Annotated in this window: 87 protein-coding genes and 1 pseudogene; 50 read left to right on the top strand and 38 right to left on the bottom strand. The window is 68.2% G+C overall.

Features of this window, described 5'->3' with window-relative positions:
- From AC1EJR_RS23490 to AC1EJR_RS23465, 6 genes are all read left to right on the top strand, one after another.
- Window positions 1-972 (top strand): T6SS immunity protein Tli4 family protein (locus AC1EJR_RS23490; RefSeq protein ID WP_477147624.1); only part of this gene is annotated, 972 nt, incomplete at its 5' end.
- Window positions 962-2,056, top strand: coding sequence for a T6SS immunity protein Tli4 family protein (locus tag AC1EJR_RS23485; RefSeq protein ID WP_477147623.1), 1,095 nt, complete (start codon window positions 962-964; stop codon window positions 2,054-2,056). The genes AC1EJR_RS23490 and AC1EJR_RS23485, both read left to right, overlap by 11 nt.
- 13 nt (window positions 2,057-2,069) lie before the next feature.
- Window positions 2,070-3,137, top strand: a complete 1,068-nt coding sequence (locus tag AC1EJR_RS23480) for a T6SS immunity protein Tli4 family protein (RefSeq protein WP_477147622.1) — start codon at window positions 2,070-2,072, stop codon at window positions 3,135-3,137.
- Window positions 3,138-3,314: 177 nt separating this feature from the next.
- Window positions 3,315-4,565 (top strand): cardiolipin synthase ClsB, encoded by a 1,251-nt coding sequence (clsB, locus tag AC1EJR_RS23475; protein WP_477113251.1) that lies wholly within the window; start codon window positions 3,315-3,317, stop codon window positions 4,563-4,565.
- Window positions 4,562-5,527 carry a lysylphosphatidylglycerol synthase domain-containing protein gene (locus AC1EJR_RS23470; protein WP_477147621.1) on the top strand — a complete coding sequence of 322 codons (966 nt, stop codon included), beginning with the start codon at window positions 4,562-4,564 and terminating at the stop codon, window positions 5,525-5,527. The genes clsB and AC1EJR_RS23470 overlap by 4 nt, the downstream gene beginning before the upstream one ends.
- 10 nt (window positions 5,528-5,537) lie before the next feature.
- The gene (locus tag AC1EJR_RS23465) at window positions 5,538-6,293 is read left to right on the top strand and encodes a PIG-L deacetylase family protein (protein WP_477113252.1); all 756 of its coding nucleotides are present in this window, start codon (window positions 5,538-5,540) and stop codon (window positions 6,291-6,293) included.
- 32 nt (window positions 6,294-6,325) lie between these two features.
- Here AC1EJR_RS23465 and AC1EJR_RS23460 read toward each other — a convergent pair whose 3' ends face one another.
- On the bottom strand, window positions 6,326-6,463 hold the full coding sequence (locus AC1EJR_RS23460; RefSeq protein WP_441592524.1) for a hypothetical protein: 138 nt from the start codon (window positions 6,461-6,463) through the stop codon (window positions 6,326-6,328).
- A gap of 262 nt (window positions 6,464-6,725) precedes the next feature.
- On the opposite strand from AC1EJR_RS23460, the gene AC1EJR_RS23455 reads away from it, so the two are divergent.
- The 8 genes from AC1EJR_RS23455 to AC1EJR_RS23420 all read left to right on the top strand — a co-directional run bounded on the left by AC1EJR_RS23455 (window position 6,726) and on the right by AC1EJR_RS23420 (window position 15,175).
- Window positions 6,726-7,640: a tripartite tricarboxylate transporter substrate binding protein gene (locus AC1EJR_RS23455; protein ID WP_092301578.1), complete on the top strand. Its 915-nt coding sequence runs from the start codon at window positions 6,726-6,728 to the stop codon at window positions 7,638-7,640.
- Between the two features lie 6 nt (window positions 7,641-7,646).
- The gene (locus AC1EJR_RS23450; protein ID WP_177220019.1) at window positions 7,647-8,945 is read left to right on the top strand and encodes a 3-isopropylmalate dehydratase large subunit; all 1,299 of its coding nucleotides are present in this window, start codon (window positions 7,647-7,649) and stop codon (window positions 8,943-8,945) included.
- Complete coding sequence (locus AC1EJR_RS23445) at window positions 8,942-9,481, top strand: LeuD/DmdB family oxidoreductase small subunit (protein WP_092301521.1); 540 nt, start codon at window positions 8,942-8,944, stop codon at window positions 9,479-9,481. Before AC1EJR_RS23450 ends, AC1EJR_RS23445 begins: the two co-directional genes overlap by 4 nt.
- Window positions 9,478-10,332, top strand: a complete 855-nt coding sequence (locus tag AC1EJR_RS23440) for an isocitrate lyase/PEP mutase family protein (protein ID WP_441592527.1) — start codon at window positions 9,478-9,480, stop codon at window positions 10,330-10,332. The genes AC1EJR_RS23445 and AC1EJR_RS23440 overlap by 4 nt, the downstream gene beginning before the upstream one ends.
- Window positions 10,333-10,418: 86 nt before the next feature.
- Window positions 10,419-11,237, top strand: coding sequence for a GntR family transcriptional regulator (locus tag AC1EJR_RS23435; RefSeq protein ID WP_441592528.1), 819 nt, complete (start codon window positions 10,419-10,421; stop codon window positions 11,235-11,237).
- A gap of 144 nt (window positions 11,238-11,381) precedes the next feature.
- On the top strand, window positions 11,382-11,567 hold the full coding sequence (locus AC1EJR_RS23430) for a CsbD family protein (protein WP_092301512.1): 186 nt from the start codon (window positions 11,382-11,384) through the stop codon (window positions 11,565-11,567).
- A gap of 222 nt (window positions 11,568-11,789) precedes the next feature.
- On the top strand, window positions 11,790-14,270 hold the full coding sequence (locus AC1EJR_RS23425) for a chitinase (protein WP_477147620.1): 2,481 nt from the start codon (window positions 11,790-11,792) through the stop codon (window positions 14,268-14,270).
- Window positions 14,267-15,175, top strand: coding sequence for a hypothetical protein (locus tag AC1EJR_RS23420; protein WP_477113254.1), 909 nt, complete (start codon window positions 14,267-14,269; stop codon window positions 15,173-15,175). The genes AC1EJR_RS23425 and AC1EJR_RS23420 overlap by 4 nt, the downstream gene beginning before the upstream one ends.
- A gap of 31 nt (window positions 15,176-15,206) precedes the next feature.
- Here the strand turns inward: AC1EJR_RS23420 and AC1EJR_RS23415 are convergent, their stop codons facing one another.
- The 5 genes from AC1EJR_RS23415 to AC1EJR_RS23395 are packed head-to-tail and all read right to left on the bottom strand — an operon-like array spanning window position 15,207 to window position 21,665.
- Window positions 15,207-16,649, bottom strand: coding sequence for an FAD-binding oxidoreductase (locus tag AC1EJR_RS23415; RefSeq protein WP_477147619.1), 1,443 nt, complete (start codon window positions 16,647-16,649; stop codon window positions 15,207-15,209).
- Window positions 16,650-16,682: 33 nt separating this feature from the next.
- Window positions 16,683-17,489 (bottom strand): 4-hydroxy-2-oxoheptanedioate aldolase, encoded by an 807-nt coding sequence (gene hpaI, locus AC1EJR_RS23410; protein ID WP_092301506.1) that lies wholly within the window; start codon window positions 17,487-17,489, stop codon window positions 16,683-16,685.
- 47 nt (window positions 17,490-17,536) lie between these two features.
- A complete protein-coding gene (locus tag AC1EJR_RS23405) occupies window positions 17,537-19,012 on the bottom strand; it encodes an NAD-dependent succinate-semialdehyde dehydrogenase (RefSeq protein WP_477113255.1) in 1,476 nt (491 codons plus the stop codon).
- A gap of 25 nt (window positions 19,013-19,037) precedes the next feature.
- The gene (locus AC1EJR_RS23400) at window positions 19,038-20,561 is read right to left on the bottom strand and encodes a UxaA family hydrolase (protein WP_441592532.1); all 1,524 of its coding nucleotides are present in this window, start codon (window positions 20,559-20,561) and stop codon (window positions 19,038-19,040) included.
- A gap of 42 nt (window positions 20,562-20,603) precedes the next feature.
- The gene (locus tag AC1EJR_RS23395; RefSeq protein WP_454757644.1) at window positions 20,604-21,665 is read right to left on the bottom strand and encodes a tripartite tricarboxylate transporter substrate binding protein; all 1,062 of its coding nucleotides are present in this window, start codon (window positions 21,663-21,665) and stop codon (window positions 20,604-20,606) included.
- Between the two features lie 142 nt (window positions 21,666-21,807).
- On the opposite strand from AC1EJR_RS23395, the gene AC1EJR_RS23390 reads away from it, so the two are divergent.
- Complete coding sequence (locus tag AC1EJR_RS23390; RefSeq protein ID WP_441592534.1) at window positions 21,808-22,818, top strand: LysR substrate-binding domain-containing protein; 1,011 nt, start codon at window positions 21,808-21,810, stop codon at window positions 22,816-22,818.
- Here AC1EJR_RS23390 and AC1EJR_RS23385 read toward each other — a convergent pair.
- Both AC1EJR_RS23385 and AC1EJR_RS23380 read right to left on the bottom strand, forming a co-directional pair.
- Entirely contained in the window at window positions 22,760-24,283 is a 1,524-nt protein-coding gene (locus tag AC1EJR_RS23385; protein ID WP_477113256.1) for an amidase, read from the bottom strand. The two genes, AC1EJR_RS23390 and AC1EJR_RS23385, sit on opposite strands and share 59 nt — an antisense overlap.
- Before the next feature lie 31 nt (window positions 24,284-24,314).
- Window positions 24,315-25,274: a Bug family tripartite tricarboxylate transporter substrate binding protein gene (locus AC1EJR_RS23380; protein ID WP_092301487.1), complete on the bottom strand. Its 960-nt coding sequence runs from the start codon at window positions 25,272-25,274 to the stop codon at window positions 24,315-24,317.
- Window positions 25,275-25,508: 234 nt separating this feature from the next.
- On the opposite strand from AC1EJR_RS23380, the gene AC1EJR_RS23375 reads away from it, so the two are divergent.
- The 4 genes from AC1EJR_RS23375 to AC1EJR_RS23360 all read left to right on the top strand — a co-directional run bounded on the left by AC1EJR_RS23375 (window position 25,509) and on the right by AC1EJR_RS23360 (window position 29,820).
- Complete coding sequence (locus AC1EJR_RS23375) at window positions 25,509-26,435, top strand: LysR family transcriptional regulator (RefSeq protein ID WP_092301484.1); 927 nt, start codon at window positions 25,509-25,511, stop codon at window positions 26,433-26,435.
- 124 nt (window positions 26,436-26,559) lie between these two features.
- Window positions 26,560-27,831, top strand: a complete 1,272-nt coding sequence (locus tag AC1EJR_RS23370) for an NAD(P)/FAD-dependent oxidoreductase (protein WP_477113257.1) — start codon at window positions 26,560-26,562, stop codon at window positions 27,829-27,831.
- A gap of 298 nt (window positions 27,832-28,129) precedes the next feature.
- Window positions 28,130-29,041, top strand: a complete 912-nt coding sequence (locus AC1EJR_RS23365; RefSeq protein WP_477113258.1) for a sensor histidine kinase — start codon at window positions 28,130-28,132, stop codon at window positions 29,039-29,041.
- A gap of 5 nt (window positions 29,042-29,046) precedes the next feature.
- Window positions 29,047-29,820: a LytR/AlgR family response regulator transcription factor gene (locus tag AC1EJR_RS23360; protein WP_092301572.1), complete on the top strand. Its 774-nt coding sequence runs from the start codon at window positions 29,047-29,049 to the stop codon at window positions 29,818-29,820.
- 15 nt (window positions 29,821-29,835) lie between these two features.
- Here AC1EJR_RS23360 and AC1EJR_RS23355 read toward each other — a convergent pair whose 3' ends face one another.
- Complete coding sequence (locus AC1EJR_RS23355; protein WP_092301475.1) at window positions 29,836-30,174, bottom strand: 2TM domain-containing protein; 339 nt, start codon at window positions 30,172-30,174, stop codon at window positions 29,836-29,838.
- A gap of 291 nt (window positions 30,175-30,465) precedes the next feature.
- Here AC1EJR_RS23355 and AC1EJR_RS23350 point away from each other — a divergent pair, with 291 nt between their 5' ends.
- On the top strand, window positions 30,466-30,876 hold the full coding sequence (locus tag AC1EJR_RS23350; RefSeq protein ID WP_092301472.1) for a hypothetical protein: 411 nt from the start codon (window positions 30,466-30,468) through the stop codon (window positions 30,874-30,876).
- A gap of 31 nt (window positions 30,877-30,907) precedes the next feature.
- Here AC1EJR_RS23350 and AC1EJR_RS23345 read toward each other — a convergent pair whose 3' ends face one another.
- The 5 genes from AC1EJR_RS23345 to AC1EJR_RS23325 all read right to left on the bottom strand — a co-directional run bounded on the left by AC1EJR_RS23345 (window position 30,908) and on the right by AC1EJR_RS23325 (window position 35,661).
- A complete protein-coding gene (locus AC1EJR_RS23345) occupies window positions 30,908-31,537 on the bottom strand; it encodes an MliC family protein (RefSeq protein WP_477140003.1) in 630 nt (209 codons plus the stop codon).
- A 23-nt stretch (window positions 31,538-31,560) separates the two neighbouring features.
- Window positions 31,561-31,953, bottom strand: a complete 393-nt coding sequence (locus AC1EJR_RS23340; protein ID WP_255370997.1) for a cupin domain-containing protein — start codon at window positions 31,951-31,953, stop codon at window positions 31,561-31,563.
- 485 nt (window positions 31,954-32,438) lie between these two features.
- Window positions 32,439-34,274 (bottom strand): alpha,alpha-trehalase TreF, encoded by a 1,836-nt coding sequence (treF, locus tag AC1EJR_RS23335; RefSeq protein ID WP_477113260.1) that lies wholly within the window; start codon window positions 34,272-34,274, stop codon window positions 32,439-32,441.
- 56 nt (window positions 34,275-34,330) lie between these two features.
- Window positions 34,331-34,636: a HigA family addiction module antitoxin gene (locus AC1EJR_RS23330; RefSeq protein WP_255370996.1), complete on the bottom strand. Its 306-nt coding sequence runs from the start codon at window positions 34,634-34,636 to the stop codon at window positions 34,331-34,333.
- A gap of 83 nt (window positions 34,637-34,719) precedes the next feature.
- Window positions 34,720-35,661, bottom strand: a complete 942-nt coding sequence (locus AC1EJR_RS23325) for a LysR substrate-binding domain-containing protein (protein ID WP_092301464.1) — start codon at window positions 35,659-35,661, stop codon at window positions 34,720-34,722.
- Window positions 35,662-35,762: 101 nt separating this feature from the next.
- Here AC1EJR_RS23325 and pcaH point away from each other — a divergent pair, with 101 nt between their 5' ends.
- From pcaH to AC1EJR_RS23290, 7 genes are all read left to right on the top strand, one after another.
- Window positions 35,763-36,467 (top strand): protocatechuate 3,4-dioxygenase subunit beta, encoded by a 705-nt coding sequence (pcaH, locus tag AC1EJR_RS23320; protein ID WP_092301461.1) that lies wholly within the window; start codon window positions 35,763-35,765, stop codon window positions 36,465-36,467.
- A gap of 4 nt (window positions 36,468-36,471) precedes the next feature.
- Window positions 36,472-37,041, top strand: a complete 570-nt coding sequence (pcaG, locus tag AC1EJR_RS23315; protein WP_092301458.1) for a protocatechuate 3,4-dioxygenase subunit alpha — start codon at window positions 36,472-36,474, stop codon at window positions 37,039-37,041.
- A 76-nt stretch (window positions 37,042-37,117) separates the two neighbouring features.
- Window positions 37,118-38,494: a 3-carboxy-cis,cis-muconate cycloisomerase gene (locus AC1EJR_RS23310; protein ID WP_477147618.1), complete on the top strand. Its 1,377-nt coding sequence runs from the start codon at window positions 37,118-37,120 to the stop codon at window positions 38,492-38,494.
- A gap of 24 nt (window positions 38,495-38,518) precedes the next feature.
- Window positions 38,519-39,688, top strand: coding sequence for a bifunctional 3-oxoadipate enol-lactonase/4-carboxymuconolactone decarboxylase PcaDC (gene pcaDC / locus AC1EJR_RS23305; RefSeq protein ID WP_441592541.1), 1,170 nt, complete (start codon window positions 38,519-38,521; stop codon window positions 39,686-39,688).
- A 47-nt stretch (window positions 39,689-39,735) separates the two neighbouring features.
- On the top strand, window positions 39,736-40,932 hold the full coding sequence (gene pobA / locus AC1EJR_RS23300; protein WP_477113262.1) for a 4-hydroxybenzoate 3-monooxygenase: 1,197 nt from the start codon (window positions 39,736-39,738) through the stop codon (window positions 40,930-40,932).
- Window positions 40,933-41,024: 92 nt separating this feature from the next.
- Window positions 41,025-41,579, top strand: a complete 555-nt coding sequence (locus AC1EJR_RS23295) for a lipocalin family protein (protein WP_441592543.1) — start codon at window positions 41,025-41,027, stop codon at window positions 41,577-41,579.
- Between the two features lie 131 nt (window positions 41,580-41,710).
- Window positions 41,711-44,398, top strand: coding sequence for a tannase/feruloyl esterase family alpha/beta hydrolase (locus AC1EJR_RS23290; protein ID WP_477147617.1), 2,688 nt, complete (start codon window positions 41,711-41,713; stop codon window positions 44,396-44,398).
- 88 nt (window positions 44,399-44,486) lie between these two features.
- Here the strand turns inward: AC1EJR_RS23290 and AC1EJR_RS23285 are convergent, their stop codons facing one another.
- Window positions 44,487-46,178, bottom strand: a complete 1,692-nt coding sequence (locus AC1EJR_RS23285; protein ID WP_477113264.1) for an ABC-F family ATP-binding cassette domain-containing protein — start codon at window positions 46,176-46,178, stop codon at window positions 44,487-44,489.
- Window positions 46,179-46,414: 236 nt separating this feature from the next.
- On the opposite strand from AC1EJR_RS23285, the gene AC1EJR_RS23280 reads away from it, so the two are divergent.
- Window positions 46,415-47,347 (top strand): MBL fold metallo-hydrolase, encoded by a 933-nt coding sequence (locus AC1EJR_RS23280; RefSeq protein WP_092301443.1) that lies wholly within the window; start codon window positions 46,415-46,417, stop codon window positions 47,345-47,347.
- 100 nt (window positions 47,348-47,447) lie between these two features.
- On the opposite strand, the gene argC is transcribed toward AC1EJR_RS23280, so the two are convergent.
- Complete coding sequence (argC, locus tag AC1EJR_RS23275; protein WP_092301440.1) at window positions 47,448-48,371, bottom strand: N-acetyl-gamma-glutamyl-phosphate reductase; 924 nt, start codon at window positions 48,369-48,371, stop codon at window positions 47,448-47,450.
- Between the two features lie 129 nt (window positions 48,372-48,500).
- On the opposite strand from argC, the gene AC1EJR_RS23270 reads away from it, so the two are divergent.
- Both AC1EJR_RS23270 and AC1EJR_RS23265 read left to right on the top strand, forming a co-directional pair.
- Entirely contained in the window at window positions 48,501-49,385 is an 885-nt protein-coding gene (locus AC1EJR_RS23270; protein ID WP_477113265.1) for a LysR family transcriptional regulator, read from the top strand.
- A 122-nt stretch (window positions 49,386-49,507) separates the two neighbouring features.
- Window positions 49,508-50,161 carry a dihydrofolate reductase family protein gene (locus tag AC1EJR_RS23265; protein WP_477147616.1) on the top strand — a complete coding sequence of 218 codons (654 nt, stop codon included), beginning with the start codon at window positions 49,508-49,510 and terminating at the stop codon, window positions 50,159-50,161.
- 46 nt (window positions 50,162-50,207) lie between these two features.
- Here the strand turns inward: AC1EJR_RS23265 and AC1EJR_RS23260 are convergent, their stop codons facing one another.
- Window positions 50,208-51,170 (bottom strand): LysR family transcriptional regulator, encoded by a 963-nt coding sequence (locus AC1EJR_RS23260; protein ID WP_441592549.1) that lies wholly within the window; start codon window positions 51,168-51,170, stop codon window positions 50,208-50,210.
- A gap of 120 nt (window positions 51,171-51,290) precedes the next feature.
- Here AC1EJR_RS23260 and AC1EJR_RS23255 point away from each other — a divergent pair, with 120 nt between their 5' ends.
- The 4 genes from AC1EJR_RS23255 to AC1EJR_RS23240 all read left to right on the top strand — a co-directional run bounded on the left by AC1EJR_RS23255 (window position 51,291) and on the right by AC1EJR_RS23240 (window position 54,770).
- Window positions 51,291-52,412 carry a hypothetical protein gene (locus AC1EJR_RS23255; RefSeq protein WP_441645112.1) on the top strand — a complete coding sequence of 374 codons (1,122 nt, stop codon included), beginning with the start codon at window positions 51,291-51,293 and terminating at the stop codon, window positions 52,410-52,412.
- Between the two features lie 91 nt (window positions 52,413-52,503).
- A complete protein-coding gene (locus AC1EJR_RS23250; protein ID WP_441592551.1) occupies window positions 52,504-53,505 on the top strand; it encodes a tripartite tricarboxylate transporter substrate binding protein in 1,002 nt (333 codons plus the stop codon).
- 132 nt (window positions 53,506-53,637) lie between these two features.
- Window positions 53,638-53,961, top strand: a complete 324-nt coding sequence (locus AC1EJR_RS23245) for a hypothetical protein (RefSeq protein ID WP_441592552.1) — start codon at window positions 53,638-53,640, stop codon at window positions 53,959-53,961.
- A 314-nt stretch (window positions 53,962-54,275) separates the two neighbouring features.
- Window positions 54,276-54,770, top strand: a complete 495-nt coding sequence (locus AC1EJR_RS23240; protein WP_092301422.1) for a BON domain-containing protein — start codon at window positions 54,276-54,278, stop codon at window positions 54,768-54,770.
- Between the two features lie 116 nt (window positions 54,771-54,886).
- Here the strand turns inward: AC1EJR_RS23240 and ku are convergent, their stop codons facing one another.
- From ku to ligD, 5 genes are all read right to left on the bottom strand, one after another.
- Complete coding sequence (gene ku / locus AC1EJR_RS23235; protein WP_477113267.1) at window positions 54,887-55,906, bottom strand: non-homologous end joining protein Ku; 1,020 nt, start codon at window positions 55,904-55,906, stop codon at window positions 54,887-54,889.
- Between the two features lie 12 nt (window positions 55,907-55,918).
- Complete coding sequence (locus tag AC1EJR_RS23230) at window positions 55,919-56,095, bottom strand: hypothetical protein (RefSeq protein ID WP_441592554.1); 177 nt, start codon at window positions 56,093-56,095, stop codon at window positions 55,919-55,921.
- 14 nt (window positions 56,096-56,109) lie between these two features.
- Window positions 56,110-58,191 carry a hybrid sensor histidine kinase/response regulator gene (locus AC1EJR_RS23225; protein ID WP_477147615.1) on the bottom strand — a complete coding sequence of 694 codons (2,082 nt, stop codon included), beginning with the start codon at window positions 58,189-58,191 and terminating at the stop codon, window positions 56,110-56,112.
- 228 nt (window positions 58,192-58,419) lie between these two features.
- Window positions 58,420-58,794 (bottom strand): hypothetical protein, encoded by a 375-nt coding sequence (locus AC1EJR_RS23220; RefSeq protein ID WP_477113269.1) that lies wholly within the window; start codon window positions 58,792-58,794, stop codon window positions 58,420-58,422.
- 151 nt (window positions 58,795-58,945) lie between these two features.
- A complete protein-coding gene (ligD, locus tag AC1EJR_RS23215; protein WP_477147614.1) occupies window positions 58,946-61,618 on the bottom strand; it encodes a DNA ligase D in 2,673 nt (890 codons plus the stop codon).
- Window positions 61,619-61,909: 291 nt separating this feature from the next.
- On the opposite strand from ligD, the gene AC1EJR_RS23210 reads away from it, so the two are divergent.
- Complete coding sequence (locus tag AC1EJR_RS23210) at window positions 61,910-62,911, top strand: SDR family oxidoreductase (protein ID WP_477147613.1); 1,002 nt, start codon at window positions 61,910-61,912, stop codon at window positions 62,909-62,911.
- Between the two features lie 28 nt (window positions 62,912-62,939).
- Here the strand turns inward: AC1EJR_RS23210 and treY are convergent, their stop codons facing one another.
- The 4 genes from treY to AC1EJR_RS23190 form a co-directional block, all read right to left on the bottom strand.
- On the bottom strand, window positions 62,940-65,522 hold the full coding sequence (gene treY / locus AC1EJR_RS23205; protein WP_477147612.1) for a malto-oligosyltrehalose synthase: 2,583 nt from the start codon (window positions 65,520-65,522) through the stop codon (window positions 62,940-62,942).
- Entirely contained in the window at window positions 65,519-67,462 is a 1,944-nt protein-coding gene (gene treZ / locus AC1EJR_RS23200; protein WP_092301551.1) for a malto-oligosyltrehalose trehalohydrolase, read from the bottom strand. The genes treY and treZ overlap by 4 nt, the downstream gene beginning before the upstream one ends.
- A gap of 15 nt (window positions 67,463-67,477) precedes the next feature.
- Window positions 67,478-69,082: a glycogen synthase GlgA gene (glgA, locus tag AC1EJR_RS23195; protein WP_255370993.1), complete on the bottom strand. Its 1,605-nt coding sequence runs from the start codon at window positions 69,080-69,082 to the stop codon at window positions 67,478-67,480.
- Between the two features lie 363 nt (window positions 69,083-69,445).
- Complete coding sequence (locus tag AC1EJR_RS23190) at window positions 69,446-71,971, bottom strand: glycogen/starch/alpha-glucan phosphorylase (protein WP_477147611.1); 2,526 nt, start codon at window positions 71,969-71,971, stop codon at window positions 69,446-69,448.
- A 226-nt stretch (window positions 71,972-72,197) separates the two neighbouring features.
- Here AC1EJR_RS23190 and AC1EJR_RS23185 point away from each other — a divergent pair, with 226 nt between their 5' ends.
- Both AC1EJR_RS23185 and AC1EJR_RS23180 read left to right on the top strand, forming a co-directional pair.
- Window positions 72,198-72,380 (top strand): hypothetical protein, encoded by a 183-nt coding sequence (locus AC1EJR_RS23185; RefSeq protein ID WP_092301406.1) that lies wholly within the window; start codon window positions 72,198-72,200, stop codon window positions 72,378-72,380.
- 256 nt (window positions 72,381-72,636) lie between these two features.
- Window positions 72,637-74,583 (top strand): PAS domain-containing hybrid sensor histidine kinase/response regulator, encoded by a 1,947-nt coding sequence (locus tag AC1EJR_RS23180; protein ID WP_477147610.1) that lies wholly within the window; start codon window positions 72,637-72,639, stop codon window positions 74,581-74,583.
- 397 nt (window positions 74,584-74,980) lie between these two features.
- On the opposite strand, the gene malQ is transcribed toward AC1EJR_RS23180, so the two are convergent.
- From malQ to AC1EJR_RS23150, 6 genes are all read right to left on the bottom strand, one after another.
- On the bottom strand, window positions 74,981-77,155 hold the full coding sequence (gene malQ / locus AC1EJR_RS23175; protein WP_477147609.1) for a 4-alpha-glucanotransferase: 2,175 nt from the start codon (window positions 77,153-77,155) through the stop codon (window positions 74,981-74,983).
- Complete coding sequence (gene glgX, locus AC1EJR_RS23170; protein WP_477147608.1) at window positions 77,152-79,323, bottom strand: glycogen debranching protein GlgX; 2,172 nt, start codon at window positions 79,321-79,323, stop codon at window positions 77,152-77,154. The genes malQ and glgX overlap by 4 nt, the downstream gene beginning before the upstream one ends.
- A gap of 72 nt (window positions 79,324-79,395) precedes the next feature.
- Window positions 79,396-81,654 (bottom strand): 1,4-alpha-glucan branching protein GlgB, encoded by a 2,259-nt coding sequence (gene glgB / locus AC1EJR_RS23165; RefSeq protein WP_477113275.1) that lies wholly within the window; start codon window positions 81,652-81,654, stop codon window positions 79,396-79,398.
- The gene (gene treS / locus AC1EJR_RS23160) at window positions 81,641-85,036 is read right to left on the bottom strand and encodes a maltose alpha-D-glucosyltransferase (RefSeq protein ID WP_477147607.1); all 3,396 of its coding nucleotides are present in this window, start codon (window positions 85,034-85,036) and stop codon (window positions 81,641-81,643) included. The genes glgB and treS overlap by 14 nt, the downstream gene beginning before the upstream one ends.
- Window positions 85,033-88,380, bottom strand: a complete 3,348-nt coding sequence (locus AC1EJR_RS23155; RefSeq protein ID WP_477147606.1) for a maltotransferase domain-containing protein — start codon at window positions 88,378-88,380, stop codon at window positions 85,033-85,035. The genes treS and AC1EJR_RS23155 overlap by 4 nt, the downstream gene beginning before the upstream one ends.
- A gap of 335 nt (window positions 88,381-88,715) precedes the next feature.
- Window positions 88,716-89,735, bottom strand: a complete 1,020-nt coding sequence (locus AC1EJR_RS23150; protein WP_092301388.1) for a sigma-54 interaction domain-containing protein — start codon at window positions 89,733-89,735, stop codon at window positions 88,716-88,718.
- Window positions 89,736-90,143: 408 nt separating this feature from the next.
- Here AC1EJR_RS23150 and AC1EJR_RS23145 point away from each other — a divergent pair, with 408 nt between their 5' ends.
- From AC1EJR_RS23145 to AC1EJR_RS23125, 5 genes are all read left to right on the top strand, one after another.
- The gene (locus AC1EJR_RS23145; protein WP_092301385.1) at window positions 90,144-91,547 is read left to right on the top strand and encodes a sigma-54-dependent transcriptional regulator; all 1,404 of its coding nucleotides are present in this window, start codon (window positions 90,144-90,146) and stop codon (window positions 91,545-91,547) included.
- Between the two features lie 133 nt (window positions 91,548-91,680).
- Complete coding sequence (locus AC1EJR_RS23140) at window positions 91,681-92,490, top strand: sensor histidine kinase (RefSeq protein WP_255370990.1); 810 nt, start codon at window positions 91,681-91,683, stop codon at window positions 92,488-92,490.
- A 177-nt stretch (window positions 92,491-92,667) separates the two neighbouring features.
- Window positions 92,668-93,072, top strand: a complete 405-nt coding sequence (locus AC1EJR_RS23135) for a hypothetical protein (protein WP_255370989.1) — start codon at window positions 92,668-92,670, stop codon at window positions 93,070-93,072.
- Between the two features lie 99 nt (window positions 93,073-93,171).
- Window positions 93,172-93,798 (top strand): hypothetical protein, encoded by a 627-nt coding sequence (locus AC1EJR_RS23130; RefSeq protein ID WP_477113277.1) that lies wholly within the window; start codon window positions 93,172-93,174, stop codon window positions 93,796-93,798.
- 58 nt (window positions 93,799-93,856) lie between these two features.
- Window positions 93,857-94,336, top strand: coding sequence for a PRC-barrel domain-containing protein (locus tag AC1EJR_RS23125; protein WP_092301379.1), 480 nt, complete (start codon window positions 93,857-93,859; stop codon window positions 94,334-94,336).
- A gap of 64 nt (window positions 94,337-94,400) precedes the next feature.
- Here AC1EJR_RS23125 and AC1EJR_RS23120 read toward each other — a convergent pair whose 3' ends face one another.
- Complete coding sequence (locus tag AC1EJR_RS23120) at window positions 94,401-94,751, bottom strand: BON domain-containing protein (RefSeq protein ID WP_092301376.1); 351 nt, start codon at window positions 94,749-94,751, stop codon at window positions 94,401-94,403.
- Between the two features lie 215 nt (window positions 94,752-94,966).
- Between AC1EJR_RS23120 and AC1EJR_RS23115 the strand changes: the two genes are divergently transcribed.
- From AC1EJR_RS23115 to AC1EJR_RS23095, 5 genes are all read left to right on the top strand, one after another.
- Entirely contained in the window at window positions 94,967-95,467 is a 501-nt protein-coding gene (locus tag AC1EJR_RS23115; RefSeq protein ID WP_477113278.1) for a low affinity iron permease family protein, read from the top strand.
- Between the two features lie 76 nt (window positions 95,468-95,543).
- Window positions 95,544-96,731: a DUF3182 family protein gene (locus AC1EJR_RS23110; RefSeq protein WP_441592563.1), complete on the top strand. Its 1,188-nt coding sequence runs from the start codon at window positions 95,544-95,546 to the stop codon at window positions 96,729-96,731.
- Entirely contained in the window at window positions 96,718-97,686 is a 969-nt protein-coding gene (locus tag AC1EJR_RS23105; protein ID WP_477113279.1) for an alpha/beta hydrolase family protein, read from the top strand. The genes AC1EJR_RS23110 and AC1EJR_RS23105 overlap by 14 nt, the downstream gene beginning before the upstream one ends.
- Before the next feature lie 138 nt (window positions 97,687-97,824).
- A complete protein-coding gene (locus AC1EJR_RS23100; RefSeq protein ID WP_477147605.1) occupies window positions 97,825-98,913 on the top strand; it encodes a DNA topoisomerase IB in 1,089 nt (362 codons plus the stop codon).
- A gap of 88 nt (window positions 98,914-99,001) precedes the next feature.
- Window positions 99,002-99,580 (top strand): hypothetical protein, encoded by a 579-nt coding sequence (locus tag AC1EJR_RS23095; RefSeq protein ID WP_477113280.1) that lies wholly within the window; start codon window positions 99,002-99,004, stop codon window positions 99,578-99,580.
- Here the strand turns inward: AC1EJR_RS23095 and AC1EJR_RS23090 are convergent, their stop codons facing one another.
- Together AC1EJR_RS23090 and AC1EJR_RS23085 are read right to left on the bottom strand one after the other, a co-directional pair.
- Window positions 99,581-100,234 (bottom strand): ParB-like protein, encoded by a 654-nt coding sequence (locus tag AC1EJR_RS23090; protein ID WP_477147604.1) that lies wholly within the window; start codon window positions 100,232-100,234, stop codon window positions 99,581-99,583.
- A 10-nt stretch (window positions 100,235-100,244) separates the two neighbouring features.
- The gene (locus AC1EJR_RS23085) at window positions 100,245-100,859 is read right to left on the bottom strand and encodes a BON domain-containing protein (RefSeq protein ID WP_255370986.1); all 615 of its coding nucleotides are present in this window, start codon (window positions 100,857-100,859) and stop codon (window positions 100,245-100,247) included.
- Between the two features lie 262 nt (window positions 100,860-101,121).
- Here AC1EJR_RS23085 and AC1EJR_RS23080 point away from each other — a divergent pair, with 262 nt between their 5' ends.
- The 3 genes from AC1EJR_RS23080 to AC1EJR_RS23070 are packed head-to-tail and all read left to right on the top strand — an operon-like array spanning window position 101,122 to window position 103,179.
- On the top strand, window positions 101,122-101,979 hold the full coding sequence (locus AC1EJR_RS23080; protein ID WP_092301356.1) for an SDR family oxidoreductase: 858 nt from the start codon (window positions 101,122-101,124) through the stop codon (window positions 101,977-101,979).
- A gap of 50 nt (window positions 101,980-102,029) precedes the next feature.
- Complete coding sequence (locus tag AC1EJR_RS23075; RefSeq protein WP_477113281.1) at window positions 102,030-102,548, top strand: hypothetical protein; 519 nt, start codon at window positions 102,030-102,032, stop codon at window positions 102,546-102,548.
- 10 nt (window positions 102,549-102,558) lie between these two features.
- Window positions 102,559-103,179, top strand: coding sequence for a ParB-like protein (locus AC1EJR_RS23070; protein WP_477147603.1), 621 nt, complete (start codon window positions 102,559-102,561; stop codon window positions 103,177-103,179).
- An 87-nt stretch (window positions 103,180-103,266) separates the two neighbouring features.
- Here the strand turns inward: AC1EJR_RS23070 and AC1EJR_RS23065 are convergent, their stop codons facing one another.
- The 3 genes and pseudogenes from AC1EJR_RS23065 to AC1EJR_RS23055 all read right to left on the bottom strand — a co-directional run.
- Window positions 103,267-103,455 (bottom strand): DUF3008 family protein, encoded by a 189-nt coding sequence (locus tag AC1EJR_RS23065; protein ID WP_092301347.1) that lies wholly within the window; start codon window positions 103,453-103,455, stop codon window positions 103,267-103,269.
- Window positions 103,456-103,467: 12 nt separating this feature from the next.
- Window positions 103,468-103,626, bottom strand: coding sequence for a DUF3309 family protein (locus AC1EJR_RS23060; protein ID WP_082016542.1), 159 nt, complete (start codon window positions 103,624-103,626; stop codon window positions 103,468-103,470).
- Window positions 103,627-103,822: 196 nt separating this feature from the next.
- Window positions 103,823-103,937, bottom strand: a pseudogene (locus AC1EJR_RS23055) (DUF6396 domain-containing protein); the annotation flags it as partial.

Raw genomic sequence — 103,937 nt, 5'->3', positions numbered from 1 at the left:
GTGAATGCCCTGACTACCAACCTAATCCCGCGTTGTGTGGGACGCCATCTTATCGATTTGCCCGCCGGCGTGACGGTCAAAGGGTCCGCCACTGTGGAAGACGCACGGCTCGAGACGAAGATCATGTCCCTCGATGCATTCAACAAGGAAATCTCCGCGCGGGAAGCGGAACTCAAGGCGGTGAAGAGCATGGATGCGCATCCATTTCTCTATCTCAATCTGCCCGCGTGGGATGAGCACTCCCGCTATTTTATGCACCGGGGTTCGGAACGCAGCCACATCGCAAACCGGATTCTGGAGGGCTATCGTTGGGAGAATGGGGTTCGTGTCAAGGTGCTGCTGGAGGCGTCCGATTTTACCAGCCCCGATCAGGCGGATGACCCGATCGTGCAGCGTATGGAAGTCAAGAACGACGTCCGGCCAAAGGCCAACCATGTCTTTGAACTGCTCACGAATTTTCGCGGCCGGGCCGATGACGAGATTCCAACGGAGCCTGGATTATGTCTCCCTCGCGGATACATCCGCGGCAAGGCGCGCGAGGAGGAACGCACAAAGTCGAGGTTCCGTCTTGCAAGCCATGAGGATCTCGGTTTCACCATTCTGACGGACTCAAGTGTCGTTGAAAGGGACTCGCTTCTGCAGAGGCATCGTCAGATCGAGCAGGCGTTGTCGCAGGTCGAGGGCGGGCGAACGGTTCGTAAAGGAAAGGTCGCATTGACCGGCGTCGACGCAGAAGAATGGCTGTTGGAAGGCCCAAGACCCACCACGGAAGTGCACGGGCACCTCTTTGCGCTGGAGGGGAACGCGCTCGCGGACGATGTACTGACGCCTTTCGTGCGGCTCGAAATGGATACAGCGAATCCGCTTCCGGACTATCGTCCGCTCGGACGCGCATCGCTGACCGACGCCGAGGCCCTCGCGGTCTGGGACGCCATCTCCCGAACCCTGCGGCCCCGGCCGAATGCCTTCTGAGCGCGCCGCGATGATGAAACGATATGTGGTGATCAGCGCGATCCTGGGCGCATCGCTGGCGCTACCGGCTTGTGGGAAGACCCCTCCATTGACGCCTCAGGAACAACAGACGGTGAATGCCCTGACTACCAACCTAATCCCGCGTTGTGTGGGACGCCATCTTATCGATTTGCCCGCCGGCGTGACGGTCAAAGGGTCCGCCACTGTGGAAAGCGCACGGCTCGAGACGAAGATCATGCCCCTCGATGCATTCAACGAGGAGATCTCCGCGCGCGAAGCCGAACTCAAGGCGGTGAAGAGCATGGATGCGCATCCTTTTCTCTATCTCAACGTGCCCGCGTGGGATGAGCACTCCCGCTACTTCATGCACCGGGGTTCGGAACGCAGCCACATCGCAAACCGGATTCTGGAAGGCTATCGTTGGGAGAATGGGGTTCGCGTCAAAGTCACGCTGGAGGCGTCAGATTTCAGCAGCCCCGATCAGGCGGATGACCCGATCGTGCAGCGCATGGACATCAAGAACGATGTTCCCCCGAAGGCCAACCATGTCTTTGAACTGCTTACGAACTTTCGCGGCCGCGCCGAGAACGAGATTCCAACGGAGCCGGGATTGTGCCTGCCGTACGGTCTGATTCTGGGCAAGGCGCGAGAAGGTGAGCGCGTGACTGGGATTTTCACTCTTGCAAGCCACKAGGATGTCGACTTCACACTTGTGACGGATTCAGGTCTCGCTGCAGTAGGTTCGCTATTGCAGCGGCATCGGCAGATTGAGGACGCGTTGTCGCAGATCAAGGGCGGGCGAACGGTGCGTAAAGGGAAGGTCGCTTTGACCGGCGTTGACGCCGAGGAATGGCTGTTGGCAGGCCCAAGACCCACCACGGAAGTGCATGGGCATCTCTTCACCCTGGAAGGGAACGCCCTCGCGGACGATGTGTTGGCACCTTTCGTACGGCTCGATATGGAGACAGCGAATCCGCTTCCGGACTATCGTCCGCTCGAACGCGCATCGCTGACGGACGCCGAGGCCCTCGCGGTCTGGGACGCCATCTCCCGAACCCTGCGGCCCCGACCGAATGCCTTCTGACGGTGGAGTGCATGTGAAAGCGCGCGCCGCAGCAGCCCTCACACTCTGCGCCACCCTGGCGCTCGGGGCCTGTGGCAAGGCCCCCACGATGTCCATGCCGGAACAACAGGCCGTGGATGCGCTGACCCACAAGCTCATTCCCCATTGCGTCGGACGCTACCTGCTGGAGATGCCGCCGGGCATGACGACGCGCGGCACGACGAAGATTCGCGGCATCATGATCTCCACGCAAGCCATGGCCATCGACGCCTTTCAGGCAGAGATCGCCAAGCGCGGCGCTGAACTCAAGGCCGTGAGGAGCGTCGATGCCGATCCCTTCCTGTACGCGAACACGACGTCGCCAGACGGGCAGCCAGGCTACTTCATGCACCGAGGCGCGGTAGACGCCGATCCGGCCAGGCGGACGCTGGAAGGCTATCGCTGGGAGAACGGCGTCCGCATCCAGATCCAGCGCGAGGCCTGGGATTTCACCKACCCGGACCAGTCCGCCAACCCGCTCGTTGGCAACGTGACGGTCAAGAACAACGTTCCCCAGCGCCGCTTTGAAGTGCTGAACATGCTGGACAGCTTTCGAGGTCTCCCCGCCGGCAGTGTTCCGACGAAGCCCGCGCTCTGCATTCCCGGCGGCTATCTGCTGGGCAAATCCAGGCCGTACGAGTATGTCGATGTGCGCTTCGATCTGCCGTCCTACCCCGGCGTCTCGTTCCACATCCTCACGCATTCCAGCCTGCATGAAGCCCCGTCGCTGCTTGAGCGAGACGGGTTMGATGCGGCCACGGGTGCACCGGACGGCTGGCGCACCCTGCGGAAGGGCGTCGTCAGGCTGCCCATGGAACTGGGCGAGGAATGGCTGATCGGCAGGCCGACGGGCACGGCAGGGGAGCAGGAACATCTGTTCCGGCTGGAGATCGGCGCGACGGACGGCAGCCCGGACACGCCTTACTTCGCGCTGACGATGCGCAATCGTGGACCTGCCTCGCGTGAAGATCCGTCAACGCCAGCCGCTTTCACCGAGGCGCAGGCGCTGGCCCTCTGGGACGCCGTATCGACAACCCTCCGCCCGCGCCCGAACGCCTTCTAGCCTACCTGCACGTCGATCTCGAAAAGTGACGTCCGCTCCAGCGCTCAATTGCAGCCACAGGTAGCCCCACCCGGTAATCGCTGCAACGTTCTTGCCACTTTCCCGTGCCAGCGCCTTGTTCCGCAAGGCCCGGCGCGGCCCGTCGCCCGCAGGCACCGTTCGTGCTTGGTGCCTGAGATGGGCCCGACATGGACAACCGGAAATCAGTTCCGCCTACTCGAAAACGGGGAAGAATACTTCCCGAGGGTACTGGCGGCCATCGAAGGCGCGCAGCAAAGCGTGCTGCTGGAGACCTTCATCTTGTTCGATGACGAGGTCGGCCAGCCGCTGCGCGACGCGCTKATCGCGGCGGCGCGCCGGGGCATCAGCGTGGCGCTGACGGTCGACGGCTTCGGCTCGGCCGATCTGTCGCCCGCATTCCTGGGCGGACTGGTGGAGGCCGGCGTGGTCGTCCATCTGTTCTCGCCCCGCCGGAGGTTGGTTGGCATGCGTACCAACCTGTTCCGGCGCCTGCACCGCAAGCTGGTCGCCGTGGATGCCAGCGTGGCCTTTGTCGGCGGCATCAACGTCTCGGTCCAGCACCTGATCGATTCCGGCCCGCTGGCCAAGCAGGACTATGCGGTCGAGGTGCAAGGCCCCGCCGCGCGTGAAATCCACGAGTTCCTGCTGGACGCCATCCACGCCAGCTCACCCGGCCCGAAGGCGCCGCCCCGGCGTCCGGTACGCCGGGTGAGCGAGGCTGGCGCGCCCGCTGGCCCCGGCACCGCGCTCCTCGTCACGCGCGACAACGACCGGCACCGCCGCGACATCGAGCGCCAATACCTGCTGGCCATCCGTGGTGCGGAGCGCGAGCTGATCATCGCCAACGCCTATTTCCTGCCCGGTTACCGTTTGCTCCAGGCGATCTGCGATGCCGCCCGGCGCGGCGTGGACGTGCAGCTGATCGTTCAGGGCAACCCGGACATGATGTGGGTCAAGCGCACCGTGGACATGCTGTACGCCCACCTGCGCGAGGCCGGCGTGCGCATTTTCGAATACTGCGAGCGGCCCTTGCATGGCAAGGTTGCCGTGGTCGATGACGACTGGGCGACGGTTGGGTCGAGCAATCTGGACCCGCTGAGCCTGTTCCTGAACCTCGAAGCCAACCTCGTGATCCGCGACGCGGCCTTCGCCGCCGCGTTGAAGCAAAACCTGCGCACGCGCATGGAAAGTAGTTGCCAGGAAGTGCCCGCCACGCCAGACGGCATCCGCCCGCGCTGGCAGGGCCTGGCCACGGCGCTGGTCTTCCACGCGCTGCGGCGCTTCCCGGCGTGGGCGGGGTGGCTGCCGGCGCATACGCCCAAGCTGCTCACGCCGACGCTGGACGCGCCCCCGTCCGGCTGGCAAGCCGGCGTGCCCACGCCCCCGCGCGAACAGGATTGCCCATGACGATGATCGCCAAGGCGCGCCGGCGCATTCCCTGGAAAGCCGTCAAACGGGTGGCCGGCGTGGCCTTCGTCGTGCTGGTGGCGGTGCTGATCTTCCGCGCGCTGGGCGGCATTGACTGGACCAAGGTGTGGCAGTCGCTGAAGGGCTACGATGCCCGCACGCTGCTGCCAGCCGCCGGGCTGGCGTGCGTGAGCTTCCTGCTTCACGCCTCGTTCGACCTGCTCGGCCGCCACTACACGCGTCACCACCTCTCAACGGTGCGCGTGATGCTGACCGCGTTCATCGCCTACATCTTCAACCTCAATATCGGCGCCGTGGTGGGCGGCCTCGGGGTGCGGCTGCGGCTCTATTCGAAGGCCGAGGTCAGCGGCTCGCAGGTCGCTGGCGTCTACACCATCGCCATCGTCACGAACTGGACTGGCTACATGCTGATCGCCGGCGTCGTCTTCAGCCTGTATCCGCCGGGGCTGCCGCCCGCCTGGGGCATCAGCGAACTGGCGCTGCGTGGCCTGGGCGTGCTGATGTTCCTCGCCGGGCTGGCGTACTGGCTGGCCTGCGCGAAGGCTACGCGGCGCCGCATCAAGATTCGCGGGCACGTGTTCAGCCTGCCCAGCCTGCGCTTCGCCCTGCTGCAAAGCGCGCTGTCGATCACCAACTGGATCACGCTCGCCGCCATCATCAACCTGTTGCTGCCGAAGGAGGTCAACCTGGCGGCAGTGCTGAGCGTGCTGCTGATTGGCAGCGTGGCGGGCGCGCTGGCGCATATTCCCGCCGGCCTCGGCGTGCTGGAGACGGTGTTCGTGCTGCTGCTGGGCAATMAGGTGCCCCAGCACACGCTGCTGGCGGCGCTGATCGTCTACCGCGCGCTGTATTACCTGATCCCGATGGTCTTCGCCTCCGCGCTGTACGCGTGGATGGAGATGCGGACTGGGCCGCCGCAGCCGAGAACGGACAGCGCGTAGCCCTGACACCATGGACATTCCTGCCTCGATCATCGTGATTTCGCCGCACCTGGACGATGCCGTGTTCAGTTGCGGCAACCTGATCGCCGCGTGCCCAGCGGCACTGGTCGTGACCGTCTTTGCCGGCGAGCCTGCTGCAACACTTGATGCGCCGGAATGGGACCTTGCCGCCGGGTTCACCAGCGGCGCCCAGGCCGTGCGAGCGCGGCGGCAGGAGGATGGGCGTGCCTTGCGGGGACTGGGTGCCGAGCCGGTCTGGCTGGACTTTCTCGATGGCCAGTACGGCGAGCGGCGCAGCGCGGTGGACATCGCCGTGCGCCTTGGCCGCCTGCTGTCCTTGCAGCAGCGCGCCACCATCGTCGCGCCGATGGGCGTGTATCACCCCGACCACGTCCTCGTGAACGCCGCCTGCATGCTGCTGCGCGAGGCCGTAGCGGTAGACCAGTCGGCGCTGGCCGCCGGCGACGCCGAGACGCTGATCCCCGCCCCCCAGCAGTGGTTGTTCTATGAAGACGCGATCCACCGCTGCATGCCCGGCGCGGTGCAGAGCCGCCTGGCGGGATGGTGGCAGGAGGGCCTGGTTGCCGCGCCCGTGCACCTGCCGGTGTCCCAGCAGCAGCTCCGCAAGTCGCAGGCCGTGGAAGCCTACGAGAGCCAGTTGCGGCTGTTCAATGCCCAGCAACTGGCCGATATCAGCGTGCCGGAGCGCTACTGGACCCTCGACCCGCTCGCCAATGCCCGCGGTGCGCGGCCCAATGAGCGGTAGCCGTTACCCAACGTTGTAAGGCTTACCCGGCCCTACCAGTACGTGGCGATGTAGGCCGCCAGCATCAGCGCGATGCCGCCGAGGATCAGCGGATGGGTCCAGACCCGACGCGGCTTGCCGCGCAAACGGTGCATTTTCTGGTGCTTGTCCTGCACGTCGCCATGAAGCATGGAATCTCCCAGGTGAGTGAGCCCATTCGGGCCAGGTCTCCGCCATGTGCAGATTGCGTGCCACCCCGCCCGGAACTTCGAGCGGAACAGCCGGTCCTGCCGATAGGACCAGCTGGTCCCATTGAACCGCCCCGGCCGCTCCCCTAGAGTCAGTCTCCATAACACCGATACCCACCGGAGACAGGACGTGCACCCCAATCGACGACAATTCCTCGCCCGATTCCTCGGCCATTGCGCCGTGGCCGCAGTGGCCACCGTGGCGATGACCGCGTCCCCGCTGGCCATGGCGCAGGACAAGCCCATCACCATCGTCGTGGGCAGCCCGGCGGGCGGCACCACCGACGCGCTGGCCCGGCTGATCGCCCGCTCGATGGGGGACTCGCTCCATCGCACCGTGGTGGTGGACAACCGGCCCGGCGCGGGCGGCAATATCGCGGCGCAGTACGTGGCGCGCAGCACGCCGGACGGCAGCACGCTGCTGATGAGCTTCACCGGCCACACGATCAACGCCTCGCTCTACAAGAACCTGCCGTTCGATGCCGTGCGTGACTTCACACCCATCACCATGGTGGCGCGGGTGCCCAGCGTGCTGGTGGCGCGCAAGAACGCGCCGTTCGACACCACGGCCGGCCTGATCGACTATGCCAAGCGCAACCCCGGCAAGCTGAGTTTCGCCATCGGCGCGCAGGGCTCGTCGCTGCATCTGGCCAGCGAGCAGTTCAAGCTCCAGACCGGCACGGACATCCTCAACATCCCCTACAAGGGCACCAATCCCGCGCTGACCGACCTGCTCGGCGGCACGGTGGACCTGATGTTCGCGAGCACCGTGAACGTGCTGCCGCACGCGCGCAGCGGCGCGATCAAGATCCTCGGCGTCAGCAGCAAGGACCCGCTGCCGCAGTTCCCCGGCGTGCCGGCCATCGCCGCTACGGTGAAAGGCTTCGAGTCGAGCGCGTGGTTTGGCCTGTTCGGCCCGGCCAAGCTGCCGCCGGCCACGGTCGACCAGCTCTATCGCGCCGTGCGCGTGGCCGTGGAAGACCCGGCCTACCGGCAGCGCATGGAGACCGAGGCGGCCACGGCGGTGAGCATGACGCCGCAGCAGTTTGGACAGTTTGTCCGCAACGATATCCAGCACTGGGCCAAGGTGATTCAGGCGTCTGGCACGAAGGTGGAATAAGTGGGAATGACCGAAAATTCGCCGCAGATCGCGCCGCAGACGTTAGCGCAGAAGCTGCTGGCACGCGCCACGGGGCGCCAGCATGTGTCTCCGGGCGAGATCGTCACGTGTGGCGTGGATCTGGCGATGATGCATGACTCGGGCGGCCCCCGGCGCGTGAAGCCGATGCTTGAGAAGCTCGGTGCCAAGGTCTGGGACCCAGACAAGGTCGTGGTGGTGACCGACCACTACGTGCCCGCCCATGACGCGGACAGCCGGGCCATCGTCCAGCTCGCGCGGGACTGGGTGAAGTCCGCCGGCGTGGCGCGCTTCCACGACATGGAAGGCATCTGCCACGTGGTGCTGCCCGAGAAGGGCTACCTGCGCCCCGGCATGTTCGCGGTGGGCGGCGACAGCCATTCGTGCACCGGCGGCGCGTTCGGCGCGTACATGTTCGGCATCGGCGCCACGGAGATGCTGGGCGTGCTGGTCACGGGCGAGATCTGGGTGCGCGTGCCGGAGACCATCCGCCTGCATTGGCATGGCCGGCTCCAGCCGGGCGTTTCGGCCAAGGACATGATGCTGCGCATGTGCACGCAGCTCGGCATGGATGGCGGCCAGTATCAGGCCGTGGAGTACACGGGCGAGGCGGTGCGTGCGCTGCCGATGCAGGAGCGCATGACGCTGTCCAATATGACCGTCGAACTGGGCGCGCAGGTCGGCCTGATCGCGCCGGATGCCGTTACGCGGGACTGGCTCGCCCGCGTGGGCGTGGCCGATGCTGACCAGATCGACCTGGCCGCCTGGCAGTCCGACGCGGACGCGCCGTGCCTGGCCGAGCACCGTTTCGACGCCGCCGCGCTGGCCCCGCAGGTTTCCCGCCCGCACAGCCCGGCCGGGGCCGATGACGCCGGCGTGTTCGCAGATGTCTCGGTCGATATCGCCTATATCGGCGCCTGCACCGGCGCCAAGCTCGAGGATTTGCGGATGGCGGCCCACGTGCTGCGCGGCCAGCGCGTGGCCAAGGGCGTGCGGCTGCTGGTGGCGCCGGCCAGCGCGGCCGATCAGGCCCGGGCCGCCGCCGATGGCACGCTCGGCGCGCTGGAGGCCGCCGGGGCCGAATTGCTGCCCAATGCCTGTGGCGCCTGCGCCGGCTACGGCGCCCACCGCTTCGGCGAGGATTCCGTGGCCATCAGCACCACCGCCCGTAATTTCAAGGGGCGGATGGGCGCGGCCTCGTCGCAGGTCTATCTGGCTTCGCCCTACACGGTGGCAGCCTCGGCCATCGCCGGCCGCATCACCGATCCCCGCGCGGTCATGGCATGAACGCCCCCCAGAAACCCGTCTTCGGCCGCGCCTGGGTCTTCGGCGATGACGTCAACACCGACCTGCTGGCGCCCGGCGCCTATATGAAATACGGCATCGGCGAGATCGCCAAACACTGCCTGGAAGCGCTCGATCCCACCTTCGCGCAGGCGGTGCAACCGGGCGATGTGGTGATCGGCGGACGGAACTTCGGTGCCGGATCCTCGCGCGAGCAGGCTGTCGAGGTGCTGCGCCACCTGGGCGTGGCCGCCGTCATGGCGCCCGCGTTCGCCGGCCTGTTCTATCGCAATGGCTTCAACCTCGGCCTGCCGCTGCTGATCTGCCCGGCGGCGGGCGTGGTGCAGCCAGGCCAGCGCGTGCATGCCGATATCGACGCCGCGCGGGTGCATGTGGCCGAGACCGGCGCGGTGCTCGCCTGCGAATCGATTCCGCCACACCTGATCGCCATGATTCGCGATGGTGGCCTGGTGCCACATCTCGCGCGTAAACTCGCGGCACGACAAATCGGACAGTCCCTCACGGAGGCAACACCATGAATCTCAAGGAACGGCTGCAGGCGCCGGGTATCGTCACCGCACCGGGCGTGTACGACGCCTTCTCGGCGCTGCTGGTGGAGCAGGCCGGCTTCCAGGCCGCCTACCTGTCCGGCGCCAGCATCGCCTACACGCGCTTCGGGCGGCCGGACATCGGCTTCCTGTCGCTGGACGACGTGGCGTCGGTCACGCGCAATATCCGCGAACGGGTGGACCTGCCGCTGATCGTCGATGCCGACACGGGCTTCGGCAACGCGCTCAACGTGATGCAGACCGTGCGGGTGCTGGAGCGCGCCGGCGCCTCGGCGATCCAGTTCGAGGACCAGGCGGCGCCCAAGCGCTGCGGCCACCTGGACGGCAAGACGCTGATTTCGGCCCAGGAAATGGCCGGCAAGATCCGCGCCGCCTGCGACGCCCGCCGTGACGCCAACACGCTGATCGTCGCCCGCACGGACGCCGTGGCGGTAGAGGGCCTGGAGCCCGCGCTGGCCCGGGCGGAGATGTTCGCCGATGCCGGCGCCGACGTGCTGTTCGTGGAGGCCCTGCGCAGCCGCGAGGACATGGGCACGGCCATCGCCCGGCTCGGCCACCGCGCGCCGCTGCTGGCCAATATGGTCGAAGGCGGCAAGACGCCGGTCCTGCCGGCGGCGGAACTCGAGGAAATCGGCTTCCGCATCGTGATTTTCCCCGGCGGCACGGCGCGGGCGCTCAGCTTCGCGCTGCGCGACTACCTCGGCAGCCTGGCCGCCCACGGCACCACCACGCCGTACCTGCCCAGGATGCTGACGTTTGCCGAGCTGAACGAGGTGATCGGCACGCCCGAGATGCTGGCGCTGGGCAAGCGCTACGAATAAGGGGGAGGTTGCCGAGGTTGCGGAGGGGGCGCGGCGCGCGTACCGTGGCGAGATGTTCGTTACGCCACATTGTTAAGCCACCTGCCATGTTGCCCGATGTCGACATCACGCTGCCCCGGTTCCAGCAGGTTCGCCTGATCCTGCGTGACCGCCTCCGCGCCGGCTTCTACGAGAGCGGGCTGCCCATGCCGGGCGAGCGCCAGCTGGCCGAGGAATTCGGCGTGGCGCGCGTGACGGTGCGGTCTGCGCTGGCGCGGCTGCAGGAGGAGGGGCTGGTGGCCCGGCTGCGCGGCAAGGGCACGGTGCCGACCGTGCCGTCCGCGCGCCACGAGGCCCCGCCCGGCGCCGCGCTGGGCACGTCGCACGGCGGCGGCCTGCTCGACAACATCGTCAGCATGAGCCTGCGCACGCGGGTTTCCGTGCTCGAATGGCGCCAGATGGCCGCCCCCGCCCGGGTCAGCGCGGCGCTGGGCCTGCCGCCCGGCGCGCCGGTGCTCAAGGTGGTGCGGGTGCGCAAGTTCAAGACCCATCCCATCGCCTATACCGAGGTCTTCCTGCCCGCCGACCTCGCCGTGGCCATCGATCGCCATACCCTCCAGGACACCCCGATGCTCGTGGCGCTGGAGCAACACGGCGTGGAGGTGGTCTCMGCCGAGCAGACGCTGGGCGCGGCGGCGGCGGACCTGGACGTGGCCCGCATCCTGCGCATCGCGCCGGGCGTGCCGCTGCTGCGCGTGTCCCGCGTGGCCAGCGACCGCAACGGCCGGGCCGTGCAGTTCCTGGTGGGCCTGTATCACCCGGAGCGCTACGCCTACCAGATGCGGCTCACGCGCGTGGGGGCGTCTACCAAGGTCTGGATCGACGCGGATCCGTCCACGCAGCCCGCCGCCAGCGACGACGTCTAGGCGGGTTCCGCGCCGACAGCCCATTGGGAAGAAGTCCTACACCCGCCGGGCGCCAGCCTTCCTACACTGTCCATTAGCGCCGTGCCCCCGGGATACCGGAATCCGGGCGCGGACTGTCTCAACCTGACCGATGGAGACCTCACCATGAACAAGGATCAAGTGAAGGGCCGTGTGGAAGAGGCCAAGGGCAAGGCCAAGGAAGTMGCCGGCAAGATGACCGGCAAGACCACGACGGAAATGAAGGGCAAGGCGCAGCAAGTGGCTGGCCGCACCCAGGCCGCGTACGGCGACGCCAAGCAGGACATGAAGGACACGAAGAAGCCGCGCTAAGGCAAGCCGGCCCAGGTCGGTCCAAGCCGGAAAAAAGGGCGCCTGGGCGCCCTCGGTAACGCAAAAAAGGCGGGGCGGCTCCCCGCCTTTTTCATGGCAATGACCAGGGAACTACCGTTTTCGGAGAAGTGCGATTGTGCGATAGGAGCATGTCTCCCTAGCATGGTGGATCATTACGGCTAGATCACTTGCGCGGCCCGCTAGGGATGGCGCAATCCACCCATGGCAACAGCACCAACCAGACAATCAACAGGCACGCCACTGAAGACGCTGAATTTCGCGTTTCCCTTCCGAAAGGCACCGCCAGGCCCTGGCAGGGTCTCAGAAGCCTTCAGGGATCAGCACGAATTTCTTAGGCTATTGCGCAAGGAGCCTGACGGCCCCTATGCGGTCAGCAAGAAGGGCCTTTGGCACGGAGGTATCCATATCTCCGACGCCGGCGCAGGCACATCGCTCGATCTGAGGCATGGTGTCCGATGCATGGCCGATGGGGAAGTGGTCGCATGGCGCGTCAATCAGCACTATCCGAAGGCCGAAATTCCACAGGGTCCCAGCCACCCTCCGTTCACCGCGCAGTACAGCACCGGTTTCGCGCTGGTGCGCCATCGCATGGAGTTCCCGAAGGACTGCATGCTGACTTTCTACAGCCTCTACATGCATCTGCAAGACCTTGTCGACTATGAAGCCGACAAGGCGCTACGCCGTCCGGCGTACTGGTCCACCTGGTTCAAAGTGGGGCCGAAGACGAACKACCGGCAGGATAGGCGCGTCGGCCAGACGGCGGCAGCCGCGCCGCAGATCGGTCTCCGCGTCCGTGCCACCAAGGCAGGTGGGACTGTGTTGGGAATTCTGCCTCGCGGCGCACACTTCAGCCTGTTGCAGCGGGACGGCGACTGGGGCCAGATCGATGAGGTACACGAACTGGCAATTGCGGCACCTGCGGTCGGTGGCTACGTGGCGCCGGGCGCGGCGCACAAGGGATGGGTCTACCTAGGACGGGTGAGCGGTAGTGCCATCGTGGAACCCTTCGTGCCTGCAAGTGCTGTGGATAGAGTTGTCGTGCCGTCGAAACCGATTCCGATCCGCGCGGGCGGACTCATCGGGCACCTGGGGCGAAATGATTGGCTCGCTGAGCGGGCGGTGGCTCGCATGGTCCACCTCGAGATGTTCTGTGACGACAGCATTCAAGCCTTCATCGAAACGGGTAGAGGCTGGATCAGGGAGCATGCAGCGAAGCCAGCAACCTGGCAGCAATTCGGCCTACGGCCAGAGCCCACGATTCTGCGGATCGACAGACAAACCAAACTCTTCATGGCCCCGGACCAGGAAGGCCGGGATCCACCAATTTCCGACGTCATTCAGGTTTACACCATCGAAGAACTGGCTCGACGGCAGGTCAAGCCATGCGTGGAGAAGGAGGCCGGTTGCGATGGCAAGTCGCTTCGGTGGTGGAAAGTGGATAGCGCGGACGTACGTCGTCGGGACATTTCGGGATGGGTGCGTGAAGAGAATTTTCCCGGGGGACGGATCTCCCGGGAGTTCGCGCAGAAGTGGGTGGATTTTGCTTTCTTGCATGCGAAACATGATCGTACTCACACCGTTTTTGCCACGCCTCAGGCGTACCTGGACTACATCACCGGGGCGGAGGTGCCAGAGGCCGGGGCTATCGATAAGCTGAGCCCGTTCATGCGCGAACTCTGTCGCCAGCTCTATGTGACGGGCGACGGCGCGCACGCGGCAAGCCAGCTTTGCCGGGCTTCCGAAGATCCCTGGGCCGCTGCCATTGCTTCGCGATTGATCGTCCAGCATGAGAGTGAATGGGCGAATCCTGGGAAGTGGTCGGCGTTGATTGTCGAAATCCAAAAGAAGGGTGGAGACGCMGCCGCCCTGAAGGCCGAACACAGGAAAATTCAGGCGTTGACGTGGTGGGAGGAGGTGAGTGCCCGCCTCCCCGCTTTACCGGCGCCAGAGGTCTTTCACCTACATCCGATCGGTGTGATCGGAAACTTCATCCGGCACCGCCGGATTGACATCGAAAAGTTCGTGGCGCTTTACAAGGAAGCGCATCCGTCTAAATTTGGTTGGTACCCGGAGAAAGGGGCAGCAAAGCAAACGCTTCCCGCGCTATCGCGGACATCGGAAGATAATCTGATGACCCTTATGGGTTGGCTCGACGAACTCTATATATCCAAAGGAAGTACGTTCAACATCCACTATGTGGCGTATATGTTGGCGAYGGCCCGGCTCGAGTCATATGAATTCCTAACGGCKACTTTCTTTGGCCCCGTTCGAGAAGAATTATCCTATGACGCAGCCGAGATGAAATATGGATCCGGCCCGGGTGCCAGCAATCCGAAACGCGCGAAAGCGCTTGGAAATACGAAGGTTGGCGATGGTCACAAATATCGAGGGAGAGGGCTGGTCCAAATTACCTGGCAGGCGAACTACGCGAAGTTCTGCGAAGTCGCCGAGATCGATCTGTTGGCGGAACCGGATGCGGCCCTGGAATGGCGCAGGGCGGTGTTGATCATGGTCGAAGGCATGATACGGGGCACCTTTACCGGCAAGAGTTTGCCCCATTACATTAATAACGCCGGCGTGGACTATGTTGCGGCACGCCGGATCATTAATGGTACGGACAAAGATACCGTCATCGCGGAATATGCGACGAAATTTGAATCGTTACTGAGACAGTGCCTGTGAAAAATATCATTCCGGCCATGTTGCTCGCTTGCGCCGCTTCGTTCGCCAATGCATCCACAGTGTGCTCCGAGGAGGTGACCGCCTGTGAACTATACATTCAGGAGATGGAAAATCTGGTCGAACGGAGCGGGAAGTTGATCGCCGGTGAGCTTAATGCCAGCATTCTGAGCAGCGTAGATATCTATAAGTACGGCGAGCAATATGTACTCGTCAAGGAAGCATTCCAGAATGACAGAAATACCCGTTTCATTCCATTGATCAGAACGAGCGCCGGGTGGAGATTCTCGTCTGTTTATTCGCTCCGCATCGATCTTGTTGTCTCATCGCAAGAAAACGGTTTGAAGTGGTCGGCATCGATGGCCAAGCTTCCGGAGGCCGAAGTCAGCGGCGCGTCATTCGATGCGATGGAGGCGCTCCCGAAAAGTCAAATCCGACGTGTTCGATTAGTTAAACACCTAGACCCGAAGCTGCGCGCTTCAAGCGTAGGCGGCCAAAAAGCAGCGTCCGCACAACCATGTTTTGTGCCACGGGTCGATAAGGAAGCGTATCTGCCCATTGGAACGATTGCCTGCAAGCCGATCACGGGACTCAAGCGCGATGGCCAGCACGACCTCTCGGGGCACATCGGCCCGAACCGCTTTGTCGACATGTCCCTGAGGAAGAATGGGGGCGAATTAAGTGGTGAGCTTAAGGATTTGAATCAGACCGGCTCGTCGTTCGCGTTGCGGGGCAATCTCAGCACAGACGGGAAGCTCGCACTGACGGCGTATGACGTCGGTGGAGGGGTTGCAGGAACTCTCAGGGGTTCGATGAAGGACGGCAGGCTTGCCGGCGATTGGGCGCCGTCGAATGACGGCGGCCCAAAGCTTCCATTTTTCCTCTACCTGCAGGGATTCCCAGCGTAGCTGTGCGGGAATAGTGGGCGGTTGCGGCCCCTCACTCCCCCAACGCCGGCAGCACCCGCCCCGGATTCAGCAAATTCTTCGGGTCCAGCGCCCGTTTCACCTGCCACATCAGTTCGAGTTCGACCTGGGACTTGTATTGCCGCAGGTCGTCGCGCTTGGCCACGMCGATGCCATGTTCGGCCGAGATCGAGCCGTTTTCGGCGTGGGCCAGGCCGTCCACGAGGTCCGAGACGGGCTTGTACCACTGGCCGAGGAAGTCGGCGGCGCTGCGGTCCTTGGGGCGGAGCGGGTTGAAGTGGACGTTGCCGTCGCCCATGTGACCGTAGATGACCATGCGCGTGGCCGGTTCCAGCGCCAGCACGCGGGCGGAGGCGTTGCCGATGAATTCGGCGATGCGCGACAGCGGCACCGAGACGTCGCACTTGATGCTGCCGCCGGTGCGCGTCTGGGCGTCCGAGATTTCCTCGCGGATGCGCCAGAAGGTCTGCGCGTCGGCCCCGCTCGCCGCCACGGCGGCGTCCTTGACCCAGCCGCGCTCCAGGCCGCTTTCCAGGATCTGCATCAGCGTGGCGTTCAGCGCGGCCTCGTCGGCGCCCGAGGTCAGCTCGATCAGCACCATCCAGTCGTGCCGCTCCGCCAGCGGCGAGGCGGTGTCGCCCAGGTACTCGAGCACCAGCTCCAGCGCCGGTGCGGAGATCAGTTCGAACGCGGTMACGGCCGGGCCGGYGATCTGGCGCGCTTCGCCGAGCAGCTTCACGGCGGCGTCCGGGCTTTCCACGGCGATAAAGGCCACCGCCGACGCGCGCGGCTGCGGCATCAGCTTCAGCACGGCGGCCGTGATAATGCCCAGCGTGCCCTCGGCGCCGACGAACAGGTGCTTGAGGTCGTAGCCGGTGTTGTCCTTGCGCAGCCCGCGCAGCGACGAGAACACGCGCCCGTCCGGCAGCACCACTTCCATGCCCAGCACGAGATCGCGCATATTGCCGTAGCGCAGCACGGCCGTGCCGCCGGCGTTGGTGGAGAGGTTGCCGCCGATCTGGCAGGAGCCCTCCGAGCCGATGCGCAGCGGGAACAGCCGCTGGCTGTCCTCGGCGGCGGCGCGGGCGCCGGCCAGCGTCACGCCGGCCTGCACGGTCATGGTGTCGTTGATCGTGTCGATGGCCAGCACGCGGTTCATGCGGCGCAGGTTGATGACCACGGCGGTGCCGCTGTCGTCCGGCACGGCGCCGCCCATCAGCGAGGTGTTGCCGCCCTGCGGCACCACGGGCACCTCGTGGGCGTAGCACCACGCCATGACCGCGCTGACCTGCTCGGTCGTGGACGGCAGCACCACCACGGGCGACTTGCCGCGATACAGGCGGCGATAGTCGGTGACGTACGACTCGGTGTCGGCCGCGTCAGTCAGGCAGCCGGAGGCGCCGACGATGTCTTGCATCKCGGCGAGGATGGTTTCGGGAGAGGGCAGGGCGGTCATCGCTTGGAATTCTGGCAATCAGCAATCAGGCAATCAGTAGGCGGCGCCGGGGCGCGTGGCGGCGGCGGTGGCCGTGTCGGGCAGGAACTCGGCGGCGAGCTTGCGGGCGGCGTTGGCATAGACCAGCACGTCCACGCCGGTGGCGACGAAGGTGCAGCCCAGTTCCAGGTAGCGGCGCGCGAGCGCGGGGTCGGACGTCAGCGTGCCAGCAGCCTTGCCGCTGGCGATGATGGTGCGCATGGCGGCTTCGATCTGCGCCTGCACCTCGGGGTGGCCGGGCTTGCCGCGATGGCCCATGGACGCCGCCAGGTCGGCCGGGCCGATAAACACGCCGTCCACGCCATCGACGGCGCAGATCGCCTCCAGATTCTGCATGGCGGCCACAGTCTCGGCCTGCACCAGCAGGCAGACTTCGTCATCGGCAATGTCGAGGTAGTCCGTGCGCGCGCTCCACTGCGACACCCGTGCCACCGCGCTGCCCACGCCGCGCACGCCGAAGGGCGGATAGCGCGTGGCGCGCACCAGCGCCGCCGCCTGCTCGGCGGTATCGACCATCGGCACCAGCAGGGTCCGGGCGCCCACATCCAGCAGCTGCTTGATCAGCGCGGTCTCGCCGGCCACGGCGCGCACCACGGGCTGGGAGCGGTAGGGCGCCAGCGTCTGCAAGGTCTGGAGGATGGTGCGCACGTCGTTGGGCGCGTGCTCGCCGTCGATCAGCAGCCAGTCGAAACCGGCCGTGGCCGTGATTTCCGCCAGGTAGGGCGTGGCGGCGGACATCCACAGGCCGATCTGGGCCTGGCGCGCGGCCAGGGCGGCCTTGAAGGGGTTGTGGGCGGGCATCGGGAATCTCCTCTTTTGATKGGGTCGGCCGGTTTGGACCAAGGTGCTCAGAGCAGCTGGCCCTGGCAGAGGTACTTAGTATGCATGTAGTCGTCCAGGCCGTGGCGAGATCCCTCGCGCCCGTAGCCGGATTCCTTCACCCCGCCGAACGGTGCTGCCTCGGACGCCGGCGCGCCCTCGTTGATGCCGACGATGCCTGTTTCCAGCGCCTGCGCCACGCGCCAGATGCGCCGCACATCGTTCGAATAGAAGTACGCGGCCAGCCCGAACGGGGTGTCGTTGGCGTGGCGGACCACCTCGTCCTCGTCGTGGAAGCGGAACACCGGCGCCACCGGGCCGAAGGTTTCCTCGCCGGCCAGCGCCATCGCCGGGGTGGCGTTCACGAGCACGGTGGGCGCGTAGTAGTGGGGGCCGTCGGCGTTGCGCACGCGCGTGCCGCCGGTGACCACCTGCGCGCCATGGGCGACGGCATCCTGCACATGKCGGTCGATCTTGTCCACGGCGCGGGCGTTGATCATCGGGCCGATCTGCGCGGCCGGCTCGGTGGCCGGGCCCACGTGCAGCGCCTGCACGCGGGCGGCCAGCCGTGCGACGAAGTCGTCATGCACGGCGTCCTGCACGTAGACGCGGTTCGGGCACACGCAGGTCTGGCCGCCGTTGCGGAACTTGGCGGCCATCAGGCCGTCCACGGCGGCGTCCAGGTCGGCATCGTCGAAGACGATGAACGGCGCGTTGCCGCCCAGCTCCAGCGACAGCTTCTTGAGCGTGCCGGCCGACTCGCGGGCCAGATGCTTGCCCACCGGCGTGGAGCCGGTGAAGGTGATCTTGCGCACGCGCGGATCGGCCAGCCAGCTATCCACCACGGCCGGCGTGTGTTCGCGCGAAGCCGTGACGATATTGAGCACGCCCGCCGGCAGCCCGGCCTGCTGGGCCAGCCAGACCAGCGCCAGCGCGGTCAGCGGGGTGTCCTCGGCCGGCTTGGCCACCACGGTGCAGCCGGCCGCCAGCGCCGGGGCGATCTTGCGTGCGATCATCGCCAGCGGGAAATTCCACGGCGTGATGGCGGCCACCACGCCCACCGGCTCCTTGATCACCAGCATCTTGCGGCCCGGCACGGCCTCGGCAATCACGTCGCCGCAGATGCGCGTGGCTTCCTCCGCGAACCATTCGACGTAAGACGCCCCGTAGCGCACCTCGCCCGTGCTCTCGTGCAGTGGCTTGCCCTGCTCGGCGGAGATGATGCGGGCGAGATCCGCCTCATGCGCAAGGATCAGCGCGTGCCAGCGCTTGATGATCTGCGCGCGCTCCCGGGCGGTGCGGCGGCTCCAGGCGGGGAAGGCGGCTGCGGCGGCATCCGCGGCCAGCGCGGCATCGGCGGCGTGGCTGTCCGGCACGCTGGCGATGACCTCGCCGGTGGCCGGGTTGGTCACGGCCAGCCGCTGGCCGGCGCGGGCATCGGACCATTCCTGGCCGACGAGGTTCTGCGAACGCAACAGGTCCGCCTGAGCGAGGGAATCAAGCATGGGTGCGGGGACGGTGGATGAAGGGTTAGCTGACGATGCCGAGATGCCAGGGCACGAATTCATGGTCGCCCAGGCCCAGCAGCTCGCTCTTGGTGGCTTCGCCGGAGGCGGCGCGCAGGATATGGGCGAAGATCTGCTCGCCCATCTGCGCCACGCTCAGTTCGCCGTCGAGCACGAGGCCGCAGTTGATGTCCATGTCCTCTTCCAGCCGGTGGAACATCGGCGAGTTGGAGGCCAGCTTGATCGTCGGCGCCGGCTTGGAGCCGAACATCGACCCCCGCCCGGTGGTGAAGCAGATCAGGTTGGCGCCGCTGGCGATCTGGCCCGTGGCGGCCACCGGGTCGTAGCCGGGCGAGTCCATGAAGACGAAGCCGGCCTGATCGATCGGCTCGGCGTACTCGTACACGGCCTGCAGTGGCGTGGTGCCGCCCTTCATGGCCGAGCCGAGCGATTTCTCGAAGATGTTGGCGAGGCCGCCCTGCTGGTTGCCGTGGCCCACCACGCCGTTGAACTGGGCGTTGTGGCCGGCGGTGTAGCGCGCCCACCAGGCGAGGCGGTCAAGCAGCTTCTGGCCGACTTCGGGCGTCACGGCGCGGCGCGTGAGCATGTATTCCACGCCGTGGATTTCGGGCGTCTCGGAGAGGATGGCCGTGCCGCCGTGGCGCACCAGGATGTCCATGGCCGCGCCGAGCGCCGGGTTGGCGGTGATGCCCGAGAAGCCGTCCGATCCGCCGCATTCCAGCCCGATCTTGAGATGGCTGGCCGGCACCGGCTGCCGCGTGGCGGCATTGGCGGCGGGCAGCATGGCTTCGATCGCCCGGATGCCGGCGGCGATGGTTTCGCGCGTGCCGCCGGTGTCCTGCATCACCAGCGTGTGGAGGTTCTCGCCCGGCACCAGCCCCTGCGAGTCGACCAGCGAGGCCACCTGGTTGCGCTCGCAGCCGAGCCCGACGATCAGCACGCCAGCCAGGTTCGGATGGCGCGCGTAGCCGGCCAGCGTGCGGCGCAGCACATCGAAATGCTCGCTGGGGGAGGACATGCCGCAGCCGCTGCTCTGGGCGAAGGCGGCCACCCCATCGACATTCGGATACGCCGCCAGCCGCTCCGGCGTGAAGTGCGCGGCGATGTGCTTGATCACCGTGGCCGAACAGTTCACCGAGGACAGGATGCCGATGAAGTTGCGCGTGCCAACCCGGCCATCCGGGCGGACGTAGCCCATGAAGGTGGCGCGCTCGGCCTCGGGCACGTACTGCACTGGGCGCACGTCGCGGCAGAACTCGGGGTCGCGGTAGAAGTCCACCAGCCGCAGGTTGTGGCTGTGCACGTGCTCCCCGGCGGCGATGTCGCGGTCAGCCACGCCGATCACGGTGTCGTACTTGCGCACGGCCTCGCCCTGGGCAATGGCGCGCGCGGCAATCTTGTGGCCGGCCGGCACCTGCGCGCGGGCGCGCACGCCCAGGTCGGGCAGGGGCTGGCCCAGCGTGAGGTCGCTGCGCGCGATCAGCACGTTGTCGTTGGCATGGAGCCGGATGACGGGGTTCGGATTCACGATGGACGTTGCCGTTCAAAAATGCGTTGGGATCAGCTCAGGTCAGCTCTGCTGAAGCATTTCCTTCAGTTTCAGGCGCTGGATCAACTGGGTTTCCTGGTCGTAGACCGTGGACACGTACTTCTTGTAGTCCGGTCCGTCGAGGTACATCACGGGCGCGTCGATGCGGGCGGCCACGGCCTTGAACTCGTTGCTGGCCACGGCGGCGCGGAAGGCCTCGCGCAGCTTCTTCTCGACAGCCGGCGGCAGGCCCTTGGGCGCGCCGATGCCGTTGGGGGCCTCCACCACCACGTTGTAGCCCAGCTCCTTGAGCGTGGGCGTGCTGGCGAAGCGCGGCGTGCGCTGCTCGCCCCAGGTGGCCAGCAGGCGCAGCTTGCCGGCCTCCACATGCGGTGCCCACGAGCTGGAGTCCGCCAGCAGGTCCACCTGACCGGCCAGCACGTCCTGCAGCGCCTGCGAGCCGCCCTTGTAGGCGATGGCGTTGAACTTGACGCCGGCCGCCATCGCAAACTGCTCCATGCCCACGTGCGTGGCGCCGCCGATGCCGGCGTGCGCATAGGTCAGCTTGCCCGGGTCCGCCTTGGCGGCGGCAATCACGTCCTGCAGCGTGTGGAAGCGGGAATTGGCCGGCACGGCGATGCCGAAGGTCTGGCCGGAGGTGCGCGCCAGATAGGTCAGCTCGGTGCGCGGGTCCAGTTGCAGCATGCCAAGCTGGGAGAAGCGCGTGACGGAGATCGGGATCTGGCCGATGGTGTAGCCGTCCGGGTTGGCGCGCGCCAGCGCCTTGGTGCCGATCATGCCGGACGCGCCGGCCTGGTTTTCCACCACCACCGACTGGCCGAGCAGGCCGGCCGCCACCTGGCACAGCGCGCGCATCGACTGGTCCGCCGTGCCGCCCACGGGCCACGGGCAGATGAACTTGATCGGGCGCTCGGGGTAGGCCGCCGCGGCGCGGGCGCCGCTCGGCAGGATCAGCCCGGCGGTGCCGGTGGCAGCCGCCACGGCGCTGGCCGCACCGCCCAGCAACAGCCGGCGGCGGGCGAGACTGGTCGGCAGTTCTGAAGGGGAAGCGATGAGGGAAGCGGTGGGGATACCGTGTGGCATGTTGTCTCCGTCTCTTTTGTGTTTGCGTTCTGGGCGATGGTGCTTTGCCATCGCCATGCCCTCATTGTGGGCATGTCAGTCATAACAATCCAATCAAGAAATGGCATTGCTTCATAACCTTAAGGTTAGATAGACTGCCCGGATGGCCCATATCGACCGCGCGCTGCGCTCCAATATCAAGCTGCGCCACCTGCAACTGCTGGTGGCGCTGGACGAATTCCGCCATCTGGGCCGCACGGCCGAGTTCCTGGCCGTGAGCCAGCCGGCGGTGTCCAAGGTGCTGGCCGAGGTGGAGAAGATGCTGGGCATGACGCTCTTCACGCGCTCCACGCGCGGCACGGAGCCCACGCCGGCGGGGGAATCGCTGGTGCGCTTCGCGCGTTCGGTGCTGGCGCAGTACGAGGTCACGCGCGACGAGATCGAGTCCGTGGCCAGCGGCGCCGCCGGCCGGGTGCGGGTGGGGTCGATGGGCGCGGCGCTGCCGGTGCTGCTGGCGCGCGCCGTCACGCGGCTCAAGACGCAGTCCCCGCGCGCCACGGTGCTGGTGGAGGAGGGCGACCTGACGCACCTGCTGCCGCGCCTGCGCCTGAGCGAACTGGATGTGATCGTGGGGCGGCTGGAGCCCGCCTACGCGGCGCCGGATCTGGTGACCGAGCCGCTCTATGACGAGCCGATGGTGGCTATCGTCGGCGCCGGTCATCCGCTCGCCGGCAAGGCCCGGCCGGACTGGGCCGACCTCGCGGCCATGCCCTGCGTGCTGCCGCCGCCGTGGGCGTCGCTGCGCGTGAAGATCGAACAGACCTTTTTCCGGCACGGCCAGCAGCCGCCTGCCGATGTGATGGAATCGTCATCCTATCTGGCCGTGACGACCTTCGTCGCCCAGCGCGGCGCGGCAGGGTTCGTGGCGAGGTCGGTGGGGCAGCAGCTGGAGGCGGAAGGGCGCTTCCATGTGCTGCCGCTGGACGTGGAGGTGGCGTTGCCGCCCGTGGGCCTGATCCGGCTGCGCGAGCGCCGGCAGGCCCCGAGCGCGGAGCAGTTGATCGACTGCCTCCGGGCGGAGGCAGCGTCGATCCAATCGTCTGGTCAATCGTCGATCAAACCGCCGAAACGTCCCGCGCCGGCTCCGTCGCGCCGGACAACGGCGGATCGGTAACGATGGAGCGCAGCGCCGGTTCGGGCGCGGCCAGCGCGGCCAGGTCCGGCACCGGGCGGCGCAGGGCGGGCGAGGTGGCGAAGGCGGTTTCCATCGCCTGCGCCACGCCCAGCGTCTGCCGGTCCGCGCGGAAGCCACCCGTCACCTGAAGCCCGAACGGCATGCCGGCGAGGTCGGTGCCGCAGGGCAGCGCGATCGACGGATGCGTGGTCAGCGTGACCACATAGGTCAGCGCCAGCCAGCGGTAGTAGTTGGCCTGCGGCTGGCCGCCCACGGTGTCGGCGTAGAGGCGCGTCCACGGGAACGGGGAGACCGGCGTGGTCGGCGACAGGATCACGTCATAGTCCCGATACGCGGCCTGGAAGCGCTGCAAAATGCGCGTCTGCTCGGCCTGTGCCCACGCGCTGTCCACCAGCGACATGCGCGCGCCCATCTCGTAATTCGCACGGGTATTCGGCCCCAGGCTCGACGGATCGCGCGTGTAGGCGTCGTGCATGCCGGCCACGAAGCTCTCGGCGCGCAGCACGTCGAAGCAACGGTGTACATCGCCCAGATCGAACGCCACCGGCTCGCAGGTGCGGAACAGGTGCTTCATCGCGGCGATCTTGGCGCGGAAGGTCTGGCGGATGTCGTCATCCACATCGCAGCAGCCGAAGTCGTCGGTGTAGCCCACGCGCAGCGAGCCCAGGTCGACGTTGGCCGGCACCAGAAAACCAAGCGGATCGCTCTCGTAACTCAGCGGGTCCGTCACCGACATTCCGGCCGAGGCGGCCAACTGCAGGCAGGCATCGGCCACCGTGCGGCCCATCGGGCCGACCACCGAGATCGGCGTCCAGCCCAGCAGCTTGCGCGAACTCGGCACCAGCCCCGGCGAAGGCCGGAAGCCCACCACGCCGCACTTGGCGGCCGGAATGCGCAGCGAGCCGCCCGTGTCCGAGCCGGTGCAGACCGGCAGGAAGTCCGCCGCCAGCGCGGCGGCCGAGCCGCCCGAGGACCCGCCGGCATTGAGATTCGGATTGAACGGATTGCCGGTGGCGCCCCAGACCACGTTGCGCGAATTGGCGCCGGCGCCCATCTCGGGCACGTTGGTCTTCGCCGTGACGATGGCGCCGGCGGCGCGCAGGCGGGCCACCAGCACGTTGTCCTGCGCCGGCACATTGCCGCGATACAGCGGCGAGCCGAAGGTGGTCAGCAGGCCAGCGGTGGCCTCCAGATCCTTCACGCCGAGCGGCAGGCCGTGCAGCAGGCCGAGCGGCTCGCCGCGCATCACGGCGCGTTCGGCTTCGCGCGCCTGCTCGCGGGCGCGCTCGAAGTCCGTGGCCGTAATCGCGTTGATCTTCGGGTTGTAGGCCTCGATCCGCGCGATGCAGGCATCGAGCAGTGCGACGGGCGAGATTTCCTTGTTGCCGATCAGGCGGCGCAGTTCCACTGCCGACAAGGTCGGCAGGCTGTCTTGCAGGGGCATGCTGTCTCCGGAGCCAGGCGTCAGGGTTGGGTTACTCGGCCTGGATATTGGCGGCGCGCGCGATGGCGCGCATCTGGGGCGTTTCCTTGACGATCTTCGCGGCCACCTGCGCGCCGGTGGCGTAGGTCGGCTCGAAGCCGTTGTCGATCAGCTTCTGGCGCGTGGCGGGGTCCGCCACCACTTCGCCGAGCGTCTTCTCCAGCTTGGCCTTCACCTCGGCGGGCACGCCGGCCGGGGCGACGATGACGAGCCACGTGGCGGCGTCCATGCCGGGGTAGCCGCTCTCGGCCACCGTGGGCACGTCCGGCAGCAGGGCCGAGCGCTTGGCCGTGGTCACGGCAATCGCCTTGACCTTGCCGGCCTTCACCTGCGGGATGGCGGCGGTGACGGTGTCCATGCTGAACGGGATCTGGCCGCCGATCAGGTCGGTCATGGCCGGCGCGCTGCCCTTGTATGGCACGTGGAGCATCTTGGTGCCCGTGAGGGTTTGCAGCGCCTCGCCCGCGAAGTGCGCCGTGGTGCCGGCGCCGAACGAGCCATAGGAATACTTGCCCGGCGAGGGTTTGACCATCGCCACGTATTCCTTGAGGTTGTTGGCCGGCGTGTCGCGGTTGGCCAGCAGGATCAGCCCGGTCACGCCCACCTGGGCCACGGGGTCGAAGCTCTTGATCGGGTCGTACGGCAGCTTGGCGTGGATGGCCGGGTTGACCGTGAAGGTGGTGCCGGAGGTAACCAGCAGCGTGTAGCCGTCAGGTGCCGCCTTCGCCACGAAACTGGCGCCAACGATGGTGCCTGCGCCGGGTCGGTTGTCCACCACCACGGTCTGGCCGAGCCGTTCACCGAGCTTCTGGCCGACGATGCGGCCGATCACGTCAGTGGATCCGCCCGGCGGGAACGGAATCACGAGTTGGATCGGCTTGGTCGGATATCCGCCCTGCGCGGCGGCGGTGCCGGCCACGCTGGCCAGGCCGAGCGCGAGGGCGCCGGCCATGGGGGCCAGCGTCAGGCGACGGCCACGCGAAAATCGATTCGAAAGACGGGGGGCGGGGAAAAGCATGAACAGGCTCCGGCAGTAGAGAGAAAGGACACGTCACAGGCTTCGTTGGATCTCATCGTAAGCCGGTCCATGCTTGCGGTGTGCGCAATCTTTCGAATATTCGATTGCCATATCGGCAATCTTCGCTAGACTGGCGACGTTGATGTCACGTGTCATCCCGGAGATTCCATGTCGTATCGCACCCTGCAGGAAACCGCCGTCCGCTACTTCCTGGAAGTGGTGCGGACGGGGTCGGTCAAGGACGCCGCGCTGAAGCTGAACGTGGCGCCCTCCGCCGTGAGCCGGCAGGTGGCGCGGCTGGAGGCCGAACTGGACACCCTGTTGTTCGACCGCCGCGCACGCGGGCTGGTGCCCAATGCGGCGGGCGAATTGCTGGCCGCCTACGCCAAGCGCACGCAACAGGACATCGAGCGGGTGACCGGCGACATCCAGGCCCTGCGCGGCCTGCGCGCCGGCCGGGTGCGACTGGCCAGCGTGGCGGGGCTGGCGCACGAGTTCCTGCCCTCGCTCGCGGCGGCGTTCCGCGCCCAGCACACCGGCATCCGCTTCGATCTCGAGGTCTGCCCGCAGGCTGACGTGGCGCGCCGCATTCGCGACGGTGAGGCCGATATCGGCGTGACCCTGAGCGGGCTGCCCGAGCCGAGCATCGAGGTGGAGCTGCGCCATCCGGCGCCGGTGCTGGCCATCATGGCGCCCGACCATCCGCTGGCCAGCCAGCGCCAGATCTCGCTCTCGCAGGTGGTGGCCTACCCGCTGGCGCTGGCGCCCGCGGACAGCTCGCTGCGCCAGTTGCTGGACACCAGTTGCAGCCGGCAGGGCCTGAACTACGAAACCATCTTTTCCAGCAATTACCTTGATTCACTGGTGTCGTTCGCGGCGGCAGGCGGGGGCGCGATCACGTTCTATGGCGAGGTGTCCGTGCGCAGCCGGCTGGCCGCCGGGCTGATCGCCGCCGTGCCACTGCGCGACCGCGAGATGAACGAGCGCTATATCGAGATCCAGACGCTGGCCAAGCGCAACCTGCCCGAGGCCGCCCGGGCCTTCCTCCAGCAATTGACTGATTCGCTGACCGGCATGGGGGATCTCCATGATTGACATGGATTGCCAAACCGGCAATCAAGTCTTCGATTCATTGCACATCATGGATGCACCGCCGCCCGGCCTGCCTTGGCAGAATCGTGGCTGACACCGCCCCCCCTCTATATAGATACCTCTCGATATGACCGATTCGTCCGCGCCCGGTAACCCTTCCTCCTCCGCAGTCATCGTCCTGGGCGCCGGCATCGTGGGCGTCTCCACCGCGCTGGCCTTGCAGCAGCGCGGCCACGCGGTCTGTCTGGTCGATCGGCAGGCGCCGGGCCGGGCCACCTCCTACGGCAATTGCGGCATCCTCCAGCGCGAGGCGGTGCGGCCCTACGCCTTCCCCCGCGACTGGCAGGCGCTGCTGCGCGTGGCCACGGGGCAGGGCAACGACGTGCACTACCACCTGCGCGCGCTGCCGGCACTGGTGCCGGCGCTGGCCCGCTACTGGCATGCCTCGGCGCCCGCGCGCTATGCCGGCACGGTGGCGGCCTACAGCGCGCTGATCCGCCATTGCCTCGATGAGCACGCGCCGTGGATTGCCCGCGCCGGGGCGCAGGACCTCGTCCGCCACGATGGCTGGCTGGAGGCCTACCGCAGCGAAGCCGAGTTCGACGCCGCCGCCCGCGACGCCACGGCCGTGGCCGCCGACCATGCGCTCGATCACGCCCTGCTGGACCGCCCGGCGCTGCAGCAGGCCGAACCGGCCCTGCGCGACGTGCTGGCCGGCGCCATCCACTGGCGCGACCCATGGACCGTGAGCGATCCCGGCGAACTGGTCGCCCGCTATGCCGCGCTGTTCGAGCGGCAGGGCGGCACCTTCTGCCATGGCGACGCCGCCACGCTGCGCGCCAGCGGTTCGGGCTGGCAGGTGTCTACGGAGGACGGCAAGGTCGAGGCGGCGCAGGCCGTAATCGCGCTGGGGCCGTGGGCGGCGGATCTGACCACGCGGCTGGGCTATCGGCTGCCGCTATTCGTAAAACGCGGCTATCACCGCCACTATGCGACCGAGGCGATGCCGTCCAAGCCGGTGCTGGACGCCGAGAACGGCGTGCTGCTGGTGCCGATGCGGCAGGGCCTGCGCGTGACCACGGGCGCGGAGTTCGCCCATCGCGACGCACCGCCCACGCCGGTCCAGTCCGGCCGGGCCGAGCAGATCGCCGCGCAGATGGTGCGGCTGGGCGCCCCCGTGGAGGCGCAGCCGTGGATGGGTGCCCGCCCGTGCGTCGCGGACATGCTGCCCGTGGTGGGCCGCGCGCCGCGCCATCCCGGCCTCTGGTTCCATTTCGGGCATGGCCATCAGGGGCTGACGCTTGGGCCGGCCACCGCCCGGCTGCTGGCCGAGCTGTTCGACGGGGACGCGACGTATGTCGACGCCGCACCGTACGATCCGCGTCGGTTTGGAGATTGAGCGGGCCGGACTTCGTCCGAGACGCCGACCCTCTCCCCCGGCCCCTCTCCCGGAGGGAGAGGGGCGAAAACGGCGAGATTTCCAAGTGCCGACGGTTTGCTCCCCTCGCCCGCTTGCGGGAGAGGGGTCGGGGGAGAGGGCCGGCGCTTCCCTTCACTGGCGCCGGCAGATTGCGGCTGACGCCGCGCCGCCGTCGGTTCGCCGCGTGGGGCTGTTGCGCCGGGTGGCGCCGGTGGTAACCTCCCAGCGTTCCCGATCCGCCACAAAGCCCCCCACCGTGCGCCATTCCGATCCGCAGATGTGGCGGTCCGCCGCCGACCAACGCGCCTATGAGGAAGCCCGCCGCAACGTGCGCGCGCTGCGCGGCTTCTATATCCACCTGACGCTCTACGTGGTGGTCAACACCATCCTCGTGCTCTGGAACGTGTTCGGCGCCTCGCACCGGCCCTGGTCCGGCGCGCCGCTGCTGGGCTGGGGCCTGGGGCTGACCGCCCATGGCGCGCTGGTCTGGAGCCGCGTGGGCCTGCTCGGGCGCCGCTGGGAGGAGCGCAAGATCGCCGAGTACATGGCGCGCGAGCAGGTGCGCACGATCTCCACCGAGAAGCAGCTGGTGGAGGCGCAGATGCGGCTGCTGCAGGCCCAGATCGAGCCGCATTTCCTGTTCAACACGTTGGCCAACGTGGTGAGCCTGATCGAGCCGGCGCCGCGCAAGGCCACGCTGATGCTCGAACACTTCATCGCCTACCTGCGTGCGTCGCTGGCCGCGAGCCGGGCTACGCAGGGCACGGTGGCGCAGGAGGCCACGCTGCTGCGCGACTACCTCGCCCTGATCAAGATCCGCATGGGCGAGCGGCTCCAGTACCGGATCGACGTGGACCCGGCGCTGAACGAGGTGCCGTTGGCGCCGATGCTGCTGCAGCCGGTGGTGGAGAACGCGATCCGGCACGGGCTGGAACCGAAGATCGAGGGCGGGCACCTGACCGTGCGGCTGACGCGGCGCGGCGAGCGCATGCTGGCTTCGATCGAGGATGACGGCATGGGCTTCCGCCCATCGGCCAGCGCCGGCGTGGGGCTGTCCAACCTGCGCGACCGGCTGGCCGTGCTCTACGACGGCGAGGCACAGGTGCGCATCGAGGAGCGCTCGCCCGGCACGGCCGTCCACATCGACATTCCGCTGTCCGCCCCCTTCCGCAACGGAGAGACCCCATGACTCGGATGCCCACCGCCTTGATTGCCGATGACGAGGAGCACCTGCGCACGCATCTGCGCGGCAAGCTGGAGCGGCTGTGGCCCGAGTTGCGCATCGTGGGGGAGGCGGCCAATGGCGTGGAGGCCGCGCAGGCCATCGCACAACTGGCGCCGGCGGTGGCCTTTCTCGATATCAAGATGCCAGGGCTGTCCGGGCTGGAGGTGGCGCAGGGCATCGAGACCGATACGCGGGTGGTCTTCGTCACCGCCTTCGACCAGTACGCGCTGGACGCCTTCGAGCGCGAGGCTGTGGACTACCTCGTCAAGCCGGTGACGGACGAACGTTTGGCGCGGTCCGTGGAGCGGCTGCGCAAGGCCTTCCAGGAGGCGGCGCCGCTGCCGGAGCTGGCGCAGTTGCTGAGCCAGCTCACGCGCGGCCCGGCCCGCCCGGAGGCCGGCGCGGCGCCGCTGCGCTGGGTGCGGGCGAGCCGGGGCAACACCACCAGCCACGTGCCGATCCAGGACGTGCTGTACTTCCAGGCCGACGACAAATACGTGGTGGTGCATACGCGCGACGGCGAGCACCTGATCCGTACGCCGCTGGCCGAGCTGATGGAAGGACTCGACCCGGACACCTTCTGGCAGGTGCATCGCTCGACCATCGTCAATATGGAATACGTGGCCGGCACGCGGCGGGATGACAGCGGGCGGCTGTTCGTGCGCCTCCAGAATCGGGAAACCAAAAGCGAGACCGAACTGCCGGTCTCGCGCGCCTACGTGCACCGCTTCCGCCAGATGTAGCGGGCGAGGGGAGGTTTAGTCGCGGTTCATGAACTGGTCGATCTTGCGGGACTCCCAGTCGCGCCCACGTTGCGAGACGCGCCACCAGACCAGCAGGCCATGGATCGTCAGCCCCAGCCCCCAGGCCAGCGTGGTGGTGAGCGGCCACGGCCAGCCGGCCTCAAGCGAGCGGTGCGCCCAGCTGGGCGACGGCATGAACAGGAAGCGGAACCAGAGCCATCCGTTCACGGCGAGGTAGATCAGCAGGTGCAGATACCAGCCGCGCAGCGCCCGGACCATGCGGTGGGCGCGCCAGTACGCCATGGCGTTCTCGTCGGCGGGGTGGGTCGGGCGGTGCATCGCGTCGTGTCGCATCGGGAACCTCATCGATAGGGTGGATGAGGACAAATTACGCCGCCGGCGGGTGGGATGCCAGGGCGAGGCGCCGAATCGACGGATCCGCTTCGCGAATGACCGGAACGGGGCGTCAACGACAGGGCGCGTTGCAAGGGAATTGAAAGCTTATGGCGGGTTAACGCGCGACTATCGCAGCGATTAGACACATTAGCTGGAACAGTCTGTTGCCCATCCCGTCCATTGCATTGCAGCAATCACCACCTAATCTTCGTGGGACAGTTCTTTCGGTTACAACAAGGAGGTACCGCCATGAACCTGACGCTCGAAGCCATTCTGCCCGCCCAACGCGAAACCGGCGCGGCCGTGGGGGACTCGGTCACTGCCATTCAACACCAGGACATCGTTGTCGCGTTCTCCGCGCTGATGGCTTCGCAGCAAGTGGCGGTGCTGCACATGCTCTATCCGCGCACCGATGCGCGCACGCACCGCAGCCTCGGCCACCTGGTCAACGCGCTGCACGGCCACGGCCTGCACCGCGTGGCGGAGCTGGTGGATCAGGAAGCGCACTACCTCGTCTTCAAGGACCCGACCGAAGCCTGGCGCGCCATGCACGAGATTCGCCATGACTCGCTGGCCATCGGCGTGCACCTGTACTACAAGGGCAAGACCGGCGATGCCGCCGAGGCGGCGCTGGACGTCGATGCCCATCGCGCGCACTGACTCGGGTCTCCCCGGGCCTTGTCTTAGGGGCTTACTCCGGGGCCTCCACGCGGCAGGCCATCGCCGGCTTGCCCGGTAGCTCAAGCTGCGCCTCGGGGCCCTTGTCCCAGAACATCGCCTCGCCGGCGTCGGTCGTGGCCGCATAGCGGGCACCCGACGCCGCGCGCGTCTGCGACAACAGCAGCTTCTTGTCCAGCCAGGTCAGGTAGGCGTAGCCGGGTTCGGTCTGCACGAAGGTGGCCAGGATCAGCGCGTCGGCGCCGGGGCAGCGCACCGAGAACGGCCCCCGGGTGATGCCCTTGGCGTCCTGCGTGCGCGGGCCGGCGAAGTTCTGCCGCAGCAAGTGAATCCGGTCGATGTATTCGGCGGTGGTGCACGCGCGTGCGTCGCTCGCCTTCCAGCAGTCGTTGCGGCCCTTGATCCAGCCGCGCTGCTCGGCCAGCAACGTCTTCTTGCGGCTCGTGCTCATGGAGCGCGCGTCGAGCGCCAGCCCGTACAGGCGCGTCGTTTCCTTGTCGAGCTTCGCCAGCGTATCGTCCTTGCAGATCATCTGCTCGATCTGGCCTTCGGCCCGCTTGCAGTCGAAGCTGGGGCTGGCGGCGTGCCCCGCGCCTGTCAGCACGCCGAGCACGGCACCCAGCAGGATACGGCGTGGAAGCATGGCCAGACCTCCTCCGGGCGTGGTCAGCCCGCGTTGCGTTCCAGGACGACGAAGTGCTTGCGCACGGGCTCGATCACTTCAAATACCCCTTCGAAACCAGCCGGGATCACGCAGGCATCCCCGGGCCCGAACTCGCGCGTCACGCCGGCATGGTCGGTGATCCGCAGCCGGCCGCTGATGACGTGGAAAAACTCCTCCTTGCCAGCCGGAAACGCAATGCGCCATGCACCGGGCTCGCACGCCCAGATCCCGCAATCGAAATCGCCCGCCGCGGCGCTGTAGTGTGTCCACGTGGTGCGATCCGGGTTGCCCTCGACAAGGCGATCCGGCCTAGGCCGGTCGTGCGTGGGCGCGGGGTCGGCGCGGAAATCGGTCAGGGCGGGTAGGGTAGGAAGGGTAGAAAGGGGTTTGGACACGGCTGTACTGGACGGAATGAATGCTCAACAAATGGCAGCCGCCAGTGTAGCCCGCCCGGTCGGCTTCGCGGGGTGGGCCACCGCACCGTCACGGATGTGCGCTTGGGGCATCACGGCTTGGTCGGGCCGTGATGCTGATGTAGCGCAAGAAAGGTCGGCGTGTGGGGGGGGGGCGCGTGGCAAAACCTGCGCGCACAAAAAAGCGGTCCCACAAAGAAATACCCCGACGCGCGGGATCGTCGGGGTAGTAAGAGTTGCCAAGTCGTTTGGGGTCGTGTCGAGTGACCCTGGGGCAAGTGTGACCTGCGCTGCTACGCCCGCCAATAACTCAGCTGAGTTATTGCGGGAAACGAGGACAAAGCTCGCAAATTCGGCTGCTGCACTGCGAGATTCTGAACAAAAGAACGAAATTCCATGATGCGCACCGAAAGGCGCCGCCAGCCCCGCTGCACGCGTGGCATCACTCGTTAGGGTGATGGGCGCGGTTACCCGTTGGCGTCGCGCCGGCCGGCCGCGCTGTGCGTTGCGGGATGGTGGGGGTATTCCATGAGCAGCGCGCTTACCACGCCGTTGGTCCAGCCGAAGCCGTCCTGTAGCGGATATTCGCCGCCGCCGCCGCCCTCTGCGCCGTCCATGCGCGGCTCCAGCCGATATTTCTCGACTAGCTTGTACTCGTGGGTGTAGAGGCTGCCCACCGTGGCGAGCCAGCGGTGCGCGATCTCGTCGGCCAGCGCCTCGCAGCCGTAGCGCCGCAGCCCGTGGATGGCGATCCACTGCAACGGCGCCCAGCCATTGGGCTGGTCCCACTGCTGGCCGGAGTCCCGCTCGGTCGTAGCCAGGCCCCCTGCCTCGAGCAGCCGGGCGCCCACCACGTCGGCCACGCGCGCGGCCTGCGCGGGCGTGGCCATCCGCAGGTAGAGCGGCATCAGCGTGGCCGCCGTCAACAGTTCGCGCCGCTTGCCGCGCTGCCAGTCGAAATCGAAGAACGCGCCGGCGTCCTCGTCCCACATGGTGGCGAAGATGGCGTGGCGCCGCCGCTCGGCAGCTTCCGCATATTGCCTGGCGGAATCGGGTTCGCCGGTGGCGTTGCACAGCGCGGCCAGGCGGATTTCGGCATGCCAGAGCAGGGCGTTGAGGTCGATGGGCAGGATGCAGGTGGTGCGGATGGTGGCGAGGTCGCTCGCCGGCGCCTGGGAAAACCCGGTGATCGCATCGGGCTGGCCATCGCACCATCGCGAACTGAAGTCCCAGCCTGACTCGGCCGCCGCACGCAGGTCGCGGTACACGATATGGTGGGGCCGGCCGCTGCGCCGCGCCGTCTCCACGTCCTCGAGGTAGGCCTCCTCACGCGGATGGGCGCGGTCGTCCCAATAGCGGTTCAGCACCGCGCCGTCAGGCAGCCGCACCACGCGCCGGTGGGCCGCGCCGGGCTGCAGATGCGCCGCGCCGTCCATCCAGAACGCATATTCCAGCTTCAACTGCGGCAGGTAGGCGTGCGCCGCTTCGACGGCATGGTCCTCGAACAGCGTCGTCATCAGGGAGAACACGGGCGGCTGCGAGCGGGTGAGGTAATACGTGCGCGTGCCGTTGGGCACCAGCCCGTAGGTGTCGATCAGGTAGGCGAAGTTGTCCGCCATCGCGCGCAGCAGGTCATGCCGGCCGCTGGCCGCCAGCCCGAGCATCGTGAAATACGAATCCCAGTAATAGAGTTCGCGGAAGCGCCCGCCCGGCACCACGTAGGGGCGCGGCAGCGGCAGCAGCGAGCAGAGCGACGGATGCTCGGCGGGCTCGCGCGTCAGCACCGGCCACAGGCCGTCGATATGGTCGCGCAGGGAATGGTCGGGGTTGGAGACGTAGTGCTCGTCCGGAATCGATTCGCGCGCGAAGTGCGCCTGCACGAATGCCGCGAGCGAGAAATCCGCCGACTCGCGTTGCGCGCGATAGCGCTCCAGGATGACCTCCGGCGCCACCAGCGGCACGCAATCGGGAAAGGTCTTGCTGTCGGCGAACAGGCCGCTGGCCTGCACATCGACGAACAGTTCGGCGTAGCGCTCAGCCGGCGACACCGCATCGGCCGCCGCGCAGCCATGGAGCGTGCGCGGACCGGGGCAGGGGAGGTGGGTGACCGATGGCGCCAGCGCGTGGCAATGCGCGGGGCGAGGCGTGTCGGCGCAACTGGCTTGCCGCGCGCCAGCATCGGCCGCCGCCGGGCGGGTGTGGGCCACCACGTGCGGCACGGCGTGGGGCTCGGCGTGGGGCTCGGCATGAGCCTCCTGCCCGGGCGTGGCGCCGTCTCCCGCCGTCCTGCCTTGCAGTCGCATTGCCATGCCTCCCAGGGGTTTGTTTCACGGTGAGAGTCGGGGGGATTGGGCAAAGTTCAAACCGACTGGCCCTCGGCACCCGCAATGCGGGGAATGCGCTTGCGGGGCTTCTGCGCGGCCTGCCACAGGTCATAGGTCGTCTGCATGCCGCTCCACATCTCTCGGCTCGCGCCCAGTGCCTCTTCCAGCCGGATCGAGATATCAGGCGTCATGGCCGCATGGCCATTCACGATGCGCGACAGCGTGGCGCGCGTCACCCCGATATGGCGGGCGAAGCCATTCGAGTCATGCGTTGTCTCGCGTCTTTCAGTGATGGCCCGATGTTCGATTAAATCAGTTCGCCTTCGCGCCCATTTGGCCAAACGCGCGCGGATCTGTTACGAAGCGTGCAAATCCTGATGCAGTCCGTTGTCCAGCGGCGACAAACTCGCCTGCAACGCCCCCCTCACCGCCCCGCCGCAATCCCCCGAATCCCCGCCACAAATGCCTCCGCCACCGGTTCCAGTGTCCGGTCGCTGCGGCGGAGGAGGCCGATGGGTTCTTCGGTGCCTTGGGTGTCCACGGGCAGGAGGACCATTTCGCCGGCGGCGACGGCGCGGCGGGTGGCGGAGAGGGGGGCGGCCCAGACGGTGTCGCTCTGCTGCGTGAGCAGGCGGCCGAGGTAGGCGTCGGCGGTTTCCACGCAGCCTTCGGGCAGGGTGTGGCCGTGGCGTGCCAGCAGGCTCTCGGTGCTGTGGCGCGGGATCGAGCCGATGGCGGGAATCACCAGCGGCCACGCCAGCACCTCGCGCATGGTCGGGCGCGCGTTGTCGGCGAGCGGATGGCCCGCGCGCACGGCCAGCACCAGCGGCTCCGGGCCGAGCGATTCGAACCAGAGGCCTTCCATCGCGGCGGGGTCGTCCATGCGGCCGATGACGAGGTCGAGCACGTCKGCCTTGAGCAGGTCGATCAGCGTGCGGTTCATGCCGGTCTGCACGGCCAGCGCCACCTCGGGGTGCGCGGTGCGGAATTGCGCGACGGCGTCGAGCAGCAGCGCCGGCACGATGCTCGGCAGCGCGCCCAGCCGGATGCGTTCGTGGCGCGGGGCATCGGCGCCGGCCAGGCTGTCCGCCGCCGCGTCCACGTCCTCGATGATGCGCAGCGCATGGCGCAGGAAGCGCATGCCCGCCGCCGTCAGGTCCGTGCCGGCGCGCTGGCGCACCAGCAGCCGGGCGCCGACCAGTTCCTCGAGTTCGGTCAGCGTCTTGGACACCGCCGGCTGGGTCAGGCCCAGCCGCGCACCGGCCCGGCCCAGGTGCTGGGTCTGCGCCACGGTGACGAAGCAGTGCAGGTGCCGCAGCCGGATACGGGTGCGGAACAGATCGGGCGACGGATCCGATACATCCATAACTAAAAGTCATCCAAATTACGCAAAAACTCAATTTACATGACTTCCGGCCGTGCTTACAGTCTAAGTCTCGCCCCACACACCAAAACGGAGACAGCGCGATGCCCCCACGCCCCGGTCCCTACCGTCGCCCGTACTGGGACACCCAGCCCCCGTACCGCTTCGACCCCTATGGGTCCACGCAACTGCGCGCGCCGTCCCAGCCGCTGATCGCGCTGCCGCAATCGATTTCCGAGCTGACTGGCCCGACTTTCGGCCCCGAATTCGTCCGTGACGGTGACAACGACCTGACCGCCGGCCATGGCGGCGAGCCGATCGGCGAGCGGATTCTCGTGACGGGCCGCGTGCTCGACGAGAACGGCCGCCCGGTGCCGCACGCGCTGATCGAGATCTGGCAGGCCAACGCCGCCGGCCGCTATGTGCACAAGCGCGACCAGCACGACGCGCCGCTCGACCCCAATTTCACGGGCGATGGCCGCACCCTGACCGATGCGCAGGGCCGCTACCAGTTCAAGACGATCAAGCCGGGTGCCTACCCTTGGCGCAATCATCACAACGCGTGGCGTCCGCAGCACATTCACTTTTCGCTGTTCGGCAATGCCTACGCCACGCGCCTGGTCACGCAGATGTATTTCCCCGGCGACCCGCTGCTCGCGTTCGACCCGATCTTCAACTGCGTGCCCGATGCCAAGGCGCGCGACCGCCTGATCGCCACGTTCGACTGGGCGACCACCTCGCCCGAATACGCGCTCGGTTACCAATTCGATATCGTGCTGCGTGGCCGCGATGCCACGCCGATGGAGTAAGGCCATGCTCTACGCTACCGCCTCCCAAACCGTTGGGCCGTACCTCCATATCGGCCTTGCCGCGCTGGACTGCGCCGACCTGACCGCCGATGCCCCCGACCTGGCCGGGCAGCGCATCGTGATCGAGGGCCGTGTGATCGATGGCCGCGGCGAGCCCGTGCCGGACGGCATGGTCGAGATCTGGCAGGCCAACCCCGCCGGCCGCTATCGGCATGAGGAAGACACCGGCGACGCACCGCTGGTGCCCGGCTTCACCGGCTTCGGCCGCGTGCCGACCGGCCCGGATGGCGGTTTCCGCTTCGTCACGGTGAAGCCCGGCCCGGTGCCGGATCTCGCCGGTGACCTGCAGGCGCCGCACATCATGGTGTCCGTGTTCACACGCGGGCTGGTCAAGCACGTGGCCACGCGGCTGTACTTCGGCGATGAAGCCGCCGCCAACGCCGCCGACAGCGTGCTCGGCCTGGTGCCGCCCGCGCGCCGCGCCACGCTGGTTGCAGACGCCACGGCGCCCGGCAGCTACCGCTGGAACGTGGTGCTGCAGGGCGCGGACGAAACCGTGTTCTTCGATATCTGACCCCGGCACGCCTCGCCCTCCGCGAGGCGTTTTGCCGCACAATCGGAGCATTCCTACCGGTCCGCCCCCGCCGACGATGCCCTCAATTTCCCGCCTGACCGATCCGATGTTCGGCAGTCCCCCCGTGCTCGCGATCTTTTCCGATACCGGCACCGTGCGGCGCATGCTCGATGCCGAGGCGGCCCTCGCGCGCGCCGAGGCGCACTGCGGCGTGATTCCCGCGCAGGCTGCTGCCGTCATCACCGAAGTCTGTGCCGATGTCGGCGTGATCGACCTTGATGCCCTCGCGCAGTCCGCCGTCGCCGCCGGCAACCTCGCCATCCCGTTCGTAAAGCAGTTGACCGCCGCCGTGGCGCGGCGCGATGCCGAGGCTGGCCGCTACGTCCATTGGGGCGCGACCAGCCAGGACATCATCGACACCGGCGCCATGCTGCAACTGGCCGATGCCCTGCAGGCCATCGACAACGACCTGCTGCGCCTGGGCGATGCCTGCGCGACGCTGGCCACCGCCCACCGGACCACGCCGATGGTGGCGCGCACCTGGCTCCAGCACGCGCTGCCCACCACCTTCGGCCTGAAGGCTGGCGGCTGGCTCGATGCGCTGCGCCGCGACGTGATCCGCCTGCGCCAGTCCGCCGATCAGGCGCGCGTGCTGCAATTCGGCGGTGCCGCCGGCACGCTGGCCAGCCTGGGCGACAAGGCGCCCGCCGTGGCCGCGCAGTTCGCCCGCGAGCTGCGCCTGGACCTGCCCGCGCTGCCGTGGCACGCGCATCGTGACCGGCTGGTGGCAGTGGCCACGGCGCTGGGCATGCTCACGGGCACGCTCGGCAAGATGGCGCGCGATCTGTCGCTGATGATGCAGACCGAAGTGGGCGAGGTGGCCGAGCCATCGGGCCCGGGCCGGGGCGGCTCCAGCACGATGCCGCACAAGCGCAACCCGGTGGGCTGCGCGGCGGTGCTGACCGTGGCCGTGCGCGTGCCGCCGCTGGTGGCGACGATGCTCGCCGGCATGGTGCAGGAGCATGAGCGCGCGCTGGGCGGCTGGCAGGCCGAGTGGGACACGCTGCCGCAAATCGTCACGCTCGCGGCCGGCGCGCTGCGCCAACTGGGCGACGTGGCGGCGGGCCTGGAAGTGGATGCCGCCCGCATGCGCGCCAATCTCGACCTGACACACGGCCTGATCCTGGGCGAGGCTGCGATGCTGGCCCTCGGCGGCCGCATTGGCCGGCTGGAGGCGCACCACGTGGTGGAAGCGGCCTCGCGCCGCGCGGGGGAGCAGGGCGAGACGCTGCGCGTGGCGCTGGCCGCCACGCTCGCCGCCCATCCCGCGCACGCCACGCTGTTGGATGACGCCGAACTGGACCGCCTCAGCGACCCGGCGCACTACGCCGGGCAGTCCGCCGCCTTCGCCGATGCCGCCGTGGCCGCCTGGCAGGCCCTGCGCGCCGCCTGACCCTATACCGACAAGGAGACCACGTTGCCCTATCTCGACCACGCCGGCGCCCGGCTGTTCTACACCGTCGATGGCCCGGACACCGCGCCCGCCATCGTCTTTTCCAACTCGCTGGGCACCGATCACACGATGTGGCAGCCGCAGGCCGCCGCGCTGGCGGGCCGCTTCCGCGTGGTGCGCTACGACGTGCGCGGCCACGGCCGCTCCACAGCGCCCGAGGGCGCCATCACGGTGGACGTGCTGGGCCGCGACGTGGTGGCCATCCTCGACGCCCTGCAGATCGGGCAGGCCGTGTTCTGCGGCCTGTCGATGGGCGGCCTTACCGGCATGTGGCTGGGCGCGCATGCGCCGGAGCGCTTCAGCCGCATCGTGCTGGCCAACACGGCGGCCAAGATCGGCACGGCAGACGCCTGGAGCAGCCGCATCGACATGGTGCTGCGCGACGGCATGGCGCCGCTGACTGATGCCTCGCTGCAACGCTGGTTCACGCCGGGCTTCCTCGCCACCGCCGGCCATGCGCTCGATGACCTGCGCGCGGTGCTCGCTGGCCTCGACCCGCGTGGCTACGCCGGTAGCTGCGGCGCCGTGCGCGACGCGGACCTGCGCGAGGCCGTGAAGACCATCCCCGTGCCGGTGCTGGTGATTGCGGGCAGCGACGATCCATCGACCACGGCGGCGCAGGGCCGCGAACTCGCCGCCGCCATCCCCGGGGCGATCTATGTCGAACTGCACGCCGCGCACCTGTCCAACCGCGAGCAGCCGGGCCGCTTCACTGCCGCGCTGCTCGACTTCATCCTCGGCCGCCGCCCGGTGACCGACGACGCCGCGCGCTATGAGGCCGGGCTATCGGTGCGGCGCGACGTGCTGGGCAGCGCCCACGTGGACCGCTCGCTGCAACGGATCTCGCCGCTGACCGAGGAATTCCAGAACCTGATTACCCGCTATGCCTGGGGCGAGATCTGGACGCGCGAGGGCCTGCCGCGCCATACGCGCAGCCTGATCACGATTGCGATGATGGTGGCGCTGAATCGCTCGGAGGAGTTGAAGCTCCATCTGCGCGCCGCCGCCAACAACGGCGTCACGCGCGACGAGATCAAGGAAGTGCTGTTGCAGACCGCGATCTATTGCGGCGTGCCGGCGGCGAATTCGGCGTTCCACATGGCGGAGGAGGTCTTCGCCGAGCTTGACCGGTAGTTGGTAGTCAGCCGCACACCATAAAAAAACGGATCGGGAGACAGGCCATGGGTCAGCAGGGCAACGGCGTGCCGCGCGCCACGCGCGTGGCGATCATCGGAGCAGGGCCGGCCGGGCTGTTGCTCGGGCAACTGCTTACCGTGGCCGGCATCGACAACGTCATCATCGAGCAGCGCAGCGCCGAACACGTGCTGGGGCGCATCCGCGCCGGCATCCTCGAATCGGTGACCGTGGATGCGCTCACGCGCGCCGGCGTGGACCAGCGGCTGCGCGCGGAGGGGCTGCGGCACCATGGCATCGAGCTGTCGTACCAGGGCGCGCGCCACCGCATCGACTTCCACGCGCTGATTGGCCGCGACGTCACGGTGTATGGCCAGACCGAGGTCACGCGGGACCTGATGGCGGCGCGCGCAGCGTCTGGCATGCCCATCGTCTACGAGGCCACCGAGGTCTCCCTGCACGATTTCGATACGGACCGGCCCCGCGTGACCTTCCGCCACGCCGGCAGCGCGCACGAACTGGCCTGCGACTATGTGGCCGGCTGCGATGGCTTCCATGGCGTGAGCCGGGCCAGCGTGCCGGAGGCATCGACACGGATCTTCGAGCGGGTCTATCCGTTCGGCTGGCTCGGCGTGCTGTCCGAGACGCCGCCGGTGGCCGACGAACTGATCTACGCCAGCCACGAACGCGGGTTTGCGCTGTGCAGCATGCGGTCGAAGACGCGCAGCCGCTACTACGTGCAGGTGCCGGCCACGGAGCGCGCGGAGAACTGGTCCGATGCGCGCTTCTGGGACGAACTGCGCGCCCGGCTCGACCCCGCCGCCGCGCAGGCGCTGGTCACCGGCCCGAGCATCGAGAAAAGCATCGCACCGCTGCGCAGCTTCGTCTGCGAGCCGATGCGCTTCGGGCGCCTGTTCCTGGCGGGCGATGCCGCGCATATCGTGCCGCCCACCGGCGCCAAGGGGCTGAACCTGGCCGCCAGCGACGTGCTGTACCTCGCCGACGGGCTGATCGCCCAGTACCAGCACGGCGATCCGGCCGAACTCGACGCCTATTCCGCGAAATGCCTGCGGCGCGTGTGGAAGGCGGAGCGGTTCTCGTGGTGGATGACCGCGCTGCTGCACCGCTTCCCCGATGCCGATGCGTTCGCGCATCGCATCCAGCAGGCCGAACTCGACTATCTGGTCGGCTCCGAGGCTGCCTGCCGAGCGCTGGCCGAGAACTACGTGGGGCTGCCGGCGTAGGACGCTTGCCGAGGCGCAAGTCGTCTGCCGGCGGACAGCAGGGGGCGGCGATGGCACGCGACAATGGCGCTATCGCCCCTCGGAGGTCCACCATGAAGCGTGTCGTGCTCGGGCTTGCTGCCCTCGTTGCCCTCACCACTGCCGCGCTGGTCCCGGCGCGCGCCGAGCCGGCCGCGCCGCTGGCGCCCATCGCCTCGCTCGACGTGGCCCGCTACATGGGCACGTGGTACGAAATCGCCAAATACCCGAACCGCTTCCAGCGCCAGTGCGCCGGCCACACCACGGCGCAGTACGCGGCGCGGTCCGATGGACGCGTCGATGTGGTGAACCGCTGCCGCAAGGCGGATGGGACGAGCGATGACGCCACCGGCGTGGCTCGGCCGGTGGGGGAGGCCGGCACGCCGAAGCTGGAGGTGCGATTCGCCCCGGCGTGGCTGTCCTTCCTGCCGTGGGTCTGGGGCGACTACTGGGTGATCGACCTCGACCCCGGCTACACGCTTGCTGCCGTCAGCGAGCCGGGCCGCGACTACCTCTGGATTCTTTCCCGCACGCCCACCGTGGATTCCGGCGCCTATCAGGCGCTGCTGCGCCGGCTGGAGGCGAAGGGCTTCGACATCACCCGGCTCCAGGCTACGCCGCAGGACTGACGTCCATCCATCCATATTCATGAAGTATGGATGCGCCATCCGACATATATTTTACGTAGCACCAAGCCGGTGATACCGTCTCGCTCCAACATGCGGCACAAGCACCGCATGCGCTTGGAGGAGACCACAACATGACATCCGGATCGAACGTCCGGCGGCGCCTGGCGCTGCTGGCGGCTGCCTGTGCGGCCACTGCATTGATGGCCGCGTGCGGCGGTGGCGACGACGCCCCGACGGCGTCGGGCGGGGCGCCCAGCACCGGCGCCCCCGGCACTGACAACCCCGACATCCCGACCCAGCCGGCCCAGCCGACGTTAAGCGCGCTGGAGGCCTGCAACGCGCTGAACGGCGCCAGCCTGCCGGCCTCGGCGCTGACGCTGGCCTCGGGCGGCGCCACGGTCAAGGCGGCTACGCTGGTTGCCGCCGATGCCACCGGCAACACGCTCGGCGAGTACTGCCAGGTGCGCGGCACCATCGCTCCCGTGGACGCTGCCGCGTCCAACATCAACTTCGCGGTGAACCTGCCCACGCAGTGGAACGGCAAGGGCATCCAGTTCGGCGGCGGCGGGTTCGACGGCACGCTGATCGACGGCACCGAGACCGTACGCTTCGCGCTGCCGGACGACCCGGCGCCGCTGGCGCGCGGCTACGCCACCTGGGGCGATGATTCCGGCCACCAGAGCACCAGCATCACCGATGGCCGCTTCGCCACCAACGACGAGCAGCTCGCCAACTATGGTGGCGACACGCTCAAGAAAACCCATGACGTGGCCCTGGCGATGATCCGCCAGCGCTATGGCCGTGCGCCCACGCGGGCGTACTTCCTCGGCACCTCCACGGGCGGGCGGGATGCGCTGAGCTACATCCAGCGCTGGCCGGCCGACTACGACGGCGTCATCGCCAACGAGCCGGCGCTCAACTACACCGGCACGCGCCTCTCCAACGTGGCCGTGGGCCGCGCGCTCTACCTGAACGGCGGCGCCGGCTGGCTCAACATCAACAAGACGCTGATGGTGCAGGCCGCTGCCATGGCCGCCTGCGACACGCTGGACGGCGTGGCCGACAAGGTGGTCAGCAATGTCGAGGGCTGCCGCCTCGGCGCGATGCAGGTACTCGCCAATTTGCGCTGCCCCGGCGGCACGGACACGGGCGACACCTGCCTCTCGGACGCGCAGATTGCCACCGTCAAGATCATCGAGCAGCCGCTCCAGCTGACCTACCCGCTGGCCAACGGCGTGACCGTGGCCGGCGGCTACAACATCCTGGAAGGCGCGCTGGTGGCGGGGCCGTTCACCACGCGTGACCTCGGCACGCGGCCGGTGCCCGGCAATCCGGCCACCACGGCGGATTCGAACATGTACCTGACCGGCGACCAGTGGGTGAAGTACTTCGTCACCCGCGCCGCCACGTTCGACGCGCTGACCTTCGACCCCGCCAGCCCGGGTAGCTGGACCTCGCGCGTGCAGACCGTCTCGGCGCTGACCGATGCCACCAACCCGGACCTGTCCGCGTTCCTGGCGAAGGGCGGCCGGCTGATCCTGCTGCACGGGCTGGCCGACGAGGTCATCAGCCCCAACTCGACCATCGCCTGGTACAAGGCCGTGATCGCGCGGGTGGGGCAGGCGGCGGTGGACCAGGGCATCACGTTCTACACGGTGCCGGGCATGGGCCATGGCACGGGCAGCTTCCTGCCGGCGTGGAACTCCCTGACCGCACTCGAGAACTGGGTGGAGATTGGCGTGGCGCCGGGCCAGCGGACGGTGATGGACACCAACGCCGGCACCTATGGCCGCACGCGGCCGCTGTGCCAGTACCCGGCGTGGCCGAAGTACAAGGGCTCGGGCAGCCAGGACGCGTCCATCAACTACACCTGCGAGGGCGCGTCGGGCATCGTGCAGTCCTGCCTGAACCTGCCGGCCGTGGCCACCACGTGGAAGGGCGGCAATACCAACGGCGAGGAACTGTCGGTGCGTGTGGACCCGGCCACCCTCCAGTACACCGTGACGATCGATGCCAGCCTGCAACGGACCGCCGGCGTGACGCGCACCGGCCAGCTTGTCTCGCAGGGCGGGTGCACTTATGCCAGCGACGAGAACGGCGCCAACTTCACCTTCACCGGCGGCGGGGTGCTGGCGGGCGGGGTGAGGCCGCTCTCGGGCGCTGGCTTCCTGCCGCTGGTGGCCTTCCAGACCGTGTCGTCGGACTTCAAGGCGGTGGCCGACATCTACAACGTCAATGGCGTGCAGACGGCGGTGGCGGGTGGCGCGGTGACACTGCGTACCGGCTCGGCACGGCTGCGCTCGTCGGCAGCCACGTGGCAGACCTGCTCGGCAACGGCGGCGGGCGGTTTCATGGTCTATGACGCGGCCTGCGCCAACACCAGCAAGGGCTACATTGTCTGGAACCCGGCGCGCAACGCGTTCGACTACTTCGTKGGCGGCACCATCGCCGCCGGCGACGGCGTGCTGAGCGGGTCGCTGATCAGCGGCATCGTCAACGGCAAGCCGGTGCCGCTGGTCCTCACGCGCTCGGCCACGGCCTACGGGATGAACGTGTACGCCTCGCAGCCCACGGCACCGCTGACGGCGGGCGCGGCCGATGGCCGGTATCGCTTGATGGGCACCGATKGCAGCCAGGTCAGCGCCGACCTCAACGCCACGGCCATCGTGCGCGACGGCGCCTCGGGCGTGCTGACCTACAACCAGCCGGTGGCGGGCGTGCTCGACGCCTCGGGCGGGGTGGTGGCGTCGTACCTGTCGAACGGTGGCCTGCTGATCGGTACGTCGGCGGGACGGTTCGAGCTGGGGTTACTGAATTGAAGTGATGCGGTGATGACGAAAAGGCGGGCCTTGATGGCCCGCTTTTAGCGCTCCTTTTTGGGCGGTAGCGCCGGCCCCCGCCCGCGATTCATTCTGCTATCAACTTCCAATGTCTTCCGTCTGACTCCAGCCGGTGCGTCAATCGAAGCGACTGCAGGAAACGTGTGTCGTGAGAGGCCACGACCAGGGCGCCGGGATAATCGTCCAATGCCTGCTCTACCGCCTGGATGGATTCCAGATCGACGTGATTGGTCGGCTCGTCCAGCAATAGCAGTTGCGCGGGCTCGGTGCTCCACAGCACGCACGCCAGCGCACCCTTGAGTCGCTCACCGCCGCTCAACGCACCGGACGGCAGGTTCACAAGGTCGGCGTTCAAGCCCAGCAGCGAAAGATGGCTGCGCAATACCCCGTCCGGCAGCGGCGTTTCCAGTTCATGCAGGCGTTCGAGAACCGACAGGTGGGGTGGCAACACGCTGGTCGCTCGCTGATCGAGCCATGCGCTGCGCACGCCGGTCTGGCAAATGCCAGAGACCGGGGCAATGGTGCCCGCCAACATCTTCAGCAACGTTGTCTTGCCGCTGCCATTCGGACCGGTCACGGCGACGCGCACGGGTCCCGCCAGCGTCAGCGTAAGGGGCGCACTGTCTTCCGGAAACGGCGCGACGGCGTCTTCCAGATGGATCACGCGTTTGCCAGCCGCAATGGCAGTTGCTGGCAGGATAAGTGCGACAGCTTTGTCGGGCTCGATTCGACGTGCTGCCAATTGAACCGCCTCGTCGAGCTTGACCTGCACGTCCTGCTGGCGAAGTCGCTGCCGGCCTGCAAATACCTCTGCGCCATCCTTGCGGCGGCCCATGGCGATCCCCGGAAGATTCGCGTCCTTTGCGCCTTTCGTCTGACGTGCGGTGCGGCGCTGTTGCGCGTCATGTTGACGCTGCGCCGCACGCTCGGCGGCGTCGCGATCCGTCCTTGCGCGGTCGAGCGAAGCCTGCGCCGCCGCCGCTTCGGTGCTGCGCTGAGCCTGATAGAGCGTGTAATCGCCGCCGTAACTGCGCATCCCGCCCGGTGTCAGTTCGACGATGCGGTCCATCAGGTCCAGCAATTCCCGGTCGTGACTGACGAGAATCAGGCCGCCGGTCCATCGCTGCAACTTGTCACGCAGCCATTCGCGCGCGGTGTGATCCAGGTGGTTCGTGGGTTCGTCGAGGACCAGGCCTTCCGCGTCGGATAGAAAGGCGCCGATCAGTGCAACGCGGGTAAGTTCGCCACCGCTCAGCGATCCCGCCAGCCCTTTTGGGTGCAGGTGCGGCAGTCCGCTGTCCGCCAGCGCCTGCTCCAGATCGGCGCGGATATGCCACCGTCCATCGAGTAAATCGAAGTCGGTGGGATGCGGCGTACCGCCTTCCATTCGCGCCAGCGCATCGAGTATTGGTGTCAATCCGGCGACATCGGCAACCGTCGCGCCTTTTGCGGGGACGATTTCCTGCGGCACGTAGGCGACCGTGCCATGGCGCGTGACCTGCCCGGTCTCCGGCTGGAACAAACCGACCAACACCCTCGCCAGCACACTCTTGCCCGCGCCATTCCGGCCCAGCAAGCCGGTACGCTCGCGCTGGAAGGTGTCATTCAGATCGTGTAGGAGCGTCCTGCCGTCCGGCAACGTCACCGTGACATGCCGCACGGAGATGGAGAAACCCGTGGCGTCCGGTGGGAGKCCATCGGAAGCAACGGGAGGCGCAAGCGTTAATACCCCAAGGGCTTCGCGTTCGATATCCGCCATAGTCGAATTCAAATGTTGATACAGCCGAGTGTCTCACGAAGGCCGGCGATTGTTGCCGCCAGGACAACATGCTGAGGGCCTTCACGATACTACTGGCGCCGGCTCCCCCTGACTACACTGCGTCACACGGTAGGTCGAATCGCGAGCACAACGAAGCGCGCGAATTTCGCGGTCGTTCTCGTCCACCGCKCCGCCTCACGCGGCTCACCCCACGCAAACCAACAGGACTACTGAAAATGAGCGAAACAATCCACAATGTGCAGCCGGTTATCGCCAACGTTGGCAAAGAAGGTTTTGGCGAACTCGTGTCTTCCCGCTACGCCGTGCGCGTGGGTGACGTCGACGTCCTGCTGATCAGCGATGGGGTTCTGCCGCTGCCGACCTCCACCATGTCCACCAACGTGAAGGAAGCCGACCGCAACGAATGGTTCGACGATCGCTTCCTGCAGCGCGACATGTTCGACTGGGCGCTGAATATCGCCCTCGTGCGCAGCGGCGACCGCCTGATCCTGGTCGACTCGGGCGTGGGCGACGGTTTCGAATACTTCTCGCGYGCCGGTCGCTCGGTGCTGCGCCTGGAAACGGCTGGCATCGACCTCGCAGCCATCACCGACATCGTGATTACCCATATGCATATGGACCACGTCGGCGGGCTGAATGTGGATGGCGTCAAGGCCAAGCTGCGCCCGGACGTGCGCATTCACGTGGCGGCCGCGGAAGTGGAGTTCTGGAAGAACCCGGACTTTAGCAAGACCGTGATGCCGGAAGCGGTGCCGCCCGCGCTCCGCAAGGCCGCCGCAACGTTCGTGGAACTCTACAGCAAGAACATCGTGCAGTTCGGCCAGACCGTGCAAGTGGCGGCGGGCGTGTCGGCGCGCGTGACCGGTGGCCACACGCCGGGACACTGCGTGGTGGACGTCGCATCGAAGGGCGAGAAGCTGACGTTCGTCGGCGACGCGATCTTCGAGGTCGGCTTCGAGCATCCCGCATGGCAAAACGGCTTCGAGCACGAGCCTGAAGTGGCCACGGAAGTCCGCATCGCGCTGCTCGATGAAGCCGCCGAAACCGGCTCCATGCTGGCCGCCGCGCACATCGCGTTCCCGTCCATCGGTCATATTGCGAAGAACGGTGATGCCTACCGCTTCGTGCCGGTGCAGTGGGATTACTGATATCGGTTGCACTGACGACTGTCAAAGAAGCCGCCGCGAGTTCACAAGACTCGCGGCGGTTTTTTTTCATCGCGTGCTGGACGAATGCGCGACGCGTCTTCTACGCGAGCATCAGGTCCAGGTTTTGAATTGCGGCGCCGGATGCGCCCTTGCCGAGATTATCGAAGACCGCAGACAGGAGAACGTGCCCGTGCGCCATGCCGGGAAATACGCTCAAGCGCATGTCGTTTGTGCCGTTCAGCATTTGCGGATCCAGCTGCTTTACGGCGCTCGATTCTTGCAGCGGCAAGACATGTACGTGGTCCGTCTTGGCATAGTGGCGCGCGAGGCAGGCGTGCAACGTGGCGCCATTTGCGCCGGGTGCCAGCAGCCGCAACGTTAGCGGCACCGTCAGCACGATGCCCTGGCGGAACGCTCCGTATGCAGGGACGAAAATGGGCGGCTGCGCGAGCCCGGCGTGCTGCTGGATCTCCGGCGTGTGCTTGTGCGCGAGTTCCAGGCCATAGACCTGATATGAAGGCGCGTTAGCGGCTCCCGGCCCCTCATATTCCTCCACGCCGGCGCGTCCGCGTCCGGAGTAGCCCGATACCGCATGAATGCTGATGGGGTAATCGCCCGGTATCAGCCCCGCTTGCACCAACGGACGCAGCAGGCCAATCGCACCGGTCGGATAGCACCCAGGGTTGGTGACCCGACGTGCGTTGGCAATGCGCTCGGCCTGCCCCGGCGCCATCTCCGGAAATCCGTAAGTCCAGTCCGGCTGTGTACGGTGGGCGGAGCTTGCGTCGATGACGCGAACCGCAGGATTGACGATGGTGGCCACTGCCTCGCGCGCAGCGGCATCCGGCAAACAGAGGAGGGCGATGTCGCAGGCGTTGATGGCTTCTGCGCGACGCCGCAAATCCTTGCGCTCCGCAGCAGCAAGCGTAATCAGCCTGATGTCGGTCCGGTTACGGAGCCGTTCGTGGATGAGCAAGCCGGTGGTGCCCTGGTCGCCATCGATGAAAACAACGGGAGAGCTCATACGTGAAAGACTCCGCTGACTTTGGGTTGTAAGAAATAGAGAGAAGCCTCATATTGCGTGGACCACTACAATAGAGAAAGTTGAATTTCATAACCTGAACATTCAGTTTTCCTGAACCTGGACGCCGACATGCGAGAGATCAGCCTGGACCGCCTGCGCACGCTGGTCGCCATTGCAGACCGCGGCTCATTTGCGGAAGCGGCGCGTGCATTGCACCTGGCGCCGCCAACGGTCAGCCTTCATATCGCTGAACTGGAAGCCCGCATTGGGGCGCCACTCCTGTCGCGGAAGCGCGGACATGTCAGGCCGTCGGCGATAGGGGAGGTGCTGGTGGAGCGCGCGCGTCGACTGCTGGCCGATGCGGAGCAGGCGTTGGACGATATTCAACGCCAGGTGCAGGGGCTCGAAGGGCGCGTGCGGCTCGGTGCGTCGACTGGCGCGATCGCGCATCTGTTGCCGCAAGCGCTTGAGGTGCTACGCCAGCACCATCCCGCCATCGACATTCAGGTTGCGGTGCTGACTTCACATGAAACCTTGTCCCGACTGGCGGATGGGACGCTGGACGTTGGGCTGGTCGCACTCCCTCAGCCCCCGGTGGCTGGACTCGTGATCAAGCCTTGGCGGCGCGACCCCGTGATGGCCTTTGTGCCGGCGCATTGGCAGTGTCCGGCCCGCGTCACGCCTGATTGGCTCGCTGCCCAACCTCTCATTCTCAATGACGCGACCACGCGTCTTTCACGTCTGACTGCGGAGTGGTTCGCGGCCGGGGGGTGTCATCCTGCGCCTCGCATTCAGCTCAACTACAACGACGCGATCAAGAGTCTGGTAGCGGCAGGTTACGGCGCCGCGCTGTTGCCCCATGAGGCGACGTCGCCATTGCCCGACACGCGCATTGTCATGCGTCCGTTGCGCCCGGCGTTCTGGCGTCGGCTCGGCATTGCACATCGTGCGGGGTACGTTGAGCGTTCGACGCAACACGTGCTTGATATGTTGCGGGATCTGCGCTTGGCGTAGGCGTTGTCCTTTTCCGCTGCATCGTCGCACMGTCCAATGGCACTATTTGTGGATCCAGTCCCGCATCTGAACAACAGGATGACTTATGTATCACCTGTCAGGCGTCTACACGGAGGAAAACGATGGCACGCGTTCGCGTTGAAGGCTTCACCATTTCGCTCGACGGATACGGAGCGGGTCCGAACCAAGACCTCAGCCATCCGCTCGGCGTTGGCGGGACGGAACTCCACCAGTGGCTAGTCCCGACACGCACCTTCCAGCAAGCCTTGTTCGGCAAGGAAGGCGGTACGACCGGGATTGACGACGATTTCGCCGCCCGAAGCTTTCAGAATGTCGGCGCCTGGATTCTTGGGCGGAACATGTTCGGACCCATTCGTGGGGATTGGCCGGACGAAAGCTGGAAAGGCTGGTGGGGAGATAGTCCGCCTTACCACGTTCCGGTCTTCGTCCTGACCCATCATGCTCGGCCTTCCATCGAGATGGAAGGTGGCACCACGTTCCACTTCATAACAGGCGGCATTCGCGAGGCGCTCGACCGTGCACGCGACGCCGCTGCCGGCATGGACGTGCGGATCGGCGGTGGGGCGCATACGATCCGGCAGTATCTTCGCGAGGGCCTGATTGACGAGCTGCACATTGCAATCTCCCCGGTCCTGCTTGGGCGGGGAGAGTCGCTGTTCGACKGGGTTGACCTGGTGGCGCTGGGATACCAATGCGTGAAATCCGTAGCGTCGGAGAAGGCTACGCATGTGATCCTGCGGCGCCAGGCGCGCTAGGACGCCTAGTCACGCGTTGAAGGCCGACATTACTGAAGGGCCGATTTCAGTCCGGCAACGCCTCGCCCACCGCGTCCCGATCCTTCCTGTGCTTGGCCGCAATCCGATGGGTCAGCGCCACCAGCGCCGCAACGGCCGGGTCGGCGTCGTTGGCCCGGTAGCCAAGGGTGAGCGGGGCGCGCAGGCGGTCGGTCTCGACCATGCGGCAGTAGGCCACGCCGTGGCGGTTGAGCCCGGCCATCGACGCCGGCACCACGCTCACGCCGGCGCCAGCCGCCACCAGATTGAGGTTGGTCAGCATCCGTTCCACCTCGGCGCCGATGCGCGGCGTGAAGCCCAGCGCCTCGCATTCGCGCAGCAGGTCGCCGTACATGCCCGGCGCGCCGGGCCGGCGGACCAGGATGAACGGATCGCCCTTCAGTTCGCGCAGTGACACCGGCGTGCCGGCGGCCACGCCTTCGGCCGCCCGGCGGCGCAGCAGCGCGTGGTCCAGCGGCAGGGCGATCACCATTTCTTCCTCGAGCAGGAGGTCGAAGCGCACGCCTTCCGGGTGTTGCACCGGGGCGCGCAGCAGCGCCGCGCTGAGCGTGCCATCGGCCAGTTGCTCGATGGCTTCGGCCGCGTTGCGCTCGGTCAGGGAGAGCGTCACGCGCGGAAACTGCCGCCGGCAGGCGCGCAGCACCTCGGGGGTGAGCGTGTGCGCCGCCGCCGAACTGGTGAAGCCGATGGCCAGCGCGCCTTCGTCGCCGCGCGCCATGCGCTGCATGCGCGCGCGCATTTGCTCGATACGGGCGAACAACTCCACGGCGTCGCCATGGAGCGCGGTCCCGGCGGCGGTCAGGGCTACGCCGCGCGGCTGGCGGTCGAACAGGGACACGCCCAGCTCGGTCTCCAGCGCCTTCAACTGCTGGGAGAGCGGGGGCTGCTGGATGCCCAGCTGCTCGGCGGCGCGGGTCACGGAGCCGGTTTCGGCCACGGCCAGGAAATAACGCAGGTGTCTCAGTTCCATCGGTGGTCCGATATGTCGTGAATATGGCAGATGCCGAAAGCATATATTTTACGAGCGGGCCCGGCCAGCCTAGTATTGGCGTTTTGCCGGATACGGCAGACATAAGACCAAGGAGACACCATGCCCGGCGCGCCACGCTTCGCCCGATTCACCTTGCTGATGGCCGCCACGGCGGCGCTTGCTGCCGGCTGCGCCAGCCAGCCCCCGGCGCCTTCCGCCTCTGGCGAAGCACCTGCCACATCCGCCGCCAAGCCCCAATGGCAGCGCGTGCACCTGGGCAGCGGCGCCGGCTATGACTTCCCGGTCTACGCCAACCATCCGCTGACGGCGGACCTGCGCGGCATTCGCGAGGTGGTATTCGTGCAGCACGGCCTGCAGCGCAATGGCGACGATTACTACGCAGCCGGCGCCGCACTGCTCCAGGCCAGCGGCCGCAAGCCGGAAGAGGTGCTGCTGATCGCCCCGAACTTCCCCGGCACGCCCGATGCCGCCAAGCACTTCGACAACATGCCGGTCTGGACCGTGCAAGGCTGGATCGGCGGCGAAGACGCGGTGTCCGGCCCCGGCGCCGGCGTCAGCTCGCTCCAGGTGCTGGACGACCTGCTGGCCTTCGTCACGGACAAGTCGCGCTTCCCCGCCGTGAACAAGGTCACCGTGGCGGGCCATTCGGGCGGCGCCCAGATMGTCCACCGCTACGCCGTGCTGAACAACGTGGACGAGCGCGTGCGCGCGGGCGGCATCGATCTGCGCTACGTGGTGGCCAATCCCTCGTCCTATCTCTACTTCACGCCGGACCGGCCGGTGGCGCCTGATCTCAAGCGCTTCGCGCCGTACAGCACCACGACCTGCGCGGACTACGACAAGTACCGCTACGGCATGCAGGACATGGTGGCCTACGCCAAGGGCGCCAATGGCATGACGCTCTACCAGCGCTACATGCAGCGGCAGGTCACCTATATGGTGGGTAGCGAGGATAACGATCCGAATCACCGTGTGCTCGATAAGGCATGCGGCGCCGAGGCCGAAGGCCCCACGCGCCTCCAGCGCGGGCGCGCCTACCAGCGCTACGAGCAATTCCTCGCCAAGCCGGGCCAGACCAGCCGCCATCGCGCCTTTGAAGTGGTGGGCGTGGGGCACGATCAGGCGCGCATGTTCGGCTCGCAGTGCGGCGCGCAAGCGGTGTTCGGCATGGAACCAGCCGCCAACGCGGCGGGCGCCGTGTGCCGGGCACCGCAGCTGTGAGGGCCTGGGCAAGACGGGGTTTGCCCCCAAGGCGGGCAGGGCGGGCTGGTGCTAGCATGCCGCGAGCTATTCGACTCGCGCCCCTGCATCCATGCCGTTCCCTCCGGTTCCGCCTGACCGGGCCCGCCGCCGCCTGACCCATGGTCTGGCGGGACTGGCCGGACTGGCGGTACTCCCGCTGTTCCCCCGCGCCGCATGTGGCGCAGACACCACGCACCTGCTGGTCGGCTATGCCGCCGGCGGGGGTGCCGACCATATCGCCCGTCTCGTCGCCGACAGCCTGACCACGGACGGCGTGCCCACCATCGTCGAGAACCGCCCCGGCGCCGCCGGCCAGATCGCCCTGCACGAGGTGGCGCGCGCCACGTCCGGCCCGCGCACCTTGCTGCTCGGCACAGTAGGCTCGGTCAGCATCGGCCCGCTATTGGCCGCCGCGCCCGAGCCGCCGGCCACGCCGTTGCAGCCGGTGGCCATCGTCGCCACCACGCCGCACGTGCTGCTGGCCTCCGCGGAGGCGCCCGCTGCCACGCAGACSCTCCAGGCCCGGCTGGCCGAAGCGCGTCGGCGCCCCGGCGAACTGGCCTACGCCTCCCTCGGCATTCATTCCAGCGCCCATCTGGTGGGCGAATTGATCTGCCAGCAGGCGGGTGTGTCGATGAACCACGTGCCGTATCCCGGCAGTGCGCGCGCATTGGTCGATCTGCAGGGCGGACACGTGGCGCTGCTGGTGAGCACGCTGCAGGCCGCGTTGCCGCTGATGCGTCAGGGCAAGGTGCGCGCGCTGGCGGTGACCGGTGCCGCGCGCAGCCCGCTCGCGCCGAACGTGCCGACGTTCGAGGAGGCCGGCGTGCCCGGCATGCGGCAGGACGCCTGGTACGGCGTGCTGGCGGCGCCCAGCATGTCCGCGCGCGCCTGCGCGGCGCTGGCGGACCGCTTCACGCGGCTGCTGCGCACGCCGGCTCTGCGGCAACGTCTGGGTCAGGACGGCGCCGAGCCGCTGGCGCTCACCGGCGCGCAGGCTTCCGACTACCTGGCGCGCGAGCGCGAGGTCTGGCGGCAGGCCATCGGCCGCGTGGCCAGCCGGCTCGCCTGACGGTTCGCCCGGGCGCGCTGCCTATATATATAGAGGGAATCCCACGAAAGACGCCGGGGCACCCTTGCGAGTGCCCCGGCGGTGGACCCCGAGTTATCTGCGCGCCCTGAACTTCAGCGCACTGCGGCAACCGTGGAAATGCCGCGCGGGGTCCGAAAAGACGAAGAGGAAGCCGACTTACGGCTGGCGGCTCTTGTCCTGGTCCTTCTGGCCACCTTGCTGGCCTTGTTGCCCTTGCTGGCCGCCTTGCTGACCGCCACCTTGCTGGCCTTGACGGCCGGACTCCTGTTGCTGCTGGCCACCGCGTTGGTCCTGGTTGCCCATCTGGCCCCCGCCCTGGCGTTGTTGGTCCTGGCTGCCACCTTGCTGGTTACCGCGCTGGCCGGGTTGCTGCTGCTCTTGCTGCTTCTGGCCCGGTTGGGATTGGTTCCCCTGTTGCTGCTGTCCCATTGCTAGTCTCCATGTCGCGGCGAGGCTGCCGCAGGCCCAGAGTCGCAATGGCCGTGCCAAGCCCTCGGAGGTTGAGAATGTGGGGGAAAAGTGGGGGTTATGGCATCTTTAGGGCATCTGTCAGACATACAGGTAACGCATACGTGGCTCCCCATGTGCGCCGATTTACAACGCGTGCCGTGTTTTTACCGGTCGGGCGCGTCGCCCACGTGGCCCCGGCGCGGAAAACCGCCGCGAGGCCCTGTCCACGCGTCATTTGGGCGATCTGGCACGCGATGTGCAGAACAGTGGCTGTCACTTCCTCAACAAGGAGATCGAGCATGAAGACAGCACAGACCCTGCGCATTACACGTATTGCACTGATGACCGCCGCGCTGGCCGCTGCGGGTGGCGCGCATGCCCTGGACATGGGGGGTGGCGGCTTCATCAAGGTGGCCGACACCAGTGTCCGCAGCGATAACAGCGCGGCCCCGCCGGCAAACAATGCGTCGGGCATGCCTGGCCATACCGAAGGTGACAAGGAAAAGCGTCCCGCCGCGACCACTGACGCCAAGATGGACGCCAGCGTGGACAAGGGCGTGGATAACTCCAAGCAGGTTGTCACCGACAGCGCGTTGACCACCAAGGTCAAGACGAAGCTGCTGGCGACCAAGGACCTCAAGTCCACCGGCATCCACGTGAAGACCAAGGACCGCGTGGTGGCCCTGACCGGCACGGTGCCGACCAAGGACCAGCACGAGATGGCGCTGGAAACGGTGCGCTCGGTGGAAGGTGTGAATTCGGTGCGCGACAACCTGAAGGTATCGTCGCGTTAATGCACACGCGCTAGTTTTTTATGCGCGGCGACCTCGTCGTCGCCCTCTGCGCGGAGCCGCGGTCATCCCACGTACCGCGGCTCTTTTTGCGGCTCGTCTTGCGGCTTTGACTTCGGTCAAGCCGCTTTGCGCTTTTTGGCGGGGGCGGCCTTCCTGGCTGCGGTCTTCTTCGGCGCGGCTTTCCTGGTCGCCGCTTCCTTTGTCGATGTCTTTGTCGATGCCTTTGTCGATGCCTTCTTCGCCGTCGCCTTCCCCGCAGCCTTCTTCGTCGCCGGCTTTTCCTCTTCCTCGTCATCCAGAAGATCGGCATTGCGGCTGGCCGGCCTGGCCGGTGCCTTGCCCCGATGGCCGATGCTCTGCTTGAGCAGCGCCATCATGTCGATGACCTTCGCGCCCTTGCCGCTGGGCGCCGCTTCCTCGGACGCCGGCGTCAGCAGGTGCGTCTTGCCGGCCTTGATCTTGGCGTGGATGCGCGCCATCAGGTCTTCGCGATAGGTGTTGCGGTACTGCTCCGGCTTCCAGTCCTCGCTCATGTCCTTCACCAGCCTGGTGGCCATGGCCACCTCGCGCGGGGTCGCCGCCTTGCCCTTGCCACCAGAAGGCAGGCTGAGATCCTCGATCGGCACCACCTCGTCCGCAAAGCGCATCGTATTCAGCACCAGCGCCTTGCCCACCACCAGCAGCGCCGCCAGGTGCTGGCGGTTGCGCAGTACCACCAGCGCCAGCGCGGCGCGGCCGGTCTTGCGCAGGGTCTCGTGCAGCAGCGCGTAGCCGCGCTCGCCGCGCTTGTCCGGCTCCAGGTAGTAGGGGGTGTCGAAGTAGTAGGGCGGAATGCTGTCCGCTTGCACGAAGCTGACGATGTCGACGGTCTGCGTGGCCTCGACGTTGGCCTGCCGGAAGTCCTCGTCGCTGAGCACCACGTACTCGTCCTTCTCGTACTGGTAGCCCTTGACGATGTGCTCGCTGTCGATGACCTTGCCGGTGTGTTTGTTGATGCGCTGGTAGCCCACCGGCGCCATGTCGCGCTGGTCCAGCAGGTCGAGGTCCAGCGTATGGCTGCGCGAGGCGGTCTTCAGCGCGACGGGGATATTGACGAGGCCAAAGCTGATGGCCCCTTTCCAGATGACGCGGGACATGGCCCGTGGCCCCTACGCGCGCTGCGGCGGCGGGGGCGGGAGATCGCCCGGGGGCGGATCGCTGACCGGCTCGGGCGGACCCGGCGGCGGCTCCGGCGGCGGGGCCTCGGGCGGCGGGGGCACGATGTCGGGTTCGGGCGTGATGTGCAGGTGCAGGGGCGGGGGCAGGGGCAGGGGCTGATGCAGCATGAGGCTCCTCGGGGTCAGGCGTCTAGTTCATCGAGCATGCGGGTCAGGGCACCGAGGTCGGCGGGTTTGACCAGATGCAGGTCGAACCCCGCCGCGCGCGTGCGCCGGCGGTCGTCGGGCTGGCCGAAGCCGGTCAGCGCCACGATGCGCGCGTGGCGCAGCTCGGGAATCTCGCGCAGCCGGCGCGCGGTCTCGAAGCCGTCCATGGTCGGCATGCCGAGGTCCAGCAGCACCACGTCCGGCCGCACGCTGGCCGCGCACGCCACGGCGCTCTGGCCATCAGGCGCCGTCACCACGGTGTGGCCGAGCGTCTCCAGCGTCATGGTCATGGCCTCCAGCGCATCGACGTTGTCATCGACCAGCATGATGGTGTGCGCGGTGCCCGGCTGGGGGCGCGATTTCCCGGTCGGCGGATGCCAGTTCTGCCACGGTTCCACGGGCAGTTCCACGACGAAGGTGCTGCCCATGTTGCGGCCCGGGCTTGCGGCGCTGACCCGGCCGCCATGCAGCGTGACCAGCTTCTGCACCAGCGTCAGGCCAATGCCGGCGCCTTCGCGCGCGGCAAAGGTATCGGGATCCGTGGCGATATCGGCCGGCTGGGGCGCGTCGCCGTCCCGGTCATCGTGCTCGGCATGCAGCGCGGCCAGTTTCGGGGCCCGGTTGGCGGCGACGCTGGCCGCCGCGATCGACGCGGCATCGGGCGTCGGCGTTTCTTCCAGCGGATTGCCGGACTCCGGCGCCAGCGGATCGAACAACTGCCGTTGCAGCGCCTGGGAAAGCCCGGCGCCGTTGTCGCTCACCCGCACGATCACGCGGCCATCGGCTGCGGCGGCCTCCACGGCCAGCGTGCCGCCCTCGGGCGTGTACTTGGCGGCGTTGTGCAGCAGGTTGGCGAAGATCTGCGTCAGACGGACCATGTCGCCGCGAATCGGCAGCGGCTGCTCGGGCAACGACAGGCGCAACGTGTGCCGGCGTTCCTCCAGTAGCGGGCGCACCGTTTCCACGGCCGTGTTCAGCGCACCGCGTAACTCCACGAGGTCTCGCCGCAGGGTGATCTTGCCCTGGTTGAAGCGGGACACGTCGAGCAGTTCGTCGACCAGCCGGGTCATGTGATGCAACTGCCGGCCGATGATGTCCCGCGCGCGGAACATGTCCTCGCGGCTTGGGGAGAACTGCTGGAGCAGGTCCACCGCGCTGCGCATCGGCGCCAGCGGGTTGCGCAGCTCGTGGGCCAGCATGGCGAGGAATTCGTCCTTGCGGCGTTCCTCGTTATGCAGCGTGCGCTCGGCGCGCTTGTGGCGCGTCACGTCCTGGCAGATGCCCGCCACGCGCAGGCAGCKGCCATCCGCCCCGCGCACGGGGAAGGCGCGCATATGGACTTCGCGGATCTCGCCGTTGGGGCGTTCGAGCTGGAATTCGGTGTCGAGCAGGCCATCGCGCAGCATGCTCTGCCATTCGGCTTCCATGCGCGAGCGTTCCTCGGGCAGCACCCATTCGAGCCAGCGGTGCGGGTCTTGCAGCACCGCCTGGGTCGGGCGGCCCCAGAGCGATTCGAACGAGGGGCTGACGAACAGGAAGCGTCGGGTGGTCGGGTCGAGAATCCAGACCACATCGGCCAGCGCCTCCGCCAGTTGGCGGAACAGGTCTTCGTTTTCGTGCAGTGCCTGCGAGGTGCGGCGGAAGGCATCCTCAGCCCCGCGCATGCGCAGCAGGGCGTTGATGCTGGAGACCAGTTCCTCCGACTCCACTGGCTCGATCAGGAAGCTGTCGGCGCCGCCGTTGAGCGCCTGTACGCGCCGGTGGGAATCGGACATGCCGGGTGACGTCAGCAGCACCAGGGTGCGCGCGCTCTGCGGATCATTCTTGATCAGGCGGCAGACTTCCAGTCCGTCCACGTCGGGCAACTGGGTGCCGAGCAGCACGAGATCGGGGGTGTGCTGGCGGACCAGCGACAGCGCAGCCTGGCCGTTCGACGCCTCCAGCACCGAGAAGTCGGCCCGGTGGAGGATCCGGCTCTTGACGTAGCGCGGCCCCTCGCGGTCTTCCACGTTGAGAATCAGCGGGCGCCGGCTGGGATGGGCGGTCGAGGCGTTCATGGCTGGCAGGCGGCAGGATCGGCCGCGATAGTGAAGACGGATGCCCGGAGTGCGCCACGCGTGGCAAGGCCGGCCGGACGTGCCGGCAGGGCGGCGTCAGGTGTCGGGAATAAGGATCGTATTGTAATAATTACCTGCATACCGCCCGGTTCCGTTGTAGTTTCGACATGCGAAGTTCAGGCTTGAAAAGTGGCGATAAATTCACGTGCTCTTTGCTGTGATGGGCTGTTATTTGCGCTGCGCCTCGCCGCTGTGGGCTTCCGCGCTGGGCGACGTCCCGCCTTGCGGGCCTGCCGAGCCCGGCGCCTCTACGGACTTTTGCGGCACCTTGCTCTCCGAGGTCTGACCGCTGGGGCTAGGGCCCTTGCCGAAGCGGGCTGCCAGTTTGTCCTGCACCGCGGCCAGTTGAGCCGCCTGCACCTTGGCTTCCTCGGCTTCCTTGACCTTCTTGGTCTCGGCTGCCTGCTGCTGTTCAGGTGTGGGCGGAGGCAGCTTGGCCTCGGCGGTGGAGGCCAGCAGGACGGCCAGTGCGAGCGTCAGCCCGCCCAGGACCGCGCGTTGCCAGAAGTCGTTCGAGAACCATGGGTCAGGGAGATGTTTCATCGGATTTGCCTCGTCTTATGTGCCGGCGTGGGCGGGGGTTTTCCGATGGGAGTGGCAAGAAGCGTGCCGCGCATGCCGAGGCGCTGACAGACGGAGCCGGACAGGCCGCCCGGGCCAGTGCCGGACGGCCTTCGGGGTGGTCCTGCCGGGCTCAGGAGCCGGCCAGCCGCTTGCTGGCCTGGGTCAGCGTCTGGCGTACGGCGTCGTGCCCGGCCCACGGGTCGTGCCGGGCCATTTCCTCCAGGCGCGGGCCCACGTTGGCGATGGTCCAGTGCGCCGCCGAGGTCAGGTCGGCCAGTTCCTCCCAGGCCACCGGCACGGACACGCCCAGCCCGGGCCGCGCGCGTGCCGAGAACGCGGCGGCCGTGGTAGCCCCGACACCGTTGCGCAGGTAATCGATGAAAATCTTGCCAACCCGGTTGCGCGGCCCGCTCTTGGCCACGAAGCGGTCGGGAATCATGGTCGCCATGTGCTGCACCACCGCCTGGGCGAAGTCCCGCACGGGGTCCCAGCCCCAGTTCGCACGCGGCGCCAGCGGCACCACCACGTGCAGGCCCTTCCCGCCGCTGGTCTTCAGGAAGCTTTGCAGCCCCAGTTCGTCCAGCAGCCCCTTGGTCAGCGTGGCGGCCTCCCGGATGGCCGGCCACTTCACCCCCTCGCCGGGGTCGATGTCGAAAATGACCCGGTTCGGCCTGTCGAGGCTGCGCGCCACCGCGTTCCAGGTGTGGAACTCCACCACGTTGAGCTGCGCCACCGCCACGATGGCCGCCTCCGTGGCGATCTCCAGCAGCGGCGGATGGCCGGGCCAAAGCTTGGGGTCGAGCGGCTTCACGCCGTCGATCTTGAGGGTGTCGCCGTGGCGCTGGAAGAACTGTTCGCCATCCACGCCGGATGGGGCGCGCACCAGCGCAATCGGCCGACCCTTGAGGTAGGGCAGCATCAGCCCGGCGGCGCTGGCGTAATAGCGCACGAGGTCGCCCTTGGTCAGCCCGGTGGAGGTGTCGATCACCCGGTCCGCATGGCTGACGACGATCTTGCCGATGGTCTCTTTGGCCGGGGCTTTCCTGGCCGGGGCTTTCTTTGCTGCCGACTTGGCCGCCTTGGCCGACGTGCCCGACTTGCCCGACTTCGCCGCCGCCGCCGGCTTCTCCACCGACACCGCGCCGGCCGGCTTGTCCGTGCGCAGGCCGTGGAACACCGAATGCCGCACGCGGCCCTCCTTGGTCCACGCGCCGAAGGACACCTCCGCCACCAGCTTCGGCTTGACCCAGTGGCCGCGAATGCCGCGCGGCAGGTCGTCGAACGGCGGGGCGTCCGTGACCAGGGGGTCGAGCTGCTTGCGCAGCGTGCCGAGCATCGCCGTGTCGAACCCCGTGCCGACGTTGCCGGCGTAGCGCAGCTTGCCCTGCGCGTCGTGCACGCCCAGCAGCAGGGAGCCCAGCCCGCTGCGGCTGCCCTTCGGGTCGGTAAAGCCGCCGATCACGAACTCCTGCCGCAGCGTGCATTTGAGCTTGATCCACGTGTTGGCGCGCGTGCTGACGTAGGGCGCGTCGTTGCGCTTGCCGATCACGCCTTCCAGCTTCATGCGGCAGGCGGCGGCGAGCATCTCGTCCGGGCTGGCCTCGAAGCTCTCGCTGAAATGGAGCCGGGGCGCGGTGTTGGCCTCKAACAGCCGGCGCAGCAGCAGCCGGCGCTGGTCCAGCGGCACGGCGCGCAGGTCGTGGCCGGCGTAGTAGGGGAGGTCGAAAGCGTAGAACTGGATGGCGTCCGCGCGCGAGGTCTCGAACGCGTTCTGCAGCGCCTGGAAGTCGGTGATGCCCTGCGCGTCCACCACCACGATCTCGCCGTCCAGCCAGCCGTCGGGCAGGCCCAGCGTGCGGATCTCCGCCGCGAGGGCGCGCAGCTTGGAAGTCCAGTCGTTGCCCTGGCGGGTGAACAGGCGCACGTCGTCGCCATCGACCCGGGCCAGCACGCGGTAGCCATCGAACTTGATCTCGTACTGCCACTGGCTGCTGTCGGCCGGTGCCTTCTCCACCAGCGTGGCGAGCTGGGGTGCCAGCGCCAGTGGCAGCTTGGCTTTCTTGGCGCCCTCGGGCAGGGCGGGGAGGTCGCGGGCCTTGGCCTTCTTGGTGGCTGCTGACTTGGCCGATTTGGCCGGTGCCTTCTTTGCAGCCTTCTTCGCCGCCTTGGCCGTGCCGGCCAGCACGCTGTCCGGCATGGCGTCCACCACATTGAAGGCCGACGCGGCCTGCGCGTACTCGTCGCGCTCCTTGATCAGCAGCCAGCCGTTGTCGCGTTGGTCGTCGCGCTGGCGCTTGCCGCCCATGCGCACGAGGGTCCAGTGGCCCTGCAGCTTCTCCCCGCGCAGTTCGAACTTGAGCTTGCCGTCCCGATAGCCGGCCGCCGGGTCGCCATCGGGCACCCAGGTGCCCCGGTCCCACACGATGACCGTGCCGGCGCCGTAGTGCCCGGCCGGAATCACGCCTTCGAAGTTGGCGTAGTCGAGGGGGTGGTCCTCCACGTGCACGGCCATGCGCTTGTCGGCCGGGTCGTAGCTCGGCCCCTTGGGCACGGCCCAGCTCTTCAGCGTGCCGTCCAGTTCGAGCCGGAAGTCGTAATGGAGCCGCCGCGCGGCGTGTTTCTGGATCACGAAGGACAGCGCCGGCGCCGCGCGCTTGCGGGCGGTCTTGGTTCCCTTGGCTGCCTTGCCCCCGCTGGGCTCCGGCGTGGCCGCGAAGTCGCGCTTGCCCCGGTACTTGCCGAGCGGTTCGGCGGCGTCCGGAGCGGGGTCGGCGGCACGGGTGGCACGGTTAGGTTGAGCCATGATCTGTCCTTCGGAGGCGGCGGGGCTGCGGCTTTCAGCTTATGCAGCACACGCCGCTTGCGAAAGCGGGAGCCGTCCTACACGCCGCCCCTTACCCGTTGTTGTAATTCCTGACAGCCCATGCTGCGCCGCACATCGGCGTGTCGCCGCCGCCAGCCGGGAACGGGACTTGCGGACTCGACAGGGGAGACACGCCACAGTGTCGTCAGCGTCAACAGTGCGCCCGCAGCAGCCCGGATGCCCGCGCGCCGCATCCCATCCGAACCGGGCCTGGCAGAGGACGACACGGAAATGAGACCCCTGAAACCAATTGGCTCGCAGGTCATCGTGCTGACGGGTGCCACCAGCGGCGTAGGCCTGATCACGGCGCGCAAGGCGGCCGCCGCCGGCGCCCGGCTCGTGCTGGCGGCGCGCAGCGAGGACGTGCTGCACAAGCTGGCCGAGGAGTTGCGCGAAACCGGGACCGAGGTCATCACCGTCAGGACCGACGTGGGCAACCAGGACGACGTGGCCAGGCTGGCCGAGGCGGCCATCGAGCGCTTCGGCGGATTCGACACCTGGGTCAACAACGCCGGCGTGACGATCTTCGGCCGCCATGACGACGTGCCGCTGGAAGACCAGCGCCGCCTGTTCGACACCAACTACTGGGGCGTGGTGCACGGCTCGCTGGCCGCCGCCACGCACCTGCGCCAGCATGGCGGGGCGATCATCAACATGGGTAGCGAGGCCTCCGACTGCGCCATGCCGCTGCAGGGCGCCTACGCGGCGTCCCAGCACGCCATCAAGGGCTTCACGGACACCCTGCGGCTGGAACTGGAGCAGGAGAAGGCACCGATCTCGGTAACGCTGATCAAACCGGCCGGGCTGGAGACGCCCATGGTCAGCCACGCCAAGAACTTCCTGCATGTGGAGCCGAAACTGGCGGCGCCGCTCTATGACCCCGCGATGGCCGCCGACGCGATCCTGTTCGCCGCCGCGCACCCGCGCCGGGACATGTTCGTGGGCGCCTCCGCCAAGGCGTTCTCGGCCGCCGCCTACCACGCGCCGCACGCGTTCGACCGCTTTATGAGTCGCTTCATGGGCCGCGCCCAGCAGACGCGCGACCCGGCCGGCCCGCGCGAGGACAACACGCTCTACGAGGCTGGCAACTGCCTGCGGGAGCGCACTGGCAACCGCAAGGCGATCCAGTCCTGCCCGTACACGACGTCGGCCCGGCATCCGCTGCTGACGACGGCGCTGATGGTGGGCGCGGCGGCGACGATGGMGGGGCTGGTGCAACTGAGGCGGCGCTAGGGTGAGAGGGTGCGGGCCGGTTGTCGATTCAAGCCCGCACCAGCAGCGCCACCGGCAGGCTGGCCAGCGCGTCCTTCACGCGCACATAGCCCGCGTGGGATGGCACCGCGTGGCCGGTCAGCACATCGACCCAATCCCCCTCGGCATGCAGCGCGGTGTCGCCCCAGCAATGGGGCGGAATGCGGGGTAGCGCCGGGTCCACATGGGCGGCGGCCAGCCGCGTCACGATGACCATCGCTTCCACCGGCCCGCAGCGGCGCGAGAACGCCAGCACCTGCGGCGCCAGCTTGCCGATCGCCGCCCGCGCCGTGTATTCGCCCCGGCTGAACAGCGCCGGCTGTTCGGCCCGGTACGCCAGCACTGATCGGATCACCTGCTGCTTGATGCGGCCGTCGCGCCAGCGCGCCAGCCACTGGGCCCAGCCAGCCCGGCAGTCCAACCGCGCCTGAAGCTGCGCGTAGTCCGGCGGGCGCCGGTTGTCCGGATCGACGAGGCTGAAGTCCCAGCCCTCGTTGCCCTGATAGCGGTCCGGCACGCCGGGCGCCGTCAGCGCGAGCAGGGTCTGGGCGAGGCTGTTGAGCGCGGCGGCCGGGCCGATCCGGTCCGCGAAGCGGCCGATCTGCTCCAGCACGCTGTCTTCGCCACCGGACCCCAACGCGGCGAGGAACGCTTCGCAGGCTGCCTCGTAGGCCTCGTCGGGATGGGTCCAGCTCCCGTGGCGCTTGGCTTCGCGGATGGCCTTGCGCTGCCACGCCAGAATCCGGGCGATGAAATCGCGCTGGGCGTCCTCGCTCGCCAGCGCGCCCGCCTCCGCCGGCCAGGCGCCCAGCAGCGTCTGGTAAAGCATTGCCCGATCGGTGCCATCCGGCCCCTTGGGGGAGGCCACCAGCAGCGGCCCGATCTGCGCTTCCCAGCCGGCCACGGCCTCGGCCCATKGCTCGGCGACCTCGCTCAGTACCGCCAGCCGCATGCGGGCATCCTCGCCGCGCTTGTGGTCGTGCGTGGCCACCGCCAGCATGGCGTGCGGCCAGTGCGCCTGCCGGTGCGCCATGCGCGCGTGGAACCGTTCCGGCGCCAGCGCCAGCGTGCCGGGAAAACTGCCGACTTCGTTACGGGACAGCAGCCGGCCGTAGCGATAGAAGGCGGTGTCCTCCGTGGATTTGGCCGCCAGCGCTGGCATGACCTGTTGCAGCCGGGTGCGGATGGCGCCGGCCGGAGTGTCGGCTGCGGCATCGCTTTGCAGGCAGCCCAGGAGGAAGTCGAGCGCCGCCGCCTCGTCCGGGGCGAGGTGGGTGCGCGCCTGCCCGGCGGCGCTGGCGACCATCGCGTCGTCGAAGGCTGGCTCGCCGGCCACGCCGGTGTAGTAGCTCCGATAAACCGGCACCGCCGCGAGGAAAGCGGTCAGCGCGTGGCGCAGCGCGTGGGCGGTGAGGTCGCGCGTGGCCGGCACCGACCGCGCCAGCGCGTGCAGGCGGGTGCAGACCGCGTCGATCTCGGCCACGAGATGCCGGGCGATCACGCGGTGGCGGGCCGACTTCACATAGTCGGGGTAGGGCCGGCTGTCGCCGCTGATGCGCATCCAGAGCATGTTCAGCGCGCCTTCGCCGCTGGCGTCGTGGAGTACGGCGGAAACCTCGTCCATGAAGTCGTAGCCGGTGGTGCCGTCCACGCCCCAGTCGGCCGGCAGCGGTTCGTCCTCGCCCAGGATCTTCTCCACCACGATCCACGGGTGCGCGCGGGCCCCCTCGGCGGGGCGGCCGGGGCGCAGCATGTCCAGCCGGGCGCGAAGCTGCCGGCAGTAGCCAGCGGGGTCGGCCAGCCCATCGACATGATCGACGCGCAGCCCGTCCACCCAGCCTTCGGCATAGAGGCGGAAGGCCAGCGCGTGGACGGCCTCGAACACGTCCGCGTTTTCCTCCCTCACGCCAACCAGCTCGGTGATCTCGAAAAAGCGCCGCCAGGTCAGTTCGGCGGCGCCAGTGCGCCACCACGCCAGCCGGTAGTGCTGGCGCTCCAGCAGCGCGTGCAGGGCTTCCGGGGTGCCCGGCGCGGCCATGTCGAGCATGGGCTCGGCCAGCGGCAGGCTGTGGTCGCCATAGCGCAGCGTGGCCGGGCCGCCGGGCGGGCGCTCCAGCTTGAGCGCGCCGGAGGTCAGCGTGTCCCAGTACGGATCGCCGAGGATCGGCAGCAGCACCTTGCCCTGCAGCGCGGGGTCGGCGGGCTGCCAGTCGATGTCGAAGACCTGCGCATGGGCGCTGCGCTGGCCGTGTGCGAGCACGTCGCGCCACCAGCCGTTGTGCGTGGCATCGGCCGCCATGTGGTTGGGCACGATGTCCACCACCAGGCCCAGCCCCGCCGCGCGGGCGCGCGTGGCCAGCGCCAGCAGGCCATCTTCGCCGCCCAGTTCCGGGTTGACCTGCGTGAAGTCGGTGACGTCGTAGCCGTGCGTGGAGCCGGGGCGCGCGGTGGTGACCGGCGACAGGTACAGGTGGCTGACGCCCAGCCCGGCGTAATAGGGCACCAGCGCCTCGGCATCGGCAAAGGTGAACCCGGCGTGCAGCTGGAGGCGCGCGGTGGCGCGCGGCACCCCGGCGTGGTCGAGATCGCTCATGGATGTTGCAGGCAGGTCACGCAGCAGTGTTCGGGGAGCGTGCCGGCGGCCAGCGTGGCGATGGCGCCGGGCTGGCTGGCGTGGATCATCGCGCCGCCGTCACAGTCGACCACCACGGGTTCCTCGCCCAGATTGAGCCAGATCGACAGCCAGCTGCCGTCGCCCAGCCGCCAGCGCGCCACGAGGGCCTTGTCGCCCAGCACGGTCACGCCCTCGGCGCGGGCGTTGCGCAGGCGCGGCATCAGCTCGTTGCGGCGGATCGACAGCAACTCGCCGTAGTAGTGGTGCCACGCGCGGCAATAGCCGTCGGTGTCGTCACAGATCGGGCGGGACGCCTCGAAGGTCTCCGGCGCGTTGGGATCGGCGATCTGCGCCGAGCGGGTGTCGTCGCGGAAGGCTTCGGACGCCGCGAACTCGCGCCGGCGGCCATCGCGCACGGCCTGCGCCAGTTCGGGCGGGTGATCGGTGAAGTACAGGAACGGCGTGCGCGCGCCGTGCTCCTCGCCCATGAAGACGAGCGGGATCTGTGGGCAGAGCAGTTGCAGCGCCACGGCGGCGCGCAGCGCGTCCGGCTCCGCCAGGCTGGCCAGCCGCTCGCCGAAGGCGCGGTTGCCGGTCTGGTCGTGGTTCTGAAGGAAGGTGACGAAGGCTGTGGGCGGCAGTTGGGCGCTGGGCTGGCCGCGCCGCACCTCGCGGCCCTGCAGCGGGCCGTTCTCGTCGCCGGAGCGATGGGGCGATACCTCGCCCTGCCACGCGAAGCCTTCGGCCAGCACCCGGGCGAGGTGGTGGATGGGCGCCGTACTTGCGTCGGCAGCCACGGTCTCGGGCAGGCCGGCGTGGTACTCCCTGTAGTAGCCGTCATGCTCGCCGGTCAGCAGCACGTGCAGCGCGTGGTGGGCGTCGTCGTTCCACTGGGCGTCGTAGCCGGCGGCCAGCAGTGCGGCGTCGTTGTGGTCGTTCTCCAGCACCAGATGCAGATGGCGGCCCGGCAGGCAATGGCGCAGGTCGTGCGCCAGTTGCGGCAGCCAGCCTTCGTCCTCGATGGCGTGCACGGCGTCCAGCCGCAGGCCGTCGAAGCGGAACGATTCCAGCCAGTAGCGCGCGCTCTCGCCAAAGAAGCGCCGCACCTCGGGGCGCCGGAAGTCGATGGCCGGCCCCCACGGGGTCTGGCGGTCGTCGCGGAAAAAGCCGCTGGCGTAGCGGTGCAGATAGTTGCCCTCGGGGCCGAAGTGGTTGTAGACCACATCGAGCAGCACCATCATGCCCAGCCCGTGCGCGGTGTCGACCAGCGTGCGCAGGTCGTCCGGCGTGCCATAGCTGCGCTCGGGCGCGAACGGCAGCACGCCGTCATAGCCCCAGTTGCGCGCGCCGGGAAACTCGGCCAGCGGCATCAGTTCGATGGCGGTGAAGCCCAGCGCGGCCAGCCGGTGCAGTTGCGCGGTGGCGCCGGCGTAGCCGCCGGCCAGCCCCACGTGCATTTCATAGATCACGGCCTCGTGCCAGGGGCGCCCGCGCCATTCGGTGTGGTGCCACGCGAACGGCTCGGCCGGCTGGCACAGCACGCTGGCGCCGTGCACGTCCTCGGCCTGAAGCCGGGAGGCGGGGTCCGGCACGATGGTGCCGTCGTCGAGCCGGAACCAGTAGCGCGCGCCGTCGCAGCAGGCGGTCACGGCTTCGAACCAGCCGTGCTCGGTGGGCGCCATCATCACCGGCGCCATGCCGGCCACTTCGAGCCGCACGGGCTGGTCCTCCGCGGCGGCGTCCGGCGCCCAGAGGCGGAAGCGCACGCGGCCATCGGCCAGCCGCACCGGGCCGAAGCGGTAGGATTCGGCGCTTTCATCGTCACATGGCAGCAGGCGCGTGTCCGCGCCGAGCGTCTGCCATTGCGGAACCGGGGGCACGGGCCTGGCGCCGGTACCGGGCGCGGGCATGGCATACATCATGGTGCGCTACCTTCAGGCCGGCAGGCCCGGTGTGACCGGTTCCACGGCGGGCGTGGGCAGGGCGGGACGAGGGGCGCGCGACGGACGCGCGGCGGGGGCCGCCACGGCATCCGGCAGCGGGGCGGGTACTGCGGCGGGAACATGGGCGAGGGCCGGCGCCAGCGCGCGGTACATCGCCAGATACTGTTGCGCCGGACCTTCCCAGCCGAACTCCGTCTGCATGCCGGCACGCTGCATCGCGCGCCAGTGGCGGGGGCGGTGGAACCAGTCTAGTGCGCGCGTGATGGCGGCGCCCATCGTTTCGACCGAATCGCCATCGAAGACGATGCCGGTGGCGCGGGGAGCAGGCAAGGCATCCTCGCCCACATCGCGCACGGTGTCAGCCATGCCGCCCACGCGGGAGACGATGGGCACTGTGCCGTAGCGCATGGCGTAGACCGGGGTCAGGCCGAATGGCTCGAAGCGGCTGCCGTGCAGCAGGGCGTCCGCGCCGGCGTGGAGCAGGTGGGCGTCTTCCTCGCGATAGCCGATGGAGATGCCCACGCGGTCCGGGTGGCGGGCGCCGAGCGCGCGGTAGGCCGCCTCCAGCGCCGGATCGCCGCAGCCGAGCACCGCGAACTGCACATGGTCATGGCGGCGCAGCGCCGCCTCCATCGCCAGCACGGCCACATCGGCCATTTTCTGGTGGGTGAGCCGGCTGCCCATGGCGATCAGGGGCCGGTCCGGCGCCTGCGCCAGGCCGTGGCGCGCCTGCAGCGCGGCCTTGCAGGCGCGCTTGCCGGCGAGGTCGCGGGCGTCGTAGCGCTGCGGCAGCAGGCGGTCGGCGCGGGGCGACCACGCGTCCGTGTCCACGCCATTGGGAATGGCGCCGAGCACCTCGGCGCGGTGGCGCAGCAGGCCGTCCAGCCCATGGCCGAAGGGTTCGGTGAGGATCTCGCGCGCATAGGTGTGGCTCACCGTGGTCACGCGGTCCGCGTAGCGGATACCGGCCTTCAGGAAATTGACCTTGCCCCAGAACTCGATGCCATCCGGCGTCAGGCAGGCCGGCGGCAGGCCCAGCGCGGCGGCGCGCTCCATCGGAAACACGCCCTGGAAGGCGAGGTTGTGGATGGTGGCCACGGTGGGCACCGGCAGGCCGCGCGCGCGCATCAGCAGTGGCGTGAGCGCCGCATGCCAGTCGTGCGCGTGGACCAGTTGCGGCGCCGGCAGCGGGGTCTCGCCGGCGGCGATGAGCGTGGCGGCGTGGGCCAGTGCGGCGAAGCGCTGGGCGTTGTCGCAGAAGTCGCGCCCGGTGGCGTCTACATAGAGCGAGCCGGGCCGGTCATAGAGCGAGGGGCAGTCCAGCAGCACCACGCGCACGCCGCTATCGGGCGTCTGGCCTTCCAGCAGCCGCGCCGGGCTGTGGCCGGGCGGCAGCGCCATCGGCAGCCGGATCGCGCCGAGGCTGCGCAACTGCTTCGCCGCCGCCATGGCCCGGGGATAACCGGGCATCAGGATCGTGACATCGGCGCCGCGCTGATGCAGCGCCTGCGCCAGTCCGCCCACCACATCCGCCAGCCCGCCGGTCTTTGCCAGGGGGTGCGCCTCTGCCGCCACAAACAGGATGTTCGCGTTCAAGATGAGACTCCGCTTCCAGGTCGGTTGGAAACGAACGCGCGGGCGGCTTGCCTGCCGCCATCGCGCCGGGTTCGTTCTTCTTGGCTTGCCTGCGCATTGCGCCACCGCGCACGGGGGCGCCGATCCGCTGGGGCCGGAAGGCGGCGGATGGCGAGCGAACAACCCGGGGTGCGAAGGGGCGCAGAAAATCGCGCGGCTTCAGCAATGCGAACTCCGTGCCAGCATGCTGCACTGCGTGACGGGCGCGCCGCGTCGTGGCTGGTGGGGACGGCGGCGGCCCGGCAGGGCGGGGTTGTGTATAAGGTGCCCGCCCGGTTGTAGAAACTACCGCGCCTGCTGCCGTCGAAGAGCCATCGACAACATTTACGATCCACTGCCCCCGCAGCGCTMGCTGAAGGTGTCGATGCCTTCGGCCTCCGCAAGACGGGCGCCTTGCACCTGCCCGCTGGACCGGTGCAGCAGGCACACCGGCACCGCCCGTGCGCGCCAGACGCGCTGGCAGTACTGCTCGATCGCCCGGTCGGACGAGAACCGCCCCGAGCGMGCGCTGGAGAGCACGGACATGCGTTGCCAGCGCTCGTTGTCGACGTAGGCGGCCGAGACCTGCTGCTGGCAGTGCAGGTAGGAGGCGAAGTCGGCCATCAGCAGGTAGGGGTCGTGCTGGAGCAGGCCGTCGAACAGCGGGCGGAACACGGCGGCGTCGCCCTTCGAGAAGAAGCCGTGCTGGATCAGGTCCACCACCGCGCGCAGCTCGGGGCTGCTGTCGTAGTAGGTGGAGGGGTGGTAGCCGGCGGCCTTGAGCGCGTAGACCTCGGACGCGTTGAGGCCGAACGGGAAGAAGTTGTCGGCGCCGATGGCGTCGCGCAGCTCGATATTGGCGCCATCCATGGTGCCGATGGTGATGGCGCCGTTCATCGCGAACTTCATGTTGCCGGTGCCGGAGGCCTCCTTGCCGGCCAGCGAGATCTGCTCGGAGAGGTCGGCGGCGGGGTAGATCTTCTGGCCGTGGGTGACGTTGAAGTTGGGCAGGAATACCACCTTGAGGCGGTCTCGCACCTGCGGGTCGCGGTTGACCACGCCCGCCACCGAGGTGACGAAGCGGATCATCAGCTTGGCGTAGTGGTAGCCGGGCGCGGCCTTGCCGGCGAACAGGAAGGTGCGCGGCTGCACGTCCGCGTGCGGATCGGACTTGATGCGGTGGTAGAGCGCGATGATATGGAGCACGGCCAGGTGCTGGCGCTTGTACTCGTGGATGCGCTTGACCATCACGTCGAACATCGAGTCCGGGTCCACCACCACGCCGGTGGTGTCGCGCACGAGGCGAGCCAGGTCCTGCTTGTTCTCGCGCCGCACGGCCTGCCAGCGTTCCCGGAAGGCGGGGTCGTCGGCGTACGGCTCCAGCGCCTGGATCTGGTCGAGGTCCTTGATCCAGCCGTCGCCGATGGCTTCGCTGACCAGCCGCGTCAGCCGGGGATTGGCCAGCGCCAGCCAGCGGCGCGGCGTGACGCCGTTGGTGATGCTGGTGAACTTCTCCGGCCACATCTCGTAGAGATCCTTGAGCACGTCCTCGCGCATCAGCCGGGAGTGCAGCTCCGCCACCCCGTTGATGGTGTGACTGCCAACGCACGCCAGATGGGCCATGCGCACGTGCCGCTCGCCGTGCTCGCTGATCAGCGAGAGCCGCGCCAGCCGCGATTCATCGCCATAGAAGCGGATGCGTACCTCGTCCAGGAAGCGCGCGTTGATCTCGTAGATGATTTCCAGGTGGCGCGGCAGGATGCGCTGGAACAGCGGCAGCGGCCATTGCTCGAGCGCCTCCGGCAGCAGGGTGTGGTTGGTGTAGGCGAAGGCGCGGCGGGTGATGTGCCAGGCTTCGTCCCAGGCCAGGTCATGGTCGTCGATCAGCAGCCGCATCAGCTCGGCAATGCCCACCGCCGGGTGGGTGTCGTTGAGCTGCACCGTGAACTTCTCGTGGAAGCGCGTGACCGGCAGGCCCTGCGTGGCCAGCAGGCGCAGCATGTCCTGCAGCGAGCAGGACACGAAGAAGTACTGCTGCTCCAGCCGCAACTCCTTGCCCTGCTGGGTCTCGTCGTTGGGGTAGAGCACCTTGGTGAGGTTCTCCGACGTCACTTTCTTGTTCACCGCGCCGAGATAATCGCCCCGGTTGAAGGTGTGGAAGTCGAACGCCTCGGTGGCTTCCGCGCGCCACAGCCGCAGCGTGTTGACCGTGTTGACGCGGTAGCCGAGGATCGGCGAGTCGAACGGCACCCCCACCACCATCTTGGCCGGCACCCAGCGCACGCGGTAGCGGCCCCGGTCGTCGGTGTAGTGCTCGGTATGGCCGCCCAGCCGCACCTCCACCGCCCATTCGGAGCGCTGGATCTCCCACGGATTGCCGTTGCGGAGCCACGTGTCGGTGCTCTCCACCTGCATGCCGTCGATGATGCTCTGGTGGAAGATGCCGTACTCGTAGCGGATGCCGTAGCCCAGCGCCGGAATCTCCAGCGTGGCGAGCGAATCCATGAAGCAGGCCGCCAGTCGCCCCAGGCCGCCGTTGCCGAGGCCGGGCTCCTCCTCCTGCGCGAGGATATGGTCGAGGTCCAGGTTGAGCGCGGCCATGGCGGCGCGCACTTMGTCCGCGATGCCGAGGTTGACGAGGTTGTTGCCGAGGTGCGGCCCCATCAGGAATTCGGCGGACAGGTAGGCCACCGTGCGCGACGGCTGGCTCTGGTAGGCCTCGGCGGTGCTGATCCAGCGCTGCACCAGGCGGTCGCGCACKGTGTGGGCGAGCGCCTGGTAGAGGTCGTTGCCGCTGGCGTGGCTGGGCACCATGCCCTGGGTGTAGAACACGTGATCGAGAAAGGCCCGCCGGATGGTGGCGCTGGACATCGACGTCCGGGTGTCGTCCGAGTGTTCGGCCGCGGGAGAGGGACCAGAGGGACCAGAAGGGCCGGAAGGGGCTGGCCGCAGCCGGGATGCTTCGTTCATCACTTGGCTCCTGAAAGGCTGAAAAAGCTGGCTGGTATGGAAACTGCTGCCTTGTCGGGGGTGTCTACCTGTGGGTGTCCTACCCATGGGTGTTCCACCCACTCCCTGCGACGACGAGGCCCCCAGCATGTCGAACCATATTCCGCATGATCCCGCGCGCCGGCCCGACCGCCGGCCCGACCAGTGTCCCGACCACAACAAGGAGAAGGGAGACCAGCCCGCGCGCAACCTGCCCGACAAGCATCCGGTGCCGCCTTCCGTGAAGCGGCACAACAGCGAATCGGACGAGCCGCCCGTCGAGAATTACTGAAACGGTTCATTATCGACAGACCCCCGGCGGCGCCGTCTGGTTCACCCCCGGCGGCGCCCTCACCTCGTCCATGGCGCGGGCGTGAGCACCGTCTATGATGAAAGCGCCGGTGCTCACGCCGGCGGGAGTCGTGCTCCCAAATCGTGCTCCCACCTACGGGCCGGGATAACCGCCATCCCCCGGTCCCTCCAGGTTGGCTTCCAAGAATAGCCGCGACTGCGCCATAAGAGAGGGAGTTCCTATGCCGGATCGGCAGATGCCGGGCCTCGCATCCATGGGTGAGGGGGCCCGTGCCGCCGCAGGCGCCATGCATGACACGGCGCCCCTTGCTCCGCGCGCGAGTGCCTGGCTCGCCGCGCTGGATGACGTCGCCATCTTCGACCTCACGCCCGAGGGCTGCGTGCGCACGTGGTCCGAGGCCGCCGAACGTGCCTTGCTCTACACCGCCGACGAGGTGACCGGCTGCCAGCTCGCCCGCTTCCACACCCCCGAATCGATCCAGTCCGGCGAGCCCGCGCGCCTGCTGGACACCGCCCGCACGCTGGGCCGGGCCGAGGAACGCGGCTGGCGCGTGCGCCGCGACGGCACCGCGTTCTACGCCGCCGTGGTGATCCAGGCCATCAACTACGCCGATGGCGCCCCGGACGGCTTCGCGGTGGTCTATCGCGACATCACCATCCGCTACGCCGCCGAGGAACGCGCCCGGGAGGTGGAGGCGCGCCACCAGCAACTGCTCGACACGCTGCACGAGCAGGCAGTCTGCGAACTCGGGTTCGATGGCGAGATCCGCGTCTGGAATGCCGGCGCGACGGCGCTGTTCGGCTACAGCCCGGAGGCGGCGGTGGGCCGGCCGGTCTCGCTGCTGTATTCCCGCCAGGACGTGGCCAGCGGCCATGACCTCGCCACGCTGGGCGAGGTGCGCACCAACGGCCAGTGGACCGGCGAGGCGCGCCTGCAGCGGCAGGACGGCATGCTGGTGCGCTGCCATATCCGGCAGGCGCTGCTGCGCGACGCCGGCGGCTGCCCGGTCGGCATCCTGTGGACCGCGCGCGATATGTCTGACATGGCCCGGCTCGAGGAACTGGAGGGCGCCGGCCGGCGCGTGCAGGCCTTCCTCGCCATCCTGGCCCACGAGCTGCGCAATCCGCTGGCGCCCATCCGCAACGCCGTGGACGTGATCCGCCTGACGCCCTCGACGGACACGCGCATCCGCCACTGCGCCGAAATCATCGGCCGCCAGCTGCAACTGCTGACGCGGCTGGTCGCCGATTTGATGGACGTGGGCCGCGTCACCACGGGCAAGCTCAAGGTGCAGCCGGTGCCGACGATGGTCAACGACATCGTCACGTCTGCGGTGGAGGCCATCCGGCCCGCGCTGGACGCGGCGGGGCAGAGCCTCTCGCTCACGCTGCCCGCTGGCCCGGTCTTCGTCAATGCCGATGCCGGGCGGCTGGGGCAGGTGCTCTCGAACCTGCTGAGCAACGCCACCAAGTACACGCCGCGTGGCGGCGCCGTCTCGATCCACATGACCACCGAGGGTGGCAACGTGATCACGGCGATTGGCGACTCGGGCAAGGGCATCGCGCCGGAGGCGCTGGACCGCATCTTCAACCTGTTCGCGCAGGAGGGCGATGATGGCGAGCGCGGCGGCGGGCTCGGCATCGGGCTGGCGCTGGCGCGCGCCGTGGTGGAAGCGCATGGCGGCGCCATCCAGGCCAGCAGCGGCGGGCCGGGGCGCGGCAGCACCTTCACCGTGATCCTGCCGGAGGTGGAAATGGACGGCGCCACCGTGCCGCGCGCAACCGCCACCGATTGCACCGGGCTGCGCATCCTGATCGTGGATGACAGCGCCGACTCCGCCGACAGCATGGCCGAACTGCTGACCGTGCTCGGCCACGACGCCCGGCCGGCCTACAGCGGCATGCAGGCGCTGGAACTGGTGCGCGACTTCGCCCCGGACGTGGTGCTGCTCGACCTGGAGATGCCGGACATGAACGGCTTCGAGGTGCTGGCGGTGCTGCGGCCCGATCCGGCCAACACCGCCAATGCCGATGGCACCGGCCCGCGCATCTTCGCCCTGACCGGGCGCGGCACGTCGCACGACCGCAAGCGCACACTGGCGGCCGGCTTCGATGAGCACCTCGTCAAGCCGCTGTCGATCGAGACACTGTGCCGGGCGCTGGCGGGGGATGGGGCGGGGTGAGCGTGGTGGGTGGCTTGATGCGCCGCCCCTCTCCCCCGGCCCCTCTCCCAGGGGGAGAGGGGAGACCACCGAGGGTTTTCTCCCCTCTCCGAGGGCGATAGGGGAGACCGCCGAGGGTTTTCTCCCCTCTCCGAGGGGGAGAGGGGAGACCACCGAGGGTTTTCTCCCCTCTCCGAGGGCGATAGGGGAGACCACCGAGGGTTTTCTCCCCTCTCCGAGGGGGAGAGGGGAGACCACCGAGGGTTTTCTCCCCTCTCCGAGGGGGAGAGGGGAGACCACCGAGGGTTTTCTCCCCTCTCCGAGGGCGATAGGGGAGACCACCGAGGATTTTCTCCCCTCTCCCTCCGKGAGAGGGGCGGGGGAGAGGGACGGCGCCCCCCTACCGACCACGCCCATCTCAACCATCCCCCCGCACCGCCGCCACGCGCACGCGCACGTCCGCATGATCGAAGAGCTCGCGCACATCGGCGTCGAGCCGGCGCTGCCAGTTGGGGTGCCCGGTCACCGTGCCGGGCAGGTTGGGCTGCTCGGCGGCGCCCAGCAGGTCTTCCACGGGCACCAGCCGTAGCGGGGTCCGCGCGCGGGACAGCCAGCGCAGCACCGCTTCCACGGGGGCGKACGCCGCGTCGGGCTCGGCACCATCGACCACCCCGCCCGCACACATCGCCTGCCACAGCGCCGTGCGCTCGGCGGCGCGCATCGCCATCAGGCCGGCTTCGGTCTCCCCCTCGCCCAGTTGATGCAGCCGCGCGCGCCAGGCGATGTCGTGGCCGGCCCACCAGCCGACGATGGTCGGCAGGTCGTGCGTGGTGGTGGTGGCTACCGCCTGCGCGGGCCATCGCTCGGGCGGCAGGAACGGGGCGGGGGTGTCGGTGTCTTCGGCAGCATCCTCGTCCGCCGGCTGGCGTTCGAACCACAGCACGTCGATGCCCATCACGCCGCGCGCGGCCAGTGCCGTGTTGAGCGTCTCCGGCACCGTGCCGAGGTTCTCGCCGATGATGATGGCGCGCTGCCGCCACGACTCGATTGCCACCAGCCGCAACAGGTCATCCAGCGGATAGGTCAGGTAGGCGCCCGCCGTGGCCGGCGCGCCGGCCGGCACCAGCCACATCCGCGCCAGCCCCAGCACGTGGTCGATGCGCAGCCCGCCGGCATGGGCGAGGTTGGCGCGCAGCATCTCGATAAAGGCGGCGTAGCCGTTGCGGCGCAGCCCGCGCGGCGAGAACACCGCCACGCCCCAGTCCTGCCCGAGCGGGTTGTAGACGTCTGGCGGCGCGCCGGCGTGGAAGCCGTTGAGGATCTCGGTCTGGCGCATCCACGCGTGGCTGCCGCCGGGATCGGTGCCCACGGCGAGGTCGGCGATCAGTCCCACGGCCATGCCGGCGGCGCGCGCGCGGTGCTGCGCGGTGTCCAGCCCGTGCGCGGCCAGCCATTGCAGGAAGGCGTGATAGCCGATCTCCTGCGGAAACTGGGTCTCGAAGGCGGCCACCGCCGAACTGTCCGGCGAGCGCAGGGTGACCGGCCATTGGCGCCAGTCGGATGCCGCTTGTCGCCGCGCGTCGTCCCCGTCATTGCTCGCCTGCGCCAGCAGGCTGGCCTGGATGGCCTCGAAGCAGGCGTGGGCCAGCAGCCCGCTGCCGCCGCGCGCGCGGAAGGCGGCGAAGGCCTGTTGGGCGTCCGTGCTGAGCAGGGTGTCATGGCGGTCCCACAGCCAGCGCAGCAGCGCATGGCGTGCCACGGACAGCGTGGGCCAGTCGATTTCGTCGCGCGCCTCGGCGGCGGCCAGCCGGTGGCCGATGTTCAACGCCGCGATGCCCTGATCGACCGCGTCCTGCCCGAACACGGCGGCGGGGTCGGCGTAGAGCGCGTTGTGGAAGATCCGGCTCGACGGCGCGTAGGGGCTGTAGCGCGCCGGCAGCGCGGCAAAGCCGGCGTGGAGCGGGTTGATGGCGACGGCGTCGGCGCCTTCGCGCGCGGCCGCCTCGCAGGTCAGGGCCAGCGTGGTGAGATCGCCCAGCCCGGTGGGCGCCCCCCGGCGCAGGCCGTAGAGCTGCACGGAGAGCCCCCACGGCTTGCTCGCATGTACCGCGCGCGGGTTGGCGGATGGGTTGGCAGACAGTGCATCGGCCACGCCGTAGCAGCGCGGTGGCGCCACGGCCAGCGTGGTGGCCAGATCGCCCAGCAGCAGGCGGTGGTAGCCCCAGTCCGTTACCGGCGGGATCTCCATCAACCCGTCCGCATTGCGCTGGGCGATGCCCTCGATCACGCGGCCATCCTCCAGTTCGAGCCGATAGGGGCGCTGCGCCAGCGTGTGCGCCCACCGCACGGTCACGGGCTGGCCCTGATCAGCCGTGAGCAGCGGCGGCAGCGGGTGGGATGCGTCGTCGGCGGCGAGCCGCGCGAGCGAGGATTCACAGGCGCCGGGCGTGTCGCAGGGCAGGTCGAGCGCGGCTAGCACCGCGTGCAGGGCGTCCTCGGTAAGGGCCTGGGGCCGGCCCCAGGCATCGCGCCACTGGGTCTGCAGGCCGGCGCGTTCGGCCAGTCGCTGCAGGGCGTCGGTGTCGTGGCTCATCGCGGGGGTTCCTCTTTGCGGACGTCTTCATTGCGAACCCTTGGCACGCTGGCCAGCAGTAGCGCCACGCTGTGGGCCACCACGGTGTAGCCGGGCTGGCCGTCGTCGCCGTTCGCAAGCGGGCTTTCGCCGGCATCCGGCGCGGCGCTGTCGAACAGCACGCGCCAGTCCTCGCCTGGGGCCGGCGCGCGGAAGGTGACGTCGTCGTTGCCGGCGTTCAGGCACAGCAGCATCACCGCCACCTCGTCCTCGCCGTTGCCGGGCGTGGCGCGGCGCAGCGCCAGTGTGCGATCTTCGCCATTGGCCCACTGCTCGGGCGACAGCTCGTTGCCATCGGCCCCGAACCATGCGATGTCCGGCACGCCGGGCGCCGGGCGCGAGCGGCCGTGCACGAAGCGGTTCTCGGTCAGCATCGGTACCTGTCGGCGCAGCGCCAGCAACTGGCTCACGCAGGCCATCATCGGCGCGTTGGCGGGGTTGGCGGCGTCCTCCCAGTTCAGCCACGAGAGCGGGCTGTCCTGGCAGTAGGCGTTGTTGTTGCCCTGCTGGCTGCGGCCCCATTCGTCGCCGGCGGTGAGCATCGGCGTGCCCTGGGAGAGCAGCAGCGTGGCCATCATCGCCCGGGCCACGCGGCCACGGGTTTCGAGGATCTGCTCGTCGTCGGTGGGGCCTTCCACGCTGCCGTCCGGGCTCCAGTTGGCGCTGGCGTTGTCGTCGTTGCCGTCGCGGTTGTCCTCGCCGTTGGCCTCGTTGTGCTTGCTGCTGTAGCTGACGAGGTCGGCCAGCGTGAAGCCATCGTGCGCGGTGATGAAGTTGACGCTGGCCCACGGCTTGCGGTGGCGGCGGTCGAACAGGTCCGCCGAGCCGGTGAGCCGCGCGGCCAGTTCGCCGCGCTGGCCGGCATCGCCACGCCAGAAGCGGCGCACGTTGTCGCGGAACTTGTCGTTCCATTCGGCAAAGCCGGGCGGATGGTTGCCTACCTGATAGCCGCCGGGGCCGAGGTCCCACGGCTCCGAGATCAGCTTCACGCGCGACAGCACCGGGTCCTGGAGGAGGGCGTCGAAGAAGCCCGCGCCGGGGTCGAAGCCGGTGGCCTCGCGGCCCAGCGTGCTGCCGAGGTCGAAGCGGAAGCCATCCACGTGGAAGGCCTCCACCCAGTAGCGCAGCRAGTCCATCACCATCTGCAGCACGCGCGGGTGCGACAGGTTCAGCGTATTGCCGCAGCCGGTGTCGTTGATGTAGTGGCGCTCGTCGCCCGGAATCAGCCGGTAGTAGCTGGCATTGTCCAGTCCGCGCCAGGACATGGTCGGCCCCAGCTCGTTGCCTTCGCAGGTGTGGTTGTAGACCACGTCGAGAATGACCTCGATGCCGGCCGCGTGGAGCCGGCGGATGGCCACCTTGGCCTCGTGCAGCTCGTTGGCGGACAGGTAGAGCGGCTCCGGCGCGAAGAACGCCAGCGTGTTGTAGCCCCAGTAGTTGCGCAGGCCGCGCTCCACGAGGAAGCGGTCCTGCAGGAAGGCGTGGATCGGCAGCAGCTCCACCGCCGTCACGCCGAGCCGGTGCAGGTGATCGACGAAACGCGGATCGGCCAGCGCGGCGAAGGTGCCGCGATGGTGCGGCAGCAGGTCTTCGCGCTGCATGGAGGCGCCGCGCACGTGCACCTCGTAGATCGAGGTTTCCGGCCACGGGCGGTCCAGCCGGCGGTCTTCGCCCCAGTGGAAGCTTTCGTCGACGACCACGGCCTTCGGCATCATCGGCGCGCTGTCGCGGCGGTCGGGCGTGAGGTCCGCGCGCGGGCTGTTGAGCCGGTAGCCGAACAGCGCGTCCGACCAGCGCGCCGGGCCGTTCAGCAGCCGCGCGTAGGGGTCCAGCAGCAGCTTGTGKGGGTTGAAGCGGTGGCCCCGGGTCGGCTCGTAGGGGCCGTAGGCGCGGTAGCCGTACAGCGCGCCGGGCTGGGCCAGCGGCAGGTAGCCGTGCCAGACCTCGTCGGTGCATTCGGGCAGCGGCAGGCGGTGGATCTCCCTGCGGCCGTTGGCGGAGAACAGGCACAGCTCGATGCGCGTGGCATTGGCGGAGAAGACTGCGAAGTTGACGCCCAGGCCGTCCCAATGCGCGCCAAGGGGGTAGGGCTTGCCGGGCAGCAGACGGTCGATCGTGGCAATCGCCATGTGCATGGCTCCTTTCTTCTGGTTATTCTGGGTGGCTCGTGATGACAGCTTTCAGAGGGTGTCAGCGGGGTGTCAACGGGGCGGGCGGTAGCGCAGGACCAGCGTAGCCAGCGGCGGCAGGGTCAGCGTGACCGAGGCCGGCTGGCCGTGGGACGCCGCGTGGGACGCCTCCACCCGGCCGCCATTACCGAGGTTGCTGCCGCCGTAGTAGCCGGCATCGGTATTCAGGCATTCCTCCCAGTCGCCCGCGAACGGCACGCCGAGGCGGTAGCCCTCGCGCGGCACCGGGGTCATGTTGACGACCACCAGCGCCACCTCCTGGCTGTCTGGCGCGGCGCGGCGCAGGTAGGCGAAGACGCTGTTCTGGTGATCGTCGCCGACAATCCACTGGAAGCCTTCGGGCCGGTGATCCATGGCGTGGAGGGCCGGCAGCTCGCGGTACAGCCGGTTCAGGTCGCGCACCAGCGAGTGCACGCCACGGTGCAGCGGCCGGTCCAGCAGCGGCCAGTCGAGTTCCTCGTCGTGGTTCCACTCGCGCCATTGGGCGAATTCGCCGCCCATGAACAGCAGCTTCTTGCCGGGATGCGTCCACATGAAGCCGTAGTAGGCGCGCAGGTTGGCAAAGCGCTGCCAGTCGTCCCCGGGCGCCTTGCCGATCATCGACCCCTTGCCGTGTACCACTTCATCGTGCGAAAGCGGCAGCACGAAGGCTTCCGACCATGCGTAGACCAGCCCGAAGGTCAACTCGTTGTGATGCCAGGGGCGGTGGATCGGGTTCTGGCTCAGGTAGCGCAGCGAGTCGTGCATCCAGCCCATATTCCACTTGAAGTCGAAGCCGAGCCCGCCGGACGCCACGCTGGCCGTCACGCCGGGCCACGCCGTGGATTCCTCGGCGATGGTCAGCGCGCCGGGGCAGCGCTCGTGGACGATGGTGTTCAGGTCGCGCAGGAAGGCCACGGCCTCCAGGTTCTCGCGCCCGCCGAAGCGGTTGGGCACCCACTGGCCCGGCTCGCGGCTGTAGTCGCGGTAGAGCATGGACGCCACGGCGTCCACGCGCAGCGCATCGGCATGGAACTGTTCGAGCCAGTGCACCGCCCCCGCCAGCAGGAAGCCGCGCACCTCGTTGCGGCCGAGGTTGTAGATCAGCGTGTTCCAGTCCTGATGGAAGCCCTCGCGCGGGTCCTGGTGCTCATAGAGCGCCGTGCCGTCGAACTCGGCCAGCCCGTGCGGGTCGGTGGGGAAGTGCGCGGGCACCCAGTCGAGGATCACGCCGATGTCGGCCTGATGGCAGCGATCGACGAAGGCGGCGAACCGGTCCGGCGGGCCGAGTCGCGAGGTGGGCGCGAACAGCGACAGCGGCTGGTAGCCCCAGGAGCCGCCGAACGGGTGCTCGGTGATCGGCAGCAGCTCGATATGCGTGAAGCCAAGGTCGCGGATATAGGGCACCAGCCGGTCGGCCAGGATTTCCCAGCCGTGCGCGGTGTCGTTGGCGGCGCGCTGCCAGGACATCGCGTGGAGTTCGTAGACGGACATCGGCGTGGCATACGGATCGGCGCTGGCGCGCTTCTCCATCCACGCCTGGTCGTTCCACTGGAATGGCGGGGCGCCGTGGCCGCGGCAGGCCACCACGGACGCCGTGGCGGGCGGCGGCTCGGTGGCCAGCGCCACCGGGTCGGCCTTGTCCGGCAGGGCGTGGCCCTGCGCGCCGATGATGTCGTACTTATAGCGGCTGCCGCCGTGGGCGCCGAGCGCCTCCGGGATGAACACTTCCCAGATGCCGGCGCCGTGGCGCAGGCGCATCGGGTGGCGCACCGGGTTCCAGCCGTTGAAGTCGGCGATGACCGATACGCGCTGGGCGTTGGGCGCCCACACCGCGAAGCGCACGCCGGCTTCGCCATCGACGGTCAGGCATTGCGCGCCGAGGCACTGGCCGAGTTCGAGGTGGCGGCCTTCGTTGAGCAGGTGCAGATCCAGATCGCCCAGCAGCAGGCCGAAGGCGTAGGGGTCGGCGCTGCATTGCTCGTTGCCGTCCGGCCAGCGGATCAGCAGGCGGTAGTCGCCCGGTTGTGGCGCCTCCGTGCCGGGCAGGCGGCCGGCGAACACGCTGCCGGGGTGCAGCGCGGTCATCGGCGCGATAGGTTTGCCCGCCCGGTCGGCCAGCGAGACCGATTCGGCGCCCGGCGCGATGGCGCGCACCACCACGCCGTGGTCGTCCCGGTGGGGGCCGAGCACGCCGAACGGGTCGGCCAGCCGGCCCTGCAGCAGCGCGTCGATCACGGCATCGGGCAGCGTTGGGGTGCGTTCCATCGTGGCGCTATTAGTTCGTGCCATCGTTGGCTCCCAGCAGCTTGCGGACGAGCCGGGCCAGCCCGCTCGTGGGCAGGTCGATCCATGCCACGCGGTTGGCGGCCTCATAGCCCACTTCATAGGCGGCGCGCTCAAGCAGGAACAGGTCGAGCAATTGCGCCATCTGTCCCGGCTCGGCCCATTGCTGCGGCGCGGCCTGCATCGACTGCTGGTAGCAGTTCAGGAAGGCCTGGCTGGCGGCGCTGCGGAAGCGCTCCAGCAGCGCGGCGCGGCGCTCCGCCAGCGCGGGCGGCAGCGTGGCGTGGGTGCGCTCCTGCCGGTCCGTGCCGACCGTGGCCGCCGCATAGTCGAGCKAGCGCAGCAGCCCCGCCACATCGCGCAGCGGCGAGGTCTTGCGCCGGCGGAAGGCCAGCGGCTGGCGCGGTTCGCCTTCGAAATCGACGATATAGGTGTCGCTCTGGGCGATCAGCACCTGCCCGAAGTGGAAATCGCCGTGGATGCGGGTCTGGAGGCTGCCCGGGGCGGCCTGCGCCAGGCGTGCCACCAGCTTGGGCAGCTTGCCGCGCGCGGCGACCAGCGTCTCGATATCGGTGGCGAAGGCGCCGGTGGCGTTCTGGCGGCGGGCTTCAAGCAGATCGAGCGCCTCGTTGAGGGACTTCAGCGCTTCCTCGGCCCATTCGCCGGCCTGCGCCTCGGTGGCGGGTTCGGGCGAGAAGGCGGCCTCGTCGCTGGGCCGGGCCAGCACCGCGTGCAACTCGGCCAGACGGCGGCCCAGCGTGCCGACCATGGTCGAATAGCCGGCCATGGCTTCGACGAACTCGCCGTCGGCGTCTTCGGACGGCATGGCGTCGTCGATCAGGCGGCTCAGGTAGTCGAGCGTCCAGTCCCAGCCATCGCCCTGATTGAGGATGTAGCCCTGCAGCAGCATCAGCGTGTGCGGCGTGCCATCGGCGCCGGTGCGCACCACCTCGCCCAGCAGCGGCGCGGAGTGTGCGTAGCCTTGGCTGGTCAGGTAGCGCGTCATCTCGGCTTCCGGATGGATGCCGCCCGCMACCCGGCGCACCAGCTTGAGCACGCCGTTGTTGCCGTAAGCGAGCGAGCTGTTGGACTGTTCGGCGGACATCCACTGCACGGGCTGGTCTTCCAGCGTCACCCCGGCCAGCCCTGGCTCGGGCAGGAAGCGGATCACGCCGTGCGTGGTCGGTGCCTCGGTGCCGTCGCGCATGGCCTTGACCACGGCGCGGGCGTAGGCCTCCACCACGAAGCCATCGGTGGCCACGCCCACGCGGCTGCCCCGGCGCACGCGCGCCATGGACAGGCCGTGCATCAGTTGCGGCATGCCTTCGGTGTTCTCGCGGTCCCACAGCAGTGCCACCGGTAGCTGGTAGCACTCGGTGCGGCCCGGCAGGGCCACCTCGACCTCGCAATGGAAGACCTCCTCGTTATTGCCGACGCGGGCGATCGGCCATGCGTAGGTCACGGTCACGCGCTCGATGCGGTCCGCCTTGGAGGCGAACCAGCGCCGGCGGGCGAGGTAGATCGGCAGGACTTCGGTGGTCAGCGCGCGGCGGGCGGACTCGGTCAGTTCCGAGCGTCCGGCGTTGTTCTGGAGTACCAGGGTGATTTGATCGGCCATTTGCTCGGGGGCGTCCACGTGCCAGGAAGGCGGCTGGGCGTCCTCGCTCAACACAAACCAGTAGAAACCATACGGCGGCAGCGTGAGCAGGTAGGTCAGCTGGCCGATGGCCGGGAAGGGCGTGGCGCCAAGCATCTCCACCGGCACGCGGCCCTGGAACTGCGAGAGGTCCAGCTCCACGGCCTGCGGCGCGCGGGACAGGTTGGCCACGCACAGGATGTGCTCGCCATCGAACTCGCGCAGATAGGCCAGCACCTTGCGGTTGCCGGGGAACAGGAAGCGCAGCGTGCCGCGCCCGAAGGCGTGATGCTGCCGGCGCAGGGCCAGCATGCGGCGCATCCAGTTCAGCAGCGAGTGCGGGTCGCGGTTCTGGGCTTCGACGTTGACGGCCTCGTAGCCGTACAGCGGCCCCTGCAGCGGCGGCAGCACCAGCCGCTCGGGGTCGGCGTGGGAGAAGCCGCCATTGCGGTCCGGCGACCACTGCATCGGCGTGCGCACGCCATCGCGGTCGCCGAGGTGGATGTTGTCGCCCATGCCGATCTCGTCGCCGTAGTAGATCACCGGCGTGCCGGGCATCGAGAACAGCAGGCTGTTCATCAGCTCGATGCGGCGGCGGTCGCGCTCCATCAGCGGCGCCAGCCGGCGGCGGATGCCGAGGTTGATGCGCGCGCGGCGGTCGGAGGCGTAGACCTCCCACAGGTAGTCCCGCTCGCTGCTGGTGACCATCTCCAGCGTCAGTTCGTCGTGGTTGCGCAGGAAGATCGCCCACTGGCAGTTCGGCGGCACCTCAGGGGTCTGCCGCATGATGTCGGTGATCGGGAAGCGGTCTTCCCGGGCGATGGCCATGTACATGCGCGGCATCAGCGGGAAGTGGAAGGCCATGTGGCATTCGTCGCCGACCACGCCGCCGTCCGGGCTGGCCGCGCCGGTGGTGTCGGCCGTGCCGCCGCCGCTGGCGCCGCCAAAGTACTGCTGGGCGTCTTCCGGCCACATATTGGCCTCGGCCAGCAGCAGGCGGCCGGCGTAGCGCTCGTCCAGGTGGCTGCGGATCTTGCGGATGACCTCGTGCGTCTCGGGCAGGTTCTCGTTGGTCGTGCCTTCGCGCTCCACCAGATAGGGCACGGCGTCCAGCCGCAGGCCGTCGATGCCGATGTCGAGCCAGAACCGCATCACGCTCAGCACCTCGTTGAGCACCTGCGGGTTGTCGAAGTTCAGGTCCGGCTGGTGCGAGTAGAAGCGGTGCCAGAAGTAGGCGCCGGCCTCGGCGTCCCAGCTCCAGTTCGACTTCTCGGTGTCGCAGAAGATGATGCGCGTGCCGGCGTAGGACTGGTCGTTATCGGACCACACGTAGTAGTTGCGGGCGGCCGAGCCGGGCTTGGCCTTGCGCGCGCGCTGGAACCACGGGTGCTGGTCGGACGTGTGGTTGATCACCAGTTCGGTGATCACGCGCAGCCCGCGCGCGTGGGCTGCCGCCACGAAGCGGCGGGCCTCGGTCAGCGTGCCGTAGTCGGGGTGCACGCTGCGGTAGTCGGCAATGTCGTAGCCATCGTCACGGCGCGGCGAGGGGTAGAACGGCAGCAGCCAGATGGTGTCCACGCCGAGGTTGACCAGATAGTCGAGCTTGGCCAGCAGGCCCGCGAAGTCGCCGACGCCATCGCCATTGGCGTCATAGAACGACTTGATGTGCAGTTGATAGATGACCGCGTCCTTGTACCAGAGCGGGTCGGCGTTGAGCAGGGCGGCGCTGACGCGGTCGGATGCGCGCTTCATGCCGTATCTCCGGTTTGTTGTTGGGGCCGGACGTGCCAGAGGGCGAACGGCAGTTCATGCGGATTGAGGCGGATGCGCTGGGCCTTGCCGGTCCAGGTGAAGCGGCGGCCGGACATCAGCTCTTCGGCCTGCAGGGCGCCGTGGTCAGGCAGGCCCCACTCCCACAGCGGCAGTTCGATCGTGGATTCGCGCGGCGCGCGCGGGTCCAGGCTGATGGCGGCCAGCAGCACGTCGCTGCCGAAGGTGGGGCCGCTGCTGGTTCCTCCTGCAGGGCCCCCGGGCTCGGCCGGGACGTAGCGGGCGAAGTACAGCACCGCGTCGTCGCTGGCGTGGTAGAAGCGCACGCCCAGATGATCCTGCAGGGCCGGATGGCTGGCGCGGATCTGGTTCAGCCGCGAGATCTCGGCCACGATGTTGCCGGGCTGGTTCCAGTCGCGCACGCGGATCTGGTATTTCTCGGAGTCGAGGTATTCCTCGCGTTCCACGCCGTTCAGCACCAGCGGMGCGCCCTCGCAGACCTCGAAGCCGTTGTACATGCCCCAGAGCCCGGAGAGCAGCGCCGCCAGCGCCGCGCGGATCAGGAACGCCGGGCGTCCGCCGTCGTGCAGGTAGAACGGGTTGATGTCCGGCGTATTGACGAAGAAGTGCGGACGGTAGAACTCGCGCAGCGGGCTCTGCGTCAGCTCGGTCATGTACTCGGTCAGCTCGGCCTTGGTGTTGCGCCAGGTGAAGTAGGTGTACGACTGCGAGAACCCGAGCTTGGCCAGCCGCGCCATCATCTTGGGCCGCGTGAAGGCTTCGGCCAGGAACAGCGTGTMCGGGTGCTTGGCGCGCACGTCGGCAATCATCCACTCCCAGAACGGCAGCGGCTTGGTGTGCGGGTTATCCACCCGGAAGATGCGCACGCCCTGGTCGGCCCAGAACATCACCACGTCGCGCAGCGCCTGCCAGAGATGCTCGCCGCCGGGCGGGGCCGCGTAGAAATCGACGTTGACGATGTCCTCGTACTTCTTGGGCGGATTCTCGGCGTAGCGCAGCGAGCCGTCCGGACGGTGCGAGAACCACTCGGGGTGCTCGCGCAGCCACGGGTGGTCCGGCGAGCACTGGATGGCGAAGTCGAGCGCCAGTTMCAGGCCGTGGTCGGCGGCGGCGCGGCGCAGGCGCTGAAAGTCCTCGAACGTGCCGAGTTGCGGGTGGAGGGCGTCGTGGCCGCCTTCGKCGCTGCCGATGGCGTATGGGCTGCCCACATCGCCCGGCTCGGCCTTGAGGCTGTTGTTGCGGCCCTTGCGGTGCGCCTGGCCGATGGGGTGGATCGGCGGAAAGTAGAGCACGTCGAAGCCCATCGCACGGATGTCCGGCAGCCGGCGGATCACATCGTCGAAGTTGCCGTGGCGATTTTCATCGCCGCTTTCCGAGCGCGGGAACAGCTCGTACCAGCTCGCGAAGCGGGCGGCGAGGCGGTCTGCCTCTACCGGCATCGCCGTGGGGTAGCGGCTGACGAACGGGCGCCCGGCGGGGGTGTCCATGGCGGCGTGCATGGCGGTTTCGGTGCGCGGGGAGAGCAGGATTTCGAGCCGCAGGGCGTCGTCGCCGGCGGCGGCCTTCAGTTCGGCCAGCAGGGCGCCGGCATCGGGGATGGCGCTGCCTTCGGGGGTGTCCAGCGTGGCGGCCACCAGCCGGGCGCCTTCCTCGATCTCCAGCGTCACGTCCACGCCGGCCTTGCGCTTCTTGCCGATCTCGTCGAGCCAGCTCGCGAAGGTATCGCGCCATGCTTCCACCGTGAACTCGTGGCGGCCCAGCGCCACGATCGGGAAGCTGCCGCGCCAGCGGTCGTTGATGACGGGGGTCATCGGCGAGGCACGCCAGACCTGCTCGCCCGGCGCGCGCCACAGCACGGCGGCGGCGAGCTTGTCGTGGCCGTCCATCCAGATATCGGCGGTGACCTCCACGCGCTCGCCCACCGTGCGGCGCACGGCGAAGCGGCCGTGGTCGGCGGAGGGCGCCAGGTTCTCGATGGCCACGCGCGGCGCCTGCATGGCGGTGGCCAGATCGCGGTCGATGGCTTTGCGGTGATTGCCATTGCCGCTGCCATTGCGGCGCGCGCGGGGCTGCGCGCTKACCGGCAGCGCTTCATACAGGCGGATATCGGCCGGTGCCAGCGTGATCGTCGCGCTGGGGTCGAGCTGGTGGGCGGCGTCCAGCGTGCCGCCGGGGCCGCCATCGGCCGATTGCAACGTGGCGGCGGCCTGCGGCAGCGCGCTCAGCACGCGGTCCGCGCCGAACGAGGCGGGCTCGATCGGGCAGGGGTTCAGCACCACGAGCAGCGCAGCGGGGCCGGTGGCGCCGTTCGAACCATTGGCGAGGTGGCGCGGCAGGCGGGCCAGCACGGTGAGCGGCGCGTCCGGGCCGCTCACCTGCCGGACCGCGACGGCCGGCGCCGGGTCACGCGCGGCCAGCCAGGCGTTGCACTGGATCAGCTCGTGGGTGAGGTCGTAGGGGGCATCKACGATGTCATCGGGATGGCCATCGGACTGCGCCTCGGGGGCGGTATCAAGGGGCGCGCTGCCATGGGCGCCGGTCTCGAAGCCGGCCGGCACCATCAGCCCGTCGCCGATGGCGGCGGCGGTCCACAGCGCGCGGCGGGCGGCCAGCACGTCGGTGCCGTCGGGCGCCAGCGAGGGCGCGGCCAGCACGCGGCCGAAGTCGCGCAGGCGCGCCATCTCCTCGGTCAGCCACGCGCTGCGGTAGTCCCACCACGGGAGCGAGCAGAACGCGCCGTCGAACGGCGCGGTGGCAAGGTCGGCCAGTTGTTGCGGGTTGGTACCGGGGGTGAAGGCCAGGAACACGGGATCTTCGCCGCCGTTCTCAGTACTGTCAGTACTGCTCCGCCCGGCGGTCTCGATGATCTCCGCCCAGTGCCGGCCCGGCACGCGCGACGGGGCGCGGCAACAGAAGCCGGCGGCGCCGGCATCGATCGCTTCGCGGATCTGGGCGCTCCACCAGGCCACCAGCGCGGGGGCGAGCCCCTCGTCGTACCAGCGCAGCCGCACGCCGGGCAGGTGGCTGTCCGTGGCATCCGGGCTGCCGCCGGGGCGGGCATGGTCGACCCAGCCATCGTGCATGCCTGCCGCCTCGGCCGGAAAGCGGTCGAGGGCGAGATCGAGCAGGGGAAGCAGCCCATGTGACCGGCACGCCGCAAAGGTCGCTGCCAGGATGTCGGGGCGGATATGGGGAATGGCCCAGCCGGCCAGCAATACATGGTCGAAACCGAGTGTGGCGGTGCGCGCGAGCGCTTCCGGGTCCACCGCTCGGGAATCGGTCAGGTTCAGTTGGCAGATTCGCACGTCACAGGTCCTTGGCCGTGGCGCCGCTGCGCGCCGATTCTGACCGGGCACGCGAAGGCTGTGCCAACGCGGCGGGGTCCGGGAGCGCGCGGGCCGGGAACTGCGGTGCAGCAAGGGCAGGGGCCGATGCGGTCCGGCCGCGCGTCCGGGTCGCATATGTAAGAAATACACGGTGCCCGGCGGATGTAAAGTAAGGAATACGGCTTTCGTGAAATCCGACGAGGCGGAAGGCTATCGATAAATGGGGGCGATAATCGGCACGCCGGTGCGGAATAAATCGGCAAAAAAATCCCCGCCAAGGGGCGGGGACGATTTTCAGCGGAGGGGGCGCGACATTATCCGGCGCGATAGACATCCAGCCGGTTGTAGAGCGTCTTCAGGCTGATGCCAAGCGCCTTGGCGGCCTGCCGCTTGTCGCCGTCGAAGCGCGACAGCGTGGCCAGGATAATCTCCCGCTGGGTATCGGCCAGTGTCGTCCCCACCCGTACGCTGACCACGCCATCGACGGTCGTCGGCCGCATCGGCTGGCTGGCGAGATTGGGATTGCCGATTTCCACGAGTTTATCGGCCAGAATATAGGCGCGATATACGGAATTCTTCAGTTCGCGCACATTGCCGGGCCAGTCATAGCGCACCAGGCGTTCGAGCGTGCTGGCCGAAAATGCTTTCTCGGTCTGCTCCATGGCGTTGAATTCGGCCAGGAAATGGCGCGCCAGCGGGACGATGTCCTCGGTGCGTTCGCGCAGCGGCGGAATATGGAGCGGGAAGACGGCCAGCCGGTACAGCAGGTCTTCGCGCAACTGGCCGTCCCGGACGGCCTCCATGGGGTCGCGGTTGGTGGCGGCCAGGATGCGGACGTCGCTCACCAGCAGGGTGTCGCCGCCCACGCGGTGGAAGTTACGGCTTTCCAGCACGCGCAGCAGCTTGATTTGCATCTCCACCGGCATTTCGGTGACTTCGTCCAGGAACAGCGTGCCGCCCTGGGCCTGCTCGAAGTAGCCGGCCTTCTGCTCCAGCGCGCCCGTGAAGCCGCCTTTCTCGTGGCCGAACAGCTCGGATTCAATCAGCGTGGGGGCGATGGCGCCGCAGTTGACCGCCACGAACGGGCCGCCGGCGCGGCTGCTGCGCTCGTGCACGGCGCGCGCCACCACTTCCTTGCCGCTGCCGCTCTCGCCCACCGCCAGCATCGTCACGTCCGTCCCCGCCACCCGGTTGAGCTGGGCGATCAGCCGCTGCATGGCTGGCGCGGTACTCTCCCAGAGCAGGGAGACCTGCCCGGGCGCGGCACGGCGGCCCGGCGCGCGCGGCGGGGGCGCCGAGGAACGTGCGGATGGAAGCGTCGCGGTGGTGGACACGGGTGGCAGTGTGGCCGCCTGCGCCCGCCATCCCAGGAAAGTGGGGGAAGGGTGCCGACGGCGTCGGATTGGTCAATGATGTTTTAATGCTATCCGGTCGCGCTGCGGGTGGCTACATCCCATGCCGCCGTCGCGGAAAGGTCCGACACCTGTGTCAGACGGACACTGGCATATCGGCCAAGCGCCTGTAGCTAGACTTCAGCGTATCTTGCCGCCTGTGTTGCCCCTGTGCCGCCCGTTGCACGGCGAGACTTTTGCCAGGCGGTTTGCCGCCGCGTAATCTCAGTAGTATCTGAAGCGCCGCAGCACCCTGCATCCACCGAACCGAAAGGCCAACGGGCTCATGAGAATCAGACTCCGGACCGATTTCCGACAGGAATCCCGCGCCAACGGACGCCAGCGCAGCCTATGCCACACATCCTGATCGTAGACGACGACGAAAACGCCTGCGCGGCGCTGGCAGAAATTGTCGCGATCGAGGGGTTTTCCTCCGCCACCGCCGGCAACCTGCGCGAGGCGCGCCTCCAGATAGGCTGGCGCATGCCCGACGCGGTGCTGGCCGACCTGCGCCTGCCCGATGGCAGCGGCATGGAGCTGTTCGAGGAAGTCGGCTCGTCCGGCGTGGAAGTCATCCTGACCACCGGCTACGCCAGCGTGGAGAGCGCCGTGGAGGCGCTGCGCCTGGGCGCCACCGACTACCTCGTCAAGCCGATCAACGTCACGCGGCTCCAGACCGTCCTCAAGCGTATTGCCACCACCGGCGAGCTGAAAGCGGAGATCCATTCGCTGCGCGGCGAGTTGCGCCGCTATGGCCGCTTCGGCCGGCTGCTGGGCAGTTCCGAAGCCATGCAGGCGGTCTATGACCAGCTGAGCAAGGTCGGCCCGACCGAGGCCACCGTGCTGCTGATTGGCGAAAGCGGCACCGGCAAGGAGCTGGCCGCGCAGACCGTGCACGAACTATCCCCGCGCCGGCGCCAGCCCTTCCTGGCCGTGAACTGCGGGGCGATCTCGCCCACGCTGATCGAAACCGAGATGTTCGGCCACGAGCGCGGCAGCTTCACCGGCGCCGACCGCCAGCACAAGGGCTATTTCGAACGCGCCGACGGCGGCACGCTGTTCCTCGACGAAATCACCGAGATGCCGCTGGAGCTGCAGGTCAAGCTGCTGCGCGTGCTCGAGACCGGCACCTTCATGCGCGTGGGCACCAACCGCGAACAGCATGCCGATGTGCGCGTGCTGGCCGCCACCAACCGCAACCCCGAGGAAGCCGTGGCGGAGGGCAAGCTGCGCGCCGACCTGTACCACCGGCTGAACGTGTTCCCGATCGAACTGCCGCCGCTGCGCGCGCGCGGCGACGACGTGGTGCAGATCGCCAACACCATGTTGGAACAGCTGAACGGCGAGCAGGGCACGCAACGGCGCTTTGCCGCCAGCGTGCTGGAGAGCCTGCGCATGCACGCCTGGCCTGGCAACGTGCGCGAGCTGCGCAACTTCGTGCAGCGCGCCTACATCATGGCCGACCAGGATGTGATTACCGAGGTACAGATTCCGCTCCAAGTGGCGGCGGCGCCCTCGACGGGTACGGCCGTTGTCTCGGTGCCGGTGGGCATGTCCCTGGCCGAGGCGGACCGCCAACTGATCTTCGCCACGCTGGAGCAGTGCTCGGGCGTGAAGAAGCACGCGGCGGAGATTCTGGGCATCAGTTTGAAGACTTTATACAACCGGCTGGAAGACTATGCGGCCAAGGGCGAGCTGCCCGAATGGCTGCGCGCGTCGCGCAATGGCGACTCCAGCCCGCCCGCCGCCTCGTGAGGGCGGGCGAGTGCAGGCTGCGTGACAGGGAATCCACGGCGCCGGACTTGTCGGCGCATGGTTCTTGCATGAGGACCGTGATTGGCGGCTTCCTTTCGATTCACACGCTGACTGAGCAGACCTGAAAATGGCCATGGCCGACGCACCCAGCCCCACCCCAAAACCCGCGCACGACGGCGCCGCCGCCGGGGACCTCGCGTTCCCGGCCGTGCGCAGCATTGGCGAGGTGGCCGCGCTGATCGAGCAGGCGTCCCATGACCTGCGCTCGTCACTCAACGCGATCCAGAGCTGGGGCTACGTGCTGGACCGTTCGATCGATACCCCCGCCCCCCCGGCGCAGCGCGCGCTCGACGGCATCCGCTCCGGCATGCAGCAACAGCTGGCACTGATCGAGGAAATGGAGGAGGCCGTGCGCCTGCTGGCCGACGAGCGCAAGCCGGAGTGGGAAACCACCGACCTGCGCGACGCCGCCGAGGAAGCCATGGGCGACAAGCGGGCGGCGGCCGAAGCGCGCGGCGTGACGCTGGGTTCGATCGAATGCCAGAGCCCCGGCGGACAGGACTTCTGCGTGCAGGGCGATGCGCTGCGGCTGGCGCCGCTGCTGCGCCATCTGCTGATCCATTGCATCTGGCGCGCGCCGACCGGCGGATCGGTGCGCGTGCACCTGGTGGCCGAGGCCGAGTACGTGAAATTCCGCATCTCCGAAAGCCCGCCGCTGGACCGCTCGCGCGGGGCCTCCCGGCTGGCCGTGCTGACCGACTTCTTCGGGCGCAGCGTGGCCGAGGCCGGCGCCCACTCGCCCCGGCAGAGCACCGCGCTGCTGCTCACGCGGCGCATGGTGGAACTGCAGGGCGCCCAGCTGACCGCCGAGAATGACAACTGCGACGCCGACAATGTCAGCGTCTGCATCGCCGTGCGCATCCCCCGCCAACCGGCCGCCTGATCTCCGCGCCCGCCCCGCCTTCCGGCATTTTTTACCGCATCCAGCACAATCTGCACCGTCCGCCGCCCGTCAAAGCGGCGTGGATGGCCCATGGGCCGCTGGCCCACCGTTTGCATGGTTATCCGTGGAGCCCCGCCATGAGGGGACCCGAACTCGATACCCAACAGGAGAGATGCCATGCACAAAGCCCACGCTTCCAAGGGATCGCAAAGCCCCTTCCCGACCTCTGCCAATCATCCCGCCGCGCCTGCAATCACTGGCGCCGAGAAGGCGGATGGCAAGCACGAGAAGGACAAGCCGAAAAAGAAGACCTATCAGGCCGCCGTGGACGACTCGCTCGATATGACCTTCCCGGCCAGCGACCCGATTTCTCCGAGCGCGGCAATGCATGCCGAGAAGAAGACCACCACCAAGCGCGACGATGTGGATTGGACCCTGAAGAAGGGCAGCGAGCATCAGGCCGCCAGCGGCAAGGCCGCTGCCGAAAGGAAGGGAGCCAGCGACAAGGCGGCCGATAAGGCGGGCAAGTCTGGCAAATCCGCCCACAAGGACAAGAGCACGGCCAAGTCGGGCAAGAAGTGATTCGGACGCCAGGCGGCCCTCCCTTTGGATGGCCGCTTGTGATTCTTCGTGCGCCCCGGCACGCCTGTACCGCATCAACGCTTTGAACGGAGCATCCCTATGTCTACGATCATCGCAGGACGATTCGATACGTTTGACCACGCAGAGACCGCCGCGGCCCGTTTGCGGGCCAAGGGGCTGAGCGAGCAGGATCTCAGCCTGTTCTATGTGAACCCGGCCGGCCAGCACGCCACGTTCCCGATCGGGGGCGATCAGGCGGTGGATCCGGCCTCCCGGCAGACCGGCAAGGGCGCCGGGCGGGGCCTGATGATTGGCGCGGCGCTGGGTGCGGCCGTGGGGATCTGCCTGGCCGCCGCCGTGCGCGCGTGGTTCGCCACGCCGCCGGAGCCGTGGGTGTTCGTGTTGATCCTGGCGATCGCCACGGGCGTGGGCGCCTATGGCGGGTCGTTGATGGGCGCGTTGTCGATGACCCGCAACGGCCAGCGCGATCCGCGCACCGGCGAGGTCCGCATGCGGCATGCCGGCGTGCTGCTGGCCGCGCATGTGTCGCCCGACAACACCGCGCTGGTGGCCAACGAGTTGCGGCAGGGCGGCGCGGAAGACGTCGAGCGCGCCGAAGGCCAGTGGCGCGATGGCCGCTGGGAAGATTTCGATCCGCTGGCACCGCCCGTGCCGGCAGGACAGTTGACCGGGGAAGATTCAGCGCGCGCGCGGCAGCGGCAGTAAGCGCCGCGCGGTTTTTTCCATCACCATGCCTTTCACCCTTTCACAAAAAGGAGCAGCCATGCAACGCATCGACAACACGCCAGAGCCGCCCGGCATCCCGCCCGGCGGCCCCGGAACGAAGGGCGCGGCCATCATCGGCGGGGCGGAACAGCACAGCGCCGGGCCGGGACCGTTCGTGATGGCGTCCGACACCCTCGAAGGCAACAAGGTAGTGGACCCTTCGGGCGAGGAGATCGGCACCATCGACCACATCATGCTCGACGTGCTCGGCGGCCGCATCGCCTATGCGGTGCTGGCGATGGGCGGCTTCCTCGGCATCGGCGAGAAGCTGCACGCGCTGCCGTGGTCTGCGCTGACGCTGGACACGCGGCGCAAGTGTTTCGTGCTGGGTGTGGAGCGCGAGCGCATCAAGGCCGCGCCGGGCTTCGACAAGGAGCACTGGCCGACCATGGCGAACTCGCAGTGGGCTACCACGATCCACGAGTACTACGGCATTTCACCGTACTGGGAGAAGGATCGCTACGATCCGTGGGCTTGAGGCCCGTACCGATGAAAACCGGCGCCCTGGGGCGCCGGTTTTTTCGTTTGAGGGAGGGAAGGGTTCAGACCTTGTGGTTCACCTGCCCCGAGGGTTTGCTCGACGGGTCCGCGCGCATGCCACTGGCCTGCGGCTGGCCGGCCGGCTCCGGGGGCGGCGGCACCCGCGTGGTGAGCTGGTTCGACACACCGAGAATCCCCGGCGGCGTGGCGGCGGCCTTTTCCAGCCGTTGCGACAGGTCGATGTCCTCCACGCGGCCCGTCAGCGTGACGCGCCGGTCCACCACGTGCACGGCCACGCCATCGGGCATGTCACCGCCGCACGCTTCGGCGATGCATGTGCCCACGCGTTCGCGCAGCAATTCGTCGTCTTCGTCTGGACTGGTCCGGGCGGTGTCCTGGGTTTCCGTCTGCATGGCGCTTCCTTTCGCTGGTAACAAGAGTCCTGCATGACCGTGCGACGCAATCGGCATGCCTGCGGCGCCACAGCGCAGCCGCCGCCCAAGCCGGCGCCGTCTTGTAAAAACGACGCGTCACAACGCGCCGACAGCCTTGTAGGACACCGCCGGCTGATCAGGCGGCGGTCCGCTCTCTACAATGTAGACAGTCGTGCGTTCCGCAGGAGCCTTTCATGAAACAGCGCCGGATGATGCATCTGTTCGATCACTTCGCCGGCGCTGCCACGCGCCACGCGGGTTCCCCGGCAGCCTTCGTGCTGGCCGTGCTGGTGGTGGTGGTCTGGGCCCTGACCGGCCCGATCTTCAGTTACTCGGAGACGTGGCAGCTGATCATCAACACCGGCACCACCATCGTCACCTTCCTGATGGTGTTCCTGATCCAGCAGAGTCAGAACAAGGACTCGATGGCGGTGCACCTGAAGCTGAATGAGCTGCTGGCATCGAGCAAGCCGGCGAGCAACCATCTGATCTCGATCGAGGAACTCGACGAGGACGAGTTGCGCCAGCTTGTGCTGTTCTATCGCCATCTGGCGGAACTGGCGGACAAGGAGGGCGGGGTGAAGTGCAGCCACTCCCTGGACGATGCCAACGAGAACCATGCCGCGAAACGGCGCGCGCGCCACGCGCGGCGTCAAGCGGATGCCGCCCCGGCCGATGCCGAGCCCGCCACCTAGCTGGCATGGATCTGGCTCGGCTTGGCGGCGCATGCCCGGTGCGTTCCGGGCACGTCTGTTCCCTGAGGAGACCATTTTGGCCACCCCGGCAACTCCGAATCCCGCAGTTACGACGGCATCCAACGAGCCGGCGCCGCTGGCCCAGCCACGCGAGGTGCGCGTGGTTGTCTACGGGCGCGCCGATTGCGACGACCCGGCGAGTCATCCGGGCGTCACGCTGCGGAACATTGCCGAGCGCGTGGCGGCCCTCGCGGGTTTCCGCTACGCGGGCAGCTACGACGCCGTGACCCACGGCGCTGCGGCGGACCGTCTCTACTTCGTGCCGGCCGACACACTGACTGGCATCGACAGCGCCCGCCAGCTCGGCATCGACAGCCTGCATGACCTGCTCGGCGGCGTGGTGCCGCACGATTTCGTCGGCACCAAGGCGATCTCCCACGGGCTGATTTCTCCCGATGCAAGGGCGCCGGAGGGCTGGAGCCATGACTTCGGCGCGCGCATCGAGCCCTGCGTCCTGCCCGGCTACACCGCGTTCTCGGTGGAGGATGCCCGGCGCGCCGGGCAGGCCATGCTGGGCGAGGGCAAGGTCCGTGTGAAGGAGCCGTGCGGCATCGGCGGACTCGGCCAGCAGGTGGTGGCGAACGCGGCCGAACTGGACGCCGCGCTGGAAGCGCTGGACGCCCGGCGGATCGAGTGCGAAGGCTTGGTGCTCGAACGCAACCTCGAGGACGTGACGACGTTCAGCGTCGGTCAGCTGGAGGTGGGCAACCTGCGCGCGAGCTACTGCGGCACCCAGGGCCTCACCCGCAATCACGCCGGCAAGCTGGTCTACGGCGGGTCCACGCTGCGCGTGGTGCGGGGCTCGCTGGAAGACCTGTGCGCGCATCCGATCGAGGCGCACCTGCGCGAGGCCGTGCAGGCCGCGCTGGCCTATCACGCCGCGGCGGTGGAGTGTTTTCCGGGCACGATGGTGTCCCGCTGCAACTACGATGTGGCGATGGGCACCGACAACGGCCGGCAGCGGCTCGGCGTGCTCGAACAGTCATGGCGCGTGGGCGGCGCCACCGGGGCCGAACTGGCCGCGCTGGCGGCCTTCCAGGCCGATCCCCAATGCGTGCGGGCCACCGCCAGCACGCGCGAGATCTATGGCAGCGACGTACCCGTGCCGCCCGGCGCGGACGTCTATTACCAGGGAGAAGACCGCAACGTCGGCCCGTTGACGAAGTACGCAATTCTGGAGTCCAGTTCTGATGGCCACACATGAGGAATCGTTACAGGTCCATACCGATGGCGGTACCATCGCCGGCACGCTGATCACGCCGGCCACCAAGCTCCCCGGCGTGCTGTTCGTGCACGGCTGGGGCGGCAGCCAGCAGCAGTACCTGGCGCGTGCGCGCGAGGTGGCCGGCCTGGGCTGCGTCTGCATGACCTTCGACCTGACCGGTCATGCCGGTACCGCCGCGCAATACGAAACCGTCAGCCGCATGCGCAACCTGGCCGATGTCCTGGCTGCCTATGACGTGCTGGTGCGGCACCCCGAGGTGGACCGCAACGCCATCGCCGTGGTGGGCAGCAGTTACGGCGGCTACCTGGCCGCCGTGCTGTGCGAGCTGCGCCCGGTGCGCTGGCTGGCGCTGCGCGCGCCGGCGCTCTACATGGATAGCGGATGGGAGTCGCCCAAGCGGCAGCTCCACCACGACCAGGATCTCGTGGCGTACCGGCGCAAGGTGGTAGCCCCCGATACCAACCGGGCCCTGCGCGCCTGTACCAACTTCAAGGGCGATGTGCTGGTCGTGGAATCGCAGCATGACAGCATCGTGCCCCACGCGGCGGTGCTCAGCTACGTGGACGCCTGCTGCGAGGCCTGGTCGATCACGTACCGGGTACTGAAAGGCGCCGACCACGGTCTGTCGACAGAGGACTGCCAGCGCGCCTATGGCAAGTTGCTGGTGGGATGGCTGCGCGAGATGGTGACCGAAGCGCGTACCGGCCCGGCGGTGGCGCCGCCCCGGCCAAGCACACCGTCCACCGTGAAGAAGGCAACGGCAACCGAATCCCCCGAATACACGGTGTCGCGCCAAAAGCCGCCCCTGCCGCGTGCCGATGCCGGCCTGGCGCCCGATGAGGACGACAACGAGACCGCCGTGGCGGCTGGCGATGCCGACGACGAGAACGACCCGCAGGTGATCGCGGCGTCGGCGCCGAAGGCACGCAAGTAGCGCGGGGCAGCGCGTGCGAGTCGCTTTGTAGCGATTGCAGGCCGTGTTGTTTCTGCCAGTCGCACCGGAAATTCTTGCAAAACCCGCATAAAGTGCGGTCGCCACTGGCTGGCATTGTTTGTGCGTTGGCGGAGCCACATGAGCCCCGCGTCCGTCACCCCTTCGCCCGCAGCGACCGCCGAGCAAGCCGCCGACGCCGCGTTGCGTGCCGTGGGGCTGCGGCACGCCGACGACGGCGAAGCCGGCATCGCCCGGCGCCGCGCGGGCACGGGCTTCTACTATGCCGATGCCAAGGGCAAGCGCATCGAGGACAAGGCCACGCTCGCGCGCATCCAGGCGCTGGCGATTCCGCCAGCCTACGAGTCGGTCTGGATCTGCGCCGACCCCACCGGCCATCTCCAGGCCACGGGCCGCGATGCGCGGGGCCGGAAGCAATACCTCTATCACCCGGACTGGGCCGCGCTGCGCGACACCGACAAGTACACCCGCCTGATGGCCTTCGGGCATGCGCTGCCGCGCCTGCGCGGGCGGCTGGCCCGTGATCTGGCGCGCAACGGCATGCCGCGCGAGAAGATCCTTGCCGCCGTGGTGACGTTGCTGGATGCCACCCTCGTGCGCGTCGGCACCCCGCGTTACGCGCGCCAGAATCGCACCTATGGGCTGACTACGCTGCACCGGCGCCATGTGGCCGTGCGCGGCAGCCGCCTGCGCTTCCAGTTCACCGGCAAGAGCGGCGTGACCCACGACGTGTCCGTCAACGATGCCCGCCTGGCCCGCATCGTCCGCAACTGCACGGAGCTGCCGGGGCAGCGGCTGTTCAAGTACAAGGACCCGGAGGGCGAGATCCGCGAGATCGGCTCGGTMGATGTCAACGCTTACCTGCAGGAGGTGACCGGCGGCGATTTMACGGCMAAGGACTTCCGCACCTGGGCCGGCAGCGTCCACGCGCTGGCGCTGCTGCGCAAGACCACGGCCGACAGCGAGACCGCGCGCAAGAAGGCCGTGACCGAGGTCATCCGCGAAGTGGCGCAGCGGCTGCGCAACACCATGGCCGTCTGTCGAAAATGCTACGTACACCCGGATGTGCTCGCGGCCTTCATGGATGACACCTTGCAAGCCTTGCCGGCCCCGCGTGCCGGCGTGCGCCTGCGTGCCGACGAAGCGCGCCTGCTGGCGCTGCTGGAGAGCACCTGTGCGCCGGTGGCGACGCCTCGCAAAGCAGCATGAGGTGAGCCCGCGTTGTCCGGCACGGCAATTGCATCGCTACGCCTACCAATGAATAACAACAGCGTAGCGAGTCTAGCAAGAGGCCAAGGTGGAAAACGCAGTCTTCAGTTGCCTGAGTATCGACGGCAGCCAGCAGGAAACGGTGCATCAGGACTTCCCGCAAACGGAGTCCATCCTTGCAGCCCTCAACAACCACAACCATCAAGAAGTGCCGATGCCACGGCTGGCCACGGTTCCCTGCAAGGGGCGCGGTGGCACGGTCCGGCCGCTACGCGGGCGGGATCTCCGGCAGGCGCGCGTGCTGATGCAGGCGTTGTGCGAGATGCGCCTGGACCTCGGCAATGGCGAGGGGCGCTGGGAGCCCTCCACGCTGGCTAGTCGGCAGATGTCGACGATGGCGCTCTGGCGCAACCGTGCACGCCATCTGTTCACGGAAGCGGAATGGGAAAGCGGCATCGAGGCCCGGCTCGACGCGGGCTTCCGGCAGGCCGGTAACGGCTGCCCGCGCGAAGCGGCCAACGAGTTCAAGCGGGCGTACTACCTGCTGTGCTGCGTGCTGACGCAGGCGCGCGACATGGCACGCCGGGGCGATGGCCCCGATCGCCGCGATGCCCCGCAGCCCGCCAAGACGCCGCGTCCTGATGCGCCGCTCGATCGCGGCGCCTGACTAGGTCTTTTTCTTCTTCGACGCAGCGCGCTTGCGGCATGGCCCGATATAGCCGGGCAGCCCGCGCGCCTTGGTGCTCAGCGCCAGTTGCACCGCGCGCGCCAGCGCGGTGGCAAAGCCGTGATGGGTGTCGAACGGCCCTTCGATGTGCTGGCGGAAGAAGTCGGCCCAGCGGAAATCCGGATAGGCGGCCTTGACCTTGCGATAGCCGCCGGCCAGCTGCACGAACGCCTCCAGGCTCCGATACGGATCGTCCCGCATGGCATGGATGTCCGGCGGCAGCGCCTTGATGGGCTGGCGCCGGCCCTGCTCGTCGTACGGGTGGACCATGTGGTTCTCGACCATGTACGCCCAGAACTTGCGCTGGGACAGGTGGCTCAGGTCTTCCCGCACGTGCGCCGGCACCATCTCCATGCCCATCTCATGCCAGGCACGCACCCAGTGGTGGTGATCCACCACGTAGAGCGTGTGCTCCGGGCCGAGCACCACGTGAACGCGGTGTTTGTCGAGAAAGCCGGGCAGATCGGCGTGCKACAGGCGCCGCGTGACATGAATCTTCTGCGCGACGTGGTAGCCGCCGATGGTGATCTGCGTGGGCCGCAGATGATCCATCGGCACCATCAGCTTTGCGCCTGCGCGCAGCGGTTTTGCCATGGGGGTGGCCTCAGCTCTTGTTCAGCGTGCGTTCGGGGGAGGTGGTGGCTTCGCCGGTTTCCGAGCCGGATGCCCAGCTACCGATGCTGTCGCGTTGGGCGGAGTCGGCTCCCTCGCCCGGCCGGCGCACGCGGATCTGGTTTTCCACGTCCTTCACGCCGTACACGGCATCGGCGATCTCCTCGACGATGTATTTCTGGCGCCGGTCTCCGACCGTGCCGCCGAGCTTGACCAGCCCCTTGTCGACATCGACGGTCACATCGGAGACGTCCACGTCGGGATGGTGGGCGAGGCGGTCGCACACATCGCCCAGCACCCGCTCGTCGGGCCGTTCGTAGTTCTTTGGCCCCACCGGGCGGCGGCTGCCGACACCGGTGCCGGAGAGCGTTTGCGGCCGCGTGGGATGTTCGCGATAGCCGGGATCGCCCGGATACACGCGTTGTGCACTGTTGAACGACTGTCCGCCGCTGCGGCTGTCGCCGTAGTAGCCAGCGCCGCCGTAGGTCGTATCGCCGCGCCAGTCTTCGCCCCATTCCTGTCCCCAGTCCTCATGCGTCGGGCTGGCCGGCTCGGGCTTGGCGCGGCCCGTGCGGCTGGCACCGCGGTCTCCTCGGAAATTGAACATGTCGCGCTCCTTGCGGTTCGGTGTTCGCCAAGCCGCAAGTTCCATGCCGCGCGGAGGCTGGTCGGGGCCGTACCCGCGCGATGTGCGCGATGCGAGTCGCGCGCGGCGCCGGGTGCAATCCTTGCCACACGTTGTAACCGTTACGCGCGGCGAGGGCGCCAGCCGCCTAATCTTCCCTTGCGGGCGGGCCACGGCGCGCGGCATGGAATTTGCGCAGACCTTGCCTATATCCAATTCCGATCCCCTTCTCACAGGTATTGCCATGGCTACACCCAAGCAGGTACCGCCCCAGCACCAGGAACATCAGCCAGGCCTGGAAAGCGAGATGGAACCGCGCCCGGATAGCGGCGCCGACGACTACGTGGGCAGCGGGCGCCTGGAAGGCAAAGTGGCGCTGGTGACCGGCGGCGACAGTGGCATCGGCCGCGCCATCGCCGTGGCCTACGCGCGCGAGGGCGCCGACGTGGCCATCGCCTATCTGGACGAGCACGGCGACGCGAAGGAAACCGCCAGCCTGATCGAGCAGGCTGGCCGCCGGGCGCTGGTCATCGCCGGGGATCTGGCCGAGGTCAGCCATGCCGACGCCGTGGTGGCCCAGACCATCAAGCAGTTCGGCCGGCTCGACATCCTGGTCAACAACGCCGCCGAGCAGCATCCGCAGGATTCGCTCGAAGACATCGACACCAGCCAGCTCGAAGCCACCTTCCGCACCAATGTCTTCGCCATGTTCCACGTCACGCGCGCCGCGCTGCCGCACCTGCAGAAGGGCGCGTCGATCCTGAATACGACCTCGGTGACGGCCTATCGCGGTAGCGGCCATCTGCTCGATTATTCGGCGACGAAGGGGGCCATCGTGTCGTTCACGCGCTCGCTGGCGCTACAGATCGTCAAGCGTGGCATCCGCGTCAACGGCGTGGCGCCGGGGCCCATCTGGACGCCGCTGATTCCGTCCACGTTCACTGAGGAAGAGGTGGCCAAGTTCGGCAAGAAGACGCCAATGGGGCGGCCCGGCCAGCCTTTCGAGGTGGCGGCCGGCTATGTGTTCCTGGCGTCTGACGCCGCGAGCTACATCACCGGCCAGATTCTGCATATCAATGGCGGGGAAGTGGTCAACGGCTGACCGCGCCCGCATCGATCGATAAATCGCGACGTATCGCAAGGGAGCCCATCATGTCATCCATCGTAGCCGGCCGGTTCGCGTCCATCCCGGACGCCGAGGAGATCGCCCAGAAGCTGTACGCGCGCGGGTTCTCGGTCTGGGATGTGTCGATCATGTCCGTCAACCCGGGCGGCGCCCGCCCGCCGGGCGTGCTGCTGGCCGCCCGCGCCAAGGGCGACCGCCGCGAGGAAGTGGCCGATGTGCTGCGCGAAGGCGGCGCCTGCGACATCGAGCGGGCGAGCGGCACCTGGGAAGGCGGCCAGTGGGCCGACTTCGATCCGAAGCGACAGCCCAAGCTGGTGGACACGCAGGAAGGCGAGTGCTGGCCCGCGCCGGCCGCCTCCCGGCAGTCCGGCCAGTCCGGCCAGTCCGGCCAGTCCGGACAGTCCGGACAGTCCAATGGCGAGGCCCGGCCCGCGCACGCCGGGCCGGTGGCCGAGGAGGCCGTCGCCGTGGATAGCACGGGCAACGAAGATCCGGGCAGCGAACTGGAGCATTACGTCGATCGGCAGGTATCGAGCCATAGCTAAGGCGCCCGCCATGGCCAAGACCGACACGGCGGACCTGGACACCCTGCGCCCCACGCAGCTGACGCTGGGCTTCTATCAGGTCCACGAGAAGATGGACGTCAGCGCCCAGCCGCGCGAGCCGGCCGCGATGCGCAAGTTCCTCCGCGAACACTGCATCCGGACCATCGCCGGGCCGGGTGGGGCGCTGTATATCGCCGATCATCACCATTGGGCGCGCGCGTGGCTGGAACTGGGCTGGCGCACGGCACCGGTCTGCATCGACGCCGATCTCAGCGACCTGTCGCCCAGCGCGTTCTGGAAGAAGATGCGCGCGCTCGGGCATGTGCATCMGGTGGATGAGCACGGCAAGCATCTGGACGTCGATGCGCTGCCCGCCACGGTGATGGGGATGCGCGACGACCCGTACCGCAGCCTGGCCGCCTTCACGCGCAACGCCGGCGCCTACCAGAAACCGGGCAATGCCTACGGCGATTTCAGCTGGGCAGGCTTCTTCCGGCGCCATGTGGAGGAAGACATGCATAGCATCGCCGGCTTCGCCCGCGCGATGACGCTCGCCATTCCGCTGGCGCGCAGCAGCAAGGCACGCAGGCTCCCGGGATGGATTGGCCCCTGCGTGCCGCGCAAGAAGTAACCCCCCTGAAATGCCTCGTGCCCCTGCGGATAGGATCCGGCAGGGGCACGAGGTTCCGCGAGACGCGGCTGCGAGATGCGGCAGCGATCAGCTCTTGGCCTTGTGCGTCGGCTTGCCCTTTTGCTTGGTGCTGGCCATCTTGTCCAGTTCCTTTTCGCTCATGGACTTGTACATCGACTTGGACGCGCCTTTCAGCGCGCCAGCCTTGGTGTCTCCACGCTTGGCGGAGAGCGCCGCACCGGCGGCCATTTGCTGTGCCTTCGATTTCGCTGGCATGACAATCACTCCTTATATTCGGCCCAATACCACCAGCAGGACCACGATGAGAACGATAAGACCCAGCCCGCCGCTGGGCCAATAACCCCAGCCCGTGCTATACGGCCACGCCGGAAGCGCGCCGACGAGCAGCAGAATCAGAATAATGAGAAGAATGGTGCCGATACCCATGGCGTGCTCCTTGTTTCCCTATTGTTGTTCCGGAGGCGCAGCCCAAGCCTTGCCTCAGCGTTGCCTTGTAGATTCAGGGTAGAACAGCAAGCGGCACAACCAAGGCGGGCTAGGGCTGATATCGGTGTAGGAATTGGACGACTTTGGGTTATATAGGGTGGTTTCGCCTGCGTGCCCAATGCCGCCTTGGGCGGGGGCGGAATGGCCAGGCCCGTGGCGGGGTCGAGGTTCTTGGCCTTGCACAGGCGGAGGATGAGTTCATCCGACGGCTTTGGCGGTGGTTCGGCGGCTTCCTGTTCCTTCTGCCACTG

It is taken from the genome of Cupriavidus sp. 05T42 (assembly GCF_056396345.1).
The sequence above is the reverse complement of the archived record's forward strand: the minus strand, read 5'-3'. Positions and strand labels throughout refer to the sequence as shown.

What these genes read in the sequence shown, in the direction of transcription:
- AC1EJR_RS23465 (WP_477113252.1), top strand. Translation starts at nt 5,538, where the DNA reads ATGGACATTCCTGCCTCGATCATCGTGATTTCGCCGCACCTGGACGAT.
- AC1EJR_RS23460 (WP_441592524.1), bottom strand. Translation starts at nt 6,463, where the DNA reads ATGCTTCATGGCGACGTGCAGGACAAGCACCAGAAAATGCACCGTTTG.
- AC1EJR_RS23455 (WP_092301578.1), top strand. Translation starts at nt 6,726, where the DNA reads ATGACCGCGTCCCCGCTGGCCATGGCGCAGGACAAGCCCATCACCATC.
- AC1EJR_RS23450 (WP_177220019.1), top strand. Translation starts at nt 7,647, where the DNA reads ATGACCGAAAATTCGCCGCAGATCGCGCCGCAGACGTTAGCGCAGAAG.
- AC1EJR_RS23445 (WP_092301521.1), top strand. Translation starts at nt 8,942, where the DNA reads ATGAACGCCCCCCAGAAACCCGTCTTCGGCCGCGCCTGGGTCTTCGGC.
- AC1EJR_RS23440 (WP_441592527.1), top strand. Translation starts at nt 9,478, where the DNA reads ATGAATCTCAAGGAACGGCTGCAGGCGCCGGGTATCGTCACCGCACCG.
- hpaI (WP_092301506.1), bottom strand. Translation starts at nt 17,489, where the DNA reads ATGCCCGCCCACAACCCCTTCAAGGCCGCCCTGGCCGCGCGCCAGGCC.
- AC1EJR_RS23395 (WP_454757644.1), bottom strand. Translation starts at nt 21,665, where the DNA reads ATGCCACACGGTATCCCCACCGCTTCCCTCATCGCTTCCCCTTCAGAA.
- AC1EJR_RS23390 (WP_441592534.1), top strand. Translation starts at nt 21,808, where the DNA reads ATGGCCCATATCGACCGCGCGCTGCGCTCCAATATCAAGCTGCGCCAC.
- AC1EJR_RS23385 (WP_477113256.1), bottom strand. Translation starts at nt 24,283, where the DNA reads ATGCCCCTGCAAGACAGCCTGCCGACCTTGTCGGCAGTGGAACTGCGC.
- AC1EJR_RS23380 (WP_092301487.1), bottom strand. Translation starts at nt 25,274, where the DNA reads ATGGCCGGCGCCCTCGCGCTCGGCCTGGCCAGCGTGGCCGGCACCGCC.
- AC1EJR_RS23375 (WP_092301484.1), top strand. Translation starts at nt 25,509, where the DNA reads ATGTCGTATCGCACCCTGCAGGAAACCGCCGTCCGCTACTTCCTGGAA.
- AC1EJR_RS23370 (WP_477113257.1), top strand. Translation starts at nt 26,560, where the DNA reads ATGACCGATTCGTCCGCGCCCGGTAACCCTTCCTCCTCCGCAGTCATC.
- AC1EJR_RS23365 (WP_477113258.1), top strand. Translation starts at nt 28,130, where the DNA reads ATGTGGCGGTCCGCCGCCGACCAACGCGCCTATGAGGAAGCCCGCCGC.
- AC1EJR_RS23360 (WP_092301572.1), top strand. Translation starts at nt 29,047, where the DNA reads ATGCCCACCGCCTTGATTGCCGATGACGAGGAGCACCTGCGCACGCAT.
- AC1EJR_RS23355 (WP_092301475.1), bottom strand. Translation starts at nt 30,174, where the DNA reads ATGCGACACGACGCGATGCACCGCCCGACCCACCCCGCCGACGAGAAC.
- AC1EJR_RS23350 (WP_092301472.1), top strand. Translation starts at nt 30,466, where the DNA reads ATGAACCTGACGCTCGAAGCCATTCTGCCCGCCCAACGCGAAACCGGC.
- AC1EJR_RS23345 (WP_477140003.1), bottom strand. Translation starts at nt 31,537, where the DNA reads ATGCTTCCACGCCGTATCCTGCTGGGTGCCGTGCTCGGCGTGCTGACA.
- treF (WP_477113260.1), bottom strand. Translation starts at nt 34,274, where the DNA reads ATGCGACTGCAAGGCAGGACGGCGGGAGACGGCGCCACGCCCGGGCAG.
- pcaH (WP_092301461.1), top strand. Translation starts at nt 35,763, where the DNA reads ATGCCCCCACGCCCCGGTCCCTACCGTCGCCCGTACTGGGACACCCAG.
- pcaG (WP_092301458.1), top strand. Translation starts at nt 36,472, where the DNA reads ATGCTCTACGCTACCGCCTCCCAAACCGTTGGGCCGTACCTCCATATC.
- AC1EJR_RS23310 (WP_477147618.1), top strand. Translation starts at nt 37,118, where the DNA reads ATGCCCTCAATTTCCCGCCTGACCGATCCGATGTTCGGCAGTCCCCCC.
- pobA (WP_477113262.1), top strand. Translation starts at nt 39,736, where the DNA reads ATGGGTCAGCAGGGCAACGGCGTGCCGCGCGCCACGCGCGTGGCGATC.
- AC1EJR_RS23295 (WP_441592543.1), top strand. Translation starts at nt 41,025, where the DNA reads ATGAAGCGTGTCGTGCTCGGGCTTGCTGCCCTCGTTGCCCTCACCACT.
- argC (WP_092301440.1), bottom strand. Translation starts at nt 48,371, where the DNA reads ATGAGCTCTCCCGTTGTTTTCATCGATGGCGACCAGGGCACCACCGGC.
- AC1EJR_RS23270 (WP_477113265.1), top strand. Translation starts at nt 48,501, where the DNA reads ATGCGAGAGATCAGCCTGGACCGCCTGCGCACGCTGGTCGCCATTGCA.
- AC1EJR_RS23260 (WP_441592549.1), bottom strand. Translation starts at nt 51,170, where the DNA reads ATGGAACTGAGACACCTGCGTTATTTCCTGGCCGTGGCCGAAACCGGC.
- AC1EJR_RS23240 (WP_092301422.1), top strand. Translation starts at nt 54,276, where the DNA reads ATGAAGACAGCACAGACCCTGCGCATTACACGTATTGCACTGATGACC.
- ku (WP_477113267.1), bottom strand. Translation starts at nt 55,906, where the DNA reads ATGTCCCGCGTCATCTGGAAAGGGGCCATCAGCTTTGGCCTCGTCAAT.
- AC1EJR_RS23230 (WP_441592554.1), bottom strand. Translation starts at nt 56,095, where the DNA reads ATGCTGCATCAGCCCCTGCCCCTGCCCCCGCCCCTGCACCTGCACATC.
- AC1EJR_RS23220 (WP_477113269.1), bottom strand. Translation starts at nt 58,794, where the DNA reads ATGAAACATCTCCCTGACCCATGGTTCTCGAACGACTTCTGGCAACGC.
- treZ (WP_092301551.1), bottom strand. Translation starts at nt 67,462, where the DNA reads ATGTATGCCATGCCCGCGCCCGGTACCGGCGCCAGGCCCGTGCCCCCG.
- AC1EJR_RS23185 (WP_092301406.1), top strand. Translation starts at nt 72,198, where the DNA reads ATGTCGAACCATATTCCGCATGATCCCGCGCGCCGGCCCGACCGCCGG.
- AC1EJR_RS23180 (WP_477147610.1), top strand. Translation starts at nt 72,637, where the DNA reads ATGCCGGGCCTCGCATCCATGGGTGAGGGGGCCCGTGCCGCCGCAGGC.
- glgB (WP_477113275.1), bottom strand. Translation starts at nt 81,654, where the DNA reads ATGGCACGAACTAATAGCGCCACGATGGAACGCACCCCAACGCTGCCC.
- AC1EJR_RS23145 (WP_092301385.1), top strand. Translation starts at nt 90,144, where the DNA reads ATGCCACACATCCTGATCGTAGACGACGACGAAAACGCCTGCGCGGCG.
- AC1EJR_RS23140 (WP_255370990.1), top strand. Translation starts at nt 91,681, where the DNA reads ATGGCCGACGCACCCAGCCCCACCCCAAAACCCGCGCACGACGGCGCC.
- AC1EJR_RS23135 (WP_255370989.1), top strand. Translation starts at nt 92,668, where the DNA reads ATGCACAAAGCCCACGCTTCCAAGGGATCGCAAAGCCCCTTCCCGACC.
- AC1EJR_RS23130 (WP_477113277.1), top strand. Translation starts at nt 93,172, where the DNA reads ATGTCTACGATCATCGCAGGACGATTCGATACGTTTGACCACGCAGAG.
- AC1EJR_RS23125 (WP_092301379.1), top strand. Translation starts at nt 93,857, where the DNA reads ATGCAACGCATCGACAACACGCCAGAGCCGCCCGGCATCCCGCCCGGC.
- AC1EJR_RS23120 (WP_092301376.1), bottom strand. Translation starts at nt 94,751, where the DNA reads ATGCAGACGGAAACCCAGGACACCGCCCGGACCAGTCCAGACGAAGAC.
- AC1EJR_RS23115 (WP_477113278.1), top strand. Translation starts at nt 94,967, where the DNA reads ATGAAACAGCGCCGGATGATGCATCTGTTCGATCACTTCGCCGGCGCT.
- AC1EJR_RS23105 (WP_477113279.1), top strand. Translation starts at nt 96,718, where the DNA reads ATGGCCACACATGAGGAATCGTTACAGGTCCATACCGATGGCGGTACC.
- AC1EJR_RS23085 (WP_255370986.1), bottom strand. Translation starts at nt 100,859, where the DNA reads ATGTTCAATTTCCGAGGAGACCGCGGTGCCAGCCGCACGGGCCGCGCC.
- AC1EJR_RS23080 (WP_092301356.1), top strand. Translation starts at nt 101,122, where the DNA reads ATGGCTACACCCAAGCAGGTACCGCCCCAGCACCAGGAACATCAGCCA.
- AC1EJR_RS23075 (WP_477113281.1), top strand. Translation starts at nt 102,030, where the DNA reads ATGTCATCCATCGTAGCCGGCCGGTTCGCGTCCATCCCGGACGCCGAG.
- AC1EJR_RS23065 (WP_092301347.1), bottom strand. Translation starts at nt 103,455, where the DNA reads ATGCCAGCGAAATCGAAGGCACAGCAAATGGCCGCCGGTGCGGCGCTC.
- AC1EJR_RS23060 (WP_082016542.1), bottom strand. Translation starts at nt 103,626, where the DNA reads ATGGGTATCGGCACCATTCTTCTCATTATTCTGATTCTGCTGCTCGTC.